At 60.2% G+C, this 115,343-nt stretch carries 98 protein-coding genes and 3 pseudogenes (2 of these 101 running past the window's edge); 37 read left to right on the top strand and 64 right to left on the bottom strand.

From position 1 onward, the window contains the following. From ACXX9E_RS27930 to ACXX9E_RS27855, 16 genes are all read right to left on the bottom strand, one after another. Nucleotides 1–383: the start of an arginase family protein gene (locus ACXX9E_RS27930; RefSeq protein WP_458556528.1), read on the bottom strand. It extends 538 nt beyond the left edge of the window; 383 of the gene's 921 nt are visible here — the first part of the coding sequence; its start codon is at nt 381–383; its stop codon lies off the left edge, out of view. Nucleotides 384–492: 109 nt separating this feature from the next. Next, on the bottom strand, nt 493–822 hold the full coding sequence (locus ACXX9E_RS27925; RefSeq protein ID WP_185015804.1) for a GlpM family protein: 330 nt from the start codon (nt 820–822) through the stop codon (nt 493–495). A gap of 8 nt (nt 823–830) precedes the next feature. Then, on the bottom strand, nt 831–2,159 hold the full coding sequence (gene aauR, locus ACXX9E_RS27920; protein ID WP_123466194.1) for a two-component response regulator AauR: 1,329 nt from the start codon (nt 2,157–2,159) through the stop codon (nt 831–833). Next, nucleotides 2,156–4,057 carry a two-component sensor histidine kinase AauS gene (aauS, locus tag ACXX9E_RS27915; protein ID WP_123466196.1) on the bottom strand — a complete coding sequence of 634 codons (1,902 nt, stop codon included), beginning with the start codon at nt 4,055–4,057 and terminating at the stop codon, nt 2,156–2,158. Before aauS ends, aauR begins: the two co-directional genes overlap by 4 nt. 217 nt (nt 4,058–4,274) lie before the next feature. Next, nucleotides 4,275–5,009, bottom strand: a complete 735-nt coding sequence (locus tag ACXX9E_RS27910) for an amino acid ABC transporter ATP-binding protein (RefSeq protein WP_042560754.1) — start codon at nt 5,007–5,009, stop codon at nt 4,275–4,277. Further along, nucleotides 5,006–5,677, bottom strand: coding sequence for an amino acid ABC transporter permease (locus ACXX9E_RS27905; RefSeq protein WP_003227756.1), 672 nt, complete (start codon nt 5,675–5,677; stop codon nt 5,006–5,008). Before ACXX9E_RS27905 ends, ACXX9E_RS27910 begins: the two co-directional genes overlap by 4 nt. Then, a complete protein-coding gene (locus tag ACXX9E_RS27900; protein WP_458556527.1) occupies nt 5,677–6,423 on the bottom strand; it encodes an amino acid ABC transporter permease in 747 nt (248 codons plus the stop codon). Before ACXX9E_RS27900 ends, ACXX9E_RS27905 begins: the two co-directional genes overlap by 1 nt. A 193-nt stretch (nt 6,424–6,616) precedes the next feature. Continuing rightward, complete coding sequence (locus tag ACXX9E_RS27895) at nt 6,617–7,543, bottom strand: glutamate/aspartate ABC transporter substrate-binding protein (protein WP_122606850.1); 927 nt, start codon at nt 7,541–7,543, stop codon at nt 6,617–6,619. Nucleotides 7,544–7,804: 261 nt separating this feature from the next. Next, the gene (mtr, locus tag ACXX9E_RS27890; protein ID WP_123466200.1) at nt 7,805–9,064 is read right to left on the bottom strand and encodes a tryptophan permease; all 1,260 of its coding nucleotides are present in this window, start codon (nt 9,062–9,064) and stop codon (nt 7,805–7,807) included. A gap of 162 nt (nt 9,065–9,226) precedes the next feature. Beyond that, a complete protein-coding gene (locus ACXX9E_RS27885) occupies nt 9,227–10,555 on the bottom strand; it encodes an amidase family protein (protein ID WP_458556526.1) in 1,329 nt (442 codons plus the stop codon). A gap of 29 nt (nt 10,556–10,584) precedes the next feature. Beyond that, a complete protein-coding gene (locus ACXX9E_RS27880; RefSeq protein ID WP_322376081.1) occupies nt 10,585–12,294 on the bottom strand; it encodes an NAD(P)/FAD-dependent oxidoreductase in 1,710 nt (569 codons plus the stop codon). A gap of 19 nt (nt 12,295–12,313) precedes the next feature. After that, nucleotides 12,314–12,799: an aromatic-ring-hydroxylating dioxygenase subunit beta gene (locus ACXX9E_RS27875; RefSeq protein ID WP_458556525.1), complete on the bottom strand. Its 486-nt coding sequence runs from the start codon at nt 12,797–12,799 to the stop codon at nt 12,314–12,316. Continuing rightward, nucleotides 12,780–14,078, bottom strand: a complete 1,299-nt coding sequence (locus tag ACXX9E_RS27870) for a Rieske 2Fe-2S domain-containing protein (protein ID WP_458556524.1) — start codon at nt 14,076–14,078, stop codon at nt 12,780–12,782. The genes ACXX9E_RS27875 and ACXX9E_RS27870 overlap by 20 nt, the downstream gene beginning before the upstream one ends. A gap of 13 nt (nt 14,079–14,091) precedes the next feature. After that, nucleotides 14,092–15,024, bottom strand: a complete 933-nt coding sequence (locus tag ACXX9E_RS27865) for a flavin reductase family protein (RefSeq protein ID WP_458556523.1) — start codon at nt 15,022–15,024, stop codon at nt 14,092–14,094. After that, entirely contained in the window at nt 15,021–15,437 is a 417-nt protein-coding gene (locus ACXX9E_RS27860; protein ID WP_123466210.1) for a DUF4440 domain-containing protein, read from the bottom strand. The genes ACXX9E_RS27865 and ACXX9E_RS27860 overlap by 4 nt, the downstream gene beginning before the upstream one ends. After that, entirely contained in the window at nt 15,418–16,785 is a 1,368-nt protein-coding gene (locus ACXX9E_RS27855; protein WP_123466212.1) for an MFS transporter, read from the bottom strand. Before ACXX9E_RS27855 ends, ACXX9E_RS27860 begins: the two co-directional genes overlap by 20 nt. A 105-nt stretch (nt 16,786–16,890) precedes the next feature. On the opposite strand from ACXX9E_RS27855, the gene ACXX9E_RS27850 reads away from it, so the two are divergent. Next, nucleotides 16,891–17,778 carry a LysR family transcriptional regulator gene (locus tag ACXX9E_RS27850; RefSeq protein ID WP_123466214.1) on the top strand — a complete coding sequence of 296 codons (888 nt, stop codon included), beginning with the start codon at nt 16,891–16,893 and terminating at the stop codon, nt 17,776–17,778. Between the two features lie 114 nt (nt 17,779–17,892). Here ACXX9E_RS27850 and glpD read toward each other — a convergent pair whose 3' ends face one another. The 4 genes from glpD to ACXX9E_RS27830 all read right to left on the bottom strand — a co-directional run bounded on the left by glpD (nt 17,893) and on the right by ACXX9E_RS27830 (nt 23,003). Next, complete coding sequence (gene glpD, locus ACXX9E_RS27845; RefSeq protein WP_186746716.1) at nt 17,893–19,428, bottom strand: glycerol-3-phosphate dehydrogenase; 1,536 nt, start codon at nt 19,426–19,428, stop codon at nt 17,893–17,895. Between the two features lie 291 nt (nt 19,429–19,719). Then, complete coding sequence (locus tag ACXX9E_RS27840) at nt 19,720–20,475, bottom strand: DeoR/GlpR family transcriptional regulator (protein ID WP_007916700.1); 756 nt, start codon at nt 20,473–20,475, stop codon at nt 19,720–19,722. A 95-nt stretch (nt 20,476–20,570) separates the two neighbouring features. Then, a complete protein-coding gene (gene glpK, locus ACXX9E_RS27835; protein ID WP_016986644.1) occupies nt 20,571–22,073 on the bottom strand; it encodes a glycerol kinase GlpK in 1,503 nt (500 codons plus the stop codon). A 78-nt stretch (nt 22,074–22,151) separates the two neighbouring features. Further along, nucleotides 22,152–23,003 (bottom strand): MIP/aquaporin family protein, encoded by an 852-nt coding sequence (locus tag ACXX9E_RS27830; RefSeq protein WP_128616320.1) that lies wholly within the window; start codon nt 23,001–23,003, stop codon nt 22,152–22,154. 362 nt (nt 23,004–23,365) lie between these two features. Here ACXX9E_RS27830 and ybaK point away from each other — a divergent pair, with 362 nt between their 5' ends. Both ybaK and ACXX9E_RS27820 read left to right on the top strand, forming a co-directional pair. After that, nucleotides 23,366–23,836: a Cys-tRNA(Pro) deacylase gene (gene ybaK / locus ACXX9E_RS27825; protein ID WP_186746726.1), complete on the top strand. Its 471-nt coding sequence runs from the start codon at nt 23,366–23,368 to the stop codon at nt 23,834–23,836. 96 nt (nt 23,837–23,932) lie between these two features. Then, complete coding sequence (locus tag ACXX9E_RS27820) at nt 23,933–24,715, top strand: PhzF family phenazine biosynthesis protein (protein WP_123466224.1); 783 nt, start codon at nt 23,933–23,935, stop codon at nt 24,713–24,715. 85 nt (nt 24,716–24,800) lie between these two features. Here the strand turns inward: ACXX9E_RS27820 and ACXX9E_RS27815 are convergent, their stop codons facing one another. Then, a complete protein-coding gene (locus tag ACXX9E_RS27815; RefSeq protein WP_123466226.1) occupies nt 24,801–25,910 on the bottom strand; it encodes an ABC transporter ATP-binding protein in 1,110 nt (369 codons plus the stop codon). Further along, nucleotides 25,907–26,827, bottom strand: coding sequence for an ornithine carbamoyltransferase (gene argF / locus ACXX9E_RS27810; RefSeq protein WP_042704963.1), 921 nt, complete (start codon nt 26,825–26,827; stop codon nt 25,907–25,909). Before argF ends, ACXX9E_RS27815 begins: the two co-directional genes overlap by 4 nt. A 404-nt stretch (nt 26,828–27,231) precedes the next feature. Here argF and plzR point away from each other — a divergent pair, with 404 nt between their 5' ends. The 3 genes from plzR to grxD all read left to right on the top strand — a co-directional run bounded on the left by plzR (nt 27,232) and on the right by grxD (nt 30,199). Beyond that, on the top strand, nt 27,232–27,522 hold the full coding sequence (gene plzR, locus ACXX9E_RS27805) for a PlzR type 4 pili assembly inhibitor (RefSeq protein WP_042607370.1): 291 nt from the start codon (nt 27,232–27,234) through the stop codon (nt 27,520–27,522). A gap of 132 nt (nt 27,523–27,654) precedes the next feature. Continuing rightward, nucleotides 27,655–29,760, top strand: coding sequence for a molybdopterin oxidoreductase family protein (locus ACXX9E_RS27800; RefSeq protein WP_458556522.1), 2,106 nt, complete (start codon nt 27,655–27,657; stop codon nt 29,758–29,760). A 97-nt stretch (nt 29,761–29,857) separates the two neighbouring features. Beyond that, a complete protein-coding gene (gene grxD, locus ACXX9E_RS27795; RefSeq protein WP_016773402.1) occupies nt 29,858–30,199 on the top strand; it encodes a Grx4 family monothiol glutaredoxin in 342 nt (113 codons plus the stop codon). 200 nt (nt 30,200–30,399) lie between these two features. Here the strand turns inward: grxD and bfr are convergent, their stop codons facing one another. Together bfr and ACXX9E_RS27785 are read right to left on the bottom strand one after the other, a co-directional pair. Beyond that, nucleotides 30,400–30,873, bottom strand: a complete 474-nt coding sequence (gene bfr / locus ACXX9E_RS27790; protein ID WP_123466230.1) for a bacterioferritin — start codon at nt 30,871–30,873, stop codon at nt 30,400–30,402. Between the two features lie 202 nt (nt 30,874–31,075). After that, nucleotides 31,076–31,294, bottom strand: a complete 219-nt coding sequence (locus tag ACXX9E_RS27785; RefSeq protein ID WP_093430580.1) for a bacterioferritin-associated ferredoxin — start codon at nt 31,292–31,294, stop codon at nt 31,076–31,078. A 313-nt stretch (nt 31,295–31,607) separates the two neighbouring features. Here ACXX9E_RS27785 and ACXX9E_RS27780 point away from each other — a divergent pair, with 313 nt between their 5' ends. Next, complete coding sequence (locus ACXX9E_RS27780; RefSeq protein ID WP_007953195.1) at nt 31,608–32,210, top strand: peroxiredoxin; 603 nt, start codon at nt 31,608–31,610, stop codon at nt 32,208–32,210. 74 nt (nt 32,211–32,284) lie between these two features. Here the strand turns inward: ACXX9E_RS27780 and rnt are convergent, their stop codons facing one another. Continuing rightward, nucleotides 32,285–32,959, bottom strand: a complete 675-nt coding sequence (gene rnt, locus ACXX9E_RS27775; RefSeq protein WP_095136951.1) for a ribonuclease T — start codon at nt 32,957–32,959, stop codon at nt 32,285–32,287. After that, nucleotides 32,956–34,002, bottom strand: a complete 1,047-nt coding sequence (pyrC, locus tag ACXX9E_RS27770; protein WP_123466234.1) for a dihydroorotase — start codon at nt 34,000–34,002, stop codon at nt 32,956–32,958. The genes rnt and pyrC overlap by 4 nt, the downstream gene beginning before the upstream one ends. A gap of 160 nt (nt 34,003–34,162) precedes the next feature. On the opposite strand from pyrC, the gene ACXX9E_RS27765 reads away from it, so the two are divergent. Together ACXX9E_RS27765 and ACXX9E_RS27760 are read left to right on the top strand one after the other, a co-directional pair. Beyond that, on the top strand, nt 34,163–35,071 hold the full coding sequence (locus tag ACXX9E_RS27765; protein WP_123466236.1) for a flagellar protein MotY: 909 nt from the start codon (nt 34,163–34,165) through the stop codon (nt 35,069–35,071). A 129-nt stretch (nt 35,072–35,200) separates the two neighbouring features. Continuing rightward, nucleotides 35,201–36,418: an argininosuccinate synthase gene (locus tag ACXX9E_RS27760; RefSeq protein WP_027612065.1), complete on the top strand. Its 1,218-nt coding sequence runs from the start codon at nt 35,201–35,203 to the stop codon at nt 36,416–36,418. Nucleotides 36,419–36,549: 131 nt separating this feature from the next. Here ACXX9E_RS27760 and ACXX9E_RS27755 read toward each other — a convergent pair whose 3' ends face one another. Together ACXX9E_RS27755 and ACXX9E_RS27750 are read right to left on the bottom strand one after the other, a co-directional pair. Beyond that, nucleotides 36,550–36,879, bottom strand: coding sequence for a hypothetical protein (locus tag ACXX9E_RS27755; protein WP_458556624.1), 330 nt, complete (start codon nt 36,877–36,879; stop codon nt 36,550–36,552). Between the two features lie 114 nt (nt 36,880–36,993). After that, a pseudogene (locus ACXX9E_RS27750) lies at nt 36,994–37,266 on the bottom strand (hypothetical protein); the annotation flags it as partial. Nucleotides 37,267–37,735: 469 nt separating this feature from the next. Here ACXX9E_RS27750 and ACXX9E_RS27745 point away from each other — a divergent pair. After that, on the top strand, nt 37,736–38,362 hold the full coding sequence (locus tag ACXX9E_RS27745) for a response regulator transcription factor (RefSeq protein WP_123466240.1): 627 nt from the start codon (nt 37,736–37,738) through the stop codon (nt 38,360–38,362). Nucleotides 38,363–38,448: 86 nt separating this feature from the next. On the opposite strand, the gene ACXX9E_RS27740 is transcribed toward ACXX9E_RS27745, so the two are convergent. The 8 genes from ACXX9E_RS27740 to metG all read right to left on the bottom strand — a co-directional run bounded on the left by ACXX9E_RS27740 (nt 38,449) and on the right by metG (nt 45,485). Then, the gene (locus ACXX9E_RS27740; protein ID WP_123466242.1) at nt 38,449–38,628 is read right to left on the bottom strand and encodes a PA3496 family putative envelope integrity protein; all 180 of its coding nucleotides are present in this window, start codon (nt 38,626–38,628) and stop codon (nt 38,449–38,451) included. A gap of 107 nt (nt 38,629–38,735) precedes the next feature. Next, nucleotides 38,736–39,374: an endonuclease III gene (gene nth, locus ACXX9E_RS27735; protein WP_123466244.1), complete on the bottom strand. Its 639-nt coding sequence runs from the start codon at nt 39,372–39,374 to the stop codon at nt 38,736–38,738. Continuing rightward, the gene (locus ACXX9E_RS27730) at nt 39,371–39,952 is read right to left on the bottom strand and encodes an Rnf-Nqr domain containing protein (protein WP_458556521.1); all 582 of its coding nucleotides are present in this window, start codon (nt 39,950–39,952) and stop codon (nt 39,371–39,373) included. The genes nth and ACXX9E_RS27730 overlap by 4 nt, the downstream gene beginning before the upstream one ends. Next, entirely contained in the window at nt 39,949–40,554 is a 606-nt protein-coding gene (locus tag ACXX9E_RS27725; RefSeq protein ID WP_458556520.1) for an RnfABCDGE type electron transport complex subunit G, read from the bottom strand. The genes ACXX9E_RS27730 and ACXX9E_RS27725 overlap by 4 nt, the downstream gene beginning before the upstream one ends. Continuing rightward, entirely contained in the window at nt 40,551–41,534 is a 984-nt protein-coding gene (locus ACXX9E_RS27720; protein ID WP_458556519.1) for an RnfABCDGE type electron transport complex subunit D, read from the bottom strand. Before ACXX9E_RS27720 ends, ACXX9E_RS27725 begins: the two co-directional genes overlap by 4 nt. Beyond that, the gene (gene rsxB, locus ACXX9E_RS27715; protein ID WP_458556518.1) at nt 41,521–42,735 is read right to left on the bottom strand and encodes an electron transport complex subunit RsxB; all 1,215 of its coding nucleotides are present in this window, start codon (nt 42,733–42,735) and stop codon (nt 41,521–41,523) included. The genes ACXX9E_RS27720 and rsxB overlap by 14 nt, the downstream gene beginning before the upstream one ends. Beyond that, nucleotides 42,732–43,301, bottom strand: coding sequence for an Rnf-Nqr domain containing protein (locus ACXX9E_RS27710; protein ID WP_458556517.1), 570 nt, complete (start codon nt 43,299–43,301; stop codon nt 42,732–42,734). Before ACXX9E_RS27710 ends, rsxB begins: the two co-directional genes overlap by 4 nt. 132 nt (nt 43,302–43,433) lie before the next feature. Further along, on the bottom strand, nt 43,434–45,485 hold the full coding sequence (gene metG / locus ACXX9E_RS27705) for a methionine--tRNA ligase (protein ID WP_123466256.1): 2,052 nt from the start codon (nt 45,483–45,485) through the stop codon (nt 43,434–43,436). A 380-nt stretch (nt 45,486–45,865) separates the two neighbouring features. On the opposite strand from metG, the gene apbC reads away from it, so the two are divergent. Continuing rightward, nucleotides 45,866–46,960: an iron-sulfur cluster carrier protein ApbC gene (gene apbC / locus ACXX9E_RS27700; RefSeq protein ID WP_123466258.1), complete on the top strand. Its 1,095-nt coding sequence runs from the start codon at nt 45,866–45,868 to the stop codon at nt 46,958–46,960. Nucleotides 46,961–47,090: 130 nt separating this feature from the next. On the opposite strand, the gene ACXX9E_RS27695 is transcribed toward apbC, so the two are convergent. Next, nucleotides 47,091–47,849 (bottom strand): SDR family oxidoreductase, encoded by a 759-nt coding sequence (locus tag ACXX9E_RS27695; protein WP_123466357.1) that lies wholly within the window; start codon nt 47,847–47,849, stop codon nt 47,091–47,093. A 162-nt stretch (nt 47,850–48,011) separates the two neighbouring features. Between ACXX9E_RS27695 and ACXX9E_RS27690 the strand changes: the two genes are divergently transcribed. From ACXX9E_RS27690 to groL, 4 genes are all read left to right on the top strand, one after another. Continuing rightward, nucleotides 48,012–48,743: a HugZ family pyridoxamine 5'-phosphate oxidase gene (locus tag ACXX9E_RS27690; RefSeq protein WP_458556516.1), complete on the top strand. Its 732-nt coding sequence runs from the start codon at nt 48,012–48,014 to the stop codon at nt 48,741–48,743. Between the two features lie 65 nt (nt 48,744–48,808). Continuing rightward, nucleotides 48,809–49,285, top strand: coding sequence for an FxsA family protein (locus tag ACXX9E_RS27685; protein ID WP_123466262.1), 477 nt, complete (start codon nt 48,809–48,811; stop codon nt 49,283–49,285). A 247-nt stretch (nt 49,286–49,532) separates the two neighbouring features. Continuing rightward, nucleotides 49,533–49,826 carry a co-chaperone GroES gene (locus ACXX9E_RS27680; protein ID WP_003227685.1) on the top strand — a complete coding sequence of 98 codons (294 nt, stop codon included), beginning with the start codon at nt 49,533–49,535 and terminating at the stop codon, nt 49,824–49,826. Between the two features lie 50 nt (nt 49,827–49,876). Further along, on the top strand, nt 49,877–51,523 hold the full coding sequence (gene groL, locus ACXX9E_RS27675; RefSeq protein WP_222834404.1) for a chaperonin GroEL: 1,647 nt from the start codon (nt 49,877–49,879) through the stop codon (nt 51,521–51,523). A 198-nt stretch (nt 51,524–51,721) separates the two neighbouring features. Here the strand turns inward: groL and ACXX9E_RS27670 are convergent, their stop codons facing one another. Both ACXX9E_RS27670 and ACXX9E_RS27665 read right to left on the bottom strand, forming a co-directional pair. After that, nucleotides 51,722–52,465 (bottom strand): phosphatase PAP2 family protein, encoded by a 744-nt coding sequence (locus ACXX9E_RS27670; protein WP_458556515.1) that lies wholly within the window; start codon nt 52,463–52,465, stop codon nt 51,722–51,724. Between the two features lie 53 nt (nt 52,466–52,518). Next, complete coding sequence (locus ACXX9E_RS27665) at nt 52,519–54,468, bottom strand: LTA synthase family protein (RefSeq protein WP_458556514.1); 1,950 nt, start codon at nt 54,466–54,468, stop codon at nt 52,519–52,521. Nucleotides 54,469–54,668: 200 nt separating this feature from the next. Here ACXX9E_RS27665 and colR point away from each other — a divergent pair, with 200 nt between their 5' ends. The 5 genes from colR to ACXX9E_RS27640 all read left to right on the top strand — a co-directional run bounded on the left by colR (nt 54,669) and on the right by ACXX9E_RS27640 (nt 58,397). Beyond that, entirely contained in the window at nt 54,669–55,352 is a 684-nt protein-coding gene (gene colR, locus ACXX9E_RS27660) for a two-component system response regulator ColR (RefSeq protein ID WP_186746745.1), read from the top strand. Continuing rightward, nucleotides 55,342–56,625, top strand: coding sequence for a sensor histidine kinase (locus tag ACXX9E_RS27655; protein ID WP_186746747.1), 1,284 nt, complete (start codon nt 55,342–55,344; stop codon nt 56,623–56,625). The genes colR and ACXX9E_RS27655 overlap by 11 nt, the downstream gene beginning before the upstream one ends. Nucleotides 56,626–56,777: 152 nt before the next feature. Beyond that, entirely contained in the window at nt 56,778–57,446 is a 669-nt protein-coding gene (locus ACXX9E_RS27650; RefSeq protein ID WP_123466270.1) for a class I SAM-dependent methyltransferase, read from the top strand. Between the two features lie 4 nt (nt 57,447–57,450). Continuing rightward, the gene (locus ACXX9E_RS27645; RefSeq protein WP_128616209.1) at nt 57,451–58,167 is read left to right on the top strand and encodes a lipopolysaccharide kinase InaA family protein; all 717 of its coding nucleotides are present in this window, start codon (nt 57,451–57,453) and stop codon (nt 58,165–58,167) included. A gap of 2 nt (nt 58,168–58,169) precedes the next feature. Beyond that, nucleotides 58,170–58,397 (top strand): hypothetical protein, encoded by a 228-nt coding sequence (locus ACXX9E_RS27640; protein ID WP_128616208.1) that lies wholly within the window; start codon nt 58,170–58,172, stop codon nt 58,395–58,397. 167 nt (nt 58,398–58,564) lie between these two features. Here the strand turns inward: ACXX9E_RS27640 and ACXX9E_RS27635 are convergent, their stop codons facing one another. From ACXX9E_RS27635 to ACXX9E_RS27605, 7 genes are all read right to left on the bottom strand, one after another. Next, nucleotides 58,565–61,600 carry a multidrug efflux RND transporter permease subunit gene (locus tag ACXX9E_RS27635; protein ID WP_123466276.1) on the bottom strand — a complete coding sequence of 1,012 codons (3,036 nt, stop codon included), beginning with the start codon at nt 61,598–61,600 and terminating at the stop codon, nt 58,565–58,567. A gap of 13 nt (nt 61,601–61,613) precedes the next feature. Then, a complete protein-coding gene (locus ACXX9E_RS27630; protein ID WP_186746749.1) occupies nt 61,614–62,762 on the bottom strand; it encodes an efflux RND transporter periplasmic adaptor subunit in 1,149 nt (382 codons plus the stop codon). 236 nt (nt 62,763–62,998) lie between these two features. Continuing rightward, nucleotides 62,999–64,099 carry a DUF1513 domain-containing protein gene (locus tag ACXX9E_RS27625; protein WP_458556513.1) on the bottom strand — a complete coding sequence of 367 codons (1,101 nt, stop codon included), beginning with the start codon at nt 64,097–64,099 and terminating at the stop codon, nt 62,999–63,001. Between the two features lie 14 nt (nt 64,100–64,113). Further along, nucleotides 64,114–65,178, bottom strand: a complete 1,065-nt coding sequence (locus ACXX9E_RS27620) for an imelysin family protein (RefSeq protein WP_458556512.1) — start codon at nt 65,176–65,178, stop codon at nt 64,114–64,116. Nucleotides 65,179–65,204: 26 nt separating this feature from the next. After that, nucleotides 65,205–66,632, bottom strand: a complete 1,428-nt coding sequence (locus ACXX9E_RS27615) for a di-heme oxidoreductase family protein (RefSeq protein ID WP_458556511.1) — start codon at nt 66,630–66,632, stop codon at nt 65,205–65,207. A 294-nt stretch (nt 66,633–66,926) separates the two neighbouring features. After that, a complete protein-coding gene (locus ACXX9E_RS27610) occupies nt 66,927–68,264 on the bottom strand; it encodes an imelysin family protein (RefSeq protein ID WP_123466286.1) in 1,338 nt (445 codons plus the stop codon). A gap of 188 nt (nt 68,265–68,452) precedes the next feature. Then, the gene (locus ACXX9E_RS27605) at nt 68,453–70,504 is read right to left on the bottom strand and encodes a putative bifunctional diguanylate cyclase/phosphodiesterase (RefSeq protein WP_123466288.1); all 2,052 of its coding nucleotides are present in this window, start codon (nt 70,502–70,504) and stop codon (nt 68,453–68,455) included. A 350-nt stretch (nt 70,505–70,854) separates the two neighbouring features. On the opposite strand from ACXX9E_RS27605, the gene ACXX9E_RS27600 reads away from it, so the two are divergent. Both ACXX9E_RS27600 and ACXX9E_RS27595 read left to right on the top strand, forming a co-directional pair. Beyond that, a complete protein-coding gene (locus ACXX9E_RS27600; RefSeq protein WP_458556510.1) occupies nt 70,855–72,300 on the top strand; it encodes a hypothetical protein in 1,446 nt (481 codons plus the stop codon). Further along, a complete protein-coding gene (locus ACXX9E_RS27595) occupies nt 72,297–73,091 on the top strand; it encodes a hypothetical protein (protein ID WP_458556509.1) in 795 nt (264 codons plus the stop codon). The genes ACXX9E_RS27600 and ACXX9E_RS27595 overlap by 4 nt, the downstream gene beginning before the upstream one ends. A 68-nt stretch (nt 73,092–73,159) precedes the next feature. Here ACXX9E_RS27595 and ACXX9E_RS27590 read toward each other — a convergent pair whose 3' ends face one another. From ACXX9E_RS27590 to ACXX9E_RS27580, 3 genes and pseudogenes are all read right to left on the bottom strand, one after another. Continuing rightward, the gene (locus tag ACXX9E_RS27590) at nt 73,160–73,756 is read right to left on the bottom strand and encodes a superoxide dismutase (protein ID WP_003227660.1); all 597 of its coding nucleotides are present in this window, start codon (nt 73,754–73,756) and stop codon (nt 73,160–73,162) included. Between the two features lie 176 nt (nt 73,757–73,932). Next, a pseudogene (locus tag ACXX9E_RS27585) lies at nt 73,933–74,536 on the bottom strand (LysE/ArgO family amino acid transporter). A 5-nt stretch (nt 74,537–74,541) separates the two neighbouring features. Beyond that, on the bottom strand, nt 74,542–74,943 hold the full coding sequence (locus ACXX9E_RS27580) for an ACT domain-containing protein (RefSeq protein WP_336347243.1): 402 nt from the start codon (nt 74,941–74,943) through the stop codon (nt 74,542–74,544). Between the two features lie 96 nt (nt 74,944–75,039). Here ACXX9E_RS27580 and ACXX9E_RS27575 point away from each other — a divergent pair. The 4 genes and pseudogenes from ACXX9E_RS27575 to ACXX9E_RS27560 all read left to right on the top strand — a co-directional run bounded on the left by ACXX9E_RS27575 (nt 75,040) and on the right by ACXX9E_RS27560 (nt 78,967). Next, a pseudogene (locus tag ACXX9E_RS27575) lies at nt 75,040–75,928 on the top strand (LysR family transcriptional regulator ArgP). 107 nt (nt 75,929–76,035) lie between these two features. Next, on the top strand, nt 76,036–77,028 hold the full coding sequence (locus tag ACXX9E_RS27570) for an NAD-dependent epimerase/dehydratase family protein (RefSeq protein ID WP_458556508.1): 993 nt from the start codon (nt 76,036–76,038) through the stop codon (nt 77,026–77,028). A 126-nt stretch (nt 77,029–77,154) separates the two neighbouring features. Beyond that, on the top strand, nt 77,155–78,009 hold the full coding sequence (locus ACXX9E_RS27565; protein WP_457237392.1) for an ATPase: 855 nt from the start codon (nt 77,155–77,157) through the stop codon (nt 78,007–78,009). 109 nt (nt 78,010–78,118) lie between these two features. After that, a complete protein-coding gene (locus ACXX9E_RS27560) occupies nt 78,119–78,967 on the top strand; it encodes a cache domain-containing protein (RefSeq protein WP_128616300.1) in 849 nt (282 codons plus the stop codon). A 122-nt stretch (nt 78,968–79,089) separates the two neighbouring features. Here ACXX9E_RS27560 and ACXX9E_RS27555 read toward each other — a convergent pair whose 3' ends face one another. Both ACXX9E_RS27555 and pobA read right to left on the bottom strand, forming a co-directional pair. Continuing rightward, entirely contained in the window at nt 79,090–80,607 is a 1,518-nt protein-coding gene (locus ACXX9E_RS27555) for an MDR family MFS transporter (RefSeq protein WP_123466306.1), read from the bottom strand. Nucleotides 80,608–80,687: 80 nt separating this feature from the next. Beyond that, the gene (gene pobA / locus ACXX9E_RS27550; protein WP_123466308.1) at nt 80,688–81,881 is read right to left on the bottom strand and encodes a 4-hydroxybenzoate 3-monooxygenase; all 1,194 of its coding nucleotides are present in this window, start codon (nt 81,879–81,881) and stop codon (nt 80,688–80,690) included. Nucleotides 81,882–82,058: 177 nt separating this feature from the next. On the opposite strand from pobA, the gene ACXX9E_RS27545 reads away from it, so the two are divergent. Next, nucleotides 82,059–82,943 carry a helix-turn-helix domain-containing protein gene (locus ACXX9E_RS27545; protein ID WP_128616298.1) on the top strand — a complete coding sequence of 295 codons (885 nt, stop codon included), beginning with the start codon at nt 82,059–82,061 and terminating at the stop codon, nt 82,941–82,943. A 131-nt stretch (nt 82,944–83,074) separates the two neighbouring features. Here ACXX9E_RS27545 and ACXX9E_RS27540 read toward each other — a convergent pair whose 3' ends face one another. Then, a complete protein-coding gene (locus tag ACXX9E_RS27540; RefSeq protein WP_177490692.1) occupies nt 83,075–83,251 on the bottom strand; it encodes a hypothetical protein in 177 nt (58 codons plus the stop codon). A gap of 106 nt (nt 83,252–83,357) precedes the next feature. After that, nucleotides 83,358–84,290, bottom strand: a complete 933-nt coding sequence (locus ACXX9E_RS27535; RefSeq protein ID WP_123466312.1) for a LysR family transcriptional regulator — start codon at nt 84,288–84,290, stop codon at nt 83,358–83,360. Between the two features lie 114 nt (nt 84,291–84,404). Between ACXX9E_RS27535 and ACXX9E_RS27530 the strand changes: the two genes are divergently transcribed. Next, complete coding sequence (locus ACXX9E_RS27530; RefSeq protein ID WP_458556507.1) at nt 84,405–85,283, top strand: MBL fold metallo-hydrolase; 879 nt, start codon at nt 84,405–84,407, stop codon at nt 85,281–85,283. 45 nt (nt 85,284–85,328) lie between these two features. Then, nucleotides 85,329–85,943, top strand: coding sequence for an NAD(P)-dependent oxidoreductase (locus tag ACXX9E_RS27525; protein WP_458556506.1), 615 nt, complete (start codon nt 85,329–85,331; stop codon nt 85,941–85,943). 122 nt (nt 85,944–86,065) lie between these two features. Here the strand turns inward: ACXX9E_RS27525 and ACXX9E_RS27520 are convergent, their stop codons facing one another. Next, entirely contained in the window at nt 86,066–86,947 is an 882-nt protein-coding gene (locus ACXX9E_RS27520; RefSeq protein WP_458556505.1) for a LysR substrate-binding domain-containing protein, read from the bottom strand. A 229-nt stretch (nt 86,948–87,176) separates the two neighbouring features. Between ACXX9E_RS27520 and ACXX9E_RS27515 the strand changes: the two genes are divergently transcribed. From ACXX9E_RS27515 to ACXX9E_RS27490, 6 genes are all read left to right on the top strand, one after another. Continuing rightward, nucleotides 87,177–88,814, top strand: coding sequence for a 5-guanidino-2-oxopentanoate decarboxylase (locus tag ACXX9E_RS27515; RefSeq protein ID WP_458556504.1), 1,638 nt, complete (start codon nt 87,177–87,179; stop codon nt 88,812–88,814). Next, nucleotides 88,811–90,262, top strand: a complete 1,452-nt coding sequence (locus tag ACXX9E_RS27510) for an aldehyde dehydrogenase family protein (protein ID WP_458556503.1) — start codon at nt 88,811–88,813, stop codon at nt 90,260–90,262. Before ACXX9E_RS27515 ends, ACXX9E_RS27510 begins: the two co-directional genes overlap by 4 nt. 217 nt (nt 90,263–90,479) lie before the next feature. After that, nucleotides 90,480–91,583, top strand: a complete 1,104-nt coding sequence (locus ACXX9E_RS27505; RefSeq protein ID WP_186746789.1) for an ABC transporter substrate-binding protein — start codon at nt 90,480–90,482, stop codon at nt 91,581–91,583. Nucleotides 91,584–91,769: 186 nt separating this feature from the next. After that, on the top strand, nt 91,770–92,678 hold the full coding sequence (locus ACXX9E_RS27500) for an ABC transporter permease (RefSeq protein WP_123466326.1): 909 nt from the start codon (nt 91,770–91,772) through the stop codon (nt 92,676–92,678). Beyond that, on the top strand, nt 92,675–93,523 hold the full coding sequence (locus ACXX9E_RS27495) for an ABC transporter permease (RefSeq protein WP_458556502.1): 849 nt from the start codon (nt 92,675–92,677) through the stop codon (nt 93,521–93,523). The genes ACXX9E_RS27500 and ACXX9E_RS27495 overlap by 4 nt, the downstream gene beginning before the upstream one ends. 13 nt (nt 93,524–93,536) lie before the next feature. Beyond that, entirely contained in the window at nt 93,537–94,592 is a 1,056-nt protein-coding gene (locus tag ACXX9E_RS27490) for an ABC transporter ATP-binding protein (RefSeq protein WP_128614825.1), read from the top strand. A 210-nt stretch (nt 94,593–94,802) separates the two neighbouring features. Here the strand turns inward: ACXX9E_RS27490 and ACXX9E_RS27485 are convergent, their stop codons facing one another. Next, the gene (locus ACXX9E_RS27485; protein WP_123466332.1) at nt 94,803–95,732 is read right to left on the bottom strand and encodes an AraC family transcriptional regulator; all 930 of its coding nucleotides are present in this window, start codon (nt 95,730–95,732) and stop codon (nt 94,803–94,805) included. Nucleotides 95,733–96,070: 338 nt separating this feature from the next. On the opposite strand from ACXX9E_RS27485, the gene ACXX9E_RS27480 reads away from it, so the two are divergent. Together ACXX9E_RS27480 and ACXX9E_RS27475 are read left to right on the top strand one after the other, a co-directional pair. Next, on the top strand, nt 96,071–96,424 hold the full coding sequence (locus ACXX9E_RS27480) for a putative quinol monooxygenase (protein ID WP_123466335.1): 354 nt from the start codon (nt 96,071–96,073) through the stop codon (nt 96,422–96,424). Between the two features lie 43 nt (nt 96,425–96,467). Beyond that, a complete protein-coding gene (locus ACXX9E_RS27475; RefSeq protein WP_123466359.1) occupies nt 96,468–96,710 on the top strand; it encodes a hypothetical protein in 243 nt (80 codons plus the stop codon). A 4-nt stretch (nt 96,711–96,714) separates the two neighbouring features. Here the strand turns inward: ACXX9E_RS27475 and ACXX9E_RS27470 are convergent, their stop codons facing one another. The 9 genes from ACXX9E_RS27470 to ACXX9E_RS27430 all read right to left on the bottom strand — a co-directional run. Further along, nucleotides 96,715–97,344: a flavin reductase family protein gene (locus tag ACXX9E_RS27470; RefSeq protein WP_458556501.1), complete on the bottom strand. Its 630-nt coding sequence runs from the start codon at nt 97,342–97,344 to the stop codon at nt 96,715–96,717. A gap of 171 nt (nt 97,345–97,515) precedes the next feature. Next, complete coding sequence (locus ACXX9E_RS27465; protein WP_186746793.1) at nt 97,516–97,875, bottom strand: hypothetical protein; 360 nt, start codon at nt 97,873–97,875, stop codon at nt 97,516–97,518. Nucleotides 97,876–98,402: 527 nt separating this feature from the next. Continuing rightward, a complete protein-coding gene (locus ACXX9E_RS27460; protein ID WP_123466343.1) occupies nt 98,403–99,722 on the bottom strand; it encodes an MFS transporter in 1,320 nt (439 codons plus the stop codon). Between the two features lie 382 nt (nt 99,723–100,104). After that, nucleotides 100,105–101,433, bottom strand: a complete 1,329-nt coding sequence (mifR, locus tag ACXX9E_RS27455) for a two-component system response regulator MifR (protein WP_128614923.1) — start codon at nt 101,431–101,433, stop codon at nt 100,105–100,107. Further along, nucleotides 101,433–103,193 carry a sensor histidine kinase gene (gene mifS, locus ACXX9E_RS27450; protein WP_186746799.1) on the bottom strand — a complete coding sequence of 587 codons (1,761 nt, stop codon included), beginning with the start codon at nt 103,191–103,193 and terminating at the stop codon, nt 101,433–101,435. Before mifS ends, mifR begins: the two co-directional genes overlap by 1 nt. A gap of 84 nt (nt 103,194–103,277) precedes the next feature. Continuing rightward, nucleotides 103,278–105,926: an RHS repeat-associated core domain-containing protein gene (locus tag ACXX9E_RS27445; RefSeq protein ID WP_458556500.1), complete on the bottom strand. Its 2,649-nt coding sequence runs from the start codon at nt 105,924–105,926 to the stop codon at nt 103,278–103,280. A 69-nt stretch (nt 105,927–105,995) separates the two neighbouring features. Further along, the gene (locus ACXX9E_RS27440; RefSeq protein WP_458556499.1) at nt 105,996–108,740 is read right to left on the bottom strand and encodes an RHS repeat-associated core domain-containing protein; all 2,745 of its coding nucleotides are present in this window, start codon (nt 108,738–108,740) and stop codon (nt 105,996–105,998) included. 1 nt (nt 108,741) lies between these two features. Then, nucleotides 108,742–111,438 carry an RHS repeat-associated core domain-containing protein gene (locus ACXX9E_RS27435; RefSeq protein ID WP_458556498.1) on the bottom strand — a complete coding sequence of 899 codons (2,697 nt, stop codon included), beginning with the start codon at nt 111,436–111,438 and terminating at the stop codon, nt 108,742–108,744. Nucleotides 111,439–111,506: 68 nt separating this feature from the next. Next, nucleotides 111,507–115,343, bottom strand: the 3' portion of a protein-coding gene (locus ACXX9E_RS27430) for a SpvB/TcaC N-terminal domain-containing protein (protein WP_458556497.1). The gene runs 675 nt beyond the window's last position; only the last 3,837 of its 4,512 coding nucleotides appear in the window; the start codon falls outside the window, past its right edge; the stop codon is at nt 111,507–111,509.

Here is a 115,343-nt window from a genome sequence, read left to right as displayed (position 1 = left end):
AGCGTGACGATGCGGCGGATGTTCGGTAGTTTCAGCGCCTGATTGACCCACGAACCACAATGCCGACGCGGCGCGAAACGCACCCAGTCGGGGTGATTGTCGAAGTGGATCAGGCTGACCGGCTCGGGCAGGTCGGTGAGAAACGCCGGGGTCAGGTGGTGATAATCACCGGAACCGACGAAGAAGATTTCCGGCGCCGGGCCGCTGTGGCGCGGCCGTTGCTGCAAGCGTTCGGCGAAGCGCCGCCAGGTGCGTTCGCTGGACCAGAGCCGGAGTTTTGGGCCGAGATCGAGCAGGTCCAGGCGTCTGGCGCGGCCACTGTCGAGCAGTCGCGCAATCGGTGCCTGGGCCGTCAGGCTGTGGTCGAGATCTAAAATGTTCAAGGTTGCTATTCACCCTTGGCAGACCCTGCCAGACACCGGCCTCATCCATCATGAGCACCAGCCGGGCGGGGCTTTGGGGGTAAATGCAAGGGGCGGGCCAGCGTTTGGCTCAGGCGTGCAGGCGCACCCAGACTGTGACCAGCACCGTCGCCGCGATCAGCCACGCCACAACCGCCACCGCGAGCGACGCTTCCAGGCGCATGCGGTCAACCATCACGTAAAGCGTCGCCAGATAGATGAAGTACGGAATGATCGACCACATGCCGAACACGATGGTCGCCTTCAGATCGTCGATTGAACGGCCTTTGCCGACGATGTAGTGGGCGATCAGGGCAAAGGTCGGAAACAGCGGTACCAGCCCGGCGATGTAGTAGTTTCTGGTTTTCGACAGGGCGGCGAGAATCACCACCACTGCCGCGCCGAGCGCTGCTTTGAGAATCAGATCCATCAGTGGCTCAACCCGTACTTTTTCACTTTGTCGAACAGCGTGGTCTTGGCCATGCCCAGTTCCAGGCTGGCCTGGGTCAGGTTGCCGCCGCTGCGTTGCAAGGCATCGCTGAGCAGGTTGCGCTCGAACGCTTCCACCGCTTCGGCAAACGCCAGGCCCTGGCCCGCGCTGCCGGCGCCGGACTTCTTGAACGCCGGCAGGCCGAGGGCGAAGCGTTCGGCGACGTTGCGCAGCTCCCGCACGTTGCCCGGCCAGTCGTGGCTCATCAGGTTCGACAGGGTCTGGTTGTCCAGCTCCGGCAGGGCGCGGTCAAAGCGCAGCGCCGATTGCTGGGTGAAGTGTTCGAACAGTTGCAGGATGTCTTCGCGACGCTCGCGCAGGGGTGGCAATTCGAGGGTCACGACGTTGAGGCGGTAGTACAGGTCGCTACGGAATTCGCCAGCCTTGCTCGCTTCATCGAGGTCGGACTTGGTCGCGGCAATCACCCGGCAATCCACCGCCACGCTCTGGTTTGAACCGAGGCGTTCGAGGGTGCGTTCCTGCAACACGCGCAGCAGTTTGATCTGCAACGGCAGCGGCATGCTTTCCACTTCATCGAGGAACAGCGTGCCGCCGTCGGCGTGTTCGATCTTGCCGATGCGCCGTTTACCGGCGCCGGTAAAGGCGTTGGCCTCGTGGCCGAAGATCTCGCTTTCGAAGAGGTTCTCCGGCAGGCCGCCGCAGTTCAGTGCGACGAACTGCTTGCTGTGGCGGCGGCTGAAGTCATGCAGGCAGCGGGCGACCAGTTCCTTACCGGTACCGGTTTCGCCTTCGATCAAGACGTTGGCCGATGTGTCGGCGACGTTGGCGATCAGTTCGCGCAGGTTCTGCATCGCCGGCGAGCGGCCGATGATCCGGCCTTCGAGCGAATCGCGTTCGGCCAGTTGCCGACGCAGCGACGACACTTCCCGCGCCAGACTGCGTTGCTCCAGGGCGCGCCGCGCCACATCGACCAGGCGCTCTGGCGAGAACGGCTTCTCCATGAAGTCATAGGCGCCTTTCTGCATCGCACCGACCGCCATGGAGATGTCGCCGTGACCGGTGATCAGCACCACTGGCAGGCTGCGATCACGTTGTTTCAGGCGGGTCAGCAACTCCAGACCGTCGATACCCGGCAAGCGGATATCGCTGATGACGATGCCGGCAAAATTGTCGCCGACCTGCTCCAGTGCTTCTTCGGCGCTGCCCACACCAATGCAGGGAATGTCTTCGAGGGTCAGCGCCTGTTGGCAACCGAGCAGGACATGGGGGTCGTCTTCGACGATCAGCACACTAAGGTCGTGGTTCATATTGGCTCGGCAGGAGTAGGGCTTACCAACGGTAAACTGAGGACGAAGGTGGTGCCACCGCTGGCCGGGTGTTCGACACCCAGATGCCCGCCGGTGGCGGCCGCGAGGCTGGCGGACAGGGTCAGGCCGAGGCCCAGGCCTTGTTCACCGGGTTTGGTGGTGAAGAACGGTTCGAACAGATGCTTGCGTGCTTCGGCGTCGATGCCATGACCGTTGTCGCGCACGCGCAGGCGATATTTACCGTTGAATTCTTCACCTTCCAGCCACAGCTGCGGCAGCGGTTGCGCCTGCATGGCATCGAGGGCGTTGCCGATCAGATTGACCAGAATCTGTTCGAGGCGAGTCTGGTCGATCAGCAATTGCACGTCGGCGAATTGCCGGTGCAGCACCAGCGCCGAGTGTTCCACCCGCGCGCCGAGCAATTGCAACGCCGCCTCCACCGCTTTGCCGAGGCTGGCCTGACCGTGGCTGTCGCCGCGACGGGCGAACGAGCGCAGGCTTGCGGTGATGCGGCCCATGCGGTCGATCAGGTCGTTGATGGTCTTGAGGTTGGTGCTGGCGACATCGAGCTGACCGCGCTCGAGAAACCGTACGGTATTGCCCGAGAGGGTGCGCATCGCCGCCAGCGGCTGATTCAGTTCGTGGGCGATGCTGGTGGACATCTGGCCGATGGCCGCAAGTTTGCCGGCCTGCACCAGTTCATCCTGGGCACGGCGCAAGGTTTCTTCTGCCTGACGGCGTTCGCGGATCTGGCTCTTGAGGCGCTCGTTGCTGGCGCGCAAGTCCGAGGTACGTTCGGTAATCCGACGCTCCAGCTGATTGTTGGCTTCCTGCAAGGCTTCGCGGGCGGCGAGCCGGGTGGCGATGACTTTGCGCCGCTCGTTCCAGGCGATCAGCAGGAACGCCACCAAGGCAAAGGCGACCGCGACCAGAATGCCTTGGTTGATCGCTTCGCGACGCAAATCCTGCAAAGGCGTGAGCAAGGTGAAATTCCAGGGCGTGTCACTCAACGGGCGGGTCTGCGCCAGATAGCTGATGTCATCCTCGCCAGACGGCACTTCGCTGTTGGCGGGGAAGGTGAGTTTTTCCACGCCTTCGGACAGGGTTTCGCGAGCCAAAGGTTGCAGTTCGTTGAGCGGGTACCAGTAGTACTGCAGGCTTCGGGCAAGTTTTTCCTTGGTGTCTTCACTCAAGGGAATGACAGCTTTCAGACGTCGGGCCGGATCACTGGAAAGAATGATGATGCCGTTTTCATCGCTGACGAAGGCTTCCAGACGCGCGCGCTGCCAACGTTCTTCCATGGCTTCCAGCCGCACTTTGACCACGGCGACGCCGATGATCTTGCCATGCTCTTCGAGACCGTGAGCGAGGTAATAACCGGGCTCGCCATTGGTGCTGCCGATGCCGTAGAAGCGGCCAGGTTCGCCGCGTACGGCTTTCTGGAAATAGGCGCGGAAGGACAGGTCTTCACCCAGATAGCTGTCGACATCGCGCCAGTTGCTGGTGGCCATCACGCGGCCGGTGGTGTCCATGACGTAGATGGCCCGACTGCGGCTGCGCCGGTTCAGACCTTCAAGGTAAGCATTGACCGTTTGCCGGTGTTCCGGGGTCGGGTCGGCCAGCAGTTGCGGGACACTGGTTTCCAGTTCCAGCAGGCTGGGCAGGTATGTGTATTTGCTGATCTCGCTTTCGACTGCGCGGGCGTGCAGTTCCAGCTGACGCTGGCCGTTCTCGCCAAGGCTGCGGATGCCGAAATGTTCGCTGGTCCAGAAGCCGGCAAAACCCAATCCGATCATCAGGGCGATGATCAGCGGCGGCAGGAACAAATGACGGATCAGGCGAGGTTTCACGGCAAGTGATGGCGGCGCGGCGCGATAGAGAGTGGGGTCGCATTTCATCACAGATGCCTTGGGTCAACCAGCATGGCTAACAGCATGCTGGTTTGTTCGAGCGCGGAACCTGTGGCGAGGGGATTTATCCCCGATCGGCTGCGAAGCAGTCGTCAAACCGGCAGATGCGGTTTGATTTTGAAATGCTGGGGGTCGCTTCGCGGCCCATCGGGGATATATCCCCTCGCCACAAAGCTCCCTCGCCACAGAGTTCGGTGTGTTGCTTTTAGTGCTGCAGGATTTTCTCGAGGAAATGCTGCGCGCGTTCGGAGCGGGCGCTGATGTCGCCGAAAAATTCCTCTTTCGGGCAGTCTTCGATGATCTTGCCGGCGTCCATGAAAATCACCCGGTCGGCCACTTTACGGGCGAAGCCCATTTCGTGGGTCACGCACATCATGGTCATGCCTTCCTGGGCCAGTTGCACCATCACGTCGAGTACTTCGTTGACCATTTCCGGATCGAGCGCCGAGGTCGGTTCGTCGAACAGCATGACGATCGGGTCCATCGCCAGCGCACGGGCAATCGCCACGCGCTGTTGCTGACCGCCGGACAGTTGCCCCGGATGCTTGTGGGCGTGGGCCGACAGACCGACGCGCTCGAGCAGTTGCAGACCTTTCTTGGTCGCCTCTTCCTTGCTGCGGCCCAACACCTTGATCTGCGCGATGGTCAGGTTTTCGGTGATGGTCAGGTGCGGGAACAGTTCGAAATGCTGGAACACCATGCCCACGCGTGAGCGCAGTTTCGGCAGGTTGGTCTTCGGGTCGGCAATCGAGGTGCCGTCGACGACGATGTCGCCTTTCTGGAACGGCTCCAGGGCGTTGACGCATTTGATCAGGGTCGATTTGCCGGAACCCGACGGGCCGCAGACCACGATCACTTCGCCTTTTTTGACCTCGGTGCTGCAATCAGTCAGCACCTGGAAGTCGCCATACCACTTGTTGATGTTTTTGATAGAGATCATACGGCGAACCTTTTTTGCAGACGCTTGACCAGCAGCGAGGCGGAAAAGCTGATGATGAAGTAGACGACACCGGCGAAGATCAGGAACTCGTTGGAACGACCGATGATGTCGCCGCTGGAGCGGGCGGAGTTGAGGAAGTCCACCAGACCCACGGTGTACACCAGCGAGGTGTCCTGGAACAGGATGATCGACTGTTGCAGCAGCAACGGGGTCATCTTGCGGAACGCCTGGGGCAGGATGATCAGACGCATGGTCTGGCCATAGGTCATGCCCATCGCCTGGGCGGCGGCCATCTGGCCTTTGGGGATCGACTGCACGCCGGCCCGGACGATTTCGCAGAAGTACGCGGCTTCGAACATCATGAAAGCCACGACGCAGGAGGTGAACGCGCCGATCGGGGTGTCTTCGCCGGTGATCCAGCGCAGCACGAATGGCACCGCCAGGTAGAACCAGGTGATCACCAGCAGCAGCGGGATCGAGCGGAAGTAGTTCACATAAGCGCCGGCCACGCGCGACAGCAGTTTGCTGGACGACAGGCGCATCAGGGCGAGGATGGTCCCCAGCACGATGCCGCCGACCACGCCCATGACCATCAACTGCAAGGTCATGACCATGCCGTTCCACAGGCCCGGGATCGCGGGGATGATGCCGCTGAAATCGAAGTCCATTATTTACCCCCCACGGAGATCAGGCCGGGCACTGCGACTTTCTTCTCGACCATGCGCATCAGCAACATCAGGCTCATGTTCAGGGTGAAGTAGATCAGCGTGGCCAGGGTGAAGGCTTCAAACAGGTTGGCCGAGAATTCGGCGGTCTGTTTGGTTTGCGCGAGCAATTCCATCAGGCCGATCAAGGACGCCACGGAGGAGTTCTTGAACGCGTTGAGGAATTCCGAGGTGAGCGGCGGAATGATGATCCGGTAGGCCTGGGGCAGCAGCACGTTCCAGTAGATCTGCGGCAGCTTGAAACCCATGGCGCGGGCGGCGGATTCCTGGCCGCGTGGCAGCGCCTGGATGCCGGTACGCACTTGCTCGCAGACACGGGCTGCAGTGAACAGGCCCAGGCACACGACAACGCTCAGGTAGGCCGAGGTGGTCGGGTTCAAGTCCTGTTTGTACCAGTCCTGCAGGTTCTGCGGCAGCAGGTCAGGTACCAGGAAGTACCAGATGAACAGCTGAACCAGCAGCGGCACGTTGCGAAACAGTTCGACGTAGCAGGTCGCGATGCCCGATACGATGCGGTTCGGCACCGTGCGCATGACCCCCAGAATGGAGCCCAGCAGCAAGGCGATGATCCATGCCACGATGGCGATGGCAATGGTCCAGCCCAAACCGGTGACGTACCAGTCGAGATACGTCTCGCTGCCAACGCCGGTGGACTTGAAGAACACGCCCCAGTCCCAGTTGTAATTCATTAGGGTCTCCCCTCGAGATCGATCGATGTACAAGCACCCGCTTGGGGAAGGTCCTTTCCCGTCCGACGTTGAACGTCGGACACACGCGATCGGCTCGGAAACCGCCAGGTCGAGTGTTCCACAGTAAAGCCAGCAGGTAGTAACAGACGCCTGAGGGAAGGTGGCTCCCTCAGGCGATAAGGTTAGTCAGGTATCAGATTTTTACGTCAGGCGCCGGCTTGTCGCTCGGGTTGGCGATCAGATCTTTTACCTTGTCGCTCATCGGGAAGTTCAGGTTCAGGCCTTTTGGCGGGATCGGGCTTTCAAACCACTTGCTGTAGATCTTGTTGATCTCGCCCGACTTGTACAGGCCAACGATGGCGGCATCGACAGCCTTCTTGAAGGCCGGGTCGTCTTTGCGAACCATGCACGCGTAGGCTTCGAAGGACTGTGGCGTACCGGTGATGATCCAGTCGGCCGGCTTCTTGGCCTTGGCTTCTTCGCCGGCCAGCAGGGCGTCGTCCATCATGAAGGCTACGGCGCGGCCGCTTTCCAGCATGTTGAAGGACTCGCCGTGGTCTTTGGCGGAGATGATGTTCATGCCCATCTGCTTGTCGGCGTTCATCGCTTTGATGATGCGCTCGGACGTGGTGCCGGCGGTGGTCACGACGTTTTTGCCTTTCAGGTCGGCAAAGTCAGCGTAGGACGGCTTGCCATCCTTGTCTTTCTTGACCAGCAGACGGGTGCCGATTTCGAAGATGTTGACGGTGAAGTCGACTTGCTGGGCGCGTTCGGCGTTGTTGGTGGTGGAGCCGCACTCGATATCCGCGGTGCCGTTCTGGATCAGCGGGATACGGGTTTGCGAGGTCACCAGGTTGTACTTGACCTGCAGGTCTGGCTTGTTCAGGTCTTTTTTCAGGGCTTCAACGATGGCCACTTGAATGTCGTGGGAGTAGCCCACGGGTTTGCCGGAAGCGTCCGCGATGTAGGAAAACGGAATGGAGCTGTCACGGTGAGCGAGCGTGATGGTGCCCGAATCGTTGATTTTCTTCAGGGTGCCGGTGAGTTCGGCGGCGAAAACTGGTGTGCTGATCAGAGCGGCAGCAATGGCTGCGCCCAGGATATGGGGAACGATGCGCATCAAATTTTCCTCGAATTGTTTTTTTTATGGAGCCAGTTCGTCGGCCCTTTTGTGCTTCGAATGCCTGACGGCTCCTGAAGTGTTGGCACTGCAGGCATTCGTCGAGAGAGTGTAGAGCATGAGTCGTGCCAGACCAGTCGTCGATGGTTAACTTGTTGTTTTATAACGTTATTAAACTTTTGTGGCGGTGTTTTTCAGCGTATCTGATCCGGTTTACCGAATCGACCGTGAAGTCGTGTTCGGAAAACCGAACGCTTTGCCTCAGCGCCAGACCGGGAGCCAGCCAAACACGAACAACAGGTGCGAGACCGCGCAGAGGGCCCCGAACAACAGCACCAGGCCAATCATCGGTGTACCGCCCCACACCCGATAGCGCGGGCTGCCGAAGCGTTTGCGCGAAGCCCGCGCCAACAGGGCAGGGGTGATCACCGCCCATAACGTCGCCGCCAGCCCGGCGAAACCGATGGCATGGATAAAACCTTCCGGCCAGAGGACTCCGCAGAGCATTGGTGGCGCAAAGGTCACGGTGGCGGTCTTGAAGCGCCCGGCGGGGCTGTCGTCGAAGCCGAGCACATCGGCCAGGTAATCGAACAACCCCAGGGTCACCCCGAGAAACGAACAGGCCACGGCGAAGTTGGAGAAAAACGTCAGCAACAGGTCGATGTTGGCGCTGTTGAGCCGCGACCCCAAGGCGCCAATCAATACATCAATGTTGCCGCCGCGCTGGGCGATGTCCTTGAACGCGTCCCGGGGAATATTGCCCATGCTGCACAACATCCACACCAGATACAGACCCAGTGCGAGCAAGGTGCCGCTGACCAGACAGGCGCGGATCCGCTGTGGGTCCTTGCCGTAATGCTTCATCAGGCTGGGCACGTTGCCGTGAAAGCCGAACGAGGTCAGGCAGAAGGGCAGGGTCACCAGCAAGTAGGGCCAATAGTGGTTGTCGCCGTGGTCGAGGTTGAGCAGCGTGGCGCTTTGCACATGCCCGAGCAAACCACCGAACGTCAGGAAGAACGCGAGGATTTTGGCGCCGAACACCAGCGTGGTCATCCGGCTCACCGCCGTGGTACTGAGCCAGACGATAAACGCCACCAGCAGGGTGAACCCCAGGCCGCCGGCCCGTGACGACAGCGTCCAGCCCAGCGATTGCGCGGTGTGATGAATCACCGAACCGCTGGCGGAAATATAGGCGTAGGTCAGGGTGTAGAGCACAAACACGATGCTCAAGCCGTTCAAACGGCTCCAGCCACGCCCGAGCAGATCGCGGGTGATGGTGGAAAAGCTCGCGCCTTCGCGGTAGTTGAGATTGGCCTCGAGGATCATCAGGCCCGAGTGCAAGGTGCAGAACCAGGCCAGCAACAGCACGGCGACCGAGCCGTAGAACCACAGCCCGGACATGACCACCGGCAAGGAGAACATGCCCGCACCGACGATGGTGCCGCCAATGATCATGGCGCCACCGATGATCGACGGCGAGCGTTCGACAGCAGGAACGGAAGAGATTGAGGTGACGCGCATGGCAAGGCCCGCAATTTGAATTGTTATATGGCAGTGGTTGACACGGTTGCTGTGGGAGCGGGCTTGCCCGCGATGGCGCTCGGTCTGTCAACAGTGATGTTGAAGCCGCTGGCCTCTTCGCGGGCAAGCCCGATCCCACAGGGTTCTGTGCAGGATGGTTATTCAGCGGATGTCGAGCAGGTGCGTCAGATGCCGCACATTCGCCAACAAAAAGCTGTCCTGCCCCGGCAACGCATCGAACGACAACCCCACCGGCAACCCGCCCGCAGCCGCGACCGGAATGCTGATGCTCGGTGCCGCCAGGTTGCTCGCCGGATCGGTATTGCGCACGAAGGCTTCGAAGTTGCTTTCGTCCGAGCAATCGCTGAGCAGCGGCGCGCTGCACGTGACGGTCGGGTAAGCGATCAGATCCAGTCGGTGGTTGCCCAGCAGCGCACGGTATTCCTGCTCCAGACGCAGTTTGCTCATCAACGCCTGCACGTAATCGGTGTAGGAAATCGCCGGACTTTCCAGTTGGGCGTTGAGGATTTTCTTGATCGCCGGATCGCGGATCTGCGCAAGGATATCGAGGAACTGCGCACCACGTCCTTGCCCCATCAGGAACCGCGGGAAGTCGATGAAAAACTCGTAGATCGGCAACGGAAACTGGATGCTTTCGTTGATCTCGCCGATCACGGCGTCGTCGACCGGCACGATGATCGCCCCGCGATCGGCCAGGGTGTCGATCGCCGCTCGGCAATCGCGCTGCACATTGTCGGCGAGGTCGGCCCAGAGAAAGCGCTCGGGGATGCCGATGCGCAACGGTCGGTCTGCGGCCTGTTGCGCGCTGCCGGTCAGGTGCCCGTGAACGAACTGGCAGTCTTCCACGGTGCGGGTCAGCAGGCCCGGAGTGTCCTTGGTCTGCGACACCGGAACGATGCCATCGGCGGGGTAGAGGCCCGTGGTCGGACGCATGCCGACGATGCCGCAGAACGCCGCCGGAATCCGTACCGACCCGCCGGTGTCCGTGCCGACTGCGCACGGTACCAGGCCGGCGGCGACGGCGGCGGCACAACCGCCGCTGCTGCCGCCGGCACTGTGCCGTTGATTGGCCGGGTTGAGCACGGCGCCATAGGTGTGATTGGCCGACGTCACGCCGAACGACAGTTCGTGCATGTTGTTCTTGCCCACCACCCGCGCGCCGAGGTGTTTGAAGCGCTGGACAATACCGGCGTCCACCTGCGGTACATAGTCGGCCAGGCCGGGTGTGCCGGCGGTGGTCGGCATGCCGCTGACGTTGATGTTGTCTTTGAACGACACGGGCAAACCGTACAGCGCGCTGTCGCGTGCGATACCGTCGGCCTTGAGCGCTGCCGGGTCGAACGTGATGAAGCTGTTGAGGTGTTGCACCTGGGCATGACGCTCGCGCAGGGCCTGCTGCCAGGTGTCCGGGCAGTGCTGGCCGCTGCGAAATCCGTTGACGAGCTGTTCAATGGAAAGCTGGCTGTACATGGAAAATTCTCGGGTTGAAAGGGCCGGGATCAGCAGTAGCGGTACTGCGAGTGCAAGTCGTCGAGCGGGTTACCGGCAATCAGGTCGCCGCCCAGACTGCTGATCACCGCACAGGCGCCGTTGAGTGCGGTTTGAATCGCGCCTTCGGCCCAGCCACCGGTGAACGAGGCGCCGCAACCGGCCAGGTACAGGCCGGTGTCCTGGTTCGGATCGAGCGCAGTGCGGAACTGATAGAACAGGCGTTCGGAGTAAATGTCGTCGCCAGGGAAATTCAGTTTGAAGGCGCCCAGCGCGTGTTTGTCGGTCAGCCAGTCGTATTCCAGAACGTAGCGCTGATAGTCGCCGTCCAGCGGCAGCAGGTGGCTGGCAAACTCCGGCGCGCTCATCGCCAGTTCGTCGACCAGACGCAGGCAGCGCTGCACCTTGTCGGTCATCGACACCATCTTGTGCGAGTCGTCTTCCCAGGTGTAACTGATCAGCACCACGCCCCACGAGTCCGGGTCGTGCGGCGCGTAGTCGAGGCAATAGACGCCCTTGACCAGGGTGTCGGTCTGGATGTTTTGTGCCAGGCCGTGTTTGAGCCAGAACTTGTCCTTGGTCAGGATGAACAGTTTGGACGAGCCGACCATGTGGGTTTCATTGATCGCCCGCGCCACGTCGCGATTGACGAAGGCCTGGTTCTGCGTGAGCTTGAGGTTCACTTGCAGGGCACGGGTCGTGGTGGTGGTGATCACCCGGTCGCAGGCGTAGGTTTCGCCGTTGCTGCCGGCCAGCAGGATTTCGCCGTTGGCGCCCTTGTTGATCGACTCGATGCGCGTGCGGCAGATCATGTCGCGCAGCTCAATGCCATTGAACGCGGTGTCGGCAATTCGCTCGGCCAGCGAGGAAATGCCGTTGGGCACCAGCCGCTGATTGACCTCCAGGGCATTGACCACCAGCCGCAGGATCTCGGTGAACGAGGCGCGGTACACCGACTGGAATCCGCCGGAGCCAATCCCCAGCGAACCGAACAGGTGGAAGTCCTCGGGCTTGCGCCATGCCTTGCCACCCGGAGGGTTGTTGCCGGTGAAGATTCGCACCATCGCCGAGTAAAACGAGCTGTCGCCGAAACAGTCCAGGTAGCGTTGCCACTCGGGCTGCACTTCGCAGTAGTTGTGCTGTTTGAGCAGTTCGGTCAGCAGCAGTGGCGGTGCCAGGCACGTGCCGTCATCGAGGGTCACGCCTTCGCGAAGAAACGCCACCCAGCCCTGGTGCACGGTGCTGAACAGCGCCGGCGGTGGCTGCAGCGCCGCCCAGTGATGGGCCTCGCCACGGTAGTGGATTTCGGTGTCGACGACGCCCGGGTCGGGAAACGCTTCGGTGGTCTGGATACCGAAACGATTGAGGTAATGAAACAACCCGACTTCACTGGGCGGAAAGCGCATCGCGCCCATTTCGGCGATGAATTGTGGCTGTTCTTCGTCAAAGCACTGGGTCAGCAAGCGCCCGCCGACGTGTTCCGGCTCGGCTTCGAACAGGGTGACGCGGCGCGCACCGGCGCGCAGCAATTCGTAGGCCGCGACCAGCCCGCTGAGGCCGGCACCGACGATGCCGATGTGCTTTTCGGCGGATTCGGCCGGCAGGTAGCCGATCGCTTCATCGGCATTGCGCAGGAACTGGCCATAGTCATAGAGCAGATCGACGTAGGGAAAAGACAGGCACGCGGACGCCTGGTTGGAGCCGTTGGGAATAGGGTTCACAGGGGGAATTCTCGGTCGATCAGATAATGAGTTGCAGGCTTTCAAGGGCGCGTGCGGGGTTGAGCAAGAGAATCTTCTTGCCATGGATTTTCCACGTGCCGTCGATATTGATCAGTCGGTGCTCGACGGTGACCGGGTAGTGCCATTCACTGTCGCTGCGGGCCTCGCAATAGAGCATGTTGGAACTGGCGAAGGCGCTGAACGAGGCGTCGTCAACCGTGATCCGCGGACGCTGCGCGATGTGCAGGCAGCGGCTCTTGGGCTGCTGGGAAAAGTTGCGCGCATTGGCCAGCCGGTTGATGCGCAGCGTAGTCAGGAAGCGGTCCTCATACACCAGCGAGGACTCGTGCAACGGGCTGCGCTGTTCGCGGGTCATCGGAATCCAGTAGGTGTAATCGTCGCTGAGCAGTTGTTGCCAGGCGTCGAAATCCTGTTGGTCGAGCAAGTGCAGTTCGGTGTCGATCAGTTGCTCGATGGCGTGCTGATTAGATTGATCGTGTTGCATGGTCATCCCGCATCAAGTGCTGCCAGCTGTTATAGAAATTGCGCATCGCCATTTCGCTGGTGCCGGACACCACCTGGGTCTGCGCATAGGCTTCGTGCGGGGTGAACAGCCGGGCGACGTTGACCCATTCGTTGGCGTCGCTGCCCAGCCCTTCCATTGCCCGCTCGTACATTTCCACGTCATCGTGGGCAACCATCGAACACGGTGAGTTGATCAGGTTGTTGTACTGCACGGTTCTTTCCAGCAACTGCACCGGGGCGCCTTGCAGCTCGAAGATCCACGACTCGACGATGGTTTCCCGGGCACTGACCGGTTTGATCACGCGCAGTGTCTGGATCGGCCCCTTGACCATCAGGTTGGGGAAATACACGGTGTTGTGGCGGGTGTCGTCGAGGATCGCCCGGGCCTGGTCTTCGCCGTAGCTTTCCACCATCAGTTCCCAGTACCCCGGGATGTCGGTGTAAGCCTTGTGGATCGAGTTGCTGACCCCGGTGTGCCCGTGGCCGTTGGGCCAGATCCGAATGCCCATACCGGCGAAAAACTCGTAGGACGCCATGAACGGCGAGAACAGTTCGACCGCCATCGGCGGCTTGCCCTGGTCGCCGGTGTCTTTCCACAAGCGAATCGCTTCGCCGGCCGAGGACTCGTGGGCGATCATCGGGTGGCAGGTGTCGGTCTGGTTGTCGACGACCATCTTCCAGTTGCAGCGATGGCGGTGCAGCAACGGCTGGCCGACGACCTTCAACTGGCCCAGGGGCGAGCGCATGACCATGTTGTCCAGGGTCGACAGCGACTCACCGAAGAACTCGTCGAAGCCGACGCCTTCTTCCGTCAGGCGCACGAACACGAAGCCGCGATAGTTGCGCACCGCCGTCACCGCACGCATGCCTTTGTGCGCCGAACAACTGCTCAGGTCGCAGTCGTCGTATTCCTTTTTCACCGGGATGCTCAGCAATTCGCCGTCGGTCTTGAACGTCCAGGCGTGGTACGGGCAACGCATGAAGCGCCCGACATTGCCGCGTGCTTCGGCCAGCACCTTCACGCCTTTGTGCGGGCAGCGGTTGTGCAGGACTTTGATCTCACCACTCTTCTGTCGAATCATCGCCAGCGGCTGTTGGGCCAGGGTGCTGGTGAAGTAGTCACCGGTCTCGGGGATCAGGCTGTCGTGGCCCAGGTAACACCAGCTCGCGGCGAAAACCCGCTGCTGTTCCTGTTCGAATAGAGACTGATCAAGGAACAGAGATTTATGCACTTCTCTGCCATTGAAATAGTTGTCCAACGGGGTGTCCTCTTCAGATCGCCAGCTTCAGGCGGGGGCTTTTCGCGCGAGATACGCAGGGATAGATCCGCGCACTGCAGGCCGCTTCCTGTTCGCTCATGATGAAGTCGCGGTGATCGACTTCGCCTTCCAGTACATCCAGTGCGCAGACGCCGCATTCGCCGCGACGGCAGTCGTAAAGCGGATCGAGCCCGGCAGCTTCCAGGGCTTCGAGCAACGACTGCTGCGGGCCGACCTCGACGCTGACGCCGGAGTCCGCCGCGTCGATGACGCAACCCTGCGCGGCGTTGTCGCGGGCGACGTTGAACACCTCCAGATGGATCTGGTCGCGGGCCAGACCCGCACGTTCGGCATGGCTGAGTACCTCGCCGAGCATTGCCGCCGGGCCGCAGACATACAGACGGTCGTCGGCGCGCAGGTCGGCGAGCACGTCAGCGATCGCCGGACGATGGCCCGACAGGTGCAGTTGCATGCGTTCCTGAAGGTGTTCTTGCAGGTGGCTGGCGTAGACCGCGTCGTCAACGCTCTTGGCGAAGTAATGCAGGTGCGCTGGACGCTGCAGCGCAGCCAGGTGACGCAGGATGCCGGTCAACGGCGTGATGCCGATGCCGCCGGCAATCGCGATGTCGCGACCGCTGGTGACGCTCAGCGGGTAGTTGAAGGTGTTTAACGGGCCTTCCAGTTCCACGCTGTCATCGACGGCCAGGGCGCGGATGTACTGGCTGCTGACGGAATCCGGCGAGAGGCGGATGGCGAAGGTGAACCGGCCGTCCCCGGCCTCGTCCAGATGCACGGTCGAGTAATGCCGAGGATCATTCAGCCCCGGGATCAGCCATTTGAAATGCGCACCGGCGTGGCTCATCGCGATCAGTGAAGCCGGGCCGCTGACGGTGACTTCCTTGATTGACGCCGAGAGCATCCGGCAATGTGTGACGGTGAACTTCATGCAGGCGTTTCCTGGCTCAGCGGTGTTTCGTGCAGGTACAGCCACTGAACGTCGTGGTGCTGCACCCGCAGGATCGCCACCGAAATGCGCGAGGTTTCGCGCTGGTTCAGGCGATGGGTTTCTTTGTAGCGCAGCGCCACGGTCGCGCCTTCGTGCCAGACCGTGTGCAGATCGCTGATCAGGATTTCCAGACCTTTGCGGGCACCGACCGCGCCGGTGAACAGTTGCTCGACCTGCGCCCGGCCGACGATGGCGGCCGCGGTGGTGACCATGCTGAAGTGCTCGGCGAACACCGCCATCAGCGGCGCGACGGTGGCGGCTCCGGTGCCGTCGGCATCGGTGAAGACGCGGTGAATCAGGTCATGCACGTGGTGAATACTGTGTTGCGCTCGTTCAACCAGGTTGTTGTTCATGGCATTCCTTTGGAGGGTTCAATTGACTCATCTGAAACAGCGGGAACAGCCCGACCAGCGCCGCAATCGCGAACGTCGCGTGGTAGGCCGCCGTGGTATCGAACTGCTTGAGCAGCACATTGAAGATCATCAGAAACAGCGCGGCACCGAGGCTGAAGGACATCTGCCGGTTGATGTTCCAGATCACGCTGGCCTTGTGCGTGTCGCCGCCGGCAAAGTCCATCAGCGAGGTGGTCTGCGCGGTGTTGGCGCCGATGCCGCCGCCGATGCCCATCAGGCTGTAGGCGATCACGATGACCCACAGGTCCGTCGGCGCATTGACCAGCATCAGCGTGGCGATGCCGGCGCTGTGTAACAGCATGCCGAGGGTGAACAGGCGTTTGGCTCCGACCCGGTTGTAGACCCGACCGCAAATCGTCATCGCGATGAAGGCGCCGATGGCATAGAGGATCATGAACATCCCCGTCAGCCGGGCGCTGAAGTGCAGGGTGTTCTGCAGAAAGAAAATGCTCATCAGGTTGACCCCGGTGAACACGCCGGGAATCGCGTAATAGATGAAGATCGAGGTGCTGAGCTTTTTGCTTTTGAGCAGGTTCAGTTCGATGATCGCGTTGTTGCAGCGCCGGTAGTGCAGCAGGTACAGGGCGATGAACAGCAGGCCCGCCGCCACGCAGATCAGCGCGGCCATTGCCGGATAATCGCCGCCATACAGCGACATGCCCATCAATAGACTGGCCAGCGCGGCGCTGACCAGCAACAACCCTCGGATGTCCGGGCGCGGCAGGCTGGCGGGCTTGGCTTCCTTGATCCAGAACCACGACAGCCCGGCGGCGATCAGCGAGAACGGGATGTTGCTGTAGAACACCCAGCGCCACGAACTGCTGTCGACGATGATGCCGCCGACCGTCGGCGAAATGGCCGGTGCAATCAGCGCGACCGCCATCACCAGCGTGGAAATCTTCGCCCGTTGCTCACCCTGGAACAGGTTGAAGGTCAGCGCCTGGCCCACCGGAATCAGCAGACCACCACCGATGCCCTGGAGGAAACGCCAGATCACCAGTTCATGGAAACTGTCGGCCATCCCGCACATCCACACTGCACCGCTGAAGACCAGCATCGACAGCGTGAGAATTTCGCGGCTGCCAAAGCGCCCCGCCAGCCAGGTGCTCACCGGAATAATCAGGGTCAGGCCGAGAATATAAGCATTGGCGACCCACGCCACCGACGAAGTACTGACTTGCAAAGTTGCCGATATACTCGGCAATGCCACAGCCGACATAAAGATGTTTATACAGTCAATAAAAAAGCCGATCAGAAAGATCAGCGCGATCTTATAGCGATAGTTCATGTTGTATCCCCTTTGCCGCGCAGCATAGGGGCGATGGACTTGAAGTGTCGATACGACTATGCTTAAAACAATGTTTGACGGGATTTAACAGTGAGCCATAGCGCGATGCACTCTCATCTTAATCGGGTCCAGACGTTTCTTGCGGTGGTGGATTTTGGTTCTTACACCAAAGCCGCGAATTACCTGAGTATCAGCAAAGCCATGGCCAGCCTGCATGTCAAGGCGCTGGAAGAAGTCTTGTCGGCCACGCTATTGATCCGCAATACCCGCAATATATCGCTGACCGAAATAGGGCAGGAGTTTTATGAGGAGTTCAAGGGTATTGTCGCGGATATTGATAATGCCTTTGATAATGTCCTGAAAGGTAATAACCGGGTCTCCGGAAAGTTGCGGATAAGTTCAACCAGCGAGTACGGTGAAAAATATATCCTGCCGTTGATTCCGCTGTTCTCCGAGCGTTATCCGGAAATTCGCCTGTGCTATAACTTCAACTCTTCGTTGAACGATCTGGTCGCGGAAAAGCTCGATCTGGTGATTCGCCTGGGCAACTTGGCGGACTCCGCGTTCAAAAGCCGCAAGCTCGCGGATTATGAAATCGTGCTGGTGGCCACTGAGGCATTTCTCGCCCGCCATCCGGTAAACGAACCACAGGACCTGAACAACGTGTCGTGGATTGCCAACAGCAATTTGCAGGCGCCGACCCAATGGACGTTGCGCGATAGCCAGGGGCAGGGAGTCGAGGTCAGCGGCACCAGCCACTTCGAATCGAACTCCTCGACGGCCATTCGTTCGATGACCCTGTCGTCACTCGGCGTTTCAGTGCTGCCGGCCTGGGTGGTCGCCGACGACATTGCCAGCGGGCGTTTGCGGCGCTTGCTGCCTTCGTATTCGCTGCCGTCGCAGTCGATCAACGTGGTGTTCCCCAACAGCCCGCATCTGCCGCACAAGTCGCGGGCGTTCATTGATTTTCTGCTGTTGCATCTGGCCCAGTGACTCAGTGATGCATGGTGGCGAGGGGATAGATCCCCACGCCACGGCTCTGCAGATGTGAAAAAGCCCCTGAATCTCACGATTCAGGGGCTTGTCATGCAAGCGATGTCTTGGGAATCAGGCCGCTTCGATCTTGCGATTCAGCTCGACCTTGCCCAGATACGCCGCCAGTTTTTCCTGTTCGGCCGGGGTGGTGAACAGCCCCAGCTTGCTGCGACGCCACAGGATGTCATGGGCCGTGGTCGCCCACTCTTCGCTGCACAGATAATCGACTTCACGGGTGTAGAGCCCGCCGCCCAGGTGTTCGCCCATGTCGGCGAGGCTGTCCACGCCTTCAAGCATGCGCCAGGTGCGGCTGCCGTAGGTGGTGGACCAGCGGCGGGCGATCTCGGTCGGAACGAAGTCGAACTTGTCGCGAATCTGCGCGCACAAGGCCTGCGGGGTGCTCATGTCTTCGCCACCGGGCAAGGTCGCCGTGGCGGTCCAGCTCGGGCGCATCTGGGTGAAGAACGGCAGCAGTTGCGCCATCGCCGATTCAGCCAGTTTGCGGTAAGTGGTCAGCTTGCCGCCGAACACCGACAGCAGCGGCGCCTCTTCGCCGCCACCGGACAACGCCAGGGTGTAATCGCGGGTCACGGCCGACGGGTTGTCGGATTCGTCGTTGCACAGCGGACGGACGCCCGAGTAGCTGTGCTGGATGTCGTCGCGGCTGAGCTGCTTTTTGAAGTGGGCGTTGACCACTTGCAGCAGGTAGTCGGTTTCACCGTCGGTGATCGCCACTTTCGCCGGGTCGCCGGTGTATTCGCGGTCGGTGGTGCCGATCAGGGTGAAGTGGTTCAGGTACGGAATGGTGAAGACGATGCGCTGATCTTCGTTTTGCAGAATGTGCGCGTGCTCACCTTCGTACAGTTTCGGCACGATGATGTGGCTGCCCTGAATCAGACGGATGCCGTACGGCGATTCCATTTTCAGGTCGTCACGGATGAACTTGGCAACCCACGGACCGGCCGCGTTCACCAGCGCTTTGGCGGTGATCGAAAACAGGCTGCCGTCGGCACGTTCCAGGTTCAGGTGCCACAGGCCCTTGGCGCGACGGGCGCTGACGCAACGAGTCTGGGTATGAACGTGCGCGCCTTTTTCCCGGGCGGCCATCGCGTTGAGTACGACGAGGCGGGCGTCATCGACCCAGCAGTCGGAGTATTCGAAGCCTTTTTTGATTTCGCTTTTCAGCGCACTGTCGGCGCCGAACTTCAGGCTTTTCGAGCCTGGCAGTTTTTCGCGCTTGCCGAGGTTGTCATACAGGAACAGGCCCGCGCGAATCATCCACGCCGGACGCAGGTGCGGACGGTGCGGCAGTACAAAGCGCATCGGCTTGACGATATGCGGCGCCTTGGCCAGCAGCACTTCGCGCTCGGCCAGTGCTTCACGCACCAGACGGAATTCGTAATGTTCGAGGTAACGCAAGCCACCGTGGATCAGCTTGCTGCTGGCCGACGAGGTGTGGCTGGCGAGGTCGTCCTTTTCGCAAAGGAACACCGAGAGACCGCGACCGGCGGCATCCGCTGCGATCCCCACGCCATTGATCCCGCCGCCGATCACGGCAATGTCGTAGATCTCGGAGAGAGGGGGCGTACGCAAGGTAGATGTGGACATCGGCTGGCCTCGGGCTCTTTTGATTTTCTGTTTGGAAATCGAACATTAATGTTCATTTGCGAAAATGGTAGCTGATAAACACGCGCACAGCCAGTCGACTTCGATTGAAAAAACTCATCGAAGGGCGGTTAAAAGAAAATTTTCGAACATTAACAGGCGGAAAAAAACATTTGTGGCGAGGGGATTTATCCCCGTTGGACTGCGAAGCAGTCCCACAACCATGCAATGAGGTTCGACTTTGACAGGGTGAGGGGGCCGCTTCGCAGCCCAACGGGGAATGCTGAGGGGGGGTTAAACCACTTCCAGACGAATCTTGTGCTGACTCAACAACTGCGCCAGAGCTGGCACCGGCTGCTGATCGGTGACCAGGCAATCGATCAGGCTGATCGGCCCGAGACGAATCATCGCGTTGCGTCCGAACTTGCTCGAGTCCGCCGCGAGAATCACCTGCCGCGCATTGGCGATGATCGCCTGGGAAACTCGCACTTCCTGATAGTCGAAGTCGAGCAGGCTGCCGTCTTCGTCGATCCCGCTGATGCCGACCAGGGCGAAATCGACCTTGAACTGATTGATGAAATCGACGCTCGCCTGACCCACCACACCGCCGTCACGGCGCACGTTGCCGCCGGTCAGCAGCACATCAAAATCATCCTTGGCACTGAGCATCGACGCCACGTGCAGGTTGTTGGTGATGATTTTCAGATGGTTGTGATTGAGCAGGGCGCGGGCAATCGACTCGGTCGTTGTGCCGATATTGATGAACAGCGAGGCGTGATCGGGAATCTGTGCGGCAATGGCTTCACCGATGCGTTGTTTTTCATCGCGCATCTGATCGGCGCGCATCGCGTAGGCGGTGTTTTCGACGCTGGAATCGTAGGCTGCACCGCCATGGTAGCGACGCAACAGATTGGCTTCCGCGAGCTGATTGATGTCGCGGCGGATGGTTTGCGGGGTAACAACGAACAGCGTGGCCATTTCCTCGATGCTCACATAGCCGCGTTCGCGGACCAGCTCGAGTATTTGCTGCTGACGGGGAGGCAGATTCATGGGGCTTCCTTTGGGCTGCCGTGCAAAATTTGCCCATGATGCCGCAGGAATCTCCTCCCGACCAGTTACATACAGATACGAGTACTCAGGTTGGCTTATTCAGCGTCCTCACGCGCCCAGTCACGGGTACGGCTGACGGCTTTTTTCCAGCCTTTGTAGAGTTTCTCTTTCTCGACTTCGTCCAGGCTTGGTTCGAATTCGCGCTCGATCACCGCTTTGCCACGCAATTCGTCCAGGCTGCCCCAGAAACCGCACGCCAGACCCGCCAGATACGCGGCGCCGAGTGCCGTGGTTTCGCGCATTTGCGGGCGCTCGACCTGGGTGCCGAGGATGTCGGCCTGGAACTGCATGAGGAAGTTGTTCGCCACCGCGCCGCCGTCCACACGCAGGGCCTTGAGGCGTTCGCCGGAGTCCTGTTGCATGGCGTCGAGCACGTCGCGGGTCTGGTAGGCGATCGACTCCAGCGCGGCGCGGATGATGTGATCCACACGTACGCCACGGGTCAGGCCGAACAGCGCGCCACGGGCATACGGGTCCCAGTACGGCGCGCCCAGACCGGTAAAGGCCGGCACCAGGTACACGCCGTTGCTGTCCTTGACCTTGTTGGCGAAGTATTCGGTGTCGTGGGCGTCGTTGATGATCTTCAGTTCATCACGCAGCCACTGCACGGTCGAACCGCCGTTGAACACCGCGCCTTCCAGTGCGTAAGCAACTTCGCCACGCGGGCCGCAAGCGATGGTGGTGAGCATGCCGTGCTGGGATTTCACCGCTTTGTCGCCGGTGTTCATCAGCAGGAAGCAGCCGGTGCCGTAGGTGTTTTTCGCCTGGCCCGGTTCGACGCACATCTGGCCGAACAGTGCCGCTTGCTGGTCACCGGCGATACCGCCGATGGCGATGCCGCTCTTGGTGCGACCGTAGATTTCCGAAGACGCCTTCACTTCCGGAAGCATCTCGCGCGGGATGTCGAGAATCTCCAGCATCTTCGAATCCCACTCCAGCGAGTGAATGTTGAAGAGCATGGTGCGCGAGGCGTTGGTGTAGTCGGTGACGTGTACCTTGCCGCCAGTGAATTTCCAGATCAGCCAGCTATCGACGGTGCCGAACAGCAGTTCGCCGTTGCGCGCACGCTCGCGGCTGCCTTCGACGTTGTCGAGGATCCACTTCAGTTTGGTGCCGGAGAAGTACGGGTCGGTAACCAGACCGGTGTTGTCACGGATGTAGTCTTCGTGACCGTCGCGCTTGAGCTGCTGGCAGATCTCGGTGCTGCGGCGGCACTGCCAGACGATGGCGTTGTACACCGGGCGGCCGGTGGTCTTGTCCCAGACCACGGTGGTTTCACGCTGGTTGGTGATGCCGATGGCGGCGACCTGGTCGTGATGCAGACCGGCCTGGGCCAGCGCTTCAACCATCACCGCACTCTGGGTGGCGAAGATTTCCATCGGGTCGTGTTCGACCCAGCCGGCTTGCGGGTAATGCTGGGCGAATTCGCGCTGCGCGGTGCAGACCACGTTCGCGTCGCGGTCGAAAATGATCGCGCGGGAGCTGGTTGTACCCTGATCGAGGGCAATGATGTAGTTCTTATTCTGAATGTCGGTCATGTCGATTGCCTTGGACGAAATAAGGGAGAGTGGGCCGTGGCGCGGGCTCTAAATGGGCAGGAACCCGCGCCGACTGTTTCAAGAAGTTCTTGGTTTGCCGTCAATGGCCGGTTCTGCATCCTTTGTAGCAGGTGTGGCGCCGGTCAGGTGACGGGCAATGAGCCCGCGGTACCCGGCAGCGCCGAGGCAGGCACCGACAATCGGTGCAAAAATCGGAATCAGGAAGTACGGAATATCGCGGCCGCCCGTGAAGGAAATTTCACCCCAGCCAGCGAAGAAAGTCATCAGTTTAGGACCGAAGTCACGGGCCGGGTTCATCGCGAAGCCGGTCAGCGGGCCCATCGAGCTGCCGATCACCGCGATCAGCAAACCGATCAGCAGCGGCGCCAGCGGGCCTTTCGGCAGGCCGTTGTTGTCATCAGTCAGGGACATGATCACGCCCATCAGGATCGCGGTGATGATCACCTCGACCAGAAATGCCTGGGCGGTGGACAGCACAGGATTAGGGAAAGTCGAGAATACCGAGGCCAGCTCCAGGCTCGCCGCCGAGCCGCGAACCATGTGGTGGGTTTGTTCGTAATCGAAAAACAGGTTGCTGTACAGCGTGTAGACCAACAGCGCGCCGCAGAAGGCGCCGGCAATTTGCGCGAGGATATAGAACGGCAGTTTGCGCTTTTCGAAGTCAGCGAAAATGCTCAGGGCGATGCTCACGGCGGGGTTCAGGTGCGCGCCGGAAACGCCGGCGGTCAAGTAGATCGCCATGCTCACGCCGACGCCCCAGATGATGCTGATTTCCCACAGACCGAAGCTGGCACCTGCGACTTTGAGCGCGGCGACACAACCGGTGCCGAAAAAGATCAGCAGTGCAGTCCCCAGAAACTCGGCCATGCATTGGCTTGAAAGCGATGGTTGCTGTAAAGCAGTTGTCATTGAAAACCTCGTTTTTTGTTGTTGTCTGGCGCGTTTGCCGTCAGGGCAGAGCGCGATTTTCCCCGGAGCAGGATCCCCATCCTGTTCCCGGTTTACTGCTGGGTGCTGCGGAGATGATAATTCTTACATTATTCAGATTCGAAAAAATATAGACAAGAAACAAACCTGTCAAAGGTCGAAAGTGAACCGTCGGTCACAATTAAACTATTGGCCGTGTGAATGATCCTTCGCCGACACCTCTCAACCCGCCCCCAGAAAAGCTGGAGGCCACGGGAAACGTGGCTTGGAATAGAGCCTTTTGTGAGCCGATCGCCTAGAATCCGGCGCAGGATTTTTCTCTGTCTGCCAAGCCTGGAGCTGCCATGACCCCTGCGTTGGACTTGTTGAAAAAAGTTCGTGCCGAACATCGCGTGCACAGTTACGAACATGACCCGAAGGCCGCGTCCTATGGGCTGGAGGCCGCGGAAAAACTGGCGCTGGCGCCGGCGCAGGTGTTCAAGACGCTGCTGGCGGCCAGTGAAAAGGGGGAATTGCTGGTGGCGGTGGTGCCGGTCGTCGGAAGCCTCGACCTCAAGGGCCTGGCCCACGCTGCCGGGGTAAAAAAAGTCGAGATGGCTGACCCGGCTGCCGCACAGCGTTCCACCGGTTATCTGTTGGGCGGTATCAGTCCGCTGGGGCAGAAGAAACGCCTGCGCACCTTTATCGATAACTCGGCTCAAGGCTTTTCGACTATCTATGTCAGCGCTGGCCGGCGTGGGTTGGAAGTCGAACTGGCGCCTGCCGTTCTCGCTGAGCACACCCGGGCCACCTTCGCCGATATCGGCCGCGCCTAGTCTTGACCGCTGTATGAAGAAAATTCGCCGGTTCTGTGACTGGCGCTGATCCGGTCGGGACTGCATGCTCTGCCGACGAACTTCAGGGAGTAGGTTATGCAGCTCGAGTTTCATCAGGTCGACGCATTCAGCGATCGGCCATTCAGTGGCAACCCGGCCATGGTTTATCGGCTCGATACCTGGCTGGCGGACGAGTTGATGCAAAAAATCGCCGCCGAGCACAACCTGGCGGAAACGGCATTCGTGGTGCGCGAAGGCGCTGCGTGGCACATCCGCTGGTTTACCCCGACCACCGAAGTACCCTTGTGCGGGCATGCGACGCTGGCCAGCGCTTATGTGTTGTTCGAGATCTACCAGGAAAACGCCGAACGTCTGGACTTCATCTGCAAGTCCGGACCGTTGAGTGTGACCCGCGAAGGCGATCGCCTGTGGCTGGATTTCCCCTCCATCGTGCCGTCAGAGATTGGCGTGACACTGGATGTCGAACGCGCGCTGGGCGTCGAGGCGGTGGACGTGCTCGGTTCCAACGAGCTGTTCGTGGTGCTGGAGTCGGAGCAAGCGGTGCTCGACTGCACACCGGACATGGTTGCACTGGCCAAACTGCCGTGGCTCGGCGCGATCGTCACCGCGCGGGGCAATCAGCATGATTTCGTCTCGCGCTACTTCGCCCCGGCGATCGGCATCAATGAAGACCCGGTGACCGGTTCGACCCATTGCAGCCTGATTCCCTACTGGTCTGCACGTCTGGGCAAGTCGAGCCTGACCGCGTGCCAGCGCTCGGCGCGGGGCGGGGAACTGTTTTGTCGGCTGGAAGGGGAGCGGGTGAAGATTGGCGGCAATGCGACGCTCGTTGCGAGCGGCACGTTGATGCTGGGCTAACCCAAAACAACTGTAGGAGTGAGCCTGCTCGCGATAGCGGTCGCTATCGCGAGCAGGCTCACTCCTACAGGGGGATGGTGCTGGATCAGAGGGCGGTGCTGTAGCGGCGCACGCCGTTTTCCACGGCTGGAATTTGTGCGGCAGTGCTGCCCGAAGCCTGGAACAACACCAGATGTTCGGCGGATACGCGAATCCCCACCTCAGCACCCACCTGATGGTCGGCATGGCTCGGGAAGATCGACTCCAGCTGCGCGCCGGTTGGCAGTTGCAGGCGATACAGGGTCGACGCGCCGAGGAACGTCTTGCCGACGATGCGCGCTTTCAGCGCACTGTCCGGCGCATAAACGATGTCATCCGGACGCAACAGCACATCCACCGCGCCGCCCACCGGCCAGGTGTAGGCCCGGTTGCCACGCAGTTCGCCGAGCTCGGTGTGCACCGACTCCGGGCTGCCGAGCTGGCCGCGAATGAAGTAACCCTGGCCAATGAAACTGGCCACAAACGGCGTCGCCGGTTCGTGATACAGATTGTAGGGCGTGTCCCACTGTTCCAGCCGACCTTCCTTGAAGACGCCGACGTGATCGCTCACGGCGAAGGCTTCTTCCTGGTCGTGGGTCACCAGAATCGCACTGGTGCCACGGGCCTTGAGGATGTCGCGGACTTCGTGGCTGAGCTTGCGCCGCAGCTCGCCGTCGAGGTTGGAGAACGGCTCGTCGAGCAACAGCAGTTGCGGCTCCGGCGCGAGGGCGCGGGCCAGGGCGACGCGCTGTTGCTGACCACCGGACAACTCGTGGGGGAAGCGTTTGCCGAGGTTTTTCAGGTTGACCAGTTCCAGCAACTCTTCGGTGACACGCTCCTTGTTCGGGTGCTTGCGAATGCCAAAGGCGATGTTGTCGGCGACACTCAGGTGCGGGAACAGCGCGTAATCCTGGAACACCATGCCGATCCGGCGTTTCTCCGGAGCCAGGGTGTACCCGGCACTGGAGATGGTTTCGCCACCGAGGGTGATTTCCCCTTCGTGCACCGGTTCGAAACCGGCGATGGCGCGCAGGGTGGTGGTCTTGCCGCAGCCGGACGAGCCGAGCAGGCAGCCGATGTCACCGGCGTTGAGGTGCAGATTGAGGTTCTGCACCACACGTTGATCTTGATAGCCGCAAGCGAGGTTGCGCAGGTTCAGCAGTAATTCATGGCTCATGCGTGGTGGTATGCCGGTTCGACGAGGAACTCGAGCAGGGCCTTCTGTGCGTGGAGACGGTTTTCTGCCTGATCCCAGGCGACGGAGCGCGGGTCATCAAGCAGGTCGAGGCTGATTTCTTCGCCACGGTGCGCAGGCAAGCAGTGCATGAACAGCACGTCCTCGGCAGCGAGGTCGAGCAGGGCACGGTTGACCTGGAACGGCGCGAACAGCTTGAGGCGCTTGGCAGTTTCCTCTTCCTGACCCATCGAAGTCCAGACGTCGGTGCTCACCAGATGCGCGCCGCGCACGGCGTCGGCTGGATCGCGAACGATGGTCACGCGATCGCCGGCCTTGGCCACGAATTCAGGGTTCGGCTCATAACCTTCCGGGCAGGCAACGCGCAACTGGAAGTCGAACTGGATCGCCGCTTCTATATAGCTGTTGCACATGTTGTTGCCGTCGCCGATCCAGGCCACGGTCTTGCCCTGGATCGAGCCACGGTGCTCGAGGAAGGTCTGCATGTCGGCCAGCAACTGGCACGGGTGCAGGTCATCGGACAGGCCGTTGATCACCGGCACGCGCGAGTTGGCGGCGAATTCGGTCAGGGTGCTGTGGGCAAAGGTACGGATCATCACGGCATCGAGCATGCTCGACATGACGATGGCGCAGTCGCCGATCGGCTCGCCGCGGCCCAGCTGGGTGTCACGCGGGGACAGGAAGATCGCCTGGCCGCCGAGCTGGATCATGCCGGCCTCGAACGAGATGCGGGTGCGGGTCGAGGACTTCTCGAAGATCATCCCCAGTACGCGGTTTTTCAGAGGCTCGAACAGTACGCCGCGGTTACGCAGGTCCTTGAGCTCAACGCCTCGACGGATCACGCTGACCAGCTCTTCGGGCGTGCAATCCATCAGGGAGAGAAAGTGCCTTGCGCTCATCATTGACTACCTTTTGCTACTAACCGCAGATGCTCAAAGCCTTGTTTAACGGAACAACGGGCGAGACCTGCGGCGTAAGCCGCACGGAGGCGACGAAATAGGGGGAGGCGCGATATTGACACTAAATGTCGCGTTATGCCAATAGGCTACGGTTTTTGCGGGATTCGGAGAGCGGGCCGCCGTGGGCGGTCGCGCATTTGAAGCCGGGTTCAGTACAGCAGCGAGCCACTTTGTACACTGGCCTCGCGGGGCTTGGCAATGCGCCGTGGCGGGGAGAGTGCCGTTCGGGTCGGTTCGGGACCGGGTGGTTGCGGATCCGCTTGGTCGGATGATCGGGCTGAAACATTTGCTAAAGCAAAGTGCTGGGTTATAAATAAGTTTCGAGCGACGCAGGAAGCCTCCGCATGGAATCGAAAGAACAACTGTTAATGGAATTGCTGGGCCACACGGCTCGCTCACTGACCCATCTCACCGCCTCTGTCACCTCAATGTCCTTCGAACTGCTGCGCAGCGAAGACGAAGTGGTCAAGTCTGCGGGGCGCCATATGATCGATCGCATGGCGACCATCAGCGCCGGGCTCGATGAACACTGGCGCCTGATCGGCGAACTCACCGGCGTGCACGTCGCCCACGAGCAGATCGAAACCATTCAGGAAATCCAGCTCGCCGCACCGCCCCAATTGCCGTCGAACTGACGCGACGGGCTATCGGCGCCCCTGATAAGCGTCAATTCACAAGACGAACGTCGCTGGCGCGGGGGCTGCGCACGGGCCATAGTTTTGTTCCCGCAGGCCTGTTGCCCGCCCAGAACAAGACAGAGACTGGCCATGACCAAGACTCTCCATCACCGTGCCTGCCACCTGTGCGAAGCCATTTGCGGCCTGACCATCGAAACCACTGAAACCGATGGCAGCGTCGCGATCACCTCGATCAAGGGCGATGCCCTCGACACGTTCAGCCGCGGCCATATCTGCCCCAAGGCTGTGGCCCTGCAAGATATTCAGAATGACCCCGACCGTTTGCGCCAGCCGATGCGCCGGGTCGGCAGCGAATGGCTGCCGATCGAGTGGGACGAGGCTTTTGCGCTGGTGGCCGAGCGCCTGGCGGCGATTCAGGCGCGTCACGGGCAAAACGCCGTGGCGGTTTATCAGGGCAACCCGAGCGTGCACAACTACGGGCTGATGACCCATAGCAACTACTTTCTCGGCCTGCTGAAGACGCGCAATCGCTTCTCCGCGACCTCGGTCGATCAGTTGCCCCATCACCTGAGCAGTTACCTGATGTACGGCCACGGCTTGTTGCTGCCGATTCCGGACATCGACCACACCGATTTCATGCTGATCCTGGGCGGCAATCCGCTGGCGTCCAATGGCAGCATCATGACCGTGCCGGATGTCGAGAAGCGCCTGAAAGCGATTCAGGCGCGTGGCGGCAAGGTGGTGGTGGTCGATCCACGGCGCAGCGAGACGGCGGCGATCGCGGATCAGCATTTGTTCGTGCGCCCGGGGGGCGATGCGGCGTTATTGTTCGGGGTGCTCAACACGCTGTTCAGAGAAGGCCTGACTCGCGACAGCCATTTGCCGGTTGACGGGCTGGACGACGTGCGCGCGGCAGTGGCGACCTTCACGGCTGAGGCCATGAGCCCGTTGTGCGCGGTGCCTGCTGAACAGATCCGCCAACTGGCCCGCGACTTTGCCGCTGCACCGAGTGCGGTGTGCTACGGGCGGATGGGCGTCTCGACCCAGGCCTTTGGCACCTTGTGTCACTGGGTGGTGCAATTGATCAATCTGGTCACCGGCAACCTCGATCGTGTTGGCGGCGCGTTGTGCACCCAACCGGCAGTGGATCTGGTGGCGTCGACTTCGGGTGGGCATTTCAACAAATGGCAAAGTCGTGTGTCCGGGCGCCCGGAATACGGCGGCGAATTGCCGGTGTCGGCGCTGGCCGAAGAGATGCTCACCGAAGGCGACGGGCAAATTCGCGCATTGATCACCGTGGCGGGCAATCCGGTGCTGTCGACGCCCAACGGCCGACAACTGGAACAGGCGCTGGACGGCCTGGAGTTCATGGTCAGTATCGACCTGTACATCAACGAAACCACGCGTTACGCCGACCTGATCCTGCCGTCGACCTCGGCGCTGGAGAACGATCACTACGACACCACGTTCAACCTGTTCGCGGTGCGCAACGTCACCCGCTTCAATCGGGCGATTCTCGCCAAGCCCGAGGGCGCACTGCATGACTGGGAAATCTTTGTCGGCCTGGCCAAGGCCTTTGCCGAGAAGACCGGCAAGGAGCTCAAACCAACGATGCCGCCGGCGAAGATGATCGACATGGGCTTGCGCATGGGCCTGTACGGTGATGCGTCCGAGCAAAAACTCTCGTTGGCGACGCTGTTCGATCATCCGCATGGCATTGATCTGGGCGCGTTGAAACCGAATCTGGCATCGCGCCTGAAAACGCCGAATCAGCGGGTGCAGGCTGCTCCGCCGGAGATCCTCGCCGACCTCGTGCGCTTCGCTGCGTTGCGAGCACCGGCCGCTGATGAGTTGCTGATGATTGGCCGTCGGCATGTGCGCAGCAACAATTCGTGGATGCACAACTACCATCGGCTGGTGAAGGGCAAGCCGCGTCATCAGTTGCTGATGCACCCGGAGGATCTGGCCAGTCGCGGGCTCAGTGATGGGCAGCGAGTACGTGTCAGTTCGCGGGTCGGGCAGATCGAGGTCGAAGTGCTCGGCAGCCTCGACATGATGAAGGGCGTGGTGAGCCTGCCGCACGGCTGGGGCCATGCGCGTCCGGGCGTGCAGATGACGATTGCCAGCGGTCAGCCGGGGTCGAGTGCCAACGACCTGACCGATGAGTGCCAACTGGATGAGCTGTCGGGCAATGCGGCGCTCAATGGTGTGCCGGTGACGGTGGCAGCAGCCTGAGCATGTCTGTCGGGGAGACCGAGCATGGCGCTCGGGATTCCGTTACAATGCGCCACCGTGCCGACCCATGAGTCGGAAAGTTCAGCCGAGGTGCTCCATGGATATCATCGAAACGATTAAAGAGCAGATTGCCAACAACACCATTCTGCTTTACATGAAAGGCTCGCCGAATGCCCCGCAGTGCGGCTTCTCCGCAAAAGCTGCGCAGGCTGTGATGGCGTGTGGCGAAAAATTTGCGTACGTGGACATCCTGCAGAACCCGGAAATCCGCGCCAATCTGCCGAAGTACGCCAACTGGCCGACTTTCCCGCAACTGTGGGTCGGCGGTGAACTGGTCGGCGGTAGCGACATCATGACCGAGATGGCTGCAGACGGTTCGCTGCAAAGCACCATCAAGGCAGCTGTTGAAGCAGCCGCTGCGAACAAGTCCGAAGCCTGATTCGCTTTTGTGTAGGAGTGAGCCTGCTCGCGATAGTGTTCTGTCAGTTATTGAAGTATCGGCTGACACACCGCCATCGCGAGCAGGCTCACTCCTGCATGTGATTCGTGGTGTTGCCTGCATCGCATCAGGCATAAAAAAGCCCCGCGCCTCGAAAGAGGGCGGGGCTTTTTAGTGTCGCGAGTTCAGCGGACGCTGACTTACTCTTCGCCCATCTGCGATTGCAGATAGTTCTCAAGACCGACTTTATCGATCAGGCCCAGTTGGGTTTCCAGCCAGTCGATATGTTCTTCTTCGGACTCAAGAATGTCTTCGAGCAGTTCACGGCTGCCAAAGTCGCCCACGGTTTCGCAATGCGCGATGGCGGCTTTCAGATCGGCGTGGCCGGTCTTTTCGATACGCAGATCGCACTCCAGCATTTCCTTGGTGTGCTCGCCGATATGCAGCTTGCCCAGGTCCTGCACGTTCGGCAGGCCTTCCAGGAACAGAATGCGCTTGATCAGCTTGTCCGCGTGTTTCATCTCGTCGATGGACTCGTGGTACTCGTGTTTGCCCAGCTTGTTCAGGCCCCAATCTTCATACATGCGCGCATGCAGGAAGTACTGATTGATCGCGACCAGTTCATTGGCAAGGATCTTGTTGAGATGCTGGATGACTGTAATGTCGCCTTTCATGATGGGAGTCCTGCCCTGTAATAGCTGTATATAAGGCGGAGTTTGAGCTTGGTATTTATAAGTGTCAAACCTAAGTTATTGAATAATAAATGAAATTAAATCTGAATAAGAATGTTTGTGTTCCGCGTCTAGCGCCTAACCGATTGATTTGCAGGCATAAAAAAACCGGACATATGTCCGGTTTTTCGAAATAGGGGAGTGATTATGCCGCTGTAAATTCAACAGGGTAGGGGATCGCAGCCTGGGCTGTTTGCAGCTTGGTCAGGGTTTCGCGAACGACTTCCTTGGCAAGGCACGCACATTTGCCGCATTGGCTGGCGACGCCAGTGGCCTGGCGGACTTCTTTGTAGCTGCAGCAACCTTCATAGATCGCATCGCGGATCTGTCCGTCGGTGACGCCAGTGCAGAGGCAAACATACATAAGTGAGAACCGTCGCTGGTTGTGACTCAATTGCGATGGATCTTAATGTTAACGAGAATGATTGTCAAAGTGCTTTCTGAATGGTTTTCACTGGAAATGCGGATGACTGACGAACGGTGATTAATGGCGATTTGTCTGGCCCCGGAAATGCAGCGCCATTATCCGCTTTCGCTAAAAACCGTTGAGGACAGGCCAAAAACGCAGTGTATGATGGTCGGCCCTTGCGAAGGGGGTTCGTGTCACAGGGCTGTCGCCTGAGGGTGGCAGGCTGGCCCGGACCCTGAACTTCAAGTCTTTACACCAGGAGATATCAATGAGCGTACTCGTAGGCAAACAAGCCCCTGACTTTACCGTCCCGGCCGTACTCGGCAATGGCGAGATCGTTGACAGCTTCACCCTGTCCTCGGCCATCAAAGGCAAATACGGCCTGGTGTTCTTCTACCCACTGGACTTCACCTTCGTCTGCCCGTCCGAGCTGATCGCTCTGGACAACCGCATGGCTGACTTCAAGGCACGCAACGTTGAAGTGATCGCCGTGTCGATCGACTCGCACTTCACCCACAACGCCTGGCGTAACACCCCGGTCAACAATGGCGGCATCGGCCAGGTGAAATACACCATGGCTGCCGACATGAAGCACGACATCGCTAAAGCCTACGACGTTGAATCCGAAGGCGGTGTGGCTTTCCGTGGCGCGTTCCTGATCGACGACAAGGGCGTTGTCCGCTCGCAGATCGTCAACGACCTGCCGCTGGGCCGTAACATGGAAGAGCTGATCCGTCTGGTTGACGCTCTGCAATTCCACGAAGAGCACGGCGAAGTCTGCCCTGCCAACTGGAAGAAAGGCGACAAAGGCATGAACGCTTCGCCAGAAGGCGTTGCGGCTTACCTGACCGAGAACGCTGCTGCCCTGTAAGGCGCAACGTTCAGGTACAAAAAAACCGGCCTGCGTGGCCGGTTTTTTTGTGTGCGGGATTTGCCCGACGAGGATCAGTCGTCGAAGTCTTCCCAGCCGCCCATCTGTTTCCAGCGGTTTACGATCCCGCAGAACAGTTCAGCGGTTTTCTCGGTGTCGTAACGTGCCGAGTGCGCTTCACGACCGTCGAAGTCGATATCGGCCGCCTGACAGGCCTTGGCCAATACGGTTTGACCGTAAGCCAGACCGGCCAGTGTTGCCGTGTCGAAACTGGAGAACGGATGAAACGGGTTGCGCTTCATGTCCAGGCGCGCAACGGCCGCATTCAGGAAGCCAAGGTCGAAGCTGCTGTTGTGGCCGACCAGGATCGCCCGCTTGCAGCCATTGGCCTTCAATGCCTTGCGAATGCCACGGAAGATGTCGGTCAGCGCGGTTTCTTCGCTGACGGCCATGCGCAACGGGTGATCGAGCTTGATCCCGGTGAACTCCAGCGCCGCCGCTTCGATGTTGGCGCCTTCGAATGGCTCGACACGGAAGAAGTAGGTGTGATCCGGATAAACGAAACCCTTTTCATCCATGGCGATGGTGGTCGCGGCAATCTCCAGCAACGCATCGGTGGCCGAGTTGAAGCCACCGGTTTCTACGTCGACGACAACCGGCAGGTAACCGCGAAAGCGTGCTGCCATCGGGTGACGGGAACCGCCGCCACCTTGACCGTCCAGTTCATCGTCGAAATGGTCTTCACTCACGCGTGTTCCTCCAGCAGGCGCCAGCGCAGTTTTTCACCGGCGCGCAGCGGGATAACGTTCAGCTCGCCAAACGGCAGGCTGGTCGGGGCGGTCCATTCTTCGCGAACCAGGGTGATGCGGTCGGTGTTCGCCGGCAGGCCGTAGAAGCGCGGGCCGTTGAGGCTGGCGAAGGCTTCGAGCTTGTCCAGCGCATTGCGCTGTTCGAAGGCTTCAGCATACAACTCGATGGCGGCGTACGCGGTGTAGCAGCCAGCGCAGCCGCAGGCGGCTTCCTTGGCGTGCTGGGCGTGCGGCGCCGAGTCGGTGCCGAGGAAGAACTTTGCGCTGCCGCTGGTGGCGGCGTCGAGCAGGGCTTCCTGGTGCGTATTGCGCTTGAGGATCGGCAGGCAATAGAAGTGCGGCCGAATTCCGCCCACCAGCATGTGGTTGCGGTTGTACAGCAGGTGATGCGCGGTGATGGTCGCGCCGACGTTGGCCGAAGCCTCGTTGACGAACTGCACGGCGTCGCCGGTGGTGATGTGTTCGAACACCACTTTGAGCGTCGGGAAACGCTCGACCACACGGCGCATGTGCTCATCAATGAAAATCTTTTCGCGGTCGAAGACGTCGACATCGCCACGCGTGACTTCACCGTGGATCAGCAACGGCATGCCGACTTCAGCCATCGCTTCCAGCACTGGGAAGATCTTGTCGATGCTGGTTACGCCGGAATCGGAGTTGGTGGTCGCGCCGGCCGGGTACAGTTTGGCGGCATGCACGAAACCGCTGGCCTTGGCTTCACGAATTTCTTCGGGCTGGGTGCGGTCGGTGAGGTACAGCACCATCAGCGGTTCGAAGCGACTGCCGGCCGGGCGGGCGGCGAGAATCCGCTGGCGATAGCCGTCGGCTTCAGCGGCGTTGCGCACCGGTGGTACCAGGTTGGGCATGATGATTGCGCGGCCAAAGGTGCGCGCAACATCGGCAACGGTATTGGTCAACACGGCACCATCGCGAAGATGAATGTGCCAGTCGTCGGGACGCAGCAGGGTCAGGCGGTCGGACATGAGGGAATTCCAGGCGGGTCAAACTGAGGGGAATGCTACCGGAAAAGACTCTTGCAGGCACTCGCTATCAAGTTTTGCCGGAACCTTCCGATATCCCGAAGGTATGCCGTAAACATAGTGTGAATCGGTCTTTGTGTTACAGAAGCCAATGGAGCCTCCCGTGCGCCAGCGATATTTAGCCTTGCTCAGTGTGTTTGCCAGCCTCCCCGCGATGGCGCTCACCTACCAGACGCGTCTGGAGAACATTGAGTGGACGGTCGAGGGTGACAAGTTCGAGTGCCGTCTGACCCAGCCGATCACCGATTTCGGCTCGGGCCAGTTCGTGCGCAAGGCCGGCGAGCAGGCGATTTTTCGTCTGAATGCCTACAACGCCATGCTCGGCGGCGGTTCGGCGACCTTGCTCGCGGCGGCCGCGCCGTGGCAGCCGGGGCGTAACGACATCTATCTGGGCAGCGTCCGGATCGGAACTGGCAACGTGCTGTTCAACAGTTCGCAGTCTCAGGCCGGCGGGCTGATCAACGGTTTGCTCGACGGTCGCAGCCCGGTGGTGCGCCGTGCGTCCGGCGATGGCCGGGTGTCTGAAGTGCGCCTGCTGCCCGTCAAGTTCAGCAAGGCGTTCAACGACTACCAGACCTGTGTGGCGAAGTTGCTGCCGCAGAATTTCGATCAGATCAAGCAGTCGCAGATCGGCTTCCCCGGCGAAGGCACGGATCTGGACGCTGCTGCCAAGGCCAAGCTGCAAGTGATGCTGGAGTACATGAAGGCTGATCCGACGGTCAATCACATCGAGCTCGATGGCCATTCGGACAACAGCGGCAACCGCCTGACCAATCGCGAGTTGTCGCGTCGTCGCGCATTGGCGGTGGTGGATTTCTTCAAGGCCAACGGCATCGCCGAATCGCAGATCACCGTGCGGTTCCACGGTGAGCAATACCCGCTGGTGCCCAACACCAATGCGGCCAACCGGGCGAAGAATCGTCGGGTAGCGGTGAAACTGGCCCGGGTGGCAACGCCCTCCGTACCGGCGCCCCAGGCCAGCACGCCAGCCAGCACTGCAGCAACTTCCTGACCCGCCGGTCATCGTCGCGCTCTCGACAGAATCTGTCGCTTTGTCGTCTTAAGCTGTCGCGCCTCTGTAAATTATCGCGTTTGAGCGGTAGACTCCTCGGCTTTCCGTAGAACCCCGTGGAGTGATGGCATGGCGGACGTAAACAAGGTCGTTCTGGCGTATTCCGGCGGCCTGGACACTTCGGTGATCCTCAAGTGGCTGCAGGATACTTATAACTGTGAAGTGGTGACGTTCACCGCTGATCTCGGTCAAGGCGAAGAGGTCGAGCCGGCCCGCGCCAAGGCTCAGGCCATGGGCGTCAAAGAAATCTACATCGACGATCTGCGCGAAGAGTTCGTGCGTGATTTCGTGTTCCCGATGTTCCGCGCCAACACCGTTTACGAAGGCGAGTACCTGCTGGGTACTTCCATCGCACGCCCGCTGATCGCCAAACGTCTGATCGAAATCGCCAACGAAACCGGCGCCGACGCCATTTCCCATGGCGCTACCGGCAAGGGTAACGACCAGGTGCGTTTCGAACTGGGTGCCTACGCACTCAAGCCAGGCGTGAAAGTGATTGCTCCTTGGCGTGAGTGGGACCTGTTGTCCCGCGAGAAACTGATGGACTACGCCGAGAAGCACGCGATCCCGATCGAGCGTCACGGCAAGAAAAAATCCCCGTACTCGATGGATGCCAACCTGCTGCACATCTCCTATGAAGGCGGCGTGCTGGAAGACACCTGGACCGAGCACGAAGAAGACATGTGGCGCTGGACCGTCTCCCCGGAGAAGGCTCCCGACACCCCGCAATACCTGGAACTGACCTACCGTAACGGCGACATCGTTGCGCTGGACGGCGTCGAAATGACCCCGGCCACCGTATTGGCAACGCTGAACAAGATCGGTGGCGCTCACGGTATCGGTCGTCTCGACATCGTCGAAAACCGGTATGTCGGCATGAAGTCCCGTGGTTGCTACGAAACCCCGGGCGGCACCATCATGCTGCGCGCTCACCGCGCCATCGAGTCGATCACCCTGGACCGCGAAGTCGCTCACCTCAAAGACGAGCTGATGCCGAAATACGCCAGCCTGATCTACACCGGCTACTGGTGGAGCCCTGAGCGTCTGATGCTGCAACAGATGATCGACGCTTCGCAGGTCAACGTGAACGGTGTGGTTCGTCTGAAGCTGTACAAGGGCAACGTCATCGTGACTGGCCGCAAGTCCGACGATTCGCTGTTCGATGCCAACATCGCGACCTTCGAAGAAGACGGCGGTGCTTACAACCAGGCCGACGCGGCGGGCTTCATCAAGCTCAACGCGCTGCGCATGCGCATTGCGGCCAACAAGGGTCGCAAGTTGTTCTGATTCTTTCAGAACGCTGTGCAATGAAAAGGCGGGCTTGTCGTTAAGACAGGCCCGCCTTTTTTATTGAATGCTGTGTCTTGCGCGTATCGGGCGATCTCTGGCGCACTCTCGCAATGGACGTGCTCCATCCTTCAAACCCGCCCCAACAGCGTGATCGCTTGTGAGCACACGTTGTAAACAATATAGGGCGTCGCGCCCGTGTCCTTCTTCGCCGGTTTGATCGGCAGTAACGCGTTTTGTGTCAGGAAAACATCCGACACATGATTGCTTATAAGGACGATGACCCGGTCGGTTTTTTTGTCGGTGTGGTGGATTTTTTCCAGAATCGCCGTGATCTCTTTCGTCGTGTCGAGATTCCGTATGTCGATCATGTGCAGGCTGCGTAGGGCCGTGGTCAACTGAATGATGTGCTGAACAACAGGTCCCGAGGATACGCTGTCACCTGACGGCGGATCGGCCACGTTGTGGGCTCTGCACTTGTCCTTGCATGGGCTGGTTTGAGGGTGACCGGACAGTATGCAACTTGAAAACCCTGAAATACCTTGGGCACGCAGTTCTCGCGAAGATGGATTTCGTCTGGAGTTGCGCTCGCTGTTTTCTATGGCTTTTAAAAAGCTTTCATCTTTATTGAAGTCGGATGGGGAATACAGTGAGCGGTGGTTGAAGTTTAAAGTCAGAAAGAAAAGAAATAACAAGTAGAACGGGAATATGACGAGAAATCACACGTAAAACTCACGATCTTCATTGCCAAGAAATGGCAGGGACACAGCAGCCGATGTTTCCGAAATGGCTGCGAATATAGCGATGACCGTCATCGGGTTGGTAATTCTGCTCTTGATTTTTAACATGATCGTGCTCTTGTGGTTGTAGGTTTTCATTGTTTTGTGAGTTGTTGGCGGCTTTTTTGTTGCAAGGGCTTGCTCTTGGTTATAACAAAATTATTTTCCGAAGTATAAATACCCGTGCTCTGAATGTTTGTAAGTTATTGACGATACGCGGCTGTTTTAAGTGGCGGGCACCATAACTTTTTATTTCTATATGCTGCGATGCGGAGTGTGATGCCTGCCACGACAGACGCTCGCGTTGCTAGCGCAGCGCTGGCTGGCAAGCAGCGCACGCCGTTACAGATTCAAGCCGAGAGTGTCCGTTGAGGCGTCGGATTTTTAGATGAGGAAAGGATTTTTGTGGGATTTATCCTCATTGGCTGTAGGGAATGTCTCTGGATGCAAGTGCGTGTGAAACTTGGCATGCCACGGGACAAGTGGCTGGGATATTGTGCGTGTTCAAAAAATTCGAACAGCGAAACTGGACTTGCCCATGAATAAAGTGCTGATCGTGGATGATCACCCCGTCATTCGTCTTGCGGTACGTATGCTGATGGAACGTCATGGCTATGAAGTCATCGCGGAAACTGATAACGGTGTGGATGCATTGCAACTTGCTCGCGACCAGATGCCGGATATTGTCATTCTGGATATTGGTATTCCGAAACTTGATGGCCTGGAAGTTATCGCGCGCCTGACTTCAACGGCCATGCCTGTCAAGGTTCTCGTATTGACGTCACAGGCACCCGGACACTTTTCAATGCGCTGCATGCAATCGGGGGCGGCGGGTTATGTGTGTAAACAGCAGGACCTCACCGAGTTGCTCAGTGCAATCAAGGCAGTGTTGTCGGGCTACAGCTATTTTCCCAATCAGGCGCTGCACACCGTGCGCACCAGTCTGGGCAACGCCAGTGAAGCCGATATGGTGGATCGCCTGTCCGGTCGGGAAATGATGGTCTTGCAACAGTTGGCGCGGGGAAAGACCAACAAGGAAATTGCCGATGGCATGTTTTTAAGCAACAAGACGGTGAGCACTTACAAGACCCGCCTGTTGCTCAAGCTCAATGCCCGCTCACTGGTCGATCTGATCGAGTTGGCGCAGCGTAACGGACTTGTCTGAGTGGCGTCACTGACGTGATCATGGGCCGATCGAATTCAGCGAGTCGCAGAAAATGAAAAGCCTCCGTATCGGGAGGCTCTCAAATGTCAGAGATCAAAATCGTAATCAGCCAATTGCTTTTGCAGTCGGCGCTCCTCAAGCAGGTTGTCGATAGTGCGGCGTTTGCTCAGATTGGTTTTGGCGACCTCGACCACCGGTTCGGTGTCGTCGGTTTCCGCAGCAGTAAATTCGTCATCTACATCCAGTTGTTCTTTACTGTCAGTCATAAGGTTAACTCCAGGCTAAGACTGCCTTTGGCGCTCCTTATATCGACATTCCTGCTGTGGGTAAAAAAGATTTTTTCAATCGGTGAATCAGTAAAACCAATAGCCACTCAATCGTCCGATGTTTTGTGTTTGTACTCGCACAGATCTTCGATCCGGCAACTGCCACAGCGCGGCTTGCGGGCGAGACACACGTAGCGACCGTGCAAAATCAGCCAGTGGTGAGAATCCAGCAGGTAGTCTTTGGGTACAAACTTCATCAGCTTCTTTTCCACCTCAACCACATTTTTCCCCGGAGCGATGCCGGTGCGATTGCTGACACGAAAAATGTGCGTGTCGACCGCCATGGTCAATTGCCGAAAAGCGGTATTGAGCACCACGTTGGCGGTCTTGCGGCCCACGCCGGGCAGGGCTTCCAGCTCTTCACGGGTTTGCGGGACTTCACCATTGTGCAGTTCGACCAGCATGCGGCAGGTCTCGATCACGTTCTTGGCTTTGCTGTTGTAGAGGCCGATGGTCTTGATGTATTCGGACAGCCCTTCGACACCCAGGGCGTGGATCGCTGCCGGGGTATTGGCAACGGGGAAGAGCCTGGCCGTGGCCTTGTTCACGCCAACGTCCGTCGACTGCGCCGACAGAATCACCGCAATCAGCAATTCGAAGGGCGAGGAGTAGGCCAGTTCGGTTTTCGGCTCGGGATTGTCTTCATGCAGTCGACGAAAAATCTCAAGGCGTTTTGCGGCATTCATGGGTGATGTGTTTCCTTGGAGAGAGCGTTCGAGCGAGTCAAAGCCTGGCGGGCAGCCAACAGCAGCCCCAGCAATATGAAGGCGCCGGGAACCAGGGTGAACAGGTGCAGCCCTTCGTTGAACAGAACCAGGCCTTGCCAGCGTTCTGAGAGACCACGACCGAGATGGCCCTGACCGAGCAGCTCACGCAGTACCGCCAGCGTCAGTAGCAGCCCGCTCGAGAGGCCAAAAAACTTCAGGCGTTCGGTGCGCGCCTGATGAAAGAAACCATTGTATTCCAGCACCACGCATTGCAAGGCGATCAGCCCGCTATAGAACCCGAGTGCCTGGTGCCACTGCAACGCCCAGCACTGCCCAAGGATATTGGCGCAACTGGTCAGGGTGGCGGCCAGCAGCAGGCTGGCCAGCAACAGACCGCTGTCAGACAGTCGAGCGCGCAATGGAGCAATGCACACCGCGTAAGCCGTCGTGACAACGCTCGACATCAACAACATGCCCAGCGCGCCGGCCAGTGTGGCGCTGGTACCCAGCAGCAGCGCCAGCAGCAAGGCGTTGCTCAGATTCGTCGGCCGGTTCATGGTGCGCCCCCCAGCAAGGTTGCCCGGTGCTCATCAAAGTAGCGCAGGGCGTCATGGATGGCATGGACGGTGGCGCGGGAGGTGATAGTCGCGCCCGCCAGTTGATCGAACTGCCCCTGATCCTTTTTCAAGGCCCAGCCTGTGTCGTCGGGAGCGCTGCGTGATTTCCCGGAAAACCCAGCCAGCCAGGTGTTCGGCCAGTCGCCGACATGCCCGCCCAACGCTGGCGTTTCATGTTGCCGCAGGGTTTTAACACCCAGCAGTCTGCCATTGGCATCAATCGCGATGAGCAATTCGATGGCGCCGGCATAGCCCTCGGTTTGCGTGCGCAACAGCACCGCCACCGGCTGCCCGGCTTTGCTTGCCCGGTAACCCGTCAACAGCGTGCTGTGGCTTAACGTCTTATCCGCCAACGCCATTGGCTGTTCCAGAGGCTGATTGTCGTAGGCATCCGCGGCGAGCAGATCCAACAGTTTGCGACTGTCGAGCAGACGTTGTTCGATGGCAATCTGTGGTGCACTGCTGCGTTGCACCTCATAAGTCAGGCCGAGACCAACACTGGCGATCAGCACCAGTGTGATGACAGAGGCCGCGCGGTTCATGAATGCACCTGCGCCTGGCGAGTGGCGGCAAAACGCTCCAGGGCCGGCACACAGAGATTCATCAGCAACACCGCAAACGCTACGCCATCCGGGTAGCCGCCCCAAGTGCGGATCAGGTAGGTCAGCAGTCCGACACCGACGCCGAACAACAGCCGGGCCAGCGGACTTTTTGGCCCGGACACCGGTTCGGTGATGATGAAAAATGCACCGAGCATGGTCGCGCCGCTCAGCAGATGAAACAGCGGCGAGCCGTGGGAGTCGGAGCCCGAACCGTTCCAGCACAGCAGGCTGATGACAAACAGGCTGACCAGCATGCCGACCGGTGCTTGCCAGCCGATCACCCGACGTTGCAACAGCAGCAGCCCGCCGGCGAGAAACGCCAGATTGACCCACTCCACGCCGCGCCCGCCGAAATGGCCGAACGCCGGGTTGGCGGCGAATAGCTCATCCATGGTCAGGCTTTTGTTGATACGCAGACTGTCCAGCGCGGTGGCCTGAACCCAGGCGTCCGGCGCCTGACCCGTGTTGAAGACCTGTTCAAACGTTGCCAGCAGATTCATCCCGTGCGCCGGCCAGTGGGTCATCGGCTGCGGGAACAGCACCATCGCCAGCGCAAAGCCGAGCATGGCCGGATTGAACGGATTCTTGCCGATGCCACCGTACAGGTGCTTGCCGAACAGCAAGCCGCCAGCAATCGCCGTCACGGTCAGCCACCACGGGCAATAAGGCGGCAGGGCCAGCGCCAGCAATGTCGCGCTGACCCATGCGCTACCGTCGCTCAGCGTCGGGTGCAGCGGTTGTCGGCGCAGGCGGCTGACGCTTGCCTCGACCAGTGATGCGGTGGCTACCGCCAGCAGCAGATTGATCAGCACGCCCCAGCCGTACAGCCAGAACAACGCCAGCAGCCCCGGCAGCGTAGCGAGCAGCACCAGCTTCATCGCCTGTTGCAGGCGATCATCCGGTGCTTCACGGGGCAACATGATCGTGTACCTGACGCTCGGCGTCCTGCAGACGGGCGCGGGCCTTGTCGAGGGCGTCGCTGGGCGTGTCGGCGCGGCGTTCGAGCTTGCTCAGGTCGGCGCGGGCGTAGGCCAGTTCGGTTTTCAACTGGCGCAACTGGCTGTCGATCGGACGTTTTTCCACGCGCACGAGGTCAGGCAGCGGTTGCTCGCTGGCGGCTTCGGCAGCGTGAAGCGCTAGCTCTGCGTCACGCAAGGCCTGTTCCAGCGTGGCGAGCCGCTCTGGCGGCGCTTCGGCAGTCTGGGCCTTTTTCAGTTCGGCGCGGTGCATGGCCAACTGGATTTTTGCCCGTTTCAGGTCTGCGTCTTTCGCCGGGGCCGGGGCCACCGCTGTTGGAGCGCCGGGAGCGTTGCTTTCGAGTTTCGCCAGCGCCTGCTCGGCGGCTTCGAATTGCTGTTGCAACACGATCAGTTGTGACTGCTGCTCGAACGTCGGTGGATGGCCGAAGGCTTTCAGCGATTTGTGCAATTGCGCGCGGCTCATGGCGACGTCGATCTTGGCTTTTTTCAGCGCGGCGTCGGCGGTCGCGGCTTTCTGCGCGCGTACCCGTTCCAGAGCCGCCTGCACCGGATCGAGGGTAGCCACCGCCGGTTGCGTCGCCCGTTGCGCACGGGCCTCGCGCTCAGCCTGTTTCTGTTGTTCTTCGCGTTGCAGGCGGGCGTTGCGTCGTTCGAAACGCTGGCGCGCATGATCGCGTTTGGCCGCGCGTGCGCGTTGTTCTTCCAGGTTGAGGGCCAGGCCTCCCACCACCGGCAGCGTGCCTGGCGGCAGCGGATGCATTTCGATGCAATCCACCGGGCACGGCGCCACGCACAGGTCGCAACCGGTGCATTCGTCGATCAGCACGGTGTGCATCAGTTTCGCGGCGCCGACGATGGCGTCGATCGGGCAGGCTTGAATGCACTTGGTGCAGCCGATGCACTCGGCTTCGCGGATGAACGCCACTTGGGGCGGTGCCGAACCACGGCTGACGTCCAGCTCCAGCGCCGGCACCTTCAGCAGTTCGGCCAGCGCCGCGATGGTTTCGTCGCCGCCCGGTGGACACTTGTTGATCGGTTCGCCCTCGACGATGCCTTGCGCATAGGGCTTGCAGCCGGGGTGGCCGCATTTGCCGCACTGGGTCTGCGGCAGGAGGGCATCAATGAGTTGAATCAGACTCATGTTTTAATCAGTCCACTGAATCCGAGAAAAATCACTGCGATCAATCCGGCGCCGATCAGGTCGATCGGCAGCCCGCGAAAGGGCAGGGGAATGTCGTTGTCGGCGGTGCGTTCACGCAAGTCGCTGAACAGACTCAGCACCAGCCAGAAACCCAACCCGGCGCCAAGGCTCAGCGCCGTTGCCGGCAGCAGGCCGCGATCCTGTTGCGTATTGAGCAAGGCCAGCCCGAGCACGCCGGCATTGCCCAGCAACAACGGCCAGAGTCCGTCGAACGGCCAGTCGGGCAGCGCACGCGCCAACAGTTTCAGCAGCGGTGCGATCAGCAGCACGCTGAGCGGCAAGCACACGAACAGGTGCAGGGCCTGCAGTTGCAGCGGCACCAGCAGCCAGTGCCAGATCCCGTAACCGATGACGCCGGCGCTCAGCATCAGGCAGAACGTCGCCAGCCCTAGCGCATGCAGCTGGCGCCGACTGCCCGCCAGCAACGGATCGACGCCCAGCGGCCAGTGCAACACGAAGTTGTTGAGCAGGGCGGCACTGATCAGCGTAAGCGCAAGTTCGGTCATGGTTCTGCCGGCAGCAACGGGCGGGTGTCACTTAAGGTTAGGCATTATCCGGCACCCGCGAAGGGGGGGCCAGATATGAAAAATCCCACAGGCTTGCAGAACATGCCTGTGGGATCGTTTTACCGCTGGGCCTTACTTGATGCGTTGACCCGGCTTGGCGCCGCTGTCCGGGCTCAGCAGGTAGATTTCTTCACCGCCGGGACCTGCCGCCATCACCATGCCTTCGGAGATGCCGAACTTCATTTTCCGTGGCTTGAGGTTGGCGATCATCATGGTCAGGCGACCGTCGAGTTTCGACGGGTCCGGGTAGGCGCTCTTGATTCCGGAGAACACGTTGCGCTGCTCGTCGCCGATGTCCAGCGTCAGGCGCAGCAGCTTGTCCGCGCCTTCGACGTGTTCAGCCTTGACGATCAGGGCGACGCGCAGGTCTACGGCGGCAAAAGTGTCGAAGTCGATTTCCGGCGACAGCGGATCCTTGGCCAGCTCGCCGTTGCCCGCCGATGCGGCGGCACCGGTGTCGGTCTGGCTGGCGGTCAGGTCTTCTTTCGAGGCGTCGGTCATGGCTTGTACTTTTACCGGGTCGATGCGGGTCATCAACGGTTTGAATTCGTTCAACTGATGATTGGCCAGCAGGGTGGTGTGGTCGTTCCAGGTCAGCGGGGCGACGTTGAGGAACGCCTCGGCATCGGCGGCCAGCAGCGGCAGCACCGGTTTGAGGAAGATCACCAGTTGGCGGAACAGGTTGATGCCGGTGGCGCAGATCGCCTGGACTTCATCCTGCTTGCCTTCCTGCTTGTTCAGCGACCACGGGGCCTTGTCGGCGATCCACGCATTGGCGCGGTCGGCCAGGGCCATGGTTTCACGCATGGCGCGGGCGAAGTCGCGGGCTTCATAGGCGTCGGCAATGCTTGGCGCAGCAGCGAGGAACGCCTCGGTCAGCTCTGGCGCGGCATTGTTGTCGACCAGCAGGCCGCCGTTGCCTTTATGAATGAAACCGGCGCAACGGCTGGCGATGTTGACCACTTTGCCGACCAGGTCGGAGTTGACCTTCTGCACGAAGTCTTCGAGGTTCAGGTCGAGGTCATCGACGCCACGGCCCAGTTTGGCCGCGTAGTAGTAGCGCAGGTATTCCGGCGACAGGTGATCCAGGTAGGTCCGGGCCTTGATGAAGGTGCCGCGGGACTTGGACATCTTCTGGCCGTTGACGGTCAGGTAGCCGTGCACGTTGATCCCGGTCGGCTTGCGGAAACCGGCGCCTTCGAGCATGGCGGGCCAGAACAGCGCGTGGAAGTTGACGATGTCCTTGCCGATGAAGTGGTAGAGCTCGGCGGTGGAGTCCTTGCCCCAGAACGCGTCGAAGTCCAGCTCAGGCGTACGGTTGCAGAGGTTCTTGAAGCTCGCCATGTAGCCGATCGGCGCGTCCAGCCACACGTAGAAGTACTTGCCCGGCTCGTCGGGGATCTCGAAACCGAAATACGGCGCATCGCGGGAGATGTCCCACTGTTGCAGGCCGGCGTCCAGCCATTCGGCGATCTTGTTGGCGACGGCGTCCTGCAGGGTGCCGCTGCGCGTCCAGGTCTGCAGCATCTGCTGGAAGTCTGGCAGTTTGAAGAAGAAGTGCTGGGAATCCTTGAGCACCGGGGTGGCGCCGGAGATCGCCGACTTCGGATCCTTCAGGTCAGTCGGGGCGTAGGTCGCACCGCATTTTTCGCAGTTGTCGCCGTACTGGTCTTCGGTGCCGCATTTCGGGCAGGTGCCCTTGATGAAGCGGTCGGCCAGGAACATTTTCTTTTCCGGGTCGAAATACTGGGTGATCGAACGTTGGGCGATGTGCCCGGCGTCACGCAGTTTCAGGTAGATCTGGCTCGACAGCTCACGGTTTTCTTCGGCGTGAGTGGAGTGGAAGTTGTCGAAGTCGACCAGGAACTCGGCAAAGTCGGCGCTGTGTTCAGCCTGCACGTTGGCGATCAGTTGTTCCGGGGTGATGCCTTCCTTTTCCGCGCGCAGCATGATCGCCGAACCGTGGGCGTCGTCGGCGCAGACATAAATGCATTGATTGCCGCGATGCTTCTGGAAGCGCACCCACATATCGGTCTGGATATATTCCAGCATGTGGCCAAGGTGGATCGAACCGTTGGCGTAGGGCAGGGCGCTGGTGACGAGGATCTTGCGTGGTTCGGACATGTGGGGCTTCGCTACTTGATGAAACGGAGGTCGGCCACTATAAAGCGCTGGCGCATATTTTTCACCCTGTGCGCCTGTTTCCGGATACACCAATCACTTAATCCCAGCCTATGAAACCTTTTGATGGCAGTGGGGCGCTGTGGCGAGGGGATTTATCCCCGATGGGTGGCGAAGCTACCCCAAAACCAGACAACTCGGTCAATCAGGTAAACCGCGTTCAATGGTTTCACGACTGCTGCGCAACCGGTCGGGGATAAATCCCCTGACTACAGTGCTTTCCGGCTCAAGTAATGCGTCTGGCTATAAATCGCCTGACCAGAAACGAACCCGCAGGGTAGGATACCCGCCATCTATTCCCAGTCTTGTTATCGGAGTTGCCCATGAGTGCCGTCACTCGCGCAGCGGTGGAAGCCGTCCTCAGCCAATACACCGACCCTTACCTGAACCAGGACCCGGTCAGCGCCGGTTGCGTGAAGCACATCGAGATTGATGGCGAGCGCGTCAGGGTTGAGCTGGAAATCGGCTATGCCGCCGGTCTGTTCAAAAGTGGCTGGGCGCAAATGCTGCAACTGGCCATCGAAAACCTCGACGGCGTCGTCTCGGCCAAGGTCGAGGTCAACAGTGTGATCGCCGCGCACAAGGCCCAGGCACAGATTCCGGGGCTGGCCAATGTCAAGAACGTCGTCGCCGTGGCCTCCGGCAAGGGCGGCGTGGGCAAGTCGACCACCGCTGCCAACCTTGCGCTGGCACTGGCCCGCGAAGGCGCCAAGGTCGGGATTCTCGACGCCGACATCTATGGCCCGAGCCAAGGGATCATGTTTGGCATCCCCGAGCGCACCCGTCCTGAAATCAAGGATCAGAAGTGGTTCGTGCCGCTCAAGGCCCACGGTGTCGAAGTCATGTCGATGGCGTTCCTGACCGACGACAACACGCCGATGGTCTGGCGTGGGCCGATGGTCTCGGGCGCACTGCTGCAACTGGTCACGCAAACCGCGTGGGGCGATCTGGATTATCTGGTCATCGACATGCCGCCAGGCACCGGCGACATCCAGTTGACCCTGGCGCAGAAGGTCCCGGTGGCTGGCGCGGTGATTGTCACCACGCCACAGGATCTGGCACTGCTCGACGCGCGCAAAGGCGTGGAAATGTTCCGCAAGGTCAACATTCCGGTGCTGGGCGTGGTGGAAAACATGGCGGTGCACATCTGCTCGAACTGCGGTCATGCCGAGCATCTGTTCGGTGAGGGCGGCGGTGAGAAGCTGGCGAGTCAATACGGCGTCGAGCTGCTGGCCTCGCTGCCGCTGTCGATGCTGATCCGCGAGCAGGCCGATGGCGGCAAGCCGACGGTGATCGCCGAGCCGGACAGCCAGATCGCCATGGTCTATCAGGAACTGGCTCGCCACGTCGGTGCGCGGATTGTGTTGCAGGAAGCGGCGACACCGGCGATGCCGAACATCACCATCAGCGACGATTGATGGCCTGAAACACGATCAACTGTGGGAGCTGGCCTGCCAGCGATAGCGGATTCACATTCAACGAATAGGTTGACTGAACCACCGCATTCGCGAGCAGGCTCGCTCCCACACTGGTTTTTGTGTTGGGCGGTTAGATGCGCAAGCCGCCATCCATCTCCAGAATCCGTCCGGTGTAGTAGTCGTTCTCGAAGATGTACGCCGCCGAATGGGCGATCTCTTCCGGTTTGCCCATGCGCTTGAGCGGAATCCCCGAAGTCATTTTCTCCAGTGCTTCCGGCTTCATGCCCAGGGTCATCTCGGTTTCGATGAAGCCGGGGGCAATGCCCGCGACGCGAATGCCGTAACGCGCCAGTTCCTTGGCCCAGGTCACGGTGGCTGCTGCCACGCCGGCCTTGGCGGCGGAATAGTTGGTCTGGCCGACGTTGCCGGCGCGCGAAATCGACGAGATGTTGATGATCGCGCCACTGTTCTTCAGCTCGACCATTTTCGCCGCGACTTCACGGGTGCACAGGAACACGCCGGTCAGGTTGACGTCGATCACTGCCTGCCACTGGGCCAGGCTCATCTTGGTCATTTCGCCGTCCTTGACCTTGAGCAGCAGGCCGTCACGGAGGATCCCGGCGTTGTTGATCAGGCCGTGGATTGCACCGAAATCGGCGGCCACTTGCGCGACCATATGCTCGACCTGTTCTTCATTGGCCACGTTGCACAGATAGCTGCGGGCCTCGACGCCCTTGGCCTTGCAGGCCGCGACCGCAGCATCGAGTTTTTCCTGGTTCAAATCGACCAGTGCGAGCTTCGCGCCCTTGGCGGCGAAATACTCGGCCATGGAACGGCCCAAACCCTGGCAACCGCCGGTGATAATGATTACTTTGTCGTTGAGTTGCATGCGCATGCCCCGATGCCGGTCTGAGTGGTTTTTATTATTGGCGCCGCTCGATCTGTACCGGCCGTGGCCGGTTGCACATGAGCATAGCCCGATGGCGTGACCGGGACTTATCTCCGGGCGCCTGTCCGTTTTTTCGACGGATTATATATAAGGAGTCATAAATTGAGCGTTGAAGCGGCCAAGAATGCCCGAGAATTGCTTCTCAAGGAATACCGTGGCGTATTGTCCACCCACTCCAAATCAATGCCCGGTTTCCCGTTCGGCTCCGTGGTTCCCTATTGCCTGGATGAACAGGGTCGCCCGCTGATCCTGATCAGCCGCATCGCCCAGCACACCCACAACCTGCAAAAAGACCCGAAATGCTCGTTGCTGGTGGGCGAGCGTGAGGCCGACGACGTGCAGGCCGTCGGTCGCCTGACCTATCTGGCCGAGGCGCAAAAGCTCGAAGAGCCAGCCGCCATCGAAGCCGCCGCCGAGCGTTACTACCGCTATTTCCCCGATTCGCAGAACTACCACAAGGCCCACGATTTCGACTTCTGGGTGCTTAATCCTGTGCGTCATCGCTACATTGGCGGTTTCGGCGCGATCCACTGGGTCGAGCAACTGACCCTGGCCAACCCCTTCGCCGGCAAGGCTGAAATCAGCATGGTCGAGCACATGAACAGCGATCACGCCAAGGCCATCGCCCACTACGTGGAACTCGCCGGCCTGCCGCAGACGGCGCCGGCGCAACTGGCCGGGATCGACAGCGAAGGCATGCACTTGCGCATCGGTCAGGCGCTGCACTGGTTGCCGTTTCAAGCGCCTTGTCACACGCCGATACAAGTGCGCGAGGCCTTGGTTTCTCTGGCTCACGCCGAGGTCTGGCCAAATAATGCTGAGGCCGATGCTTGAATTCACGAAAGGGCGACGTCATCTAAGGCTTACTGCAAGGCATTTCTTGCGTTGAGGAATCTTTGATGCGCCCTTTTTTGTTGCTCTTTCTGCTGTTTCCGGTGCTGGAGCTGTTCGTATTCGTCAAAGTGGCAGGGGCTATCGGGTTTTTCCCGGCCCTGCTGCTGATCATTCTTGGCTCGATGTTCGGCGTGTTCGTGCTGCGTATCGCCGGTCTGGCCACCGCCCTGCGTGCCCGTGAAAGCCTGAACCGCGGCGAACTGCCTGCGCAAACCATGCTTGAAGGCCTGATGCTCGCCCTGGCCGGTGGCCTGTTGATCCTGCCGGGCTTCATCAGCGACGTGGTCGGTCTGGTGATGCTGCTGCCGTTCACCCGTCGTCTGCTGGCGAACAAAATGCGTCAACGCGCCGAAGACCAAGCCATGCGCCAGCGTGCCTTTGCCGATGACCTGCAACCCCGTGGCGGGCCTGCTCCACGCGAACCGCTGGGGCGTGAGCCGAATGTCATCGAAGGCGAGTACGAACACCGCGACAGCAAGTAACGTCTGCATCGACACGGCACCTTCGGGTGCCGTGTTCGTTTATGGGGTCTGATCGTGAAAAAAATTCTGACCTCGCCCTTGTAATAACCTTATGCGCCCTTATGTATCGGTCACCGAAAGGTTTCCGGCATTGAGTCGGACAGACTTCCGCGGTTCGCTCGACGAATCGCAACCGGCGCAGGCCGGATTTGTTAAACCCGCCGGGACTACACCGGCCGATGAAAACCACAATTAGGAGAGATCGACAATGAAGCTTCGTCCTCTGCATGACCGCGTCGTTATCCGTCGCAGCGAAGAAGAAAAGAAAACCGCTGGCGGTATCGTCCTGCCAGGTTCGGCTGCTGAAAAAGCCAACCACGGTGTGATTGTCGCTGCAGGCCCAGGCAAGACTCTGGAAAACGGTGAAGTGCGTGCGCTGGCCGTTAAAGTCGGTGACAAGGTTGTGTTCGGTCCTTACTCCGGCAGCAACACTGTGAAAGTCGACGGCGAAGACCTGCTGGTAATGGCTGAGAACGAGATTCTCGCTGTACTGGAAGGCTGATTTCCCCGCTCATTTTCCCGCTACTACAAAGTATTTAAGGAATATCGATCATGGCTGCTAAAGAAGTTAAATTCGGCGATGCCGCCCGCTCCAAGATGCTCAAAGGCGTCAACGTTCTGGCTGACGCGGTAAAAGCGACCCTGGGCCCGAAAGGCCGTAACGTGATCCTCGAGAAGAGCTTCGGCGCTCCGACCATCACCAAGGACGGCGTTTCCGTCGCCAAGGAAATCGAGCTCGAAGATCGCTTCGAAAACATGGGCGCGCAGCTGGTCAAAGACGTTGCCTCCCGTGCCAACGATGACGCCGGTGACGGTACTACCACCGCTACCGTTCTGGCTCAGTCGATCGTCAACGAAGGCCTGAAAGCCGTCGCTGCCGGCATGAACCCGATGGACCTCAAGCGCGGTATCGACAAAGCGACCATCGCGATCGTCAAAGAGCTGAAAGCCCTGTCCAAGCCATGCGCTGACACCAAGGCGATCGCTCAGGTCGGCACCATCTCCGCCAACTCCGACAACTCCATCGGCGACATCATTGCCGAAGCCATGGAAAAAGTCGGTAAAGAAGGCGTGATCACCGTTGAAGAAGGCTCGGGCCTGGAAAACGAACTGTCGGTTGTAGAAGGCATGCAGTTCGACCGTGGCTACCTGTCCCCGTACTTCGTCAACAAGCCAGACACCATGGTGGCCGAGCTCGACGGCCCGCTGATCCTGCTGGTCGACAAGAAGATCTCGAACATCCGCGAAATGCTGCCAGTGCTGGAAGCCGTTGCCAAAGCCGGCCGCCCACTGCTGATCGTGGCCGAAGACGTTGAAGGCGAAGCCCTGGCGACTCTGGTTGTGAACAACATGCGTGGCATCGTTAAAGTCGCAGCCGTCAAGGCTCCAGGTTTCGGCGACCGTCGCAAGGCCATGCTGCAGGACATCGCCGTTCTGACCGGCGGTACCGTGATCTCCGAAGAAATCGGCCTGAGCCTGGAAAGCACCACTCTGGAGCACCTGGGTAACGCCAAGCGTGTCACCCTGTCCAAGGAAAACACCATCATCGTTGACGGTGCTGGCGTTGAAGGCGACATCCAGGCGCGTATCGCTCAGATCCGTGCTCAGGTTGCCGAGACTTCCTCGGACTACGACCGTGAAAAACTGCAAGAGCGTCTGGCCAAGCTGTCCGGCGGCGTTGCGGTGATCAAGGTTGGCGCTGGTTCCGAAGTTGAAATGAAAGAGAAGAAAGCCCGCGTTGAAGACGCCCTGCACGCAACCCGCGCAGCCGTTGAAGAAGGCGTGGTACCTGGCGGTGGCGTTGCGCTGATCCGCGCTCTGGAAGCCCTGACCGAACTGACCGGCGACAACGCTGACCAGAACGTCGGTATCGCTGTGCTGCGTCGCGCTGTTGAAGCGCCGCTGCGTCAGATCGCTGCCAACTCCGGTGACGAGCCAAGCGTAGTCGTCAACGAAGTGAAGAACGGCAAAGGTAACTTCGGTTACAACGCTGCTTCCGGCGAATACGGCGACATGATCGAAATGGGCATCCTGGACCCAACCAAGGTAACCCGTTCCGCTCTGCAAGCTGCAGCCTCGATCGGCGGTCTGATCCTGACCACCGAAGCCGCTGTTGCTGATGCACCGAAGAAAGAAGGCTCGGTTGGCGGCGGTATGCCAGACATGGGCGGCATGGGTGGCATGGGCGGCATGATGTAAGCCAGCCTTACCCCTGTAACGCAAAACCCCGCTGGCGAAAGCCAGCGGGGTTTTTTATTGCCTTCGATTTAGTGTTGGCTTGAGACCGAGGTGCGGCCATCGCTGGCAAGCCAGCTCCCACAAGGATCTATGGTGTTCACCCAATACGTGTTTCACCTTGGACATTGTGGGAGCTGGCTTGCCAGCGATAGCGTCAGATCAGGCGCTGACCGGTTGTGCCTTGACGACGGCCTCAGCTTTCACCGTCGGGCGATACAGCACCCAGTAATACGACCCCAGGCAAATCAGCCAACAGAAAATCGCCGTCCACACGTTGTGCGAAAAGAAGTGCGCACCCTGCATCATCCGGCTGATCGAGAACACCGAGCCCAGGGCAAAGGCAAAGATGAACGCCTGTCGGGCCAGACGCGGACGTCTGTCACGCAGCACAAAGAACAGCGCAAACAGGGTGAAACCGGTCGCCGCATGACCACCGGGCCAGCAACGGCCGGGATTGTCGGTGGGCGGGCGATGGTCGAGCAGTTTGCTGTAGGTTTCGTGGCCGCCGAATTGCTCCAGGCTCCATGGGCATTGCACCGCCGTCACCGCTTTCATCGGTGTGACGAATGACGTGGCCAGGCCGAGTGAGAGCACCAGGCAACCCAGTTCGCGCCTGAACGGCTTGAGCCGGCCGATGAGAAACGCGCCGATAAAACCCAGTATGGCAAACACCGAAAACCCGATCACGACCTGTTTGGCGCGGTCGTGCAGGATGTTTTCAAGGAAGAAGCTGTGCCGGCCGATGAACTTTCCCGCCACCGGGTCGTAGAACATTTGCGCCAGGACCATGTCCAGGTCGGTGGTTTCCAGCAAGATCAGCATGAGCGCTGCAACAGCGGGAATGCCCAGATAAAGCCACGGATTCAACGGGCGAGGGGTGGGGCGCACAACGTTTGATGACATGTTGGATCCTGAGCAAAAAAAACGCCCCGGTGCATCGGCCCGGGGCGCTTCGATTAACGTTCGCTGACTTGCGGCGCACCCTCCTTGGATGCTTTCCAGCCAAGCAGCTGATGTTTGAAGCCATAACTGGCGGTTTGGTAGTAGGTGATGGCGCGGCTGATCAGCGGGTCATCGCTGGTCGCCCGGGATTCACGGCTTTCAGTCAGCGCATCGTCGTGTCGGCGCAAGCCCTGGCGCGGGCTGAGAATGGCCAGATCCTTGCCGTCGAACAGCCCCAGATGCTGGTAGTTGCCAACCACCACCCGTGGCGGCAACGGGTTTTCCTGCAGCAGGTTGCGCCCGAAGAACGTCGACTGGTAATCCATGTTCAGCAAGCCCAGCAGGGTCGGCGCGAGGTCGATCTGGCTGGCCAGTTGGCCGTTTTCGCGTGGTTCGATCAGCTTCGGTGCATAAATGAACAGCGGAATCTGATAGTTGGCGATCGGCAGGTCTTCCTTGCCGGCGCTACCGGCGGTGTGGTCGGCGACGAAGATGAAGATCGTGTTGTCGAACCACGGTTTCTGGCGCGCCTGCTCAAGGAACTGGCCGATGGCGTAGTCGGTGTACTTCACCGCGCCGTCGCGACCGTTGCCGGACTTGATGTCGATGCGGTTGTCCGGGTAGGTGTACGGGCGATGGTTGGAGGTGGTCATCAACTGCAACAGAAACGGCTGGCCCTTGGCGAAATCGGCATCGGCCAGTTTCAGGGTTTGCGTGTACAGGTCCTCGTCGGCCATGCCCCAGGCGTTCTTGAAGTGGATTTCGGCCTCGTCGACGCTGCTCTGATCGACCACGCGATAACCGTTACCGCTGAAGAACGCGTTCATGTTGTCGAAGTAACCGCGCCCGCCGTAGACGAATACGCTGTCATAGCCTACCGCACTCAATTGCTGACCCAGGCTGGCGAACCCGCTTTCGCGGCCGATGCGTTTGACGATCGAGCGGCCCGGCGTCGGTGGAATGGCCAGGGTGATGGCTTCCAGGCCACGGTCGGTACGGGTGCCGGTGGCGTAGAAATTATTGAAATACAGGCTCTGTTTGCGCAGCGCATCGAGGTGCGGGGTCAGATCGCGCTTGTCACCGTTGCTGCCCAGGTACTTGGCGCTGAGGCTTTCGATGGTCACCAGCACGATGTTGGGCGTGCGTGCCGTGCCGGGGTTGTCGATCACCCGGCGAATATCCTGCGGATCCTGACCGATGAAGCGGGCGTTGGGCTCGTTCAGTTCAGCGCGAATCTGCCGGGCCACCTCTTCTGACGAGCGGCTGCTGTAGAACTGGCTGTAATCCAGCTCATTGTTACGAAAGGCCGCGAAGAACTGATAAGGGCCGTTGCTCGCCAGTTCGTTCTGGTAGGCATTGCCGCCTTGGGCGCGCGGTGCGTCCTGGCTGAGCAGTTGCAGACTGAGACCGGTCACCAGCAGCAGCGCCAGCGCATTGAGCAGGCGTTTGCGCAACGGCGGCAGTGGCGCATTCAGCGCCGCATTGAACGGCTTGCGCAACGCGAAGCTGATGCCAATGGCCAGCAGCGCCAGAATGCTCAGCAGGGTGCCGATCGGGTACGACTCGAGCACATTGTTCAGCACTTCATCGGAGTACACCAGGTAGTCCACGGCGATGAAGTTGAAGCGCACGCCGAACTCATCCCAGAACAGCCATTCGGCCACCGACACGAACAGCATGACGAACAGGCTGACGGTCAGCAGCCCTCGCAGGAACCAGCGATGACCGCGGCGGCGCCACAAGGCCGATGGGCACAGCAACAGATACAGGCCCAACGGCAGCGCCGCATAGGCAAGGAAACCCAGGTCATACAGCAAACCAATGCCGAACACCGACAGGGCAACGCCACCGGCCTCATCCAGATGAGTCAGGAGCAGAATGGTCCGGGTCAGGAAAAATATCAGCAGCCAGGCGCCGGTAATCAACAGCAGCAGGCGCAGGGGCGCCGTCTTGAAAAAATCCATAGTCTGCTTCCTTTTACGATGGCGCGGGAGTGTCGCGGCGTCACTGTCGCCAGGTTGTGAACCTATAGTGAAAAAATTGTTAAGACTTGAATATGCTCGAGAGAGTTGAGTCGCGAAACGCTCAACCCTAGCTCTGGGGAGAATCTGGCCTTAAGCTGCGCGGGCCATGACGGCCGTTACTGTGTACGGAGGAGGTGCCCATGCGAATTCTATTGGTCGAAGACAACCGCGACATCCTGGCCAATCTGGCCGATTATCTGGGGCTCAAAGGCTACACAGTCGATTGTGCCCAGGACGGTCTGTCGGGCCTGCATCTGGCAGCCACCGAACATTACGACCTGATCGTGCTCGATATCATGCTGCCGGGCATTGATGGCTACACCCTGTGCAAGCGCCTGCGTGAAGACGCCCGTCGTGACACGCCGGTGATCATGCTCACCGCTCGCGATCAACTCGACGACCGCTTGCAGGGTTTCAAGTCCGGCGCCGACGATTACCTGGTCAAACCGTTCGCCCTGTCCGAACTGGCGGCACGGGTCGAGGCGGTGATGCGCCGCACCCAGGGCGGTGGTCGCCGGGCGTTGCAGGTCGGCGATCTGAACTACGACCTGGACACCCTGGAAGTGACCCGCGAAGGCAAACTGCTCAAGCTCAACCCGGTCGGCCTCAAGTTGCTGGCGGTGTTGATGCAGAAGAGCCCGCACGTGCTGCGGCGGGAAATTCTCGAAGAAGCGCTGTGGGGCGATGATTGCCCGGACAGCGACAGCCTGCGCAGCCACGTCCACCAATTGCGTCAGGTGATCGACAAACCGTTCGAAAAACCATTGCTGCATACCGTGCACGGCGTGGGTTACCGCTTGGCCGAGGGGCGTGATGGAGTTTAAGCAAAGCCTTTCCCAGCGGATCATCATTGCCTTTGCGTTGATGAGCGCGCTGGTAGCCGGCGCCTTTGCCATGGGCATCGTGGCGACGGTGCATCTGGTGGAGGAGAAACTGATTTCGGCAGGGTTGGGTGGCGATCTGCAGCGCCTGTTGCTGATGGACAACGTCTCGGACTGGAGCCATCGGCCCGAGCCGGACCAGTTGTTCTATTTCAGCGGCGGGCCAGGTGATTTCGAGTTACCCAAGGATTTGCGTCACCTGGATGCGGGCTTCCATGAAGTCTTCCGCGAACAGTTGTCGTATCACGCCATGGTCGAAATCGTCGACGGCCGGCGATATGTGCTGCTGCAGGATCAGAGCGATTTCGAAGAGCGCGAGCGTGTGCTGTTTGCCGTCGTGCTGGTGGGCTTTGTGCTCAGTCTGGCGTTGGCGGTATTCCTCGGCTGGGTGCTTGCGCGCAAAGTGATGGCGCCGGTGGTGCGTCTGGCGCGTCAGGTTCGCCACCGCGATCAGTTGCTCGGGCTGGCGCCGCCGCTCGCCCCCGACTACGCGGCTGACGAAGTCGGCGAACTGGCGGTGGCGTTCGACGCCACCCTCGGTCGCCTGCGTCAGGCCCTGACCCGTGAAAGATTATTCACCAGCGACGTCAGTCACGAACTGCGCACCCCCTTGATGGTGCTGGCCAGCTCTTGCGAACTGCTGCTGGAGAATCCGGCCATTGATCAACGCGGTCGTTCTCAGGTGGAACGTATCGCCCGGGCCAGCGAGGAAATGCGCGAGTTGGTGCAGACCTTCCTGATGCTCGCCCGTGCCCAGCGCGAAAACGCCGGGGTGGCGCTGCAGCAGAATATTGCGCAAGTGGCTGACAGCCTGTTGTGCGTATGGCGCGAGCCGATTGAAAGCAAGGGGCTGAGGTTGCAGTTCGAACCCGGCAACCCGCCGGACACCTGTTACAACGCAACGTTGCTGACCGCGGTGATGGGCAACCTGTTGCGCAACGCTTGCCATTACACCGATCAGGGCTTTATTCGCCTGACCCTTACCGCCAACGGGTTTGTGGTGGAAGACTCCGGTGTGGGCATTCCGGAAGAAAAACGCGAAGCCATGTTCCAGCCTTTCGTGCGTGGCACGGAAAACCGTGGTGAAGGCCTTGGGCTCGGCCTGTCTCTGGTGCAACGGATCTGTGAAAACCAGGGCTGGACGGTCAATTTGAGCACGATGACGCCCAATGGCTGCCGCTTCGAGGTGGATCTTGGGGCGCCTCGACGCACGTAGTGGCTCTAGGCTACTCCCTCGAAGCTGTCTAAATCCTGTATAACTCTGTAATACTTTGCCGGTAGACCCGACGTTTTTTTCACAAAGGGATGACCTGACGCTGACACGCCGCTGCCTATGGTGGTGGCATCAGTAACTCAGGAGTCCTGGTGATGGCCGGCCCGATCAAGCTCGATTTTTCCGAAAAATATGACGATCAGCATGCCCAGAAATATCTGCGCAAGCACAAGGAAAGCCTTGGTCGTCGTCTTTCTCACTGGCGTGACGAACAGCTGGCCCGCAAGGCGCTGGCGTTGGTCGGCGAGCCAGGACTGGTGCTGGACCTGCCTTGTGGGGCGGGGCGTTTCTGGCCATTGCTGGGTGAAAAAACCAATCGGGTGATCATCGGCGCGGACAATTCCGAGTCGATGATCAAGACGGCCATGGCGTCGCAACCGGCTGACGTGGTGAAACGGGTACAACCCTTGCACACGTCTGCGTTCGACATCGCCTTGCCGGATAACGCCGTCGACAGCATTTTTTGCATGCGACTGCTGCATCACATCGGTGAGGCCGAGCATCGGCGCACGATTCTGCGTGAATTTGAGCGCGTGACCCGCGACAGCGTGATTGTTTCGCTGTGGGTCGACGGCAATTTCAAGGCGTGGAAGCGTCAACGCGCCGAGCAGAAGCGTGACAAACGGCAATACCAGAATCGCTTTGTGTTACCGGCCGCTACGGTCGAAAAGGAATTCGAGGAAGCAGGGTTTCGAATTCAGGAACAACTGGACTTTATTCCGCTCTACGCCATGTGGCGAGTTTACGTATTACGCAAGAGGTAGCAGGATGGCAGTGCAATTTGCAGCAGAAACGGACGTCGCTCCGCAAGATCGCTTTGACTTTTACTGGAACCAGCGCGGTGAGTGGGTGGAAGAACCCAACGTGCGGCGCGGTGGCGAAAGTGGAGTCCAGCGGGTCGTTGGACGCGATGGTCAACTGCTGTATGCCAAGCGCCAGACCGGTCATATCTATCGCAGCTGGTTGCACCCGTTCGGACGGCCGACGGTATTGCGTGAGCTGGATGCCCTGACCGGCGTGAGCAAGCTTGGCGTGCGCGTGCCGCAAATCGTTTTCTGTGGTACCCAGCCCGACCCGCAGCACAAGTGGCGTGCGTTGCTGGTGACCAAGTCCCTGGACGGTTTCCAGGAGCTGGAACACTGGCTGGCTTCTGCCGGCGGGCGTGATCAGTGCGGCGACGTCGTTTATGAGCGTGTGCTCAAGGACCTCGCCGAGAATCTGGCGCGCATGCACAAGGGCCGTTGGCAGCACAGCTGCATCTACATCAAACATGTGTTCGTGCGGGTCACCGGCGAAGGCGAATCGGCCAAGGTTGAAGTAGCCCTGATCGACCTGGAGAAATGTCGCCAGCGTCTGACTGCCTATCGCGCTGCCTCTCACGACATGAAGCAATTACGCCGCCACTCGTCGTTCCGCGACGCGGACTGGAAAAAACTCGTCTACTTTTATGAGACGGCGTTTGGCAGCGCTATCAAAGGTTTATAGCGATGAAACTCGAAATTGCACGAGGTTTGTTTTTGGTTGGAGCCTTGGCAGTTGCATCACTGGCGGTGGCTGCCTGGGAGCAGCCACGCATGCAGGTCATTGGGGCGTCTACCAGCGACGCCCATTGTTCGATCCCACGGGTGGCCAAAGCCTCCGTGGCGACCAAGCCCGACCATGATTTGTTGTTGTTCATGTTCGGACTTTCCCAAGGAATGAGGCCGCAGAGTTGAACCGATTGAAGCCCACCTGAAAGGCCTCGCAGATGCGAGGCCTTTTTTTATGCCCGACACGACACAGATCCCTGGTAGGCGTGAGCCTGATCGCGATAGCGGTGTGTCATTCAAATCATTATTAACTGACAGACCGCTATCGCGAGCAGGCTCACTCCTACAGGGGATTATGCGGTTGGTGTGGGATCGGGTTTCGCCAGCAGGGTGTAAACGCATGGCAAGACGAACAGCGTAAACAACGTGCCGATCGACATCCCCGTGGCAATCACCATGCCGATATCAAAACGGCTGACCGCGCCGGCACCGGTGGCGAGAATCAACGGCACCATGCCAAACACCATCGCTGCAGTGGTCATCAACACCGGCCGTAAACGAATCGCTGCCGCTTCCTCAACGGCTTCACGCACTGTCAGGCCTTTGTCCTTGCGCAACTGGTTGGCGAATTCGACGATCAGGATGCCGTGTTTACTGATCAGGCCGATCAGCGTCACCAGCCCCACCTGGGTGTAGATGTTCATGCTCGACCACCCAAGGAACAGCGGAATCAGCGCCCCGCAGATCGACAACGGCACCGTCACCAGAATCACCAGCGGATCGCGGAAACTCTCGAACTGCGCCGCCAGCACCAGAAAAATGATCGCCAGCGCGAGTGCAAACGTCACCCACAACGCGCTGCCTTCCTGAACGAACTGGCGTGACGCACCGCCATAGTCGAAGGCAAAACCGGCCGGCGCTTCTTCCCGGGCGATCTGCAGAACGGTGTCGATGGCTTCACCCATGCTCACCAGCGGAAAACCGGAGATCTTCGCCGCATTGAGTTGCTGGAACTGATTGAGCTGGCGCGGTCGTGCGCGGTCGCTGACCTTGATCAGAGTCGACAGCGGCAGTAACTCGCCCTGGGTGTTTTTCACGTAGTAATTGTTCAGCCAGTCCGGGTTGTCGCGGAAGGGGCGTTCAACCTGAGCAATGACCTTGTAACTGCGCCCCTCGATGGTGAACCGGTTGATTTCCGCTTCACCCAGCAACGTCGCCAGCGTGCCCCCCAAATCCTGCATCGACACGCCCATTTGTGCGGCTTTGGCGCGGTCGATATCGACCACCACCTCGGGTTTGTCGAACGCCAGATCGAGGTCGACGAAGGCGAACTTGCCCGACTCCATCGCGCGCTTCTTGATCCGGTCGGCCACTTGCAGCAGCAATTCGTAGTCGTTGGCGGTGTTGACCACAAACTCGAACGGCAAGCCTTCACCGGTGCCAGGCAGGGACGGCAGGTTGAAGCCGAAAATCTGCAGGCCCGGGATGCCTTCCAGTTTGCCCTGCACCTCGGGGAGGATTTGCATCTGTGTGCGGCTGCGTTCGTTCCATGGCTTGAGCAGGAACCCGCCAATGCCCGCCTGCACGCCGTTGTAGCCGTTGATCTGGAACGAGGAATAGTACTCGGGGAATTCCTTGAAGATCTTGATGAACTCGTCGGTGTAGGTGCTCAGGTAATCGAGGTTGGTCGGCTGCGGCGCGGTGGCCATCATGAAAATGATGCCCTGGTCTTCGTCCGGCGCCAGTTCCGACTTGGCGAACTTGAGAAATACCGGAATCAGGCACAGCACGATCACCGCGAACACCAGCACCACCGGCCGCGTGTTCAGCGTGCCATGCAGCATGCTTTGATAGCGGCGCTTGAGACGGTCGAAAATGCGGTCGAGACGGTGGGCGAGGCCACTGGGGTTTTCTTCGTGACGCAGCAGAAGTGCGCACATCATCGGCGACAGGGTCAGGGCGACGATCCCGGAGATCACCACCGCCCCGGCGAGGGTCAGCGCAAACTCCTTGAACAGCGCGCCGGTCAGACCGGTGAGGAAGCCGATCGGCGCGTACACCGCGGCCAGGGTGATGGTCATCGACACCACCGGCATGGCGATTTCCCGCGCACCTTCCAGGGCCGCATCAAACGGCGTCTTGCCTTCCTCGATGTGCCGGTGGATGTTTTCCACCACGACAATCGCATCGTCCACCACCAGACCGATGGCCAGCACCATTGCCAGCAGCGTCAGCAGGTTCATTGAGTAGCCCATCATCTGCATGAAGAACATCACGCCGATCATCGACAACGGAATGGTCACCACCGGAATCACCACCGAACGCAACGCGCCGAGGAACAGAAACACTACGACAATCACGATCAGTACCGCTTCGAACAGGGTTTTCACTACCTCGTCGATGGAGGCCTGAATGAACAGGGTGGCGTCGTAGGCAATCTCGCTCTTGAGGTTCGGCGGCAGCTGCGCTTCCAGCTCGGGCATCAGCTTGCGCACTTCCTTGATCACGTCCAGCGGGTTGGCGCCGGGCGTGGCCTTGATGCCGATGTACACCGACGGCGTGCCGCCGAACGAACTGATCGAGTCGTAGTTTTCCGCGCCCATCTCCACCCGCGCGACATCGCCGAGCAGCACGCGGCTGTCGCCACTGACCTTGAGCGGAATCGCCGCAAAAGCCTCGGCGGATTTCAGTTCGGTGTTGGCGTTGATGCTGGTGACCACGTACTCGCCTTTCACCTCGCCGGCGGCGGAGAGGAAGTTGTACTGGCGCACCGCATTGGTCACGTCGCTGGCGCTGAGGCCGAAACCGGCGAGCTTCACCGGGTCGAGCCACAGGCGCATGGCGAACACCTGATTGCCGAGAATCTCTGCTTCGGCCATGCCCGGCAGGGTCGCGAGTTTCGGCTGGATCACCCGTGACAGGTAGTCGGTGATCTGCGGGTTGCTCAAGTCCTTGCTGAAGAAGCTGATGTACATCAGCGCCGAGGCGTCGGCGGACTCCTTGCTCAGCACCGGGTCTTCAGCGTCCTGCGGCAGTTTGTTTTTCACCTCGTTGGCCTTGGCCAGCAACTCGGTAAAGAGGCGATCGGTGTTGGAGCCGATACGTGCGTAGATCGAAATCACCGAGAAGTTCTGCCGGCTGACCGACGTCATGTAGTCGATGCCCTCGGCGCTGGCCAGGCTTTGCTGCATCGGTTGGGTGATGTAACCCTGAATGGTTTCGGCGTTGGCCCCGGGGTAGGCCGTGGTCACCGTGATCAGGGCGTTTTCCATTTGCGGGTATTGGCGCAGGGGCAACTTGCTCCAGGCCTGAAAGCCGAGCAGCACAATCAACAGGCTGACCACGGTGGCGAGCACCGGGCGGCGGATGAACGGATCAGTAAAAGCCATGGGAATTCCTTGATCAGTCGGCGCGAGGCGGACTGTTCTGCTCGCCGAGGGTCTTGTCTTCGCTGATGGCAATATGGGCGCCGTTGTCCAGTTTGATCTGGCCGGCCGTCACCACTTGTTCGCCGCTCTGCACGCCCTTGTTGATCATCACCAGGCCCTCGCGGCGTTCACCGGTTTCGATGAAGCGTCGCTCGGCAATCAGCACCGGTTGGCCCTTGTCGTCCTTTTCGACGCTGCCGTCTGCGGCTTTCTTCTGGCCGACCACGTAGACCGAGTTGCCGTAGAGGGTGTAGGTGATCGCGCTTTCCGGCACCACGATGTGCTTCTGCGGATCGGGCAGCAGCACATCGAGGCTGGCGAACATGCCCGGCAGCAGTTTGCCGTCGGGGTTGGCCAGGGTGGCGCGCACCAGAATGTTACGCGTCGAGCTTTCGACGATCGGGTTGATCGCGCTGATCTTGCCCGGGAAGACCTGGCCGGGGTAAGCGGCGGCCGAGATATTCACCGGTTGGCCGATGGCCAGTTTCGGTACCGATTGCTCGGGCACATAGAAGTCGGCGTAGAGGCTGCTCAGGTCCTGCAGGGTGGCGATTTTGGTGCCGCTGGCGAGGTAATCGCCGACGTCGACCTGACGAATGCCGATGGTGCCGCTGAACGGCGCGAGGATGCGTTTTTTCGCCAGGGAGGCATTGAGCTGGTTGACCGTGGCCTTGTTCTTTTGCAGAACCGCCGAAAGCCGGTCGTACTCGCCTTTGGAGATGGCCCGGCTGTCGACCAGTTGGCTGCCGCGGCCGAAGTCCAGTTGCGCCAGACCGAGGTCGGCCCTGGCGGTTTCCAGCAGGGCGGTTTCGACGGCGCTGTCGAGTTGCAGCAGCGGTTGCCCGGCCTTGACCTTCTGCCCGGATTCGAATTTGAGTTCGGTGACGGTGCCGGCGACTTCCAGGCTCAGCTCGACGCCTTGCAGCGCTTTCAGTGTGCCGACCGTGGGCAGACGCATCTGCCACGGCCGCTCGTAAGCCGTGGCCACCGCGACGCTGATGGGCGGTTTCGGCTTGGAAAAGCCCTGGATCATTGTGTAGATCGAAAAGGCCTTGTACCCGCCCAGGACCAGGACGATCAACAAGACAACACCCAACATGATCAGCATGCGGCGACGCAGCATATTTCCAGTTCCTTGGATAAATCAGGTGAGACAGGCGGGCACATTACTCCGAGTCAGGTGCGGATTCCAACTGGCAGTTTTTACATGAAGGTCGGGTATGAACCTTGTGGCGAGGGGATTTATCCCCGTTGGGCTGCGAAGCGGCCTCCTAAATCCTTCAGTCATACCGCGATTGCAGGTTTTAGGGCGGCTTCGCCACCCAACGGGGATAAATCCCCCTCGCCACAGGGGGCGCGTCACGCCATCAAATGCAGATGGTTGTCCCAGAGCCCCGCCGGCAGCTCCAGCGGTTTGGCCAGCAGTTCATTCTGGCGGCAATCGTAGTAGCGGCAACGCCCTTGCCCTGAGGTCACGACAAACCCGTCCTGCACCGCGCCGACACCGGCGCAATCAGGCAAGGGCGCTTCGAGGCGCACTTCGCCGCTGTCCAGGTCCCAGATAAAGAACCGATTGCCACGCGGCGCCGTCAGCGCCACCAGACGCAGCTCGCTGTGTACGGCGACGCTGGCGGTGTAATGCCCCATCGACTGCAACTGGTGATCCGGCACCGGGAACGCCACGAACGGCTGCCCTGGACGCTTGATCGCCAGCAGTTCGGAACGCTCGTGGGACGCGCCCATGAATTGCTGACCGGCGACGATGGTGCCGTCGCTGGCGATGCCCAGGTGACGTATGCTGTTCATCTGCTGGGCGAGGGTTTCCTTGCTCAGCAGGGTGCCGTCGCGCTGCATCAGTACCAGGCTCGGTTCCATGGCATTGAGGTTCATGTCGACGCGGCTTTCCGCTTCGGTCCGAATCCCGCCGTTGGCCACCACCAGGGTTTCCCCGTCCGGCATCCACGACACCTGATGCGGGCCCAGGCCATGGGTGGAAATCTCGCCGCTGTGCACCAGCCGCTCGCCTTCGAACCGGTACACCCCGAGCAGGCCGCGGCCCGGATCGGTCGTATCGTTTTCGGTGGCGTACAGGTATTCGCCGTCCTTGTGCACCACCGCATGGCCGTAGAAGTGCCGGTTCGGCTGCGACGTCACGGTCTGCAGCAAGGCCCCGTCGCGCAGGTCGATCAGGTAGCTCTCGGTGCCCGGCCGGCGGGCAACGAACAGCGCGATCGGCAGCGTCGGGTGATTGATGATGTCGTGACAGCGCTGGCCGACGTGCGTGGCGAACACGCGAGTGCCGTCCAGCCGATAGCCGACGGCGTAGTGCTTGCCATCGGTGTCATCGCGCGCCGAGAGCAACAACGGGCTCTGATCCTTGCGCTTGAACAGCGTCCAGCCGCCCAGAGTCACTGCTCCCAGCAGCACACTACCTAAAGTCAGAGCCTGGCGTCGCAGCATGGCACTTGTCCTCATCAGTCACCGTCGTTGGCGTTGAAGCCCAGTTGAATGCCCAACGCCTTGGCCAGTTCGCCTTCGTGCAGGCGATGGACGACGTTGAGGCTGTCGTAGAGGTCGTTGAGCTGCTGGCGCCCGGCGTCGTCCTGGAGCATTTCGGTCAGCGAACGCTGCGTGCTGCCGAACAGTTCCAGCGACGCGGCGTAGGCGGCGTCGATCTTGTCCGCCAACGGTTTCTGTTCGGTCGGCAGCAGACCGCGCAAGCCTTTGTTGTCGACGCCTTCCCAGACGGTTTTGGCGGCGGCAAGGCTGGCTTCCAGTGCGGTCAGCGACGCCTGGCTGCGCCATGCATCGGCCTGGAACGGCTGTGGCACACCCTTGCTCTGGCGGCCCATCGGCGTGCCGAGCTTTTTCTTCAGCGTGTCGAGGGCGGTGACCTGCACGCGCAGCAGATCGGCGATCGCTTCGTGGGAGTCGGCGTAGCGCTGGTTCGGGAACTTGCTCATCTGCGCCAGCATGCCGTCGCTGTTGTTCCAGCTCTGCAGAATCTCCTCGGCCAATTGCTTCTGGCGTTCGCCGATGGCGATCAACAGCGGGCAGTACTTGGCTTTCTGTTCAGCATTGGCAACGTCAGGCTTTTCATCGAACAGGATGTACTCGTAAGCCGACAGGCCTTGCACCACCACGCTCGATTTGGCCAGGGCAGCGGCGTCGATCTGTGGCTGGGCGACGACCAGTTGCTCGACCTGACGACCGACGAGGTTTTTCTTGTCCGGCCAGAACTGCACCTGCCACGAACGGTTGCCCTCGGCCAGCGGCCCGATCAGCAACGGTTGCAGCTCGGCCCAGGCTTTCTGCGCGTGGAGAAAGTCGGCGCGGGCGGTTTCCAGGGTTTCCTTGCCCTGGCAGTAGGCGAGGGCGCTGACTGCCAGTTGCCTGTCGGCTTCGACCCAACGGGTGTAGGTCGGCAGGATCACCGATTTGGCGATGGCCGCCGAGGTGACCGCTTGCGGGTCCTGCGGCGAGCAGGCGCCGAGGGCGAGTGCGGCAAGGCTGGTGAACAACAACTTGGGACGGAACATGTCGGGCTCCCGATTCTTTTAAGTGTTTAAAGTGAGTTCAGAAACGCCAGCAGCGCGGCACGCTGTTCGGCGTTGAAAGACAAAACCTGTTGCTGCGCCTGCTGCGCTTCACCGCCATGCCAGAGCACGGCTTCGAGCAGATTGCGCGCGCGGCCGTCATGCAAGAACTGCGTGTGACCGCTGACCGCTTGCGTCAGGCCGATGCCCCACAACGGCGGGGTGCGCCAGTCGCGGCCGGAGGCCTGGAATTCAGTGCGGTGGTCGGCCAGACCATCGCCCATGTCATGCAGCAGCAGATCGCTGTACGGGCGAATCACTTGATTGGCCAGTTCAGGTTCGGCCGCGTTGGCGGCGGTGGTGTATTTCGGGGTGTGGCACGACTGGCATCCGGCCTGGAAAAACAGGTTCTTGCCGGCCAGCACCTCGGGATCATTGACGCCACGACGCGCCGGCACCGCGAGGTTGCGGCTGTAGAACAGCACCAGCCGCAGGATGTTGTCGCTGACTTCCGGCTCGCCGCCCGGGCCATTGCCGTTCGGTGCCTGTTTGCAGGCGGTTTGCGCGTTGGTGCAGTCATCGAAGGGGCGCAGGCTGGTCGTGAGGCCCATGTCCCCGGAAAACGCGTGAACATTCTGCTGATTGAGATTCGGTTGCCCGGCTTTCCAGCCGAACCGGCCCATGACGGTCTTCTGCTGCGCGTCATCCCAGACCTGATTCGGCCGGCCATTGATGCCGTTGTTCGCTTTCGCCTGCGCGGCGGCGTTGGCGAGAATCGCCTCTTGCGGGATTGCTTCGAGCAAACCGAGGCCGATCATCGGCGGCGCGACCCGGGCGGAGAAACGCGTGTCCGGGTGCATCGGGCCGTAGCCCAGCTGAGTGAACTGCAGCACTGGTTTACGCAGCTCCACTTCAGTGCCGTCCTTGAAGCGGACCGGCACCGGGGTGTACTCGACGCGCACCTTGCCTTCGGGGACGACGCCGGGCACCGCCATGTCCTGGAACTGGCCGCCGTAGACTGGCTCCGGCACTACGCCGACCTGCTCGATGAGTTTGGCAAATTCAGGCGCGTCGGGAATCGACAGGCGCACCAGCATGGACACCGCATTGGCTGCGTCCGGCGTCGGTGGATGGCCGCGACCGTCCTTGATGTGGCAGTTCTGGCAGGCGTTGGTGTTGAACAGCGGACCGAGGCCGTCCCGCGCAGTGGTGGTCGATGGTGCGATCACCCACGGGCTGCGGAAGAAACTGTTGCCGACACTGAAATCGACCCGGCGCGACGGCGGCAGGTTGGCCGAGGGCAGGGAAAAGGCGTTCTGATCGGTCTTGCGCACGGTCGCTGCACCGCCTGAACGCGCTTCACCAGGCTCAGCCTTGGTAAAGCGCGGAGCGTCATCACAGGCACTCAGGCCCAGGGCCAGAAGCAGTGCGGACAAGCGAAGCGACAGCGAAGGCATCGGACATCCTGCAGACGGGCGAAATTAAAGGCGCAAAGTCTAACAGGGCGAGGGGGTTTGAATAAGAGGAATTATCGTTTACTTGATTTACGGCAGGGTTTCACTTGAGACCGAGGTGCCCCTATCGCTGGCAAGCCAGCTCCCACAGGATTTGAGGTGTTTGCAGAATCCGTGTAAGTCACCATTCCCTGTGGGAGCTGGCTTGCCAGCGATGAGGTCATCAGCATTACAGCAAAAAGCAGGCATGAAAAAAGGCGACCCGCAGGTCGCCTTTTTTTGACGCAGACGCTGTGATCAGAACTCGTGATCAGCGTTGTCCGGGTTCAGGTCGCTGATGCCCAGTTTGCCAGCAGCGGCTTCGATCGAACCGGTCTGCTTGACCAGGGATGCGATGGCGTCGCGCACGATCTGGTTGCCCGCAGTGTTGCCGGCAGCGATCAACTGGTCGTAGTGCTCGCCCTTGTTGGCGTGATCGACCATGACCTGGATTTTGGCTTCGGTAGCGGCCAGATCGGCTTTCAGCGCGTTGTCGGCAGCCGGGTCGGCCTTGGCCACCAGCGACGACAGGCTGGCGCCGGTCATTTTGGTGCCGTCGGTACGGGTGTACTCGCCCAGGTACACGTTACGAATGCCTTTGGCATCGTAGAAGTGCGAGTTGTGGGTGTTGTCGCTGAAGCAGTCCTGCTCGTCTTCAGGGGAGTTGGCTTCCAGGGAAACCTTCATGCGCTCACCCGCCAGTTCGCCCAGCGACAGGCTGCCCATGCCGAAGAGCATTTTGCGCAGACCGGTTTCAGCCGGCTCGGCTTCCAGGGTAGCGCGGTAGTTGTCGGCCACGTTCGGTTTCCAGTTGCCGACCATTTCTTCCAGGTCGCTGACCAGCAGTTGGGTCACGGCTTTCAGGTACGCACGGCGACGATCGTTGTGACCGCCGGTGGCGCCGGCGCCTTCCAGGTAGTCCGACGCCGGACGGTTGCCTGCGCCCGGGCCGGTGCCGTTCAGGTCCTGGCCCCAGAGCAGGAATTCGATGGCGTGGTAGCCGGTGGCGACGTTCGCCTCGGAACCGCCCAGCTCGTTGAGGCTGGCGAGTTTTTCCGGGGTGATGTCTTTTACATCGACCTTGTCTTCGCCGACCTGCACTTCAGTGTTGGCGATGATGTTGGCCGTGGCGCCCGGGTTACCCAGCGCGTGTTCGTAGGATTTGTCGACGTAGTCGATCAGGCCTTCGTCCAGTGGCCAGGCATTCACCTGACCTTCCCAGTCGTCGATGATGGTGTTGCCGAAGCGGAACACTTCGCTCTGCAGGTAAGGCACGCGCGCGGCAACCCAGGCAGCCTTGGCGGCTTTCAGGGTGTCGGCGTTCGGCTTGGCGAGAAACGCGTCGACGGCGGTTTGCAGGGTTTTCGCGGTGGATTCGGCATCGCTGTAAACGGCGAAGACCATGTCGGCATAGTGCGCGACCACAGCCTTGGCGGCCGCTTCGTCGACTTTACCGGCAGCGGCAGGCGCAGCCGCTGGCGCGGTAGTGCTGGCAGCTGGCGTCGGCGCGGCGGCTTTGTCTTTGCCTTCGCCGCAACCGGCGAGGGAAATAGCGATGGCCAGCAGACTGGCGGTAGCCAGAGGCATACGAATCATGGCGAACATCCTGCTTCGGTAGTTGAATGGATAGGCGCTGGGGGCGCAAAACTGCGACATAATGCAAATCTTTCGCATTATGTGTAAAGGGCTGTGGCTGGAAATATTTCTTATTTACGAAACGCAAAAGATCGTCCGAACGCGGTCCGAGCCTTCGGCTGCATCTGCTGGGCTGCGATCTTCTGAGGTTACAAAATGGCTGCGTTGCTGCGTTGCGCCTGTTTGAGGTAGGCACCCAGCTCACGGGCCGGCAGCGGTTTGCTGTAGTGGTAGCCCTGACCTTCGTGGCAGCCTTCGGAAATGATGTACGTCTCCTGCTCGGCGGTTTCCACGCCCTCGGCAATCACCTGCATGCCAAGGCTCTTGCCCAGTTGAATGATCGCGCGAACGATGGTCGCATCGTCGTCGTCATCCAGCAGATCCTGGACGAAGCTCTTGTCGATCTTGATCTTGTCCAGCGGCAGGCTTTTCAGATAACTCAGCGATGAATAACCGGTGCCGAAGTCGTCGATGGCGATCAGCGCCCCGGAGCGGCGCAGGCTGAGCAAGTGCTGGGCGGCGGTGCTGATGTCTTCCATCAGGCCGGTTTCGGTGACTTCCAGCTCCAGGCTGCGGGGCGGCAGGCGATACATCTGCAATAGATTGTTGACCACCCGCGGCAGCTCGGCGTGGTGCAGTTGCACGGTGGACAGGTTGACGGCCATGCGCAGGTCGACGAAGCCTTGATCGTGCCATTCGCGCAGTTGTTTGCAGGCCTGATCGAGCACCCATTCGCCAATGGCGATGATCGTGCCGTTCTGTTCGGCCAACGGAATGAACAGATCCGGCGGCACCAGACCGTGTTCCGGATGCTGCCAGCGAATCAACGCTTCGACCCCGACCACGCGATGATCGCGATAGCTGATCTGTGGCTGGTAGACGAGGTAGAACTGATCGCGCAGCAGTGCATCACGCAGGTCTTTTTCCAGTTCGCGCCGGCGGCGCATCTCGCTGTCGACGCTGGCGATGTAGAACTGATAGCGATTGCGCGAGCGGGTCTTGGCCAGGGTCATGGTCTGCTCGGCTTTCTGCAACAGCTTTTCCGTGCTGTCGCCGTCTTCGGGGAACAAGGTGATACCGATGGTGGCGCGCAGGCGGATTTCCTGATGGTCGAGGGCGAACGCCGCTTCCAGATCGTCGAGGATGCTTTGCGCCAGTTCCGCAGCTTCATAAGGCTGTTCGATATCGGCCTGCACCAGCGCGAACTGATCGCCGCCGAGGCGGGCGAGTGCGCCAAGCCGACCGCTGTGAGCGCGCAGCCGATCGGCAAGTGCCAGCAATAACTGGTCGCCGGTCTGGTAGCTGAACTGCTCGTTGATGCCCTTGAAATCATCCAGCCCCACGCACAACACCGCGACCCGCCGTTGCAGCTTGCCGGCGTCGACCAGAATCTTGTCCAGTTGCTGCTGTAATTGCTGGCGGTTCGGCAGGCCGGTCAGAAAGTCGTACTGGGCCATGCGTAGCAGACTGTTTTCCGCTTCGTGGCGCAGGTGGGTGTTGCGTTCGATGGATTCGAGCAACTGGTTGGCGGTGTTGATCCAGATGCCCAGCTCGTTTTTCTCGTGACCCTTGAGTTGCGGAATCTTGTGTTCGCTGGGGCGGTCCGGGTTGATTTCGGTGAGGTGCTCGATGATCCGCGACAGCGGTTTGGTCAGCAGCCAGTGATAGACCAGATACAGCACCAGGCCCATGGCCAGCGCGCGCAGCACGCCGGAAATGAAGATGATCACCGAGCTGACGATGAAACTCTCGCCATAAGTGGCGGTGTCGAGGGTGATGCTCAGGTCGCCGTAATACTCGCTGTAGGGACCGCGACCGACCAATTGCGTGGTAAAGGTGCGCTCCTGGCCGAGAATCAGGTCGGTCAGCCAGCGGCTGTTGGAATGCTGCAACTCACGGGACTTCTGCGCGAGCATGGCTTCGTTGGGATGGCCGATTGACGCTTGGCGCACCGCCTCGTCCTGGAACAGGCCTTCGATTACCTGCATGCCCATTTCCCGGTCCAGGCTGTAAACCGCCTGGGTGGAGGGATCGCGGAACATGTCGAGGATCCGCTCGGCGTCGCTGGCTACGGCCTGACGGGTTTTGTAGGCATCGAACACAATCTGCGCGCAGCTCAAGACCACGCCGACGATCAATGCTGACAGGAGCACGACCCGGAGCAACTTCACCGACAAGCTGTTCTTGAGTTCCAGCTTCAAAGGGTTATTCCTTGTTCCGTGCGGGTAGCGTCAAGTTGCCATGAGTATTGGCAATCCCGTGATGGCAGTCAAAGGGACAATCAAGCCCAGGGTTATTTGCCTGTGGCGTTGGCCGAAATGCAGCTGCCTGGAGTATTAGCCCTAATCTGTACTGTGTCGGTAGTTTCGACCCTCAACTTGAGCGGTTTGCAGCATTTTTTCCTCTTTTTGATGGTAGCCCGCTGTGGCATGGCAGCAAGCAGCGCGCCACAGAGAAGTCGGATTCCCCCTACACGCAAAACAGAAACACCCGGCATTCAAGTTTGAGTTCGCTCGCCAAAGTCCTCCGTTTTGCAGAGCGGGGCACGGACGTGACCAGACTTATCCCTCAACGTGAACTCCACGGCCAACAGGCGCTCGACACCCACCAGGCCATGGACACCTTTCGAGAGGCACTCAACCGTCCGGATGAACTGCCGGGATTCGACAACCTGCTCAATGCAATGGGCCTCAATCACTCCAACTATCTGAAAGGCGCCAACCAGCGAAAACTCGTAGAAGCCATCAATAACGGTGACTGGGTCATAGTGAAACCGCGGGTTGTTACTGATAGCGGCGGCGCTTCGTGGAACGCCTTCAGCCCCCAACCCGAACCACCACTGGCCGAGCAACTGGTGGAAGACCACGCCTACACCTTGCCGAAACCGGCTGAGTCAGGCTTTCACATTGTCCAGACATCTATGAGCCGCGAAGCGCTGGAGCGCGCGCTGTACCAAACGACGCCTGGCGAAGCACTGCGCCGCGAGTTCGGTTCGCTTAACCGTCATTTGGGTGAACAGGTCAAAGCGGGGCAGATGGTCCTCTTCAGCGACTCGCGCAACTACATGTGCCGACGCGAAGAGGCGCAAATGATGGCGGCAGCGGAGAAAGTGAATGAAGCGCTGAAAGACCTGACGGATGAAGAGGCTTCTTTCATGGTTGAGCATCATGAGGTGATTGAACCGTTTTTGGGTGTTTCTTCCGGAGCGTTGGGTGTTGCATCGTTTATGGTGGGGCAGCACATGGAAACGCTTAGCAACACGCTTAAAGAACTGGAGCGCTTACACATTGAGCAATACCGCCAGTATGGCAATCTCCACTCTCTGGAGTTTTTTGCACAACGCAAAAGGCTGATGAAGAAACTTGATGCCGGTTTAGGGCCCTTGGTTCGAAAGACAACCGGCATTCCGGATCACCCGAAGCTTAAACGGGCACTAGGCTTGTCCACGCAAAGGATCGTGCACAACTGGAACAAAGCAGGCGCACCGAATCAATTGCCGGGATATGCGACTCACATTGAAGGCGTGGCGCGAGCATCGAAATACATGAAGGCCGGTGGTTATGTGGCAATTGGTCTGGGAGCCAGTTCTGCGGCGATGAAAATCCACGAAGCGTGCCGAACCGGACGCGAGGCGGAATGTCGGAGGGCGAGATTCATAGAGGGGTCGAAGCTGTCTGGAAACGTTCTAGGCGGAGCACTAGCGGGCAAGTTGGCGACAACCATTGCTCCGATGACATGTGCCGCAATAGGCGTAGGAACCGCCGGAGCAGGAGGAGTCGCCTGCATGTTGGTTGTAAGTGGCATGCTCGCAGCGCAAATAGGGGATGGGGGGAGCCGAGACAGGGGAACTTATCGGCGAAAAACTGTACGAGATGAACAAATAATGACCTTCTATCGAATTTTAAGCTTGCCCACCAGTTCATCTCTTACGTTGAGCTACGTTCTTCTCGCTAATGGATTCTGGATGTTGGGAATCAACGTTAAGGATCCATCGTGATCGCCCCACATTTTGATCTCATCTATCTCTATTCATGGGCCGTCGTACTTCTGCTTTTCTTCCTCAGCGGTGCATTCGTGTTGTTCGCTGCCTATTTTCGGCTGGATCAGATGGAAGAGCATTTCATTGCCTCTTATGTCGTGGGCATTAATCGCAGAATATTGGGTAACGGCCCATTTGGACGAATGAGAAGAGTCAGAGAAATAGGGACATTGACGGGTCGTTTGACCCATGTGCAAATGCTGGATCTGCATGCAGTCATGGAAGCTGAAACTTTCCCGGAGCATCTGAAAAAGTGGCTGAAAATTCCAGGCTACCTCTTCCAGTTCGGTGTGACCGGTGCCGCTTTACTCTTACTTTGGCTGGGTATTGGTTGGATATGCGTGACCGTTTCAAGACCAGCGAACGATCTGCAATTACTCGGTATCGCCGGGTTGATTGCCTGTCTTTTTTTGGGCCTGATGGCTGGATTTGCAAAAGTATGGGTCAGCTTTTTCAGACTGGCGGAGATTGAGTCTCTCCTGAAAAAATCGTACTTCGTCGCTCGCAATCAGCGAGTGTTGGGCAATGGCGCCTATGGTCGCTACTGTCGTTTGTCTCACATTTCACACATGCTTTTAATGGACGATGATTTTCTGTCAAAAAGTGATCCCTATGCCATGGATGAGATTGCTGGTTTCCCCTCTCACCTACGACGCCTGGTTGTTATTCCTGCACGAATACTTGCCTATTCTTTCCTTGGCTATTTGGTCATCCACCTCGGCGGGAAAGCCTTCGGAGTGTTTACCTGAAGCCGCTGCCGCAAATCACAGGCATAAAAAAACCCGGCAATAGCCGGGTTTTTTGACTGGCGCGCAGCTTAAGCGGTGAAGGTTTTACCTTCGAACTGCTCAGCAACGAACTTCCAGTTGACCAGGTTCCAGAACGCTTCAACGTACTTCGGACGCAGGTTGCGGTAGTCGATGTAGTAAGCGTGTTCCCAGACGTCGCAGGTCAGCAGCGGGGTGTCGCCGCTGGTCAGCGGGTTGCCGGCGCCGATGGTGCTGGCCAGGGCCAGGGAACCGTCAGCCTTTTTCACCAGCCAGCCCCAGCCGGAACCGAAGGTGCCGATCGAGGTTTTGCTGAACTCTTCCTTGAACTTGTCGAACGAACCGAAGGCTGCGTTGATGGCTTCAGCCAGTGCGCCGGTTGGTTGACCGCCGGCGTTTGGCGCCAGGCAGTTCCAGTAGAAAGTGTGGTTCCAGACCTGAGCGGCGTTGTTGAAGATACCGCCCGAGGAAGTCTTGACGATCTCTTCCAGGGTCTTGCCTTCGAACTCGGTGCCTGGCACCAGGTTGTTCAGGTTCACGACATAGGTGTTGTGGTGCTTGTCGTGGTGAAATTCCAGGGTTTCCTTGGAAATGTGCGGCTGCAGGGCATCGTGTGCGTAAGGCAGCGGCGGCAATTCGAAAGCCATGATGATTCTCCTAATCAGGTCTGTTGCGGTGAGCGCAAGGCCGATCACGGGCGGCCAGAAATGCACCGACGAGTTTTTACTCTTTGCGGCGCAGGGTTCGGATCATAGCACCGGGGTCAAGGCTTAACCACGCAACAACTGTGTGGGATAGAGGTTCCAGAGCTGTTTGGAATAAATCAGCTGGCGATAATCAGTTGGCCAGCCACCGTAAACATCATCAATGCCACCACCAGATCAAGAATCCGCCAGGTACTCGGCCTTGCCAGCCACGGCGCCAGCCATGCGGCACCGAGGGCGAGGGTGAAAAACCACAGCAGCGACGCACTCGCCGCGCCGACGACATAGAGCCCCCGGCACCGACTGCTGCGCACCGAGCGAGCCGATCAGCAACACCGTGTCGAGATACACGTGCGGGTTGAGCAGCGTTACTGCCAGCGCGCTGAGCATCACCGCGCGCAACGAGCGCACGGTGTGGTTTTCGCCCTGATCCAGACTCTGTGTCGAGAACGCCCGGCGCAGCGCCTGGCTGCCATACCAGATCAGAAAGACTGCGCCGCCCCAGCGCGCCACCGCGAGCAATGTCGGGTTCTGCGCCAACACGGTGGCCAGACCAAACACCCCGGCCGCCACCAGCAGCGCATCGCACGCCACACACAACGCCGCCACCGGCAGGTGATGTTCACGCCGCAGGCTCTGGGCCAAGACAAAAGCATTCTGGGTGCCGATCGCCATGATCAACCCCAAGGCCACCAGCAGGCCGTTTACATAGCTTTGCCACATAACGATTACTCCGCGTTGGCTGCGAGATCGCGCAGCACTTGCATGGCCCGTTCGGCATCGGCCTGACCGACAAACAAATGATCGTGGTAGTAACCGGCGATTACGTTGCAACTGATCCCGGCCTTGCCCAGTGCGCTGGCGAACGCCGCGGTGAGGCCGACCGCTTCCAGTGCCGAATGCACATTGAGGGTGATCCACGCCGCCACATAATCGAAACCGAACCCGGCCCGTTCAGCCTGGGAGCGCTCGAGAATCACGGTCAGGCCTTCCTGCTCGCGGAAGCTGCCGACAATCTCCAGACCCTCGGGAAACTGGCCATCGACCAAGGTGCAGAACACGTATTCGCCAGCATTGAGCTGCGGGCTCATGCTGCGCAGCAACGTCGTGAGTGAGGTTTCGCCAGCCATTGCAGTGTTCCTTGATAAAGAGTGCTTGCTGGCTATTCTCCGGTCGAAAGTTGTATAAGAAAAACCAATAGTGCTGATCGCTCATTAGGAAAACTGATGTTCGACTACAAATTGCTGTCCGCGCTGGCCGCCGTGGTCGAACAGGCCGGATTCGAGCGCGCCGCGCAGGTGCTGGGCCTTTCGCAATCGGCGATTTCCCAGCGGATCAAGCTGCTGGAAGCGCGGGTCGGCCAACCTGTGCTGGTGCGCGGCACGCCGCCGTCGCCGACCGAAATTGGCCGACGTCTGCTCAACCATGTGCAGCAGGTACGACTGCTTGAGCGCGATTTGCAGACGCTGGTGCCAGCGCTCGACGAAGAAGGTCTGCCCGAGCGTTTGCGCATCGCCCTTAACGCCGACAGCCTCGCCACCTGGTGGGCCGAAGCCGTGGGTGATTTTTGTGCCGAGCAGCATTTATTGCTGGATCTGGTGGTGGAGGATCAAACCGTCGGCCTCAAGCGCATGCGTGCCGGCGAGGTCGCGGCCTGTGTCTGTGCCAGCGAACGCCCGGTTGCCGGCGCCCGTAGCGTATTGCTCGGGGCGATGCGTTACCGGGCGCTGGCCAGCCCGGCGTTCATCGCCCGGCATTTTCCTGATGGCGTGCGCGCCGAGCAGTTGCCGCGCACCCCGGCGCTGGTGTTCGGTCCGGACGATTTCCTGCAGCATCGCTACCTGGCCTCGCTCGGCGTCGATGGCGGATTCGAGCACCATTTGTGCCCGTCTTTCCGAAGGTTTTGTGCGCCTGACCGAAGCCGGTTTCGGTTGGGGACTGGTGCCGGAACTGCAGGTGCGCGACCAGTTGCAACGCGGTGTGTTGCGCGAACTGTTGCCAGATAAACCGATCGACGTGCCGTTGTACTGGCATCATTGGCGCAATGGTGGTCAGCTGCTGGGTTTGCTGACCGAACAATTGGTACGTTCTTCACCACAATGGCTGGTGGCTTAAAAGCAGTTGCGAGCGTCAAGCTGCAAGCGGCAAGTCAAGCGCTGAGCATTGTTTTTACCCTGCAGCTCGAAGCTTGAAGCTCGCAGCTGGTTTCATTGGAGCTTTACATGAAAATTCTGGTCACCGGCGCAAGCGGCTTCATTGGCGGACGCTTTGCGCGTTTCGCCCTGGAGCAGGGCCTGGACGTGCGGGTCAACGGTCGCCGGGCCGAGAGCGTCGAGCATCTGGTACGCCGCGGTGCCGAATTCATCCCCGGCGACCTGACCGATCCCGAATTGGTGCGTGAACTGTGTGCCGATGTCGAAGCGGTGGTGCACTGCGCCGGCGCCGTCGGCCTGTGGGGGCGTTATCAGGACTTTCATCAGGGCAACGTGCAGGTCACGGAAAACGTCGTCGAAGCCTGTCTGAAGCAGCGCGTGCGGCGGCTGGTGCACCTGTCGTCGCCGTCGATCTATTTCGATGGGCGCGACCACTTCAACCTCACCGAAGAACAGGTGCCCAAACGTTTCAAGCATCCCTACGCGGCGACCAAGTATCTCGCCGAGCAAAAGGTCTTTGGCGCGCAGGAGTTCGGTCTGGAAACCCTTGCGCTGCGTCCGCGTTTCGTCACCGGCGCCGGCGACATGAGCATCTTTCCGCGCCTGCTGAACATGCAGCGCAAGGGCCGGCTGGCGATTATCGGCAATGGCCTGAACAAGGTCGATTTCACCAGTGTGCAGAACCTCAACGAGGCCATGCTCAGCAGTTTGCTGGCGGCCGGCTCGGCGCTGGGCAAGGCCTACAACATCAGCAACGGCGCGCCGTTGCCGTTGTGGGATGTGGTCAATTATGTGATGCGCAAGATGGAAGTCCCACAGGTCACCAAGTACCGCTCCTACGGCCTGGCGTACAGTGTCGCGGCGCTCAACGAAGGCGCCTGCCGGCTCTGGCCGGGGCGACCGGAACCGACGCTGTCGCGCTTGGGCATGCAAGTGATGAAAAAAAATTTCACCCTCGACATCAGTCGCGCCCGGCATTATCTCGACTACGATCCGAAAGTCAGCCTGTGGTCGGCGCTCGACGAGTTCTGTGGCTGGTGGAAAGCACAGGACATTCGCTGAAACGCGTTGCAACGATTCGGCCGGCCGGCAATGAACCGCACCGCAGGTTGGGGGTCAATCCCTGCGGCTGCGGCGGTTATACTTCGCAGCATTTAGCCATCACCGCGTTTCACAAAGGTTGCCTCAATGTCCATGCGTAATGATGCCCACGACGATTTCGACGATGTCCCGAGCCTGCGCGCCGACACGTTCGACGACGATGACATTCCGACCACTGCCCGCACGTCCGTGCACTCGCGCACACCACCGGCGGTCAAGGTCCGGGCGGCCAGCACCGGGCCATTGTGGGCGCTGGTCGGCGCGCTGTTTTTTGCCTTCATGGGCCTGGCGTGGTGGAGCTTTCAGCAGATCTCGCTGATGGAACAGCAACTGGTCGCGACCCAGGAAAGCTTCGCGCGCATCAGTGAGGAAGCCGCGGGGCGCTTGCAGGATATTTCCGGCAAGGTGGTCGCCAGCCAGACCAACGTCAACACCGACAGCGAAGCCCTGAAGCTGCAGATCAAGGCGCTTGAAGGCAAGTTGCTCGATCAGGGCAAACAGCAGCAGGGTGTGGCCGGTCAGGCCAGCGATCTGGACAAGCGCCTGGCGCAGATGACCGCGCAGACCACCGAACAACAGAACGCCAACACCCAGTTGCAGGCCCAGGTCAAAGCCCTGAGTGCAGAACTGGCGACCCTGAAAAGTGCGCCGGCCGACACCAGCAAGGTCGATGCCCTGCTCAAGAATTATGACACCCAGCTGAAAAGCCTCGGCGCGGATATCACTGCGCTGAAAAAGCAGGGCAACTCGAACGCTGCGATCGAGCGCCTGGAGCAGGAAATCGTTGTCCTCAAAAGCGAGCAGGACAACCGTCCGGCAGCGCCACAGGGCGGTGGCAATACCGCCGAGTTCGATGCGTTCCGTGGCCAGATGACCCGCAACCTCAATACCTTGCAGGCACAGATCCAGAACCTGCAGCAACAGATCAATGCCCGGCCCTAGGGGCTGAGCTGAGGGGCTCTCGCCTGTAATCTCTGGATTCAAGTTCAACTTCCATATGACCCCAAGCCGTCTACGCTCTTGAAACACCAACAAGAACGAGGGATGCGTTATGGGGTTTTTGCATAAAGTGGCGTGGCTCGGGCTGATGCTGCTTGTGGGGGCAGGGCAGGCCAATGCCGTCTCCACGCAAAAGGACGACAGCAAGGCCGCCATCGCCCTGCTGGAAAAGGCACTGGCCTACTACCACGACAACGGCGACAAGGCCTTCGCCGCGTTCAGCCGTCAGGGCGAGTTCGTCGATAAGGATCGTTATGTGTTCGTGGTCGATACCAAGGGCGTGATGCTCGCCAGCGGCGGGCCATCCTCTGCCTTGATCGGTCGTGATGTCAGCGAAGTGCTCGGGCCGGACCTGCAAAAGACCTTCAAGGACGCGTTGCTGGTGCCTGAAGGCAACGGCATCCAGCAAGCCGAATACCGCTGGCAGAACTGGGCGGACGGCAAAGTCGAGCGCAAGCATGTGTATTACCAGCGCATCGGCCAGCGAATTCTGGCAGTGGGTTATTACTTGCCGCGAGCCTCTGCGGAGCAAGCCAAGGCACTGCTTGATAAAGCAGCCACCGATCTGGGCAAAGACGAAAAGGGCACGCTGACGGCGATCAACTCGCTCAAGGGCGGCTATCTGCAGGATGACCTGTATGTGTTTGTGGTCGACCTCGACACCCAGCGCTATGTCGCCCACGGCACCAACCTGCGGCTGATCAACACCGATTTCAGCAAGATCAAGGACCCGGACGGCAAACCGGTGGGCGAACCGATTCTGGCGCTGATCGGCAAGCAGGACAGTGGCGAATACGAATACCGCTGGAAAAACCCGGTGACCGGCAAGGTCGAGGACAAGCATGCCTACCTGAAGAAGGTCGGGCATTTCCTGGTGGCGGTGGGTTACTACAGCCCTTGAGTGAACGGCCTTTTGCAGGAGTGAGCCTGCTCGCGATCAGGGTGTTTTATTCAACAGTGATGTCGACTGACACGCGCTGATCGCGAGCAGGTTCACTCCTACAGGGGATCGTGGTGTTTGTTCTATCTGGCGCCGTGCTCACGCCCGCGCAACAGGTTATTGGGCATCGCAATCGCTGCCGCCAGCCCCAGCAGCGACACCGCCGTGCTCACCCACAACAAATGCCGGAACGTCACCGAAAGCTCCGCACGCAAGGCGTTCTGTGCATCCCCCGGCGCCGCGTTCAAGCCATCGAGCAACACGTTGCCCGAATGCCCCTCGCTCATCAGCGAACTGCTTGCCAGATGGGCAAAACTCGAATCCTGCAAGAAGGCCAGCAACAGTGCCGACATCAACGCGACCCCCACCGCGCCGCCCAGCGAGCGAAACAGGTTGGTGGTGCTGGTGGCGACACCGATGTCACGTTGCTCTACCGAGTTTTGGGTGCCGACCAGCGACGTGGGGAATTGCATACCCCCGGCAATGCCGCTGAGCAGCATGAACAGACCACTGAGCAGCGTTGCTTCTGGCGGACTGAATGCCATGCCGAGAATCGAGATCGGCATCAGGATCGCACCGGTGAGGATCTGCGGTTTGTAGCGCCCGGTGATCGACGTGCGCCGGCCGGCGAAGTAGGCACCGATCGGCAGGCCCATCGCCAACGGCAACAGATGCAACGCCGCACTGTCAGCGCCAGCGCCGGTGACACTCTGAAAGCGCAACGGCATCAGCACAATCAACGAAATCGCCTGGAAACTGGTAAAGAAAATCGTGCACCAGCACAGCAGGGCATTGCGGTTGGCGAACAGGTGCATCGGTAGCAGCGGTTCCCGCGCCCGGCGTTCATGCCAGACGAACACTGCCAGCACCACGACGGCGCAGGCGAACAAGCCAAGCACTTCACTGCTGCGCCACGAATGACCCTGACCGACCTGGGTGATGCCCAGCAACAGCGCGGTCAGACCGATGATCATCAGCAGCGTGCCGAGGTAATCAATGATCGGTTTGCGCTGCGGAACCGGCAATCCGCGCAGGTTGCGCCGCGCCACCCACCAGGCACCGAGGCCCAGCGGCAGGTTGATCAGAAACACCCAGCGCCACGACAGGTATTCGGTCATGTAACCGCCCAGCACCGGACCGGCGACACTGGCCACCGCGTACATGCTGCTGAAATAACCCTGATAACGCCCGCGCTCACGCGGTGGCACGATGTCGCCGATGATCGCCTGACTCACCGAAATCATGCCGCCGGCGCCGATGCCCTGAAGAATCCGCGCCAGCACCAGTTGTTCCATGCTTTGCGCCATGCCGCAGAACAGCGAGGCGAGGGTGAACAGGCCCATGCCGAACAGCATCAGTTTGCGCCGCCCGTACAGATCGCCGAGCTTGCCGTAGATCGGCACGGCCACGGTCATCGCCACCATGTAGCCAGAAATTACCCAGGCCAGCAGGCTGACGTCCTTGAACTGGGCGGAGATGGCCGGCATCGACACGGCGACGATGGTCTGGTCCAGCGCGCCAAGAAAGATCGCCATCATCAGCGCGACCAGCACGCTGCGAATGGCCGGTTTGGGTGTTTCAGGCTGGTGAAGATTGGTCACGGGCGGAACCTGCGGGCAGTGAGAATCCCGCAGGTCGCAAGGCGAGCGGGGGATGCTCGCCAGTGTAAGTCGATAGCAGGCTATTCGATAGCCTCATATGGAAGTCCGACGTAATTTTCTGCAATGGTTTTTCTGCCGGCTTCGGAGCTGACGAAATAGTCGAGTTCCGAGGCGCTGATCCGCTGGCTGAAGTCATCATGTTCGTCGAACCGGTGCAGCATCGAGGTCATCCACCAGGAAAACCGTTCGGCTTTCCATACCCGGCGCAGGCAGATTTCCGAGTATTTCTCCAGCAGGTCGGTGCGGCCGTCGCGATAAACCTTCAGCAGAATATTGAACAGGGTGCTGACATCGCTGGCGGCCAGGTTCAAGCCCTTGGCGCCGGTAGGCGGAACGATATGGGCGGCATCGCCGACGAGGAACATCCGCCCGTACTGCATCGGTTCGACGACAAAGCTGCGCAGTGGCGCAATACTTTTTTCAATCGACGGACCGGTGACAAGTTTCTCGGCAAGCTCGGCGGGCAGGCGGGTTTTGAGTTCGTCCCAGAAACGCTGATCGCTCCAGTCATCGACATGTTCTTCGGCAGGCACTTGCAGGTAATAGCGGGTGCGAGTCGCCGAGCGCATGCTGCACAGGGCGAAACCGCGCTCATGGCGGGCGTAGACCAATTCGTCATGCACTGGAGGGGTGTCGGCGAGAATGCCCAGCCAGCCAAACGGATAGACCCGTTCGAAGACCTTCAGGCAATCGGCCGGAATCGACTGTCGAGCGACCCCGTGGAAGCCGTCGCATCCGGCGATGTAATCGCAATCGACGCGCCAGGTTTCACCGTCCTTTTCGAAAGTGACGAAGGCTTCGTCGCTTTTCATGCCGTGGGGAACGACATGGCTGGCCTCGTAAAGGGTCGGCGCGCCGGCCTCCCGACGAGCGGCCATCAGGTCGCGGGTGACTTCGGTCTGACCGTAGATCATCACGGTCTGGCCACCGGTCAACCCGTGCAGGTCGATGTGCACCTGACGCCCGTCCAGGGCCAGATCGAAGCCGCCGTGCACCAGCCCTTCGGCGTCCATCCGCTGACTTACACCAGCCTGACGCAACAGCTCTACCATGCCTTGTTCAAGCACGCCGGCGCGGATGCGACCGAGGACATAGTCGGGTGTCTGACGTTCGAGAATGAGGGTGTCGATGCCGGCGTTGTGCAGCAACTGACCGAGGAGCAAACCGGACGGACCGGCACCAATGATGGCAACTTGAGTTTTCAGCGTTTTCATTGTTTTTATGACTCGCAAGCTTCACGCGGCCAAAGCCGGTGAATGATTTTTATGGATCGAGTGCTTGCATTTTTCCCTTGCGGGTCTGTCAATTGAAGGTGAAAACTGAGCCGATATCTGTACATTCTGCCAATCGGTGCGATTATCGCCCAAAAACCTGAGGCCTGGATTGAAGTGATGAACACGCCTGACCTGCCTTCGATTCCGGTGTTCAAGCTCTACGGTGAAAGCCTGGACTGGCCGACCCCTGACTTGCTGCACTGTGAAACCATTTCTTCCCGCAGCCGCGAACACCAATGGGAAATCAAACCCCACCGCCACGCCGATCTGTGCCAGTTACTCTTCGTCTTCAAAGGTCAGGCAGAGCTTGAAATCGAAGGTCAGCGCACGCAACTCGAAACCCCGGCGATTCAAGTCCTGCCGCCACTGTCGGTGCATGGCTTCCGTTTTTCCGAGGACGTGGAAGGCTTCATCGTTACCCTCGCCACGCCGCTGATCAACCATCTGCAGGCGCAGCTGGGCGAGTCGGTGCACGCCCTGGCCCAGACGCAAAGCTATCCGGCGGGCAAGGACGGCGAGTACCTGAACAGTCTGTTTTCAGCGTTGCAGGCCGAGTACAACGGCCATCAGCCGGCGCGGGAAATGCTCATGCATTCGCTGGTCAGCGTGATTATGGTCTGGGTCAGCCGTCAGGCTATCGTGCGACACAACGCCAGTCAGCGGCCGCAACGCCAGCGCGAATACCTCAATGGCTTTATTCAATTGGTGGAAGAGACCTACCGCCAGCATGTGAAGGTCGAGGATCTGGCCCATCGTCTGGGCATTTCCGTCTCGCATCTCAACGGCACCTGCCGGGAACTGGCCGGGCAACCGGCGCTGCAGATCATGCACGAACGCCAGTTGCTGGAAGCCAAGCGCTTGCTCACCTACACCAGCATGACCATTTACGAGATGTCGGAGTTGCTGGGGTTTTCCGATCCGACCAACTTCACGCGCCTGTTCCGGCGCCGGGTGGGAATCTCGCCAAAGGCGTTTCGCGACCGTCTGAAGGCCGAGCAATAAACGCCTGAACGCCACGAACCCTGTGGGAGCTGGCTTGCCAGCGATAGGGGGGGCAGCCATCTCAATGCTGAATGTCAATCCGCAATCGCTGGCCAGCCAGCTCCCACCGGATTGACTCCAGTTCAGGTCAATCAGCGCAACGCATTGAGCGTCGCGTTATGCGGAATGCAGCGTTCGAAATTACAGCTCGCGTAATCACGGGGCAGCTGCCGCATTTGCTCGACCCGCCAGGCCGCAGTGCCGTACAGCGCTAGCGTGGCGGCGCAGGTGATGAAAATCGCGAAGTACCTTCTTGTTTTGATGTTCATGGCAATGACCTCTGAACGCATACCCTGCGGTATTACTTTCAGCATAGGTCAGGTAGAAGCAGCTGCAAGCGTCGAGCGGCACGCGCCAACATGAATGGCGGCGCAGCTAGCGTGTAGCTTGTGGCTTGACGCTGGAAACCGCTTCATCCCAAGCCGGGTTTTCGGGGAATCGCTGCACCAGAAAATCCAGCATGCTGCGCAGCGCCGCCGGCATGTGCTTGCGCGAGGCGTACACCGCGTAAATGTTCATCTGCCGTGGTTCGGCATGGGGCAACAGGCGCACCAGCTCACCGCTGTGAATATGCACCCCGGCCTGATAGGTCGGCAGCATCGCCACCCCCGCACCGGCCAGTGTTGCGCGCAGTAATGTGCTGGCTTCGTTGGCGCTGATATTGCCCTGTACCGGCACCGAAACCGGTTCACCGTCTTCCTCGAAATGCCACAGGCTCTTGCCGAAATACGAGTGCGTCAGGCAATTGTGCCGGCTCAGCGCTTCGACGCGCTGCGGCGCCGGTTGTTCTTGCAGATAGGCCGGCGCGGCGCAGACTACCGAGCGACACACGGTCAGGCGTCGGGCAATCAGGTTCGGATCGAGATCATTGCTGGTGCGGATTGCCAGATCAATGCGCTCGTCCACCAGGTTCACCGTGCGGTCGAGCATTTGCAGGTCGATGCTCACCCCCGGATAGCGTTTGACGTAGGCGGCCACGGCATCGGCCAGTTGTGCCTGGCCGAACGAGGTGCTGACACTGATGCGCAGCAGCCCGCGCGGTGCGTCGTGGGGTTCGCTGACGGCGGCCTGCATGTCGCTCGACAGTTCGAGCATCTGCCGGCAGCGCGGGAGGATTTCGCTGCCCGCCGTGGTCAGGCTCAACTTGCGTGTGGTGCGGTGCATCAGGCGCGCGCCGACCCAGTCTTCCAGCTCCGCCAGATAACGCGACACCACCGGCCGCGACAGGTCCAGATGATCGGCCGCCGCCGACTGACTGCCCAGATCCACTACCGTGACAAACACCCGCATTGCTTGAAGACGATCCATGATTTGCCCGCTTTCAGAAACAAACTATGTTCAAGCATCGCATTTTTTGTACCGAGTCAGGCAACTAAGCTCTGTCCCATCGCCAAACACGGCATTCGGACCACGGAGCAACAGATGATCGGCTTCACTACCCTCAAGCGCGTTTTGCTGGCCACCGCCACCCTCGGTTTCGCGGCGCATGCCGCTGCCGCCAACCTGACACTGGATGTCTACAACCCAGGCACCAAGGCGATTTTTCCGGTGACCTCGGTGTTGGTCAGCGGCGAGAAAGACGCGATTCTGGTCGATGCGCAATTCGGCAAGGCCCAGGCCGAACAGGTCGTGGAAAAGATCCGCGCCAGCGGCAAGCACCTGACCACCATTTACATCAGCCACGGTGACCCGGATTACTATTTCGGCCTCGACACCCTGACCCAGGCCTTCCCCGATGCAGAGGTTCTGGCTTCGCAGCCGACCGTCGATCACATCAACAAAACCGTCGCCGGCAAGCTCGCCTTCTGGGGCCCGAAAATGGGCACCGACGTACCGACGAAAACCATCGTGCCGGGTGTGCTCAAGGGCGACAGCCTGATGCTTGAAGGGCAGAAACTGCAGGTGGTCGGCCTTGACGGCAAACAACCGGATCGCAGCTTCGTATGGATTCCGTCGCTCAAGGCCGTGGTCGGCGGCGTGGTGGTGGCCGAGAACATCCATGTGTGGATGGCCGACACCCAGACCGCGCAATCCCACGCCGACTGGCTGCAAACCCTGCACTCGATCGAAACCCTGAAGCCGAAAACCGTGGTGCCGGGTCATTACTTGGGCGATAGCAGCCGTTCGTTGACCAGCGTGAAATTCACCGCCGACTACATTAAGGCTTTCGACGCCGAAACCGCCAAGGCCAAGGACTCCGCCGCACTGATCAAGGCCATGCAGAAGCGCTACCCGACACTCGGTGAAGAAAGCTCGCTGGAGCTGAGCGCCAAAGTCGCCAAGGGCGAAATGCAGTGGTAACCCGATTCTGAAAACGCAGCACTCTCAAGCCAACTGGAGAATGTCATGAGCAAGATCGCAATCATTGGTGCCACCGGCCGTGCCGGTAGCCAACTGCTGGAAGAAGCCCTGCGTCGCGGCCATAGCGTTACGGCTATCGCCCGCGACACCTCGAAGATCGGCAGCCGTGCCGGCGTGGTCAGCAAGAATGTCGACGTGCTGGATTCGGCAGCGCTGCAGGCCGCCGTGGCCGGTCACGACCTGGTGATCAGCGCCGCGCATTTCGCCACCGTGCCCGCCAGTGCAGTGGTCGGCCCGGTGAAGCAGGCAGGCGTGAAGCGTCTGCTGGTGGTCGGCGGTGCCGGTTCGCTGTTGCTGCCGGACGACACCCGGGTGATCGACAGCGCCGGTTTCCCCGCCGAGTACAAAGCCGAGGCCAGCGCTGGCGCGGCGTTTCTCGATGCGTTGCGTTCGGAGAACGAGCTGGACTGGACCTTCCTGTCGCCGTCGGCCGAGTTCGTCGAAGGCGAGCGCACCGGCAGCTTCCGAGTCGGCAAGGATCACTTGCTGTTCAGTGCCGAAGGTCGCAGCTGGATCACCTTCGCGGATTACGCGATTGCGCTGATCGACGAAGTGGAAACGCCGAAGCATTCGCGTCAACGGTTTACGGTCGGCTACTGATGCTTCCCACGTTCCAATTGTAGGCCTTCGCCTGCTCGCGATAGCAGTGTGTCAGTCGACGTAAATGTCACTGACCCACCGCCATCGCGAGCAGGCGAAGGCCTGCAGGGGAATGTGGTGCTTCAGCGGGTATGCGCTTGCTCCACCAGCCAGATCATCAACTCCTCCAGCTGCGGCGACGCTTCCCCACCCTGCGGCATCACCACGTAGTAGCCCAGCCCCGTCTTCACCTTCAATTCAAACGGCATCACCAGCCGCCCGGCGCGCAGGTCGTCGCCGATCAACGACCAGTCGCCAATCGCTACCCCTGTCCCATGCGACGCCATCGACATTGCCTGATCCAGCGTCTCGAAATGCTGGCCCATGTTGACGTTGCTCAACTGCAATTGGGCAGCGTTCAGCCACACCGTCCAGTCCTGTGTGTCGCGGGTCGGGTGCAGCAGCAGATGCTGTTGCAGGTCGGTCGGTTCGGTCAGCGCCGCAGAGCCCTTCAGTAACGCGGGCGAACAGACCGGTGTCAGTTGCTCATCGAACAGGTGCAGGGCGGTCGATGAATTGTCCGGCGGCGTGCCGTAGATCACCGCGGCATCGAACTGCTCGCGCTGAAAGTCCACACCGTGAGCCAGGGTGGTGGTCAGTTTGACCGGCACGTCCGGGCGTTCCTTTTGCCATTGCAGCAGGCGCGGCACCAACCAGCGCATCACGCAGCTGGGGGCCTTGAGCTGCAGGGTTTCGCGCTTCAGAGCAATCTGCTCGGTGGCTTCGCTGATCAGGCCGAAGATCTTCTCCACCCGGGGCAGCCATTCACGCCCTTCGGCGGTCAGCTCCAGGCCCCGGGCCAGGCGAATGAATAACGCATAACCCAGATGCTCTTCCAGACCGGCGATCTGCCGGCTCACCGCGCCTTGGGTGATGTGCAACTGCTCGGCCGCCCGCGTGAAGTTGCAGCACTGCGCGGTGATCAGAAACGTGTGCAGGGCGGGCAGGGGAGGCAGTCGTTTCATGTGGATCCAAGGTATGACGTGAGGACATGGCTAGTATGACTTTTAATCGATTGTTGCCGCTACCTGCCGCCCGTTCAATGAGCCCATTCCACCCGGATCAATGTGGGAGCGAGCTTGCTCGCGAATACGGTTTTCTATTCAGCATCAATGTGGCTGATACACCGCTTTCGCCAGCAAGCTCGCTCCCACACTGGCACGGCGTATTGAACAAACAAGAAGGGCAATCGACATGGCGACGTGTGGCGAAGTACTGGTCAAGTTACTCGAAAATTATGGGGTCGAGCAGGTGTTCGGCATTCCCGGGGTGCACACCGTGGAGTTGTATCGCGGGCTGGCCCGTTCGAGCATCAACCATGTCACTCCACGGCATGAGCAGGGCGCCGGTTTCATGGCCGACGGCTATGCGCGGACCCGCGGCAAACCGGGGGTGTGCTTCATCATCACCGGTCCGGGCATGACCAACATCACCACCGCGATGGGCCAGGCCTACGCCGACTCGATCCCGATGCTGGTGATCTCCAGCGTGCAGACGCGCAGCCAGTTGGGCGGCGGTCGCGGCAAGCTGCACGAGCTGCCGAACCAGAGTGCGTTGGTCGGTGGCGTCGCTGCGTTCTCTCATACCTTGATGTCCGCAGCGGAATTGCCGGGCGTACTGGCCCGTGCGTTTGCGCTGTTCCAGGCCGGGCGTCCGCGTCCGGTGCACATCGAGATTCCGCTGGACGTGCTGGTGGAAGAGGCCGATGAATTGCTCGCCAGCGTTCCGGTCAACATCGACCGCGCCGGTGCCGCCCCCGCCGCCGTGAGCCGCATGAGCGAGCTGCTGGCCGGCGCACAACGACCATTGATTCTCGCGGGCGGCGGTGCGATCGACGCCGCCGCCGAACTCACCGAACTGGCCGAATTGCTCGACGCTCCGGTGGCGCTGACCATCAACGCCAAAGGCATGCTGCCGTCCAGCCATCCGCTGCTGATCGGCTCGACACAAAGCCTGGTCGCGACCCGCGCACTGGTGGCCGATGCCGACGTGGTGTTGGCGATCGGCACCGAACTGGCCGAAACCGATTATGACGTGACCTTCGCCGGCGGTTTCGAAATCCCCGGCAAACTGCTGCGCATCGACATCGACGCCGATCAGACCGTGCGCAACTATCCGCCACACGTGGCGCTGGTCGCCGACTCGCGCAACGCTGCACAGGCATTGCTCAGTGCTTTGTCGCACCAACCTCTGGCCGAGCGCCGCAACGATTGGGGCCAGGTGCGCGCCGCGCGTTTGCGCGACGATCTGGCCGCGAGCTGGGATGCGCCAACCCTGGCGCAGACGCGCTTCCTTGAAACCGTCCTGCACGAGTTGCCGGATGCAGTGTTCGTCGGCGATTCCACGCAACCGGTGTACACCGGCAACCTGACCTTCAACCCGGAGCGACCACGGCGCTGGTTCAACTCGTCCACCGGATACGGCACCCTCGGTTACGCCTTGCCGGCGGCCATTGGCGCGTGGTTCGGCGGCAGCATTGAGGATGGCGCCCGTGCGCCGGTGGTGTGCCTGATCGGTGACGGCGGCTTGCAGTTCACCCTGCCGGAACTGGCCAGCGCGGTCGAAGCGCGCACTCCGGTGATCGTCCTGCTGTGGAATAACCAGGGTTACGAAGAGATCAAGAAGTACATGGTCAACCGCGCCATCGAGCCGGTCGGCGTCGACATCTACACCCCGGACTTCATCGGCGTCGCCAAGGCCCTGGGTTGCGCTGCCGAGGCAATCGGCTCGGTGGAACAACTGCGCGGCGCGCTGCGCGCCGCCACCGATCGCCAGGGCCCGACCCTGATCGAAATCGACCAGACCCAATGGATGCAGGCGGTGGCCAAATGATCAATTTCCCGACCACACTCGATGGCCTGTTCATCAATGGCCAATGGTCCGCCGGTTGCGAGCATCTGCGGGTGATCAACCCGGCCACCGAAGCGCTGCTGACCACGGTCAATGGCGGTGACGAACAAGCGGTCGATCTGGCGGTCGCTGCTGCCACGGAAGCGTTCAAGGACTGGTCGAAAACCAGCGGTGCCGAGCGTGGCGCGATCCTGCGTAACATCGCCAGCGGCGTACGCAGCGGTCGCGACCACCTGATGAAGCTGCAGTCGAGCAACAACGGCAAGCCGCAATTCGAGGCGGCCATCGACGTCGACGACGTGATCGCCACCTTCGAGTATTACGCCGAACTCGCCGAAGGCCTCGACGCACAACTGGACAGTCACGTGGCGCTGCCCAGCGACGATTTCAGCGCCCGTCTGCGCCGGGAACCGTGCGGTGTGGTCGGGCTGATCGTGCCGTGGAATTTCCCGATGGTCACCACCGCGTGGAAACTCGCACCAGCGCTGGCCGCCGGCTGCTGTGTGGTGCTCAAACCGTCGGAAGTCACGCCGCTGCCGGAGCTGGAACTGGCGGCGATCATCGCCGAATCCGGCCTGCCCAAAGGCGTATTCAACCTGGTCTGCGGCACCGGCCTGGCGGTCGGTGCGCCACTCTCGGCTGATCCACGCATTGCGAAGATTTCCTTCACCGGCAGCAACGCTGTCGGTGTGCAGGTGATGCAACGCGCTGCGGAAACCGTGAAAGGCGTGAGCCTGGAACTGGGTGGCAAATCTTCGCTGTTGGTGCTTGAAGATGCCGATCTTGAACTGGCGGTGGAGTTGGCTTGCGGCGGCGGTTTTTTCAACGCCGGGCAGATGTGCTCGGCCACCAGTCGGGTGCTGGTCGCCGATGAGCTGGCCGATGAATTCCTCAACCGCTTGCAGGCCCGTGCAGAAAAAATCCGCGTAGCCGATCCGTTCGACCCGGACGTTGAGATGGGCGCACTGGTCAATCAGGCGCAATACCAGCGGGTGCTCGGCCACATTGACCGGGGTCTGAGTGCCGGAGCGAAGCTGGTGTGCGGGGGCAATCGTCCGGCGGATCTGCCGCGCGGCTATTTTTTGCAGCCGACGGTGTTCACCGAAGTGCCCCTCGACAGTGCGTTGTGGTGTGAAGAGATCTTTGGCCCGGTGCTCTGCGTGCGCAGTTTCAGCAGCGAAGCCGAGGCGATTGCCCTGGCCAACGACAGTCAGTTCGGGCTGGTCGCCAGTGTGGTAACGCGTAACGCCGAGACCGCCGACCGGGTCGCCAACGCCCTGCAGGCGGGGCTGGTGTGGCTCAACGCGCCACAAGTGATCTTCCCGCAGACGGCATGGGGCGGCTACAAGCAGAGCAGCATCGGTCGCGAATTGGGGCCGTGGGGCCTGGCTGCATTTCAGGAAATCAAACACGTGATCCGGGCGCTCTGAGCGCCCGAAAACGGGGAGCGCATGCCTCGCAACGAGGCATGCGCCGGTGTCATGGCTTCGATGAGTTTTTATCGATAGTCAGGTGTATTGCACGACCTCAGGATGAACCCGTCGGCAGCGCTGCAGGCCTTTGAACACAAGGCCTGCAGCAGATCCGGCCGCGCGGATGCAACGGTTGCGACCAACCTCATACTTAAAAGAACAAAGGGAGTCCTTCATGGGCGAGCATGATCTGAACAGGCGTCAATTCATTAAAACCGTCGGCGTCGCCTCGGTAGCGGCGGCGGCCCTGAGCATGCCCTTCATCCGGGCCTCTGCCAGCGACACACGTTTCGCCGGCAAGACCCTGCGCTTGCTGACCTGGTCGGATGACACCGGCCTCGCCGCATTGCGCAATATCGCCGCCACGTTCGAGGCCAAGACCGGCGCCAAGGTCATCGCCGACCGCACCGGCAGCACCTCGGAAATGGTCGCCAAACTCAAGGCCGGCGGTGACCGTCCGCAGTACGACATCATCACCCTGGCCGGGGTCGGCGCCGAAGGTCTGGCCGCCGCCGGACTGCTGGAAAAACCCGACCTCAACCGCATTCCCAACCTGATCGACGTACCGGAACAATACCGCACGGGAGCCAACGGTCACGGCATCGGTTACCTGCTGTGGTGCAACAGCCTGGTCTACAGCACCCGCACGCTCAAAGAGGCGCCGAACAGTTACGCGGCATTGTGGGACGCCGATCTGGCGCCGAACATTTTCCTGCCGCCGCCGAACTGGACCGAGGCGATGGACCTGATCATCATCGCCGCCAAACTCGCCGGCGGTGACGAACACAACATTGAACCGGGCTTCAAGAAACTCGCCGAACTCAAGGATCGCGTGGTCACCCTCGGCGAGAACCCGAACCAGATCGCCGAGCTGTTCCGCACCGGTTCGCTGGACATGGGCGGCTTGTACGCCCCGGCCTTCTTCCCCAAGCAGATCCGCGATCCGAACTACGGCCTCGGCGCCACGTTCGGCATGAAGGAAGGTTTCTACACCGACCTGATGCTGTCGGTGATGCCGAAGAACCGTCCCGGCGACACCGATCTGGCCTACGCCTTCATCGACCACTCTCTCGACCCGCTGGTGCAGGGCAAGATGGCCGAAGACATCTTCAACGGCCCGGTCAACGCCAAGGCGATCATCTCCGCCGAAGCACGCAAGAGCCCGTACATCCTCACCCCGGAGCAGATTGCCGAGAAGGCGATCATGCACGACAACGCCTTTTTGGCGACCGTGCATGACCAATGGATTCGTCGTTATACGGAAATCTTTTCTTCCTGAGCCGAACACCAACCTTCAAAACACCACAAACCCCTTGTGGGAGCTGGCTTGCCAGCGATGACGGCCTACCTGTCGACAATGATGTCACTGACAGATTGCGATCGCTGGCAAGCCAGCTCCCACAGGGGCACGGTGGTTTGGAGAGCTGTGTTCGTCAGTTGCTCTTCCATTGACGAGATCATTGCTATGGAACATCAATCCCTGAGCCAACCGGTCGACGCCGGCAGCGTGCGCCCGGCGCGCGGTGTTTCGCCGACCGCCCGGGCGTGGTTTTTCCTCACGCCGTCGATGCTGTTTCTCGGCGTGCTGATCGCCGCCAGCCTGCTGGTGTTGCGCATGAGCGTCGGCACCAAAGGCGCGGAGTGGACGGGGTTCAGCCTGGCCAGTTACGCCCAGTTGCTCGAACCCTATTACCTGAAATCCTTGCTGCTGACCTTGCGTCTGGCACTGATCAGCGCGGTGATTGCCGTGCTGCTGGCGATCCCGGTGGCGTACACCATGTCGCGCCTGACCTCGCCCTTTCTGCGGCGGATTTTTCTCGCGGCGGTGTTGTTGCCGCTGTTGGTCAACCTGCTGCTGCAAAGTTACGGCTGGCTGGTGATTCTCGGCCCGGGCGGGATGCTCAACCAGGCGCTGATGGGCCTGGGCCTGATCAAGCGCCCGATCATGTTGTTGTACAACCAGAACGGCGTGCTGATGGGGCTGGTACAGACCGCGTTTCCGCTGGCCGTGTTGCCGATTGCCAGCGCCATGCGCGGCGTCGCGCGCACCTACGAAGAGGCGGCGGCAACGCTGGGCGCCAGTCGTTTTCAGGTGTTCCGTCAGGTGGTGTTGCCGATGAGTCTGCCGGGGATCATTACCGGGGCGACGCTGGTGTTCGCCTACAACGCCAGCAGTTTTGTCGTGCCGTTGCTGCTCGGTGGCCGTCGTGTGCCGATGCTTGCGGTGATGGTGCATGACCAGATCGCGCCGCTGATGAACTGGCCCGCCGCGTCGGCGGCCGGGGTGGTGCTGATCGTCACCACGCTGGCGATCATGACTTTGTCCGAATACATCACTGGCCGTCGTCGGCGTCTGCTGGAGGCTTCGCAATGAGTGCCCTGACCAAGAAGCGCATGGCGCTGTTGCCCGGCGACACCGGCAAGTTCGCCGGGATCCTCTCCGGCTTCATTCTGCTGCTGGCGGTGTTGCCGATCCTGACCATGATCGTGATGTCGTTCAGCGGGGCGTCGAACCTCGATTTCCCGCCGAGCAGCTACAGCCTGCAATGGTACAAGGCGGCCTGGCACACCTTCGTGTCGCCGGATGCCAGTGATGTGTTGAGCCTCGGCCAGGCCATGGCCACCAGCCTGTTGGTGTCGTGCCTGACCATGGTCTTCGCCACGTTGATCGCGGTGCCTGCCGCCTATGCGCTGACCCGTTGCGAGTACCGTGGCAAAGCCGTGGCGTTGCAACTGATGTCGCTGCCGCTGGTGTTCCCGATGGTGGTGTTGGGCCTGGCCTTGCTGCTGGTGTTCGACAGTCTGCCGTTCCACCTGACCACCTCGCGGCTGGTGATTGCCCACGTGATTCTGGCGCTGCCGTTCGTGGTGAAGAACTGCACCGCGGCAATGCTCTCCATCGGCAGTGAAGTCGAAGAGGCGGCGCGGATGCTCGGTGCTTCGCCATTGCGCGCAATTGTCGATGTGGTGGTGCCGTTGATGAAATCGGGGATTCTGGCGGGGATGCTGCTGGCGTTCATTGTCTCGTTCAACGAATTCACCGTGACCTATTTCCTCTACACCATCGACGTCATGACCGTGCCGATCTGGATGTACAGCCGCACCGTGTCATCGCTCGACCCTACCGTGTTCTCGTTTGCCGTGCTGATCGTGCTGATCGACTTCGTCCTGATCTGGGCGCTGGAGAAGCTGGTGGGCGAGGGCGGCGTTTCCTTTTGATTTGAGGTGCAACATGACTGGTCTGATTCTGGAAAACGTCGAGAAATTCTACGGCTCGGCGTGCGCGGTACAAGACGTCAACCTGCATTTGCCGGAAGGCAAACTGGTGTGTTTTCTCGGCCCGTCGGGCTGCGGCAAAACCACTTTGCTGCGGATGATCGCCGGGCTGGAAACCCTCAGCGGCGGCGAAATTCGCCTGGACGGCGAGGACATCGGCCAGACCCCGGCGCACCTGCGCAACTTCGGCATGGTCTTTCAGTCACTGGCGCTGTTCCCGCACATGACCGTCGGTGAAAACATCGCCTATCCGCTGAAATTGCGCGGCGTCAGCAAGGCTGATCAGCAGAAGCGGGTAGTGGAGTTGCTGGAGTTGATCCAGTTGCAAGCGATGATCAACCGTCCGGTGGCGAAGCTTTCCGGGGGGCAGCGGCAGCGGGTGGCGATTGCCCGGGCGATTGCTTCACGTCCGAAAATCCTCTTGCTCGACGAGCCGCTGTCGGCGCTGGACGCGAAGCTGCGCGAGTCGATGCAGGTGGAAATCCGCCAATTGCAACAGCGCTTGAACATCACCACGATCATGGTCACCCACGACCAGCGCGAGGCGATGACCATGGCAGATATCGTTGTGGTGCTGGGCGAGCACAAGGTGCAGCAGGTCGGTACGCCGATCGAAATCTATCGACATCCGGCCAACGAGTTTGTCGCTGACTTCATTGGCTCGGGCAACATCTTCCCGGCCACGGCATTGGGCGATGGCAAAGTCGGCCTGCCGGGTGGCGATGCACTGCAAGTGCCGATCTGCAGCAGCATCGTGGTGGGGCAGAAGGTGAAGATGCTGATACGCCCCGAAGACCTGCAACTGTCTGCACCACAGGCGACGGCGGGCAATCGCCTGCTCGGCAAGGTGACGTTCGTGCGTGATATCGGCGCGACCATCGAGACCACGGTGGAGTGTTCCGGGGTGACGTTCACCGCGTTGAGTACGCCGTGTCAGGGGATTGGTTTGGGGATTGGGCATCCGGTGTCGGTGACGTTGCCGGTGGAGGCTTGTCGGGTGTTGGGGGCTTAGAGCGAGGTCTGACTCCGAATCGCCCCTCACCCCAGCCCTCTCCCGGGGGGAGAGGGAGCCGACCGAGGTGTCTGGCGTTATCCGTCGACCTGAAAAATCCAGTCGATTAAGGATTCGGCAAACCACTTTCAGGTCGGTGTACTTGTTGAATATCCCCCATTCAGTCCCCTCTCCCTCTGGGAGAGGGTTAGGGTGAGGGGCTTCTAACGGTCACACTGAAAGCCGCAACCGCGCCAGATCCCGCAACGGCGGCGCGCCAAACAAGCGGCTGTACTCGCGGCTGAACTGCGACGGGCTCTCGTAGCCCACGCGATATCCTGCCGCCGAGGCTTCCAGACCCTCGGCCAGCATCAGGCGCCGCGCTTCCTGCAGGCGCAACTGCTTCTGATACTGCAGCGGACTCATCGCCGTCATCGCCTTGAAGCGGTGATGCAGGGTCGAGACGCTGAGGTTCACTTCTTTCGCCAGATCATCAATGCGCAAAGGTTGCTCGAAATTGCCGTTGAGCCATTTGATCGCCTGGCTGATGCGGTGGCTCTGGCTGTTGGCAATCGCGATCTCATACAAACGATGACCCTGCGGACTGCGCAGCAGACGATAGAGAATCTCGCGGCGAATCAGCGGTGCAAGCATGGCGATGTCTTTCGGTGCATCGAGCAAGCGGGCCAGGCGCAGCACGGCGTCAAGCATCGCGCCGTCGATGCGTTCAACGTACAGACCGCGCCCGGTGGGCCGGGTCGGTACGCCCATCGGGCCGGCATCGGCGATCAGTGCGGTGATTTCCGCCGGGTCGATGTCCAGACGCACGGCGAGGATCGGCTCTTCCGGTGAAACGTTGACCACGCGTCCGCTCAGCGGCATCGAGACCGAGACCACCAGATAATTCAGCGGGTCGTAATTGAAGTACTCGTCGGCCAGCCGCACCTCTTTGCGCCCCTGGGCCATGATGCACAGCGCCGGCTGCGCGAGCACCGGAGCGAAGTTGTGGGACTGGGTATGGCGCGACATGAACAGCGAGCCGACGGCGGTCTGGTAACTGCCATCGTCGGTGGTGTTGCGGCGGATGATCGCCGCCAGTTCTTCGCGCTGTTTCTCCATGTCGGCATCAGGCTGGGCTTGAAAACGATCGAATGACGTCATGCACGGCATCCTCGGCAAGGGAGATGGAATGGAGCAGAGCTTAAGTTTGTGCAAGCGCGAGCGGTAGACACATCCTGTCAAATGCTTGCCTGATTCTGCATTGGCTTGCCGGCGTGCTCAGTCACAGCAGGATGCAGAGCGGCAAACTTGCTTGATACGCCGTATGACAACGGTGTGACGCGGTTTCACAGGTTGTTACAAGTCCTGTGTGCAGTCTCGCAGGATTGTGCAACAGGGCGGCAGGAATCGACTAACGGCGCGGTGTGTTCGGCGCTTAACCTTTGATCCTGTCGCAGCCCGTCCGCTGGCTGCCACGCGACTCCCTGGGAGGGTTGAACATGTCCAAGCAGATTCCCGTCAGTCACATGGCCTTCGTTCGAGCGCGCGCCGGACGCTCGGCGGAACTCGGTGTACGCCTGAGCGCGTTGATCGAGCCGTCCCGTGCCGCCCCCGGTTGCCTAAGCTTTGCCTTGCAGCATTCGCAGTGTGATCCCGAGTTGTGGCTGGTCTCCGGTTTCTGGAGCAGCCAGCAAATGATGACCCGCTATTTCAACAGCCCGTCGATGGAAATCTTCGCCGAGCTGGTGCAGGACCTGGTGGTCAACAGTCTGGATTTCCATACCTTCAAGGACGTGTCGGCCGCGCAAGCCCTTGGCCAATGCCCGGTGCCGGTACACAAACTCGCCGGTTGAGGGTTTAATGTCCGGCTTATTTGTCTGAGCCGGGATGTATGACATGGCACGTAAAGAGTTCGAACACTTCGAAGCAGTCTCCGCAGTCGTCCCCGTCGAGTTGGGCGGCAACAAGGGGTATCACGCGGCAATCGCGGTCAAAGCCCTGGTCGATGGCGGTGCACCACGCTTTCACAAACTGCTGGGTGATCAGGTGTTCCCCGGTGCCATCGCTGCCGACGAGGCGGCCATCAATGAGCTGGATAAACTCAAGGGCGTCACTGCTGACGCCGAGTTGGTCTGGTAACGCGTTACTGGCTGGCGCCTGGACGCCACATCTTGAACAGAGCCTCAGGCTCCAACTGAAAATAGTCCGCTGGTCCGCCGCCGCGCAGAATCGGTTCTGCCGCGGCGGTGTCGTAGATGCCGTCCTTCAACAGCCACTTGGCGATATGCACGGCGACCACTTCGCCGAGGATCAGCCAGCTCGGCACGGTTTCGCCGTCGGCGCGCTGCAATTGAATGATCTGCGTGACCTTGCACTCGAAGGACACCGGACTTTCGGCGACCCGTGGCACCGAAATCACTTTTGATGCCGCCGTCGTCAGCCCCGCCAATTCAAACTCGTTGACCTGCGGCGCGACCATTGCGCAGCTCTGGTTCATCTGCTCGGCCAACGGGCGCGTGGCGAGGTTCCAGGCGAACTCGCCGGTCTGCTCGATGTTGTTCAGGCTGTCTTTGCGCCCGACGCTGGAAAAACCAATGATCGGCGGGATGTAGTTGAACGCGTTGAAAAAGCTGTACGGCGCCAGGTTCAAGTGGCCCTGAGCATCCTGCGAAGAAATCCAGCCGATGGGGCGCGGGCCGACGATGGCATTGAACGGATCGTGGGGCAGACCGTGGCCGTTGGCGGGTTCGTAGAAGTGGATGTCATCGGACATGGCGAGGGTTCCTGAAGAGGGCATGCTTAAAGACGCCATAGTGTAAGAGCGCACCGCGTATTTCCAGTCAAACGCTGATCCTCTGTAGGCGTGAGCCTGCAGGGGATGTTTGTGATGCTTCAGAAATGACTAAGCCCGGCCGAAGCCGGGCTGTTGGAGGACTGCTGATATTCAGCTGATGGCTGCAGCAGTACCGGTTTTGTCGAAGCCGTCGGCAGCGATGGCATTGGCGGTGCCGGTTTTGTCGAAGCCATCGGCAGCGATGGCGTTGGCGGTGCCGGTTTTGTCGAAACCATCAGCAGCGATGGCATTGGCGGTACCGGTTTTGTCGAAGCCGTCGGCAGCCACAGCTTTGCCAAGACTGGTTTTATCAGAACCGTCAGCGGCGTAGGTGCCCGAGTGGCTGGTTTCGATGGCGGCGCTGGCGCCGGAAATGAAATCGGCGGATTTGGTTTTGTCCGAACCATCGGCAGCGAAGGTATTGGCGGCCAGTACGGACAGGGTCAGGGCGAGGATCAGTCGGGTTTTCATGTCGGTTACTCCAGATTCGTTGGCGGGTGTGTCTTGCATGGGGTTTATGCTACGCCAGTTAATTTGATTAAAAAGCGCAAATTAATGCTAAAAACAATCAATTAAGTTGATATTAAGGCCGGCGTATCGAAATCGCTTTCGCCGTCGAAGCGAAAGTCGCGCAGGTCATTGATCAGATGTTTGCAGGATGCAGCGGCAGGATTAATCAGCGATTAATCGCTTGGATGGCGATTCTGTTCTCCAACACCCTCGGCTCCGCGCTCGGTGACTACCTGGCAGATGATTCGGGCCTGGGGTTCGTCGGCGGTGCTGGCGGGGATTCTGTTGGTGATGGTTGTCGGGGCGTCGTATGCGCAGAAGCGCGTTGCCGAAATGATCTGATACCGAGTCGCCCCAATCGCTGGCAAGCCAGCTCCCACAATGACAGCGCTGTTCACAGACCTTGTGTACGACGCGAAACCTGTGGGAGCTGGCTTGCCAGCGATGGGGCCCTCACAGCCACCGTTGCAGTGGCTGGGCAACCCCGATCAGTCAGTCACGATCCGCGAGTGCTTCTGGGTGTCTTTCATGGTGATGTACACCAGCAACGACACCGCGATGCACGCCGTCACGTACCAGTAGTAACCGGTCTCCATGCCGATGCTCTTGAACCACAGCGCGATGTATTCGGCGGTACCGCCGAAGATCGACACGGTCAGTGCGTACGGCAGGCCGACGCCCAGCGCGCGGATTTCGGTCGGGAACAATTCGGCTTTCACCACCGCGTTGATCGAGGTGTAGCCGCTGACGATGATCAGCGCCGCCATAATCAGGAAGAACGCGCCCCACCAGCTCTGAATCGTGTGCAAGGTCATCAGGATCGGCACGGTGAAGATCGTCCCCAACACGCCGAAGGCGATCAGGATCGGACGCCGACCGATTTTATCGGACAGGCCGCCAATGATCGGTTGCAGGCACATGAACAGGAACAGCGTGGCGGCAGAAATGGTGGTCGAGTCGGAGATGCTCATGCCGACGGTGTTCACCAGGTATTTCTGCATGTAGGTGGTGTAGGTGTAGAACGCCAGGGTGCCGCCCATGGTCAGGCCGACCACGGTCAACAGCTCTTTCGGGTGGCGCATCAAGGTGCGCATCGCGCTTTCCTTGGACTTTTCTTTCTTGGTGAACGACTCGGTTTCTTCCATGCCACGACGCAGGTACAGCGCCACGATGGCACACAGCGCGCCGATGGCGAACGGAATACGCCAGCCCCACGCGTACAGTTGCTCGGTGGTCAGCACGTTCTGCAGCACGATCAACACGCCCAGCGCGATGAGCTGGCCGGAGATCAGGGTCACGTACTGGAAACTGGAGAAGAAGCCGCGACGTTCCTTGGTCGCCATCTCCGAGAGATAGGTCGCCGAGGTGCCGTATTCGCCACCGACCGACAGGCCTTGCAGCAGGCGGGCGAACACCAGCAGGATCGGCGCGCCGATACCGATGGTTTCGTAGTTCGGGCTGAGGGCGATCAGCAGCGAGCCGAAGCACATCAGATAGACCGAGGCCATCAGGGCTTTCTTGCGGCCGACCTTGTCAGCGTACAGGCCCATCAGCCAGCCACCGATCGGACGCATCAGAAAACCCACGGCGAAGATCGCGGCGGTGTTCATCAGTTGCGCGGTGGAGGAACCGGCGGGGAAAAAGGTTTTGGCGAAGTACAGCGAGAAGGCGGCATACACATACCAGTCGTACCACTCGACCATGTTGCCGACAGAACCGCTGAAGATCGATTTGATCCGGCTGGCTGTGGTTTTTTCTTTGGCCGGCACGGCCGCCGACCCAAGAGGCAGGGCGTTGGAGTTATCCATTGAAGGATCCTTCGTTTAATTGTTTTTGTGGAGCGCGTCGAAACGCAGCCTGCGGGGGCTGTAGCAGGAGCTGTGCCAACGGGGGGAGGGCCGGTTTAGAGGGGGTGACGGGATTGGGTGAGCGGGATATCGCCGAAAGATTTGGTTTGATGAGCGGATTTCCGCTCATTGGGGCGAAGATCAGAAGCCCCTCACCCTGGCCCTCTCCCGGAGGGAGAGGGGACTGACCGAGTGGATTGTTCGAGGTGCACCGGCCTGAGATATCGAGTCGAACTCAGGTTTGAATAGCACAAAGATCGGCTCCCTTTCCCTCTACCCCTTGGGAGAGAGGGCTGGGTTGAGGGGGATGGATCTCGGCCACACCAAAAATCTCGACCCAGCCTCATTCAGCCAAAAACATCTCCCGACTCAACCCATGTCGCTGCATCTTTTCATTGAACGTGCGGCGCGGCAGTTGCAGTTCTTCGAGCACCGCTTTCACATCGCCCCTGTGCCGGGTCAATGCCGCGCGCAGACACTGCGCTTCAAACGCTTCCTGCTGCGCGGCGAGGGACTGGCCCGGATCGATTCCCTGCACCGGCTCATCCAGCCCCAGCACCTGGCGTTCGGCAACGTTGGCCAGTTCGCGCACATTCCCCGGCCAGTCATGGCTGAGCAGGTGACTCAACTGCGCGCCGCTCAATGGCGCAAACGTCCGCCCCAGGCGCTGCGCGGCGCTTTGGGCGAAGTTGTCGAACAACAGCGGAATGTCTTCGCGACGATCACGCAACGGCGGTAAACGCAGTTCGGCGACGTTCAGGCGATACGCCAGGTCTTCCCGAAAACGTCCGGCCCGGGCTTCGTCGAGCAGGTCGGGTTTGGTCGCCGCGACAATGCGCAGATCCACGCGAATGCTCTGGTTCGAGCCCAGGCGTTCGAGTTTCTGCTCCTGCAACACCCGCAACAGTTTCACCTGTTGGGCCAGCGGCATGCTTTCGATTTCATCGAGGAACAGCGTGCCGCCATCGGCGTATTCGAGTTTGCCGATGCGCTTGCCCGATGCACCGGTGAAGGCACCGCTCTCGTGGCCGAACAGTTCGGCCTCGAACAACTGTTCAGGGATCGCCGCGCAATTGAGGGCGACGAAGGGTTTGTCCGCTCGGGAGCCAAAATCATGCAGGCAACGCGCAACCAGTTCCTTGCCGCTGCCAGTCTCGCCACGGATCAACACGTTGACCGGCAACGCGGCCAGCTCCAGCACTTGCCGACGCAAGGTCTGCAAGCCACGGGACACGCCGAGTAGCGTCGCGTCGAGTCGGGCGCGGTGATCGGCCTGCTCGTGCAGGGCGCGGTTTTCCAGCACCAGCCGACGTTTCTCCAGGGCGCGGCGCAGGCTGCCGAGCAGGGTTTCCGGGCTGAACGGTTTCTCCAGAAAGTCGTAGGCGCCATCGCGCATCGCTTCGACGGCCATCGGCACATCGCCGTGCCCCGTGAGCAGAATCACCGGCAGATCGGCATCGCGCTTCTGCACGTCGGCCAATAACGCCAGCCCGTCCATACCGGGCATGCGCACATCGCTGAGGATCACCCCGGCAAAGTGCGCGGGCAGGGCGGCGAGGCATTCTTCGGCGCGGCTGAACAGCTGCACGTCGAATCCCGACAGGCTCAGCCACTGTTCGACGGCGTTGCGAATACTGCTTTCGTCATCGACCACCATCACTGAGTTGAGCATCAGATATGCGCCTCCAGATCGATCGGCAAAGTCAGGGTGAACACCGCGCCACTGTCACCATTCTCGACGCTCAGGCGGCCGCCGGATTCATGCACGATGGCAAACGAGACCGCCAGTCCAAGCCCCAGTCCGTCGCCCACCGGTTTGGTGGTGAAGAACGGATCGAACACCTGGCTCAAGTGTTCTTCGGCAATCCCGCCGCCGTTGTCGATCACGCTCAAGCGCCACAACTGTTCGTCGGCTTGCAGGCGGATTTCCAGGCGCTTGCACGGTTTGCCGTGCATTGCATCGAGGGCGTTGCGCAGCAGGTTGATCAGTACCTGTTCGAGACGGATGGCATCGCCGCGCATCCACGCCGGGCGGGTCAGGTGCAGCACCAGGCTGACCTGTTCGTCACGCAGCCGCGCATCGAGCAACTGCAGCGACTGATCGACCACTGTCGCCAGATCCAGCCGCTCACGCAACCCGCTTGGGCTTTTGCGCGCGAAGGTTTTCAGGTGCCCGGTGAGGGCGGCCATGCGCGTGAGCATCTCGTCCACCGGTTTGAGCGCCTTGTAGGCGTCGTCGACGCGGCCATGATCGAGCAGCAGGCGCAGGGTCGCCAGTTGCATGCGCTGAGCGGTCAGCGGCTGATTGATCTCGTGGGCGAGGGCGGCGGACATTTGCCCGAGTGCGGCGAGTTTCGCCGATTGCACCAGCCCCTCTTGCGCGGTGCGCAGGTCACGGGTGCGCTCTTCGACTAACTGTTCAAGCTCTTCACGGCTGCGCTGGCGCAACTTCGCCAGACGCCAGCGCTGGTTGAGGAACAGCAGCAGAAACACCAGCGCCAGCCACACTCCGGCGGCGGCCAGGCCGGCGTTGCGCAGGTCTTCGAATGCCACTTGCGGGCGTCGCAACAGATGCAGGGTCCAGCCTTCGGTGCTGAGCGGCAGCGATTCCCAGAGATAATCCGCAGTGCCTTGCGGACCTTCGACCCGGCGCAGATCGCTGTTGTCATCGAAGCGCCGCAGCGACAGGTGAGTCAAGGGTACGAGCGCCTGTTTATCGTACTGACGGGTGGCCTTGATCTCGGCCAGATCGGCGCTGTTCAACGTCCGCAACGAGCGATAGCGCCAGCCGGGCTGGTTGGCGATAAAGACGATGCCGCGGGCATCGCTGACCAGCAGGGTGTCTGTGCCCTGACTCCATTCGCGTTCAAGTTCAGGGAATTCCAGCTTGACCACCATCGCCCCGAGGAACTCGTCCTTGTCGCCCAGCACGGCGCTGGAGAGGAAATAACCGGGAATGCCGCTGGTCACGCCTACCGCATAAAAGCGCCCGCTGCCCTGGGTGCGGGTCTGGTTGAAGTAAGGCCGGAAACCGTAGTTGTGACCGACGTAACTGCTCGGCAGGCGCCAGTTGCTGGCCGCTACGGCGAGGCCCGTGTGATCGAGCAGTTCAAGGGTCGAGGACTGCGCCGCGCCGTTGATCTTTTCCAGTTTCAGATTCAGCGCCGATTGTTCCTCGGCATCCACGGGACCTGCCAGCGCCGCACGCAACTGCGGATCCAGCGCCAGCACCGCCGGCAGGGCACGGTAGCGGTCGATCAGGGTGTGCAACGAGTTGGCGTAGAGCACCAGTTGCTGATTGGCGCGGGCGGCGTCTTCTTCCAGCGCCTGGCGCTCGGCGTGGCGGATGGCAAGCGTTGCGGCAATGGCCGCGCCGGCGATGATCAGCAGGGTATACAACGACAGACGCAAGGTACGGGAAGTCGGCAGCATGCTGGGCAGATGGATGGCAGGTCGGGCGGGCAAGATAGCATGGGCCGGACGGGTCCGGCGCGCTGTTCGCGCCGGCCGCACGGGTCACACAAACGTTTCAAGCTGACTTTGCCGGCGTGGCAGATTCAACCGGGGTTTCGGGATGGGTCTGGGTCTCGGTTCGTCGGCGATCGAGCGCTCCAGTTGTTGCAGGCGTTCGCTCACGCCCACTGCCGCGCCGGGAGCGTCGAGTAGCGCCTGAGCGGTCTCCATGACCTTGTCGATGGCGTCGAACGGATCGAGACCGGTCCTCGCCAGCTTCAATACCTGACGTTGCTTTTCAGCGTCCAGTGCCTTCAGTTGCGCATAGAACAGATCCTGAACAGGTGCCGCGTAGGTGTTGAGGTTGTCGGTGAAATTCTTGATGCCGTCGATCAGGGCTGCCCCCCCGTTGATCAGGTCTCTTGCACCGTCGACCACGCTGGACACTGTTTCGCCTGCTGTATTGAGGCCATCCTTGAGCTCCTGCGTGTGCAGCGTTTGCGCCAGCTTCAAACCCTTCTTGAAAAAGTGGTAACGCAGCAACGGGAAAACGATTGCACCGACGATCGCTCCGACGCCTGTACCGATGGCATTGCCGATCCCGGGGACCGCAGTGCCGATGATGCTGCCAATGGCGATACCTTTGCCGACACCATAAAAGACCGATTTGATGCCGGGCCTGGACTTGATGAACTTGCCGAACGTCATGCTCTTGCGCAGTTCTTCAATGTCGGCGCCTTCGGGAACCAGGCCATCGAATTCGCGGGTTAGGTTGTGTAGCTGGTCTGCCGCCGTTTTGGCTTTATCGAATAGCCCGACGGCTTTCTTGACCAGGTTGAAAATGACTTTGGACGTGCCTGTCTGGTCGACATGGATAATCGGGTTATTGCCGACGAACCCATACAGATTCAGCCCGTCGACGGCTCCCGCCGGATCGGCACTGAGCCAGCGCTGCAGCCATGGCGCGTAGTAGCGCGCACCGTAGTAATACAAACCACTGACATCCATCTCCTTGCCTGAGTAACGCACGGTTTTGTAGTCGATCCCGTCTGCCGGGTACTTGAGCATCCAGGCGGTGGCGCCAAACGGATAATACCCTTCGTGGCTGATGATCTGTGCCTGCTGATCGAGTTCCATCACGCAGGAGCCGAGGTGGTCGTCGAGGCTGTAGCGCAGTTGATCGTCGTCGACGCCTTTGGGTTTGTTCTGTGCCCAATGCAGGCAGCGTGCGTTACCGACGCTGATGACGTGCAGTTCTTCGCCATTGTCGCGGGTGCGGATTTCCAGTCCCGGCAGGTAGCGCACTTGATGAAAGTGTTCAGTGTTGGCCGTGTAAGTCTGGTGGCGCTTGAACACACGCAGGCCCTGGCTGTAGCGGTAATGTTCGGCGTCGTGGCGACCGTCCTCGCGGTGGATCAGGGTGACGCGGGTCAATTCATCGCGCGCGTTCCAGTGCAGGGCTTGCCCCGGTTGCACGGCTTGCTGATTGCCATGGCGGTCGAACAGTGTGTCGAAATCCGGAACCGGTTGCCCCTGCGCCCAGCGCACGCCGCGGTTGCTGTGCGGGTCAATGCACAACTGTTGCGTGTGATTGGCGCCGGCCCGGACATGTTTGAGTTCGATGAGGTTGTTACCGGCGTCGTACCGGTAGCTCTGGGTGTAATTGAGGCGGTTGATCGGATCGGTCGGGGTTGGCAGGCCGGGAATGTCGGTGAGCGGGCCATCGTCGTAGCCGCTCGCGCTGGTCAGCCGATACAGCGAGTCGTAGCTGAAATGGCGACGGCCATCGACGCGCTGATTGGCGAAATGACTCGGGGTAAACGCGTGGTCGTCGATGCGGGTGATGTTACCCATGGCGTCGTAAACGTATTCGAAATCCTGCAGGGGTGCCTGCGCTTGTTTCTGCGCCGATTGTCTTCGCAGACGGCCATCGGCAGGGTCGTAGCTCCATTGGCTGATGACATCATTGCCGGCCCGTTGCTCAACGATCTGTGCGGCCGCGTTGTATTGCGCAGCGAGCAGTACCGGTAGCCATGTGGTTTGATCTTTCAGTTGCAGCTGGACCTGTTTGAGTTGCCCCGAGAGGTCGTAGCGCCATTGTTGCCGGTGACCCGCGGCGTCGATTTGCTCCAATGCTGCGCCCAAGGGGCTGAAGGCGTGGCGCGTGGTGAATGCCTCGGCATCATGGAAGCGGCGGGTTTGCTCCAGTGCCTGACCGGACAAGCTGTAGCTGGGCAGGCGCAGTGTGCCTGACGGATCAGTCTGTTCCTGCCGTTGTCCGCGCAGATTGTGCCCGGGGTCAGCCGTGGAATCGGCGTAGGTAAATATTTCGACATCCACCTCGTCGTTTTCTGCGACCGCCACGACACGCAACTGACGGTCGTAGCGCATGCGCCAATGACTGCCGCGTGCATCCCAGCGCTGCAGCACCTCACCGGCCATCCCGGCAAGGTGCAGACGCCATCCGGCGTCAACGCTGTCGATTTTCAAAGGTGTGCCGGGCAAGCTGTAAGACGTGACGAGGTTAGCCCGCGGTAGCCGCGGATCCCACTGTTCGACTAACTGTCCCGCTGCATTGTGGTGCTGGCAGGTAACAAGACGTTCCACTACGCCATCCGCTACCTGACGAAAGTACGCTACACGCTTCACCGGCAAGGTCCGAGGATCATGGATGTACAGGTCGGGCGTACGAAAGTGCGGTGATGTATTCATATGCTGGTTCCAGTAATCCCTTCGCCTGCCGTTGCTCCCGGATGTTGTGGGGGCTGCGATCCCCGTGTTCTAGGCTGCTCGTTGTGCGTTGTACTGGCGATACCTTCCAATCAGTTCAAGGTTGCGATTGGCTTGTGCGATTCGTACCGATATTTGCGCTTGAATCTCATCCCGACGGATCATCCCGCCCTGGCTGGTGCCAACATTTTTTGTGAGCATGTCGTAGGCGTAATTCAATGATCCGAGAACACCTTCGGAATAGAATTCGTTGAACTCCAATCGAGCGAACGCGGCGTTGACTTCAATTCGGTCTTGATTCAGGAGGTCGATAATCAGGCCGAGACCTCGCTCTAAATCGTCGATGGTCGAGTCTTGCAGGCCCACCACTGCGGCAGCGACATCGCTCCCTGATTGGGCGATTGCCATCAGTTCACTTGCAGCGGGCACGCCCACCTGCCCAAGTGCTGTTGAAGTGACGACTGAAGCGATTTGTTTTCTTCCCTGCCCGCTGCGTGGGTCGTAACCCATGACAAAATTTTTGGCGAATTGCAGCGGTCGGTTCAATACACCCACCGTGGCTTCGGTATGCAGGCGTTCTGGATTGATTTTCCGAGGGTCAGGCAAAATGGGGGTCGAGAAGTTTTTGTAAATACTCAGCTTCTCCACAACTTTACCCACGATAGTACTGGCTATCGTTGGGACCAAAGGCACGCCGGGAGCAATACTGGAAACCAGAGCGGCAGCGCTTGTACTCGCCCCCGCTTTTGTCAGGTGATAGGCAGTGTTCACCGCAAAGCGTTTTCCGATACTCCCGTTGCTGAACAGGTTGTTCAGTTGAACATCCATGGCCTGCATCTCGATTCCCAAGGTATCCAGCACTTTTGTGTAGTCTTCGATGTCCTGTCGGTCATTGTCAGGCGTGTCTTTGCTGGTGCCGTCGTTATCAATGAAGACCAGCGGGTTATTACCGACGAACCCATACAGATTCAGCCCGTCGACATCTCCCGCCGGATCGGCGCTGAGCCAGCGCTGCAGCCATGGCGCGTAGTAGCGTTCGCCGTAGTAATACAAACCACTGACATCCATCTCCTTGCCTGAGTAACGCACGGTTTTGTAGTCGATCCCGTCTGCCGGGTACTTGAGCATCCAGGCGGTGGCGCCAAACGGGTAATACCCTTCGTGGCTGATGATTTGTGCCTGTTGATCGAGCTCCATCACGCAGGAGCCGAGGTGGTCGTCGAGGCTGTAGCGCAGTTGATCGTCGTCGACGCCTTTGGGTTTGTTCTGTGCCCAATGCAGGCAGCGTGCGTTACCGACGCTGATGACGTGCAGTTCTTCGCCATTGTCGCGGGTGCGGATTTCCAGTCCCGGCAGGTAGCGCACTTGATGAAAGTGTTCAGTGTTGGCCGTGTAAGTCTGGTGGCGCTTGAACACGCGCAGGCCCTGGCTGTAGCGGTAATGCTCGGCGTCGTGGCGACCGTCCTCGCGGTGGATCAGGGTGACGCGGGTCAATTCATCGCGCGCGTTCCAGTGCAGGGCTTGCCCCGGTTGCACGGCTTGCTGATTGCCATGGCGGTCGAACAGTGTGTCGAAATCCGGAACCGGTTGCCCCTGCGCCCAGCGCACGCCGCGGTTGCTGTGCGGATCAATGCTCAACTGTTGCGTGTGATTGGCACCGGCCCGGACATGTTTGAGTTCGATGAGGTTGTTACCGGCGTCGTACCGATAGCTCTGGGTGTAATTGAGGCGGTTGATCGGATCGGTCGGGGTTGGCAGGCCGGGAATGTCGGTGAGCGGGCCATCGTCGTAGCCGCTGGCGCTGGTCAGCCGATACAGCGAGTCGTAGCTGAAATGGCGACGGCCATCGACGCGCTGATTGGCGAAATGACTCGGGGTGAACGCGTGGTCGTCGATGCGGGTAATGTTACCCATGGCGTCGTAAACGTATTCGAAATCCTGCAGGGGTGCCTGCGCTTGTTTCTGCGCCGATTGTCTTCGCAGACGGCCATCGGCAGGGTCGTAGCTCCATTGGCTGATGACATCGTTGCCGGCCCGTTGCTCAACGATCTGTGCGGCCGCGTTGTATTGCGCAGCGAGCAGTACCGGTAGCCATGTGGTTTGATCTTTCAGTTGCAGCTGGACCTGTTGCAGTTGTCCGGCCACGCCGTAGCGGGAGCGTTGCCGATGACCGCCGGCGTCGGTCTGTTCGAGTAACGTGCCGAGCGGGCTGAGCACCCGGTCATGGGTGAATGCCTGGTCATCGTGAAAGGTACGGCGCTCTTGCAGAGGCTGGCCGCTGAGGGCAAAGCTGCCTGTGTGCAACGTGCCCGAGCGATCCTTCAGTGTGTGTAACTGGCCGCGCAGGTTGTGTCCGGCGTCAGCCGTAGCGTCGGCATAGATGAATACATCGACATCGGGCTGGTCGTTTTCGGCGAGCGCCAGCACCCGCAGTTGCTCATCGAATGTCGTGCGCCAATGGTCACCGCGTTCGCTCCAGCGCTGCAGTGGTTCGGCGGCAAGCCCCGGCAAGGTCAGGCGCCAGCCGGCGTCGACGCTGTCTGTTTTCAGCGCCTCGCCGTCGAGGCGGTAAACCGTGGTCAGGCACGGCACAGGCAAGCGCGGATCCCACTGCTTTACCAGGCGCCCGGCCGTGTCGTGCTGGCGGCGAGTGGTCTGGCGCTCAGTGTCATCACCGGCCGCATTGCGCAAGTACGCGACGTCGCTGACCGGTAGCGTCCTGGGGTCATGGGCGCGCAGCGTCGGCGTATGCCAATGCACTGAAGGGGTCATCCTCGCGAGCTCGGACAGTGCCATATCAGGCCGCCTTTTTCTTGTTGGCACGCGCCTGCTTCAGCAAAAACTGATTGTCCGTGGTGCCCATTTCCTTGTACCAGCCGACCATCGCCTGGGCGCGTGAAATGTGGCGCAAGGCCGCATTGGTTTGTTGGCGCATGCCCGCGCGAGTGATCGGCTCCAACCGTTGCCCGGAGGTCATATGGGTCACGTTGGGCAGCATCTCGGCGGGCAAAATGACGTCAGTGCCCAGCACGTCAAATGCGCTCTCTGCCCAGCCTGCGCGTTGCTCTACTGCGGTTTTCCACTCATTAAGCATGTTCTCGATTTTTTCGATTTTCGCTGGGTCAAGCCGGTTTTTGATGTCCTCGGCATCCTGCGCTTTTTTAAACAGACTCAGAAAGTGCGGGACGATCGATATCGCTGCGCCAAGCACCCTGCCGATGAGGAACTCAGGGTTGAGTACAGCGTTGAGCGCCGGGTTTATCAATTCGCTCTTTATGTCTTTCCACGATTCGATCTCTTTGACAGGGCGGTCAATGCCCAAACTTTTGTCAATGGCGCTGACAGACATTTGCGAGGTCTGCGGAATCAGTGGACCTAAATTGATCCCGACACTTTCCGTCACCGGATCGAGCATTTTCGCTGCGAGATCGCCGGCGGCATTGCCGCCGGAAACTCCCCCGACCGTCGGATAGGCGGCGACTGCAGTCGGAGGCGGAATAATGCCGTCGACAAATCCGCTGCCGAGACTTCCACCCTTTGTGGTGGCTGTATACCAATACCCAGTTTCGACGACCAGGCTCAGTACCATGGTTCTGTTGAGGCCAAGCGGATGGAGGATGTTATGCAGCTGGTCCACTACCTGTGTGGAATAAGCATTGATGACTGAAATAAATTCCGACGTCACCATAATCAGGGTTTCCGCACGCGCGTTGCCGTCAGGATCGATATAGCGCATCGGGTTATTGCCCACAAACGCATAAAGATTCGGGCCATCTGCCTGCTCTGTGTCCGCACTGACCCAGCGCTGCAACCACGGCGCGTAATAGCGCGCGCCGTAGTAGTACAAACCGCTGACATCCATTTCCTTGCCGGAATAACGGATGAATTTGTAGCTCACCTCGACCTCATGCTCGCCGACCATCCACGCCGTTTCGCCAAAAGGGTAATAGCCCTCGTGGTTGATCAGCCCGGCCTGTTGATCGAGTTCCATGACACAGGAACCGAGGTGATCGTCGAGGCTGTAACGCAGTTGGTCGGCGTCGGCGTCTTTGGGTTTTTTCTGCGCCCAGTGCAGGCAGCGCGCGTGAACGAGGCTGATGACGTGCAACTCTTCACCGTTGTCTCTGGTGCGGATTTCCAGCCCTGGCAGGTAGCGCACCTGCTGAAAGTGTTCGGCGGTTGCGGTGAAAGTCTCGTGGTATTTGAGCACCCGCGCGCCCTGACTGTAGGTGTAGTGCTCAGCGTCACTGCGCTGGTTTTCGCGGGGGATCAGGATCACCTGTTGCAGTTCGTCGCGAACATTCCATTGCAGGTTCTGGCCGGGCTGCACGGCTTGTTGATTGCCATGGCCGTCGAACAGCCTATCGAACACCGGCTCCGGATCGCCCGGTTTCCAGCGCACCCCGCGATTGCTCTGCGGGTCGATGCGCATCGTCCGGGTGTAGGCATTCGTGGCCCGCGCATGGCGCAGTTCGATGAGGTTGCCGCCGCAGTCATACTGGTACGTCTGGGTGTAGTTGAGGCGATTGTTCGGATCGCCCGGCTGTGGCAGACCGGGAATGTCTGAGGGCGGGGCGTCGTCGTACCCCGTGGCGCGAGTCAACCGATAGAGCGAGTCGTAGCTGAAATCACGGTGGCCATTGACGAGTTGGTTGGCGAAGTAAACGGGCTGGAACGCGTGATCCTCGATGCGGCTGATATTGCCGACCCGGTCGTGAAAGTATTCGAAGTCCTGTAGAACCTCGCCGGCCTCCTTGCGGCTCGACTGAGTGTGCAGACGCCCGTCCGCCAAGGCGTAGGTCCAGCGGCTGCGCACCCGGTTGCCGGCCAGTTGCTCGATGATCTGCGTGGCAGCGTTGTACTGCATATCCAGCAACACCGGCTGCCAGTCAGTCTTGCCGCTGACACGCAGATGCACTTGTTTGAGCTGTCCGGCCAGGCCGTAGCTTGAGCGTTGCCGATGGCCGCCGGCATCGGTCTGCTCCAGTAGCGCACCGAGCGGGCTGAACCGCCATTGACTGGTGAAGGCTTCGCCATCCTCGAAGGTCCGGGTCTGCGTCAGCGCCTGGCGGGTGAGGGCGAAGCTGTCCGTGCTTAGCGTGCCCGAGCGATCTTTGTGTGTCAGCAGTTGGCCGCGCAGATTGTGAGCAGCATCGGCGCTGGCATCGGCGTAGGTAAACACATCGACATCAGCCTCGTCGTTTTCGCTGAGTGCGATCACCCGTAGTTGCTCATCGAAGGTCGTGCGCCAACGCGTACCGCGCTCGTCCCAGCGTTGCAACGGCTCGCCGGCCAGACCGGGCAGGTGAAGGCGCCAGCCGGCGTCGACGCTGTCGGACTTGAGCGCTGAGCCGTCGAGGCCGGGAACCGAAACCCGACAGGGCACTGAAAGGCGCGGATCCCATTGCTCGATCAGCCGTCCTGCGGGGTCGTGATGCTGGCGGCTGGCCAAGGCTGCGGGCGTGTCATCCGCCACCGTGCGCAGGTAGGCCACCTGTCGCACCGGCAGGCCGCGAGCATCGTTCACGGCCAGCGCCGGCGTGCGTCGATGCACATTGGCAGTCATGAGCGTGGCGACCTGGCGGGCGGTGACGGCTCGGCGGTGTCGTTGAAGTCTTCGCTGGCGCGGTACCAGGGGTGGTAGGTTTCGCGGGAAAAGTCGCCACGCGCATTGATCAGCTTGATGGACCGGCCCAACGGGTCATAGAACAGTTGATCGAAATAGCCGAGCTCTCGCAGTGACTGGTCATTGACGTAGCCATGGGTGTCGGCGAAAAACGGCCGGAACTGACGCACCGGCAAGCCCTTGTTGTTGTATTCGACACGCTCGCTGATACGCCAGCGCGGGTCGGCGTCGACTTCCACGAACTGGCCATCCTCGACGATCAGCGCGCCGTCGGCGTCGACCGCATACGCCTTGCCCGGATCGACCCGTTGCTGGGTTTGCAGGGCACGGCCGAAGCCGTCGACGCAGGCTTTGATGATCTGGATCTGTGCCGGGATTTCGTCGTCAGGGTAGCGATCGGCGCTGAGCATCACGCTGTGCACCGGTTCGCGGTGAGCACTGGCGATGACTTCGCGCAACGCCTGTTCCGCAGCGCTCAGCACCGTACGCTGCGCCAGTTGCCGGCGAGCACTGGCACGAATATGCCCGCTGGGCAGCACGTATCCCCGGGCGACCCATTCGGGGAGTGCAACTGCGTCCGCCGGCACTTGGCCCATCCAGCTGAACAAGTCCTTGCGCAGCGTGCTCGCGGCTTTTTGCACCGCGTCTTCGGGGGCTTCAATGGCCGGGTCCGGGCGATGATCTTCTGGCCGGATAAATTCGCTCAGGGACTTGAAACCTGCGGCGACGCCGCGCTCGGTGCCGTGAAAACTGCTGGCCAGCGGCTGTCCGGAAGGCTCGTAAATCACTTCTTCAATATTTTCATTGGCGTCGACGATGCGCTGCGGCAGCAGGGCGTGGTAGTCGTACTCGATGTGCGTGGTGCAGTGATCCGGCAGTTCGACGCGGATGATCGCCAGGTTGTAGTCGTCGTATTCGGCTTGGGTCGCGCCATGGCTGAGCGTTTCGCGGTAGCTGCGCACTTTGTAGAAACCGCTGAGGTCGGCATACGTGGCGTAGCCGAAGTGCGCCGACCAGAGGTCTTGTTCGGCATCGATGGGCGGCTCGATCTCAAACAACAGCGGCATCGCGGTGTAACCGATTCTCTTCAGTTCGTCGCGAATATCGAAGGGCGGCGGTAAAACGTCGTAAGCCTGCAGCGCGGTCTTGTCCAACTGCGCCAGCTCCAGTGGCCCGGCAAGTGCGACAAAATCGGCCTGCCCGTCATCGAGCAGCGTCCCATCGGGCTTCACGTAACGTTGCACTGACTGCGTTGTCAGTACCCGCTGTTCATCCCAGTAGGCCGAATCCTGATGCGCGATCATGTCCTCATAACTGACCTGTTGCGCTGTCAAACCTTGCGGTAGCGAGCCTTTGGGCAACACCAGTGCATTGCTGCGCTGTTGCCACGGCAAACCGAGCCGCCACTGCTGCGGCTGATCAGTCAGGTCAATGAACGTCGAGCGTGTTTCGCTCAGATAGAAGGATTGCTGCGCTGCATCGTGTGCATCGCGCCACCACTGTTGCTCATCCACATCGGTGAACGGCGGTGTGTCCGATTCGGTCAGGCGCCGCGCGTAGTTGACGGTCAGTGCATGGGTGGACAAACCGTGGGCGTCCCAGCGCAGATTGAGGTCGTGGCGGCACAGCGGATCGTCGATGAATGTGTCGTACTGGTAGCTGATGCTTTCCAGCACCAGCGGCAGCATTACCGCTGAGGCGTATTGGCCTCGGGCCCGGACTTCGCGCACCAGGTAGCGGTTCTCCTGCACCGCATAAGGGCTGGCAATGCCCGGGGCGTCGAAGCTGTCCTCGGCGTAGGTTTCGCTGCGGATGACCGACCCCACCAGTGCCCGAGCGATTTCGTACTCGGTGTCGGCATCATGCGGCGTGATGGTTTCATCGCATTCGTCGGTGACGTGATAGCGGCTGAACAGGGTGTTGCCCAGCGGCCATGCCTGGTGATCGCCATTGAAATAGGGCGCACGCGAACGATCCATGGATTGTCCGGTGTGAAACCAGGTACAGACCCGTACCGGCGCGGTAAAACCGCTCTCGTCATCGGCGCCGGCACGTTCGCTGTCGGTCTGTTGCAACTGGCCGAACCCGCGGAACTCACGCTCTCTGGCATCGTAGACGCCCTCGCGATAAAGGAAGTTCTGGGTCAGGCAATTGCCGGTGATTTCATCCAGTTGCCGTTGCTGTTTGACCACGGCCACGGCAAACGGCAAATGACAGATCGGCAGATGTTTGAGTGCCAGTGTGCGTTGTTTCTCATCCAGCCACTCTTGCGCCGAACTGCGATAAACCACGCTGGCGCTACACCCCATGTTGTTGTTGCTCGCGGTCAGCAGATAGGGTTTGGCGGCGACGAAATCGTAGCGCCAGTGCTGCGGCGTGATGTGTGGCACCGTCAGGATCAGGCTTGCGCAGCCAAGCCCTTGCAGGTCGGCGAAACTGACCTGGCTTGAACGGTCGTAGCGCACGCCTTCAGGCCATGGCACGCTGATCGGCGTTTGTTCCAGCCCGTTCCCGCCACGGTTGCGGTAGATCTCGAACCCCTGCGATTGCAGATAAATCAGCGCAGGGGCGCCGCTGCCATCGAGGTCGGCGATGCGTACCCGCGATGCATCGAACGTTTCGTACTCAAAGGGCAGGGCGCTGATCACCCGGCCTTCGCCAAACCTGCCGTGCCCCAGGTTCGGCCAGCATTTGATTTCGTCATGACGGATACGGCACAGCTCAGGCATGTCACTGTCGAGCAGGTTGCCCAGCAGCACCAGTTCAGTGGGCGAGTTGCTGAACAACGGCAGGTGGTCATCGACGGGCACATGCAGCACTTCTTCGCCGGGAGCGAAGCCTTCCTCACGTCGGTTGGCATAGAGGCGCACCGAGTTCGGCCCGATCAACCCCAGTGAACTGAGCCCGTCACCGCTCAGATCACCGAGTTGCGACAGCGTGTGGAAAAACTCCAGTGGAAATGCATTGAACGGGACGAAGTCGGCGAATTCACGCTGTGCATTGAGTGCGCGAAACGCACTGATACCCGGTTGCGCGCTGATCCAGTCGAGGCGGCCATCGCCGGTCAGGTCCGTCAGCAGTTGTTGCACCGGGCGCTTGCGATCGCCCAACGGAATGTTGTCCAGCGCCTGCCATGGCCCGTAGCCGATTTCATCGGTGCCTGAGGTTTGGCGCAGTGGCTCACGGTAATACCAGCACTGATCATGGCGACACAGAAAACCCGGCACGCCTTCGCCATAAAGGTCAACGCACTGGTAGAAACCGCCGTCTTCCACACCGGGTTGGTTATCGGTTTCGAGCAGGCGTGTGGGGGTGCGATTGATGTCGAACGTTGAATATTCGAACTCCACGGGCGGGCTGTTCTCGACGCCGCCGCTGGCATCATAAGACTGATAGTGGGCGGCGCTGATCTGGCTGAAAGACCAGTCGCTGGAAGGCGTCGAATATTCCAGCAACAGGCGACGCACCAGCGCTGGCCTGATCGCCGGGTCAGCGCTGAAACGATGAAACATCAGGACTTGCCGGCACAGCCGGCGGGTCGCCAGTTCAAAGCCTCGGCCGTAGGTCGAAAACGGGTCCTGGCGCGTGAGCCAGGGTTGCACCGTTGCGCCATCGTAGTCCGGTACATCGGCCAGCGCGGTGCTGCGCTCGCCGTAATCGAACAGCAACTGAAAGTGCCAGTCGAGTTCGGCGGGATTGTCGATCGTCCAGCTGTACAGATGGCTGCTGGCGGTGAAGTTGCCGTAGCACACACGGCGCAGATAGCGCTGGGC

This window comes from Pseudomonas sp. GNP014, assembly GCF_054344005.1.
This window is presented reverse-complemented; position numbering and strand designations above follow the sequence as displayed.

Bases quoted from the DNA above. Each gene is read 5' to 3' on its own strand.
- ybaK (WP_186746726.1), top strand. From the start codon at position 23,366: ATGACCCCTGCGTTGGACTTGTTGAAAAAAGTTCGTGCCGAACATCGC.
- ACXX9E_RS27760 (WP_027612065.1), top strand. From the start codon at position 35,201: ATGGCGGACGTAAACAAGGTCGTTCTGGCGTATTCCGGCGGCCTGGAC.
- ACXX9E_RS27500 (WP_123466326.1), top strand. From the start codon at position 91,770: ATGGAACATCAATCCCTGAGCCAACCGGTCGACGCCGGCAGCGTGCGC.
- ACXX9E_RS27610 (WP_123466286.1), bottom strand. From the start codon at position 68,264: ATGATTCGTATGCCTCTGGCTACCGCCAGTCTGCTGGCCATCGCTATT.
- ACXX9E_RS27510 (WP_458556503.1), top strand. From the start codon at position 88,811: ATGATCAATTTCCCGACCACACTCGATGGCCTGTTCATCAATGGCCAA.
- ACXX9E_RS27840 (WP_007916700.1), bottom strand. From the start codon at position 20,475: ATGAATCTGCCTCCCCGTCAGCAGCAAATACTCGAGCTGGTCCGCGAA.
- ACXX9E_RS27855 (WP_123466212.1), bottom strand. From the start codon at position 16,785: ATGAACTATCGCTATAAGATCGCGCTGATCTTTCTGATCGGCTTTTTT.
- ACXX9E_RS27780 (WP_007953195.1), top strand. From the start codon at position 31,608: ATGAGCGTACTCGTAGGCAAACAAGCCCCTGACTTTACCGTCCCGGCC.
- ACXX9E_RS27505 (WP_186746789.1), top strand. From the start codon at position 90,480: ATGGGCGAGCATGATCTGAACAGGCGTCAATTCATTAAAACCGTCGGC.
- ACXX9E_RS27490 (WP_128614825.1), top strand. From the start codon at position 93,537: ATGACTGGTCTGATTCTGGAAAACGTCGAGAAATTCTACGGCTCGGCG.
- ACXX9E_RS27520 (WP_458556505.1), bottom strand. From the start codon at position 86,947: ATGAAACGACTGCCTCCCCTGCCCGCCCTGCACACGTTTCTGATCACC.
- aauR (WP_123466194.1), bottom strand. From the start codon at position 2,159: ATGAACCACGACCTTAGTGTGCTGATCGTCGAAGACGACCCCCATGTC.
- ACXX9E_RS27800 (WP_458556522.1), top strand. From the start codon at position 27,655: ATGACCAAGACTCTCCATCACCGTGCCTGCCACCTGTGCGAAGCCATT.
- ACXX9E_RS27850 (WP_123466214.1), top strand. From the start codon at position 16,891: ATGCACTCTCATCTTAATCGGGTCCAGACGTTTCTTGCGGTGGTGGAT.
- ACXX9E_RS27640 (WP_128616208.1), top strand. From the start codon at position 58,170: ATGAAACTCGAAATTGCACGAGGTTTGTTTTTGGTTGGAGCCTTGGCA.
- ACXX9E_RS27485 (WP_123466332.1), bottom strand. From the start codon at position 95,732: ATGACGTCATTCGATCGTTTTCAAGCCCAGCCTGATGCCGACATGGAG.
- ACXX9E_RS27740 (WP_123466242.1), bottom strand. From the start codon at position 38,628: ATGACTGACAGTAAAGAACAACTGGATGTAGATGACGAATTTACTGCT.
- nth (WP_123466244.1), bottom strand. From the start codon at position 39,374: ATGAATGCCGCAAAACGCCTTGAGATTTTTCGTCGACTGCATGAAGAC.
- ACXX9E_RS27680 (WP_003227685.1), top strand. From the start codon at position 49,533: ATGAAGCTTCGTCCTCTGCATGACCGCGTCGTTATCCGTCGCAGCGAA.
- ACXX9E_RS27910 (WP_042560754.1), bottom strand. From the start codon at position 5,009: ATGATCTCTATCAAAAACATCAACAAGTGGTATGGCGACTTCCAGGTG.
- argF (WP_042704963.1), bottom strand. From the start codon at position 26,827: ATGAGCGCAAGGCACTTTCTCTCCCTGATGGATTGCACGCCCGAAGAG.
- ACXX9E_RS27830 (WP_128616320.1), bottom strand. From the start codon at position 23,003: ATGACAACTGCTTTACAGCAACCATCGCTTTCAAGCCAATGCATGGCC.
- ACXX9E_RS27535 (WP_123466312.1), bottom strand. From the start codon at position 84,290: ATGGATCGTCTTCAAGCAATGCGGGTGTTTGTCACGGTAGTGGATCTG.
- rsxB (WP_458556518.1), bottom strand. From the start codon at position 42,735: ATGAGTCTGATTCAACTCATTGATGCCCTCCTGCCGCAGACCCAGTGC.
- ACXX9E_RS27885 (WP_458556526.1), bottom strand. From the start codon at position 10,555: ATGTACAGCCAGCTTTCCATTGAACAGCTCGTCAACGGATTTCGCAGC.
- ACXX9E_RS27655 (WP_186746747.1), top strand. From the start codon at position 55,342: ATGGAGTTTAAGCAAAGCCTTTCCCAGCGGATCATCATTGCCTTTGCG.
- ACXX9E_RS27895 (WP_122606850.1), bottom strand. From the start codon at position 7,543: ATGCGCATCGTTCCCCATATCCTGGGCGCAGCCATTGCTGCCGCTCTG.
- ACXX9E_RS27460 (WP_123466343.1), bottom strand. From the start codon at position 99,722: ATGGATAACTCCAACGCCCTGCCTCTTGGGTCGGCGGCCGTGCCGGCC.
- ACXX9E_RS27645 (WP_128616209.1), top strand. From the start codon at position 57,451: ATGGCAGTGCAATTTGCAGCAGAAACGGACGTCGCTCCGCAAGATCGC.
- ACXX9E_RS27565 (WP_457237392.1), top strand. From the start codon at position 77,155: ATGTCCATGCGTAATGATGCCCACGACGATTTCGACGATGTCCCGAGC.
- apbC (WP_123466258.1), top strand. From the start codon at position 45,866: ATGAGTGCCGTCACTCGCGCAGCGGTGGAAGCCGTCCTCAGCCAATAC.
- ACXX9E_RS27665 (WP_458556514.1), bottom strand. From the start codon at position 54,468: ATGGATTTTTTCAAGACGGCGCCCCTGCGCCTGCTGCTGTTGATTACC.
- ACXX9E_RS27590 (WP_003227660.1), bottom strand. From the start codon at position 73,756: ATGGCTTTCGAATTGCCGCCGCTGCCTTACGCACACGATGCCCTGCAG.
- ACXX9E_RS27695 (WP_123466357.1), bottom strand. From the start codon at position 47,849: ATGCAACTCAACGACAAAGTAATCATTATCACCGGCGGTTGCCAGGGT.
- ACXX9E_RS27745 (WP_123466240.1), top strand. From the start codon at position 37,736: ATGAATAAAGTGCTGATCGTGGATGATCACCCCGTCATTCGTCTTGCG.
- pobA (WP_123466308.1), bottom strand. From the start codon at position 81,881: ATGAAAACGCTGAAAACTCAAGTTGCCATCATTGGTGCCGGTCCGTCC.
- ACXX9E_RS27570 (WP_458556508.1), top strand. From the start codon at position 76,036: ATGAAAATTCTGGTCACCGGCGCAAGCGGCTTCATTGGCGGACGCTTT.
- ACXX9E_RS27480 (WP_123466335.1), top strand. From the start codon at position 96,071: ATGTCCAAGCAGATTCCCGTCAGTCACATGGCCTTCGTTCGAGCGCGC.
- ACXX9E_RS27545 (WP_128616298.1), top strand. From the start codon at position 82,059: ATGAACACGCCTGACCTGCCTTCGATTCCGGTGTTCAAGCTCTACGGT.
- mifR (WP_128614923.1), bottom strand. From the start codon at position 101,433: ATGCTCAACTCAGTGATGGTGGTCGATGACGAAAGCAGTATTCGCAAC.
- glpK (WP_016986644.1), bottom strand. From the start codon at position 22,073: ATGACCGACATTCAGAATAAGAACTACATCATTGCCCTCGATCAGGGT.
- ACXX9E_RS27635 (WP_123466276.1), bottom strand. From the start codon at position 61,600: ATGGCTTTTACTGATCCGTTCATCCGCCGCCCGGTGCTCGCCACCGTG.
- ACXX9E_RS27860 (WP_123466210.1), bottom strand. From the start codon at position 15,437: ATGAACAACAACCTGGTTGAACGAGCGCAACACAGTATTCACCACGTG.
- ACXX9E_RS27530 (WP_458556507.1), top strand. From the start codon at position 84,405: ATGATCGGCTTCACTACCCTCAAGCGCGTTTTGCTGGCCACCGCCACC.
- ACXX9E_RS27620 (WP_458556512.1), bottom strand. From the start codon at position 65,178: ATGTTCCGTCCCAAGTTGTTGTTCACCAGCCTTGCCGCACTCGCCCTC.
- ACXX9E_RS27445 (WP_458556500.1), bottom strand. From the start codon at position 105,926: ATGAATACATCACCGCACTTTCGTACGCCCGACCTGTACATCCATGAT.
- ACXX9E_RS27730 (WP_458556521.1), bottom strand. From the start codon at position 39,952: ATGAACCGGCCGACGAATCTGAGCAACGCCTTGCTGCTGGCGCTGCTG.
- ACXX9E_RS27580 (WP_336347243.1), bottom strand. From the start codon at position 74,943: ATGGCTGGCGAAACCTCACTCACGACGTTGCTGCGCAGCATGAGCCCG.
- ACXX9E_RS27685 (WP_123466262.1), top strand. From the start codon at position 48,809: ATGCGCCCTTTTTTGTTGCTCTTTCTGCTGTTTCCGGTGCTGGAGCTG.
- ACXX9E_RS27820 (WP_123466224.1), top strand. From the start codon at position 23,933: ATGCAGCTCGAGTTTCATCAGGTCGACGCATTCAGCGATCGGCCATTC.
- mifS (WP_186746799.1), bottom strand. From the start codon at position 103,193: ATGCTGCCGACTTCCCGTACCTTGCGTCTGTCGTTGTATACCCTGCTG.
- ACXX9E_RS27815 (WP_123466226.1), bottom strand. From the start codon at position 25,910: ATGAGCCATGAATTACTGCTGAACCTGCGCAACCTCGCTTGCGGCTAT.
- mtr (WP_123466200.1), bottom strand. From the start codon at position 9,064: ATGCGCGTCACCTCAATCTCTTCCGTTCCTGCTGTCGAACGCTCGCCG.
- ACXX9E_RS27905 (WP_003227756.1), bottom strand. From the start codon at position 5,677: ATGGACTTCGATTTCAGCGGCATCATCCCCGCGATCCCGGGCCTGTGG.
- ACXX9E_RS27865 (WP_458556523.1), bottom strand. From the start codon at position 15,024: ATGAAGTTCACCGTCACACATTGCCGGATGCTCTCGGCGTCAATCAAG.
- ACXX9E_RS27560 (WP_128616300.1), top strand. From the start codon at position 78,119: ATGGGGTTTTTGCATAAAGTGGCGTGGCTCGGGCTGATGCTGCTTGTG.
- ACXX9E_RS27625 (WP_458556513.1), bottom strand. From the start codon at position 64,099: ATGCTGCGACGCCAGGCTCTGACTTTAGGTAGTGTGCTGCTGGGAGCA.
- ACXX9E_RS27475 (WP_123466359.1), top strand. From the start codon at position 96,468: ATGGCACGTAAAGAGTTCGAACACTTCGAAGCAGTCTCCGCAGTCGTC.
- colR (WP_186746745.1), top strand. From the start codon at position 54,669: ATGCGAATTCTATTGGTCGAAGACAACCGCGACATCCTGGCCAATCTG.
- metG (WP_123466256.1), bottom strand. From the start codon at position 45,485: ATGTCCGAACCACGCAAGATCCTCGTCACCAGCGCCCTGCCCTACGCC.
- ACXX9E_RS27720 (WP_458556519.1), bottom strand. From the start codon at position 41,534: ATGTTGCCCCGTGAAGCACCGGATGATCGCCTGCAACAGGCGATGAAG.
- ACXX9E_RS27525 (WP_458556506.1), top strand. From the start codon at position 85,329: ATGAGCAAGATCGCAATCATTGGTGCCACCGGCCGTGCCGGTAGCCAA.
- ACXX9E_RS27785 (WP_093430580.1), bottom strand. From the start codon at position 31,294: ATGTATGTTTGCCTCTGCACTGGCGTCACCGACGGACAGATCCGCGAT.
- grxD (WP_016773402.1), top strand. From the start codon at position 29,858: ATGGATATCATCGAAACGATTAAAGAGCAGATTGCCAACAACACCATT.
- ACXX9E_RS27875 (WP_458556525.1), bottom strand. From the start codon at position 12,799: ATGCAACACGATCAATCTAATCAGCACGCCATCGAGCAACTGATCGAC.
- ACXX9E_RS27465 (WP_186746793.1), bottom strand. From the start codon at position 97,875: ATGAAAACCCGACTGATCCTCGCCCTGACCCTGTCCGTACTGGCCGCC.
- ACXX9E_RS27900 (WP_458556527.1), bottom strand. From the start codon at position 6,423: ATGAATTACAACTGGGACTGGGGCGTGTTCTTCAAGTCCACCGGCGTT.
- ACXX9E_RS27670 (WP_458556515.1), bottom strand. From the start codon at position 52,465: ATGTCATCAAACGTTGTGCGCCCCACCCCTCGCCCGTTGAATCCGTGG.
- ACXX9E_RS27615 (WP_458556511.1), bottom strand. From the start codon at position 66,632: ATGCCTTCGCTGTCGCTTCGCTTGTCCGCACTGCTTCTGGCCCTGGGC.
- ACXX9E_RS27440 (WP_458556499.1), bottom strand. From the start codon at position 108,740: ATGGCACTGTCCGAGCTCGCGAGGATGACCCCTTCAGTGCATTGGCAT.
- ACXX9E_RS27710 (WP_458556517.1), bottom strand. From the start codon at position 43,301: ATGACCGAACTTGCGCTTACGCTGATCAGTGCCGCCCTGCTCAACAAC.
- ACXX9E_RS27495 (WP_458556502.1), top strand. From the start codon at position 92,675: ATGAGTGCCCTGACCAAGAAGCGCATGGCGCTGTTGCCCGGCGACACC.
- pyrC (WP_123466234.1), bottom strand. From the start codon at position 34,002: ATGTCCGACCGCCTGACCCTGCTGCGTCCCGACGACTGGCACATTCAT.
- ACXX9E_RS27630 (WP_186746749.1), bottom strand. From the start codon at position 62,762: ATGCTGCGTCGCCGCATGCTGATCATGTTGGGTGTTGTCTTGTTGATC.
- ACXX9E_RS27540 (WP_177490692.1), bottom strand. From the start codon at position 83,251: ATGAACATCAAAACAAGAAGGTACTTCGCGATTTTCATCACCTGCGCC.
- ACXX9E_RS27725 (WP_458556520.1), bottom strand. From the start codon at position 40,554: ATGAACCGCGCGGCCTCTGTCATCACACTGGTGCTGATCGCCAGTGTT.
- glpD (WP_186746716.1), bottom strand. From the start codon at position 19,428: ATGTCCACATCTACCTTGCGTACGCCCCCTCTCTCCGAGATCTACGAC.
- ACXX9E_RS27650 (WP_123466270.1), top strand. From the start codon at position 56,778: ATGGCCGGCCCGATCAAGCTCGATTTTTCCGAAAAATATGACGATCAG.
- bfr (WP_123466230.1), bottom strand. From the start codon at position 30,873: ATGAAAGGCGACATTACAGTCATCCAGCATCTCAACAAGATCCTTGCC.
- groL (WP_222834404.1), top strand. From the start codon at position 49,877: ATGGCTGCTAAAGAAGTTAAATTCGGCGATGCCGCCCGCTCCAAGATG.
- aauS (WP_123466196.1), bottom strand. From the start codon at position 4,057: ATGAAATGCGACCCCACTCTCTATCGCGCCGCGCCGCCATCACTTGCC.
- ACXX9E_RS27515 (WP_458556504.1), top strand. From the start codon at position 87,177: ATGGCGACGTGTGGCGAAGTACTGGTCAAGTTACTCGAAAATTATGGG.
- plzR (WP_042607370.1), top strand. From the start codon at position 27,232: ATGGAATCGAAAGAACAACTGTTAATGGAATTGCTGGGCCACACGGCT.
- ACXX9E_RS27470 (WP_458556501.1), bottom strand. From the start codon at position 97,344: ATGTCCGATGACATCCACTTCTACGAACCCGCCAACGGCCACGGTCTG.